The 111,293-nt window shown below is 65.6% G+C and carries 114 protein-coding genes and 2 tRNA genes (2 of these 116 running past the window's edge); 81 read left to right on the top strand and 35 right to left on the bottom strand.

Translation table 11 applies throughout. From position 1 onward, the window contains the following. The 54 genes from tuf (Mschef_RS13680) to Mschef_RS13415 all read left to right on the top strand — a co-directional run. Positions 1-138, top strand: partial view of an elongation factor Tu gene (gene tuf, locus Mschef_RS13680; protein WP_081129315.1) — the 3' end only. 1,053 nt of this gene lie to the left of the window's left edge; 138 of the gene's 1,191 nt are visible here — the last part of the coding sequence; its start codon lies beyond the left edge, outside the window; the stop codon is at positions 136-138. A 113-nt stretch (positions 139-251) separates the two neighbouring features. Further along, positions 252-327: transfer RNA gene (locus Mschef_RS13675), tRNA-Trp, on the top strand. Between the two features lie 45 nt (positions 328-372). Continuing rightward, a complete protein-coding gene (gene secE / locus Mschef_RS13670; protein ID WP_081129352.1) occupies positions 373-762 on the top strand; it encodes a preprotein translocase subunit SecE in 390 nt (129 codons plus the stop codon). Positions 763-769: 7 nt separating this feature from the next. After that, the gene (nusG, locus tag Mschef_RS13665) at positions 770-1,330 is read left to right on the top strand and encodes a transcription termination/antitermination protein NusG (RefSeq protein WP_081129350.1); all 561 of its coding nucleotides are present in this window, start codon (positions 770-772) and stop codon (positions 1,328-1,330) included. A 187-nt stretch (positions 1,331-1,517) separates the two neighbouring features. Next, the gene (gene rplK / locus Mschef_RS13660) at positions 1,518-1,949 is read left to right on the top strand and encodes a 50S ribosomal protein L11 (RefSeq protein ID WP_081129347.1); all 432 of its coding nucleotides are present in this window, start codon (positions 1,518-1,520) and stop codon (positions 1,947-1,949) included. 4 nt (positions 1,950-1,953) lie between these two features. Beyond that, positions 1,954-2,658: a 50S ribosomal protein L1 gene (gene rplA, locus Mschef_RS13655; protein ID WP_081129345.1), complete on the top strand. Its 705-nt coding sequence runs from the start codon at positions 1,954-1,956 to the stop codon at positions 2,656-2,658. Positions 2,659-2,935: 277 nt separating this feature from the next. Then, complete coding sequence (rplJ, locus tag Mschef_RS13650; protein WP_081130047.1) at positions 2,936-3,463, top strand: 50S ribosomal protein L10; 528 nt, start codon at positions 2,936-2,938, stop codon at positions 3,461-3,463. Positions 3,464-3,517: 54 nt separating this feature from the next. Then, positions 3,518-3,895, top strand: a complete 378-nt coding sequence (gene rplL, locus Mschef_RS13645) for a 50S ribosomal protein L7/L12 (protein ID WP_081129341.1) — start codon at positions 3,518-3,520, stop codon at positions 3,893-3,895. Between the two features lie 198 nt (positions 3,896-4,093). Next, on the top strand, positions 4,094-8,257 hold the full coding sequence (gene rpoB, locus Mschef_RS13640) for a DNA-directed RNA polymerase subunit beta (RefSeq protein ID WP_081129338.1): 4,164 nt from the start codon (positions 4,094-4,096) through the stop codon (positions 8,255-8,257). Between the two features lie 26 nt (positions 8,258-8,283). Next, the gene (gene rpoC / locus Mschef_RS13635; protein ID WP_081129333.1) at positions 8,284-12,489 is read left to right on the top strand and encodes a DNA-directed RNA polymerase subunit beta'; all 4,206 of its coding nucleotides are present in this window, start codon (positions 8,284-8,286) and stop codon (positions 12,487-12,489) included. Positions 12,490-12,677: 188 nt separating this feature from the next. Then, entirely contained in the window at positions 12,678-13,052 is a 375-nt protein-coding gene (gene rpsL, locus Mschef_RS13630) for a 30S ribosomal protein S12 (protein ID WP_081129328.1), read from the top strand. Between the two features lie 18 nt (positions 13,053-13,070). Beyond that, complete coding sequence (gene rpsG / locus Mschef_RS13625; RefSeq protein ID WP_081129324.1) at positions 13,071-13,538, top strand: 30S ribosomal protein S7; 468 nt, start codon at positions 13,071-13,073, stop codon at positions 13,536-13,538. An 18-nt stretch (positions 13,539-13,556) separates the two neighbouring features. Then, positions 13,557-15,653: an elongation factor G gene (fusA, locus tag Mschef_RS13620; protein ID WP_081129319.1), complete on the top strand. Its 2,097-nt coding sequence runs from the start codon at positions 13,557-13,559 to the stop codon at positions 15,651-15,653. A 49-nt stretch (positions 15,654-15,702) separates the two neighbouring features. After that, positions 15,703-16,893: an elongation factor Tu gene (gene tuf, locus Mschef_RS13615; RefSeq protein WP_081129315.1), complete on the top strand. Its 1,191-nt coding sequence runs from the start codon at positions 15,703-15,705 to the stop codon at positions 16,891-16,893. 65 nt (positions 16,894-16,958) lie between these two features. Next, the gene (gene rpsJ / locus Mschef_RS13610; protein ID WP_081129311.1) at positions 16,959-17,270 is read left to right on the top strand and encodes a 30S ribosomal protein S10; all 312 of its coding nucleotides are present in this window, start codon (positions 16,959-16,961) and stop codon (positions 17,268-17,270) included. A gap of 22 nt (positions 17,271-17,292) precedes the next feature. Further along, positions 17,293-17,934 (top strand): 50S ribosomal protein L3, encoded by a 642-nt coding sequence (gene rplC, locus Mschef_RS13605; protein WP_081129307.1) that lies wholly within the window; start codon positions 17,293-17,295, stop codon positions 17,932-17,934. Positions 17,935-17,945: 11 nt separating this feature from the next. Beyond that, the gene (gene rplD, locus Mschef_RS13600) at positions 17,946-18,548 is read left to right on the top strand and encodes a 50S ribosomal protein L4 (protein WP_081129304.1); all 603 of its coding nucleotides are present in this window, start codon (positions 17,946-17,948) and stop codon (positions 18,546-18,548) included. Beyond that, positions 18,545-18,838 (top strand): 50S ribosomal protein L23, encoded by a 294-nt coding sequence (rplW, locus tag Mschef_RS13595; RefSeq protein WP_081129297.1) that lies wholly within the window; start codon positions 18,545-18,547, stop codon positions 18,836-18,838. The genes rplD and rplW overlap by 4 nt, the downstream gene beginning before the upstream one ends. Positions 18,839-18,854: 16 nt before the next feature. Beyond that, positions 18,855-19,676 carry a 50S ribosomal protein L2 gene (gene rplB, locus Mschef_RS13590; RefSeq protein ID WP_081129294.1) on the top strand — a complete coding sequence of 274 codons (822 nt, stop codon included), beginning with the start codon at positions 18,855-18,857 and terminating at the stop codon, positions 19,674-19,676. A 12-nt stretch (positions 19,677-19,688) separates the two neighbouring features. Continuing rightward, the gene (rpsS, locus tag Mschef_RS13585; RefSeq protein ID WP_081129291.1) at positions 19,689-19,985 is read left to right on the top strand and encodes a 30S ribosomal protein S19; all 297 of its coding nucleotides are present in this window, start codon (positions 19,689-19,691) and stop codon (positions 19,983-19,985) included. A gap of 11 nt (positions 19,986-19,996) precedes the next feature. Next, positions 19,997-20,326, top strand: coding sequence for a 50S ribosomal protein L22 (gene rplV / locus Mschef_RS13580; RefSeq protein ID WP_081130046.1), 330 nt, complete (start codon positions 19,997-19,999; stop codon positions 20,324-20,326). 12 nt (positions 20,327-20,338) lie between these two features. Next, entirely contained in the window at positions 20,339-21,049 is a 711-nt protein-coding gene (gene rpsC, locus Mschef_RS13575) for a 30S ribosomal protein S3 (RefSeq protein WP_081129288.1), read from the top strand. 11 nt (positions 21,050-21,060) lie between these two features. Beyond that, positions 21,061-21,474, top strand: a complete 414-nt coding sequence (rplP, locus tag Mschef_RS13570) for a 50S ribosomal protein L16 (RefSeq protein ID WP_081129285.1) — start codon at positions 21,061-21,063, stop codon at positions 21,472-21,474. Then, entirely contained in the window at positions 21,474-21,659 is a 186-nt protein-coding gene (gene rpmC / locus Mschef_RS13565) for a 50S ribosomal protein L29 (protein ID WP_081129282.1), read from the top strand. The genes rplP and rpmC overlap by 1 nt, the downstream gene beginning before the upstream one ends. A gap of 8 nt (positions 21,660-21,667) precedes the next feature. Beyond that, the gene (rpsQ, locus tag Mschef_RS13560) at positions 21,668-21,931 is read left to right on the top strand and encodes a 30S ribosomal protein S17 (protein ID WP_081129279.1); all 264 of its coding nucleotides are present in this window, start codon (positions 21,668-21,670) and stop codon (positions 21,929-21,931) included. Between the two features lie 10 nt (positions 21,932-21,941). Beyond that, a complete protein-coding gene (gene rplN / locus Mschef_RS13555; protein ID WP_081129276.1) occupies positions 21,942-22,310 on the top strand; it encodes a 50S ribosomal protein L14 in 369 nt (122 codons plus the stop codon). A gap of 10 nt (positions 22,311-22,320) precedes the next feature. Then, entirely contained in the window at positions 22,321-22,638 is a 318-nt protein-coding gene (gene rplX, locus Mschef_RS13550) for a 50S ribosomal protein L24 (protein ID WP_176212470.1), read from the top strand. A 7-nt stretch (positions 22,639-22,645) separates the two neighbouring features. Continuing rightward, positions 22,646-23,188 carry a 50S ribosomal protein L5 gene (rplE, locus tag Mschef_RS13545; protein WP_081130045.1) on the top strand — a complete coding sequence of 181 codons (543 nt, stop codon included), beginning with the start codon at positions 22,646-22,648 and terminating at the stop codon, positions 23,186-23,188. A gap of 13 nt (positions 23,189-23,201) precedes the next feature. Further along, positions 23,202-23,507 (top strand): 30S ribosomal protein S14, encoded by a 306-nt coding sequence (gene rpsN / locus Mschef_RS13540; protein ID WP_081129270.1) that lies wholly within the window; start codon positions 23,202-23,204, stop codon positions 23,505-23,507. 43 nt (positions 23,508-23,550) lie between these two features. Continuing rightward, the gene (rpsH, locus tag Mschef_RS13535) at positions 23,551-23,946 is read left to right on the top strand and encodes a 30S ribosomal protein S8 (RefSeq protein WP_081129267.1); all 396 of its coding nucleotides are present in this window, start codon (positions 23,551-23,553) and stop codon (positions 23,944-23,946) included. A 13-nt stretch (positions 23,947-23,959) separates the two neighbouring features. After that, positions 23,960-24,487, top strand: coding sequence for a 50S ribosomal protein L6 (gene rplF / locus Mschef_RS13530; RefSeq protein ID WP_081129264.1), 528 nt, complete (start codon positions 23,960-23,962; stop codon positions 24,485-24,487). A gap of 28 nt (positions 24,488-24,515) precedes the next feature. Beyond that, positions 24,516-24,869: a 50S ribosomal protein L18 gene (gene rplR, locus Mschef_RS13525; protein WP_081129262.1), complete on the top strand. Its 354-nt coding sequence runs from the start codon at positions 24,516-24,518 to the stop codon at positions 24,867-24,869. Between the two features lie 77 nt (positions 24,870-24,946). After that, positions 24,947-25,456 (top strand): 30S ribosomal protein S5, encoded by a 510-nt coding sequence (gene rpsE, locus Mschef_RS13520; protein WP_081129259.1) that lies wholly within the window; start codon positions 24,947-24,949, stop codon positions 25,454-25,456. Beyond that, positions 25,449-25,631, top strand: a complete 183-nt coding sequence (gene rpmD, locus Mschef_RS13515; protein ID WP_081129257.1) for a 50S ribosomal protein L30 — start codon at positions 25,449-25,451, stop codon at positions 25,629-25,631. Before rpsE ends, rpmD begins: the two co-directional genes overlap by 8 nt. Positions 25,632-25,652: 21 nt before the next feature. Further along, entirely contained in the window at positions 25,653-26,087 is a 435-nt protein-coding gene (gene rplO / locus Mschef_RS13510; protein WP_081129254.1) for a 50S ribosomal protein L15, read from the top strand. Between the two features lie 4 nt (positions 26,088-26,091). Next, a complete protein-coding gene (gene secY, locus Mschef_RS13505; protein WP_081129251.1) occupies positions 26,092-27,417 on the top strand; it encodes a preprotein translocase subunit SecY in 1,326 nt (441 codons plus the stop codon). 115 nt (positions 27,418-27,532) lie between these two features. Beyond that, positions 27,533-27,889: a 30S ribosomal protein S13 gene (rpsM, locus tag Mschef_RS13500; protein WP_081129249.1), complete on the top strand. Its 357-nt coding sequence runs from the start codon at positions 27,533-27,535 to the stop codon at positions 27,887-27,889. A gap of 11 nt (positions 27,890-27,900) precedes the next feature. Continuing rightward, the gene (gene rpsK / locus Mschef_RS13495) at positions 27,901-28,296 is read left to right on the top strand and encodes a 30S ribosomal protein S11 (protein WP_081129247.1); all 396 of its coding nucleotides are present in this window, start codon (positions 27,901-27,903) and stop codon (positions 28,294-28,296) included. A 13-nt stretch (positions 28,297-28,309) separates the two neighbouring features. Continuing rightward, positions 28,310-28,939: a 30S ribosomal protein S4 gene (gene rpsD / locus Mschef_RS13490; protein WP_081129244.1), complete on the top strand. Its 630-nt coding sequence runs from the start codon at positions 28,310-28,312 to the stop codon at positions 28,937-28,939. Positions 28,940-28,959: 20 nt separating this feature from the next. Continuing rightward, positions 28,960-29,958 carry a DNA-directed RNA polymerase subunit alpha gene (locus Mschef_RS13485; RefSeq protein WP_081129241.1) on the top strand — a complete coding sequence of 333 codons (999 nt, stop codon included), beginning with the start codon at positions 28,960-28,962 and terminating at the stop codon, positions 29,956-29,958. Between the two features lie 25 nt (positions 29,959-29,983). Then, positions 29,984-30,364, top strand: coding sequence for a 50S ribosomal protein L17 (rplQ, locus tag Mschef_RS13480; RefSeq protein ID WP_081129238.1), 381 nt, complete (start codon positions 29,984-29,986; stop codon positions 30,362-30,364). Between the two features lie 366 nt (positions 30,365-30,730). Beyond that, positions 30,731-31,249 (top strand): disulfide bond formation protein B, encoded by a 519-nt coding sequence (locus Mschef_RS13475; RefSeq protein ID WP_081129235.1) that lies wholly within the window; start codon positions 30,731-30,733, stop codon positions 31,247-31,249. Further along, the gene (locus tag Mschef_RS13470) at positions 31,246-32,655 is read left to right on the top strand and encodes a class II 3-deoxy-7-phosphoheptulonate synthase (protein ID WP_081129232.1); all 1,410 of its coding nucleotides are present in this window, start codon (positions 31,246-31,248) and stop codon (positions 32,653-32,655) included. The genes Mschef_RS13475 and Mschef_RS13470 overlap by 4 nt, the downstream gene beginning before the upstream one ends. An 88-nt stretch (positions 32,656-32,743) precedes the next feature. Beyond that, complete coding sequence (locus tag Mschef_RS13465) at positions 32,744-33,487, top strand: c-type cytochrome (RefSeq protein ID WP_081129229.1); 744 nt, start codon at positions 32,744-32,746, stop codon at positions 33,485-33,487. A gap of 11 nt (positions 33,488-33,498) precedes the next feature. Further along, on the top strand, positions 33,499-34,845 hold the full coding sequence (locus tag Mschef_RS13460) for a cytochrome c (protein ID WP_081129226.1): 1,347 nt from the start codon (positions 33,499-33,501) through the stop codon (positions 34,843-34,845). Positions 34,846-35,212: 367 nt separating this feature from the next. Next, positions 35,213-35,641, top strand: coding sequence for an SUF system Fe-S cluster assembly regulator (locus Mschef_RS13455; protein WP_081129223.1), 429 nt, complete (start codon positions 35,213-35,215; stop codon positions 35,639-35,641). Further along, on the top strand, positions 35,638-37,101 hold the full coding sequence (gene sufB, locus Mschef_RS13450) for a Fe-S cluster assembly protein SufB (RefSeq protein ID WP_081129221.1): 1,464 nt from the start codon (positions 35,638-35,640) through the stop codon (positions 37,099-37,101). Before Mschef_RS13455 ends, sufB begins: the two co-directional genes overlap by 4 nt. Beyond that, entirely contained in the window at positions 37,098-37,754 is a 657-nt protein-coding gene (locus Mschef_RS13445) for a class I SAM-dependent methyltransferase (protein ID WP_081129218.1), read from the top strand. The genes sufB and Mschef_RS13445 overlap by 4 nt, the downstream gene beginning before the upstream one ends. After that, positions 37,748-38,500, top strand: a complete 753-nt coding sequence (gene sufC, locus Mschef_RS13440; protein WP_081129215.1) for a Fe-S cluster assembly ATPase SufC — start codon at positions 37,748-37,750, stop codon at positions 38,498-38,500. Before Mschef_RS13445 ends, sufC begins: the two co-directional genes overlap by 7 nt. Further along, entirely contained in the window at positions 38,497-39,783 is a 1,287-nt protein-coding gene (locus Mschef_RS13435) for a SufB/SufD family protein (RefSeq protein ID WP_081129212.1), read from the top strand. The genes sufC and Mschef_RS13435 overlap by 4 nt, the downstream gene beginning before the upstream one ends. Before the next feature lie 30 nt (positions 39,784-39,813). Then, positions 39,814-41,064: an aminotransferase class V-fold PLP-dependent enzyme gene (locus Mschef_RS13430; RefSeq protein WP_081129209.1), complete on the top strand. Its 1,251-nt coding sequence runs from the start codon at positions 39,814-39,816 to the stop codon at positions 41,062-41,064. Beyond that, the gene (locus Mschef_RS13425; RefSeq protein WP_081129206.1) at positions 41,061-41,525 is read left to right on the top strand and encodes an iron-sulfur cluster assembly scaffold protein; all 465 of its coding nucleotides are present in this window, start codon (positions 41,061-41,063) and stop codon (positions 41,523-41,525) included. The genes Mschef_RS13430 and Mschef_RS13425 overlap by 4 nt, the downstream gene beginning before the upstream one ends. Next, positions 41,525-42,073 (top strand): GNAT family N-acetyltransferase, encoded by a 549-nt coding sequence (locus Mschef_RS13420; RefSeq protein ID WP_081129203.1) that lies wholly within the window; start codon positions 41,525-41,527, stop codon positions 42,071-42,073. The genes Mschef_RS13425 and Mschef_RS13420 overlap by 1 nt, the downstream gene beginning before the upstream one ends. Further along, entirely contained in the window at positions 42,070-42,402 is a 333-nt protein-coding gene (locus tag Mschef_RS13415) for a non-heme iron oxygenase ferredoxin subunit (RefSeq protein WP_081129201.1), read from the top strand. The genes Mschef_RS13420 and Mschef_RS13415 overlap by 4 nt, the downstream gene beginning before the upstream one ends. A 92-nt stretch (positions 42,403-42,494) precedes the next feature. Here Mschef_RS13415 and Mschef_RS13410 read toward each other — a convergent pair whose 3' ends face one another. The 9 genes from Mschef_RS13410 to uvrA form a co-directional block, all read right to left on the bottom strand. Beyond that, complete coding sequence (locus Mschef_RS13410; protein ID WP_081129198.1) at positions 42,495-43,079, bottom strand: HutD/Ves family protein; 585 nt, start codon at positions 43,077-43,079, stop codon at positions 42,495-42,497. A gap of 74 nt (positions 43,080-43,153) precedes the next feature. Further along, positions 43,154-43,696 carry a GNAT family N-acetyltransferase gene (locus Mschef_RS13405; RefSeq protein WP_081130044.1) on the bottom strand — a complete coding sequence of 181 codons (543 nt, stop codon included), beginning with the start codon at positions 43,694-43,696 and terminating at the stop codon, positions 43,154-43,156. Positions 43,697-43,713: 17 nt separating this feature from the next. Next, positions 43,714-44,187 carry an SET domain-containing protein gene (locus Mschef_RS13400; RefSeq protein ID WP_081129195.1) on the bottom strand — a complete coding sequence of 158 codons (474 nt, stop codon included), beginning with the start codon at positions 44,185-44,187 and terminating at the stop codon, positions 43,714-43,716. 60 nt (positions 44,188-44,247) lie between these two features. After that, positions 44,248-44,775 (bottom strand): GspH/FimT family pseudopilin, encoded by a 528-nt coding sequence (locus Mschef_RS13395; RefSeq protein WP_081129192.1) that lies wholly within the window; start codon positions 44,773-44,775, stop codon positions 44,248-44,250. Positions 44,776-44,904: 129 nt separating this feature from the next. Next, entirely contained in the window at positions 44,905-45,666 is a 762-nt protein-coding gene (locus Mschef_RS13390; protein ID WP_081129190.1) for an enoyl-CoA hydratase/isomerase family protein, read from the bottom strand. 12 nt (positions 45,667-45,678) lie between these two features. Continuing rightward, positions 45,679-47,154, bottom strand: coding sequence for a DUF4139 domain-containing protein (locus Mschef_RS13385; protein ID WP_081129187.1), 1,476 nt, complete (start codon positions 47,152-47,154; stop codon positions 45,679-45,681). A 255-nt stretch (positions 47,155-47,409) separates the two neighbouring features. Continuing rightward, on the bottom strand, positions 47,410-48,849 hold the full coding sequence (locus Mschef_RS13380; RefSeq protein ID WP_081126278.1) for an IS1182 family transposase: 1,440 nt from the start codon (positions 48,847-48,849) through the stop codon (positions 47,410-47,412). A 60-nt stretch (positions 48,850-48,909) separates the two neighbouring features. Beyond that, positions 48,910-49,398, bottom strand: coding sequence for an acyl-CoA thioesterase (locus Mschef_RS13375; protein WP_081129184.1), 489 nt, complete (start codon positions 49,396-49,398; stop codon positions 48,910-48,912). Next, positions 49,395-52,262: an excinuclease ABC subunit UvrA gene (gene uvrA / locus Mschef_RS13370; protein ID WP_081129181.1), complete on the bottom strand. Its 2,868-nt coding sequence runs from the start codon at positions 52,260-52,262 to the stop codon at positions 49,395-49,397. Before uvrA ends, Mschef_RS13375 begins: the two co-directional genes overlap by 4 nt. A gap of 205 nt (positions 52,263-52,467) precedes the next feature. On the opposite strand from uvrA, the gene Mschef_RS13365 reads away from it, so the two are divergent. The 4 genes from Mschef_RS13365 to cgtA all read left to right on the top strand — a co-directional run bounded on the left by Mschef_RS13365 (position 52,468) and on the right by cgtA (position 54,912). After that, positions 52,468-53,019, top strand: coding sequence for a DUF2059 domain-containing protein (locus Mschef_RS13365; protein ID WP_176212460.1), 552 nt, complete (start codon positions 52,468-52,470; stop codon positions 53,017-53,019). Between the two features lie 129 nt (positions 53,020-53,148). Then, on the top strand, positions 53,149-53,463 hold the full coding sequence (gene rplU / locus Mschef_RS13360; protein ID WP_081129178.1) for a 50S ribosomal protein L21: 315 nt from the start codon (positions 53,149-53,151) through the stop codon (positions 53,461-53,463). Positions 53,464-53,480: 17 nt separating this feature from the next. Further along, positions 53,481-53,738, top strand: coding sequence for a 50S ribosomal protein L27 (gene rpmA / locus Mschef_RS13355; RefSeq protein WP_081129175.1), 258 nt, complete (start codon positions 53,481-53,483; stop codon positions 53,736-53,738). Positions 53,739-53,829: 91 nt separating this feature from the next. Then, entirely contained in the window at positions 53,830-54,912 is a 1,083-nt protein-coding gene (gene cgtA, locus Mschef_RS13350) for an Obg family GTPase CgtA (protein WP_081129173.1), read from the top strand. 91 nt (positions 54,913-55,003) lie between these two features. Here cgtA and rpsT read toward each other — a convergent pair whose 3' ends face one another. Next, positions 55,004-55,267 carry a 30S ribosomal protein S20 gene (gene rpsT / locus Mschef_RS13345; RefSeq protein WP_081129170.1) on the bottom strand — a complete coding sequence of 88 codons (264 nt, stop codon included), beginning with the start codon at positions 55,265-55,267 and terminating at the stop codon, positions 55,004-55,006. Between the two features lie 158 nt (positions 55,268-55,425). Between rpsT and murJ the strand changes: the two genes are divergently transcribed. From murJ to ispH, 5 genes are read left to right on the top strand one after another with little or no spacing between them, the layout of a single operon-like run. Then, complete coding sequence (gene murJ / locus Mschef_RS13340) at positions 55,426-57,042, top strand: murein biosynthesis integral membrane protein MurJ (RefSeq protein WP_081129167.1); 1,617 nt, start codon at positions 55,426-55,428, stop codon at positions 57,040-57,042. A gap of 31 nt (positions 57,043-57,073) precedes the next feature. After that, complete coding sequence (ribF, locus tag Mschef_RS13335) at positions 57,074-58,168, top strand: bifunctional riboflavin kinase/FAD synthetase (RefSeq protein WP_081129164.1); 1,095 nt, start codon at positions 57,074-57,076, stop codon at positions 58,166-58,168. 11 nt (positions 58,169-58,179) lie between these two features. Next, positions 58,180-61,053, top strand: a complete 2,874-nt coding sequence (gene ileS, locus Mschef_RS13330) for an isoleucine--tRNA ligase (RefSeq protein WP_081129162.1) — start codon at positions 58,180-58,182, stop codon at positions 61,051-61,053. A gap of 11 nt (positions 61,054-61,064) precedes the next feature. Then, the gene (gene lspA / locus Mschef_RS13325; RefSeq protein ID WP_136256599.1) at positions 61,065-61,565 is read left to right on the top strand and encodes a signal peptidase II; all 501 of its coding nucleotides are present in this window, start codon (positions 61,065-61,067) and stop codon (positions 61,563-61,565) included. Between the two features lie 28 nt (positions 61,566-61,593). Next, positions 61,594-62,529 carry a 4-hydroxy-3-methylbut-2-enyl diphosphate reductase gene (gene ispH / locus Mschef_RS13320; RefSeq protein WP_081129157.1) on the top strand — a complete coding sequence of 312 codons (936 nt, stop codon included), beginning with the start codon at positions 61,594-61,596 and terminating at the stop codon, positions 62,527-62,529. Between the two features lie 41 nt (positions 62,530-62,570). On the opposite strand, the gene Mschef_RS13315 is transcribed toward ispH, so the two are convergent. The 4 genes from Mschef_RS13315 to wrbA all read right to left on the bottom strand — a co-directional run bounded on the left by Mschef_RS13315 (position 62,571) and on the right by wrbA (position 65,892). After that, entirely contained in the window at positions 62,571-63,062 is a 492-nt protein-coding gene (locus tag Mschef_RS13315; protein ID WP_081129156.1) for an asparaginase domain-containing protein, read from the bottom strand. Between the two features lie 63 nt (positions 63,063-63,125). Beyond that, complete coding sequence (locus Mschef_RS13310) at positions 63,126-64,775, bottom strand: acyl-CoA dehydrogenase family protein (protein ID WP_081129155.1); 1,650 nt, start codon at positions 64,773-64,775, stop codon at positions 63,126-63,128. A gap of 159 nt (positions 64,776-64,934) precedes the next feature. Beyond that, positions 64,935-65,261 carry a DUF2069 domain-containing protein gene (locus Mschef_RS13305; RefSeq protein ID WP_081129154.1) on the bottom strand — a complete coding sequence of 109 codons (327 nt, stop codon included), beginning with the start codon at positions 65,259-65,261 and terminating at the stop codon, positions 64,935-64,937. A 34-nt stretch (positions 65,262-65,295) separates the two neighbouring features. After that, positions 65,296-65,892, bottom strand: coding sequence for an NAD(P)H:quinone oxidoreductase (gene wrbA / locus Mschef_RS13300; protein ID WP_081129153.1), 597 nt, complete (start codon positions 65,890-65,892; stop codon positions 65,296-65,298). A gap of 87 nt (positions 65,893-65,979) precedes the next feature. On the opposite strand from wrbA, the gene Mschef_RS13295 reads away from it, so the two are divergent. From Mschef_RS13295 to Mschef_RS13265, 8 genes are all read left to right on the top strand, one after another. After that, entirely contained in the window at positions 65,980-67,248 is a 1,269-nt protein-coding gene (locus Mschef_RS13295; RefSeq protein ID WP_081129152.1) for a YihY family inner membrane protein, read from the top strand. After that, entirely contained in the window at positions 67,245-67,763 is a 519-nt protein-coding gene (locus tag Mschef_RS13290) for a TlpA disulfide reductase family protein (protein WP_136256598.1), read from the top strand. The genes Mschef_RS13295 and Mschef_RS13290 overlap by 4 nt, the downstream gene beginning before the upstream one ends. Continuing rightward, positions 67,760-68,032, top strand: coding sequence for an acylphosphatase (locus Mschef_RS13285; RefSeq protein ID WP_197686786.1), 273 nt, complete (start codon positions 67,760-67,762; stop codon positions 68,030-68,032). Before Mschef_RS13290 ends, Mschef_RS13285 begins: the two co-directional genes overlap by 4 nt. Before the next feature lie 275 nt (positions 68,033-68,307). Continuing rightward, positions 68,308-69,576 (top strand): nucleoside permease, encoded by a 1,269-nt coding sequence (locus Mschef_RS13280; protein WP_081130041.1) that lies wholly within the window; start codon positions 68,308-68,310, stop codon positions 69,574-69,576. 158 nt (positions 69,577-69,734) lie between these two features. Beyond that, entirely contained in the window at positions 69,735-70,007 is a 273-nt protein-coding gene (locus tag Mschef_RS17305; protein WP_136256597.1) for a hypothetical protein, read from the top strand. Between the two features lie 143 nt (positions 70,008-70,150). Further along, positions 70,151-71,932 carry a hypothetical protein gene (locus tag Mschef_RS13275; protein ID WP_081129150.1) on the top strand — a complete coding sequence of 594 codons (1,782 nt, stop codon included), beginning with the start codon at positions 70,151-70,153 and terminating at the stop codon, positions 71,930-71,932. A gap of 233 nt (positions 71,933-72,165) precedes the next feature. After that, entirely contained in the window at positions 72,166-73,611 is a 1,446-nt protein-coding gene (locus tag Mschef_RS13270) for an HD-GYP domain-containing protein (RefSeq protein ID WP_081129149.1), read from the top strand. Between the two features lie 431 nt (positions 73,612-74,042). Next, a complete protein-coding gene (locus Mschef_RS13265) occupies positions 74,043-75,140 on the top strand; it encodes an IS110 family RNA-guided transposase (protein ID WP_081126072.1) in 1,098 nt (365 codons plus the stop codon). Between the two features lie 355 nt (positions 75,141-75,495). Here the strand turns inward: Mschef_RS13265 and Mschef_RS13260 are convergent, their stop codons facing one another. The 9 genes from Mschef_RS13260 to Mschef_RS13220 all read right to left on the bottom strand — a co-directional run bounded on the left by Mschef_RS13260 (position 75,496) and on the right by Mschef_RS13220 (position 83,825). Further along, positions 75,496-75,708 carry a type II toxin-antitoxin system HicB family antitoxin gene (locus tag Mschef_RS13260; RefSeq protein ID WP_081129148.1) on the bottom strand — a complete coding sequence of 71 codons (213 nt, stop codon included), beginning with the start codon at positions 75,706-75,708 and terminating at the stop codon, positions 75,496-75,498. A 5-nt stretch (positions 75,709-75,713) separates the two neighbouring features. After that, positions 75,714-75,860 (bottom strand): type II toxin-antitoxin system HicA family toxin, encoded by a 147-nt coding sequence (locus Mschef_RS13255; protein ID WP_136256595.1) that lies wholly within the window; start codon positions 75,858-75,860, stop codon positions 75,714-75,716. A 156-nt stretch (positions 75,861-76,016) separates the two neighbouring features. Then, complete coding sequence (locus Mschef_RS13250) at positions 76,017-76,400, bottom strand: hypothetical protein (protein ID WP_081130039.1); 384 nt, start codon at positions 76,398-76,400, stop codon at positions 76,017-76,019. 156 nt (positions 76,401-76,556) lie between these two features. Further along, positions 76,557-77,093 carry a hypothetical protein gene (locus Mschef_RS13245; RefSeq protein WP_081129147.1) on the bottom strand — a complete coding sequence of 179 codons (537 nt, stop codon included), beginning with the start codon at positions 77,091-77,093 and terminating at the stop codon, positions 76,557-76,559. Between the two features lie 87 nt (positions 77,094-77,180). Continuing rightward, entirely contained in the window at positions 77,181-77,774 is a 594-nt protein-coding gene (locus tag Mschef_RS13240) for a restriction endonuclease (protein WP_081129146.1), read from the bottom strand. 60 nt (positions 77,775-77,834) lie between these two features. After that, entirely contained in the window at positions 77,835-78,533 is a 699-nt protein-coding gene (locus Mschef_RS13235) for a homing endonuclease associated repeat-containing protein (protein WP_081129145.1), read from the bottom strand. Positions 78,534-78,548: 15 nt separating this feature from the next. Continuing rightward, positions 78,549-79,520 (bottom strand): IS481 family transposase, encoded by a 972-nt coding sequence (locus Mschef_RS13230; RefSeq protein ID WP_081129144.1) that lies wholly within the window; start codon positions 79,518-79,520, stop codon positions 78,549-78,551. A gap of 236 nt (positions 79,521-79,756) precedes the next feature. After that, a complete protein-coding gene (gene mutS, locus Mschef_RS13225) occupies positions 79,757-82,336 on the bottom strand; it encodes a DNA mismatch repair protein MutS (RefSeq protein ID WP_081129143.1) in 2,580 nt (859 codons plus the stop codon). Positions 82,337-82,496: 160 nt separating this feature from the next. Beyond that, on the bottom strand, positions 82,497-83,825 hold the full coding sequence (locus tag Mschef_RS13220) for a DEAD/DEAH box helicase (protein ID WP_136256569.1): 1,329 nt from the start codon (positions 83,823-83,825) through the stop codon (positions 82,497-82,499). Positions 83,826-84,070: 245 nt separating this feature from the next. Between Mschef_RS13220 and Mschef_RS13215 the strand changes: the two genes are divergently transcribed. The 6 genes from Mschef_RS13215 (at position 84,071) to Mschef_RS13190 (ending at position 89,575) form a co-directional block, all read left to right on the top strand. Then, positions 84,071-84,580 carry a CinA family protein gene (locus Mschef_RS13215; protein WP_081129142.1) on the top strand — a complete coding sequence of 170 codons (510 nt, stop codon included), beginning with the start codon at positions 84,071-84,073 and terminating at the stop codon, positions 84,578-84,580. Between the two features lie 114 nt (positions 84,581-84,694). Next, complete coding sequence (gene recA, locus Mschef_RS13210) at positions 84,695-85,720, top strand: recombinase RecA (protein WP_081129141.1); 1,026 nt, start codon at positions 84,695-84,697, stop codon at positions 85,718-85,720. Between the two features lie 56 nt (positions 85,721-85,776). Then, on the top strand, positions 85,777-86,259 hold the full coding sequence (locus Mschef_RS13205) for a regulatory protein RecX (protein WP_081130038.1): 483 nt from the start codon (positions 85,777-85,779) through the stop codon (positions 86,257-86,259). Positions 86,260-86,315: 56 nt separating this feature from the next. Beyond that, positions 86,316-88,961: an alanine--tRNA ligase gene (alaS, locus tag Mschef_RS13200; RefSeq protein WP_081129140.1), complete on the top strand. Its 2,646-nt coding sequence runs from the start codon at positions 86,316-86,318 to the stop codon at positions 88,959-88,961. A 227-nt stretch (positions 88,962-89,188) separates the two neighbouring features. Continuing rightward, positions 89,189-89,383 (top strand): carbon storage regulator CsrA, encoded by a 195-nt coding sequence (gene csrA, locus Mschef_RS13195; RefSeq protein WP_081129139.1) that lies wholly within the window; start codon positions 89,189-89,191, stop codon positions 89,381-89,383. A gap of 99 nt (positions 89,384-89,482) precedes the next feature. After that, positions 89,483-89,575, top strand: a tRNA-Ser gene (locus Mschef_RS13190). A 74-nt stretch (positions 89,576-89,649) separates the two neighbouring features. Here Mschef_RS13190 and Mschef_RS13185 read toward each other — a convergent pair. Both Mschef_RS13185 and Mschef_RS13180 read right to left on the bottom strand, forming a co-directional pair. Next, positions 89,650-91,236: an amidase gene (locus Mschef_RS13185; protein WP_081129138.1), complete on the bottom strand. Its 1,587-nt coding sequence runs from the start codon at positions 91,234-91,236 to the stop codon at positions 89,650-89,652. Between the two features lie 52 nt (positions 91,237-91,288). Further along, a complete protein-coding gene (locus Mschef_RS13180; protein ID WP_081130037.1) occupies positions 91,289-91,804 on the bottom strand; it encodes a mismatch-specific DNA-glycosylase in 516 nt (171 codons plus the stop codon). Between the two features lie 81 nt (positions 91,805-91,885). On the opposite strand from Mschef_RS13180, the gene Mschef_RS13175 reads away from it, so the two are divergent. Then, positions 91,886-95,116, top strand: coding sequence for a WD40/YVTN/BNR-like repeat-containing protein (locus Mschef_RS13175; protein ID WP_081129137.1), 3,231 nt, complete (start codon positions 91,886-91,888; stop codon positions 95,114-95,116). A gap of 40 nt (positions 95,117-95,156) precedes the next feature. Here the strand turns inward: Mschef_RS13175 and Mschef_RS13170 are convergent, their stop codons facing one another. Beyond that, the gene (locus Mschef_RS13170) at positions 95,157-96,953 is read right to left on the bottom strand and encodes an SLC13 family permease (protein ID WP_081130036.1); all 1,797 of its coding nucleotides are present in this window, start codon (positions 96,951-96,953) and stop codon (positions 95,157-95,159) included. Positions 96,954-97,088: 135 nt separating this feature from the next. Here Mschef_RS13170 and Mschef_RS13165 point away from each other — a divergent pair, with 135 nt between their 5' ends. Then, the gene (locus tag Mschef_RS13165; RefSeq protein ID WP_081129136.1) at positions 97,089-97,412 is read left to right on the top strand and encodes a lipid-A-disaccharide synthase N-terminal domain-containing protein; all 324 of its coding nucleotides are present in this window, start codon (positions 97,089-97,091) and stop codon (positions 97,410-97,412) included. A gap of 53 nt (positions 97,413-97,465) precedes the next feature. Here the strand turns inward: Mschef_RS13165 and Mschef_RS13160 are convergent, their stop codons facing one another. The 6 genes from Mschef_RS13160 to Mschef_RS13135 form a co-directional block, all read right to left on the bottom strand. Further along, complete coding sequence (locus Mschef_RS13160) at positions 97,466-98,059, bottom strand: Slp family lipoprotein (protein WP_081129135.1); 594 nt, start codon at positions 98,057-98,059, stop codon at positions 97,466-97,468. Between the two features lie 63 nt (positions 98,060-98,122). Then, positions 98,123-100,078, bottom strand: a complete 1,956-nt coding sequence (locus tag Mschef_RS13155) for a transglutaminase TgpA family protein (RefSeq protein ID WP_081129134.1) — start codon at positions 100,076-100,078, stop codon at positions 98,123-98,125. Then, complete coding sequence (locus tag Mschef_RS13150; protein WP_081129133.1) at positions 100,075-101,034, bottom strand: DUF58 domain-containing protein; 960 nt, start codon at positions 101,032-101,034, stop codon at positions 100,075-100,077. Before Mschef_RS13150 ends, Mschef_RS13155 begins: the two co-directional genes overlap by 4 nt. Continuing rightward, positions 101,031-101,975 carry an AAA family ATPase gene (locus Mschef_RS13145; RefSeq protein ID WP_081129131.1) on the bottom strand — a complete coding sequence of 315 codons (945 nt, stop codon included), beginning with the start codon at positions 101,973-101,975 and terminating at the stop codon, positions 101,031-101,033. The genes Mschef_RS13150 and Mschef_RS13145 overlap by 4 nt, the downstream gene beginning before the upstream one ends. A gap of 173 nt (positions 101,976-102,148) precedes the next feature. After that, positions 102,149-102,730: a Maf family nucleotide pyrophosphatase gene (locus tag Mschef_RS13140; RefSeq protein ID WP_081129129.1), complete on the bottom strand. Its 582-nt coding sequence runs from the start codon at positions 102,728-102,730 to the stop codon at positions 102,149-102,151. Further along, positions 102,727-103,164 (bottom strand): hypothetical protein, encoded by a 438-nt coding sequence (locus Mschef_RS13135; protein ID WP_081129126.1) that lies wholly within the window; start codon positions 103,162-103,164, stop codon positions 102,727-102,729. The genes Mschef_RS13140 and Mschef_RS13135 overlap by 4 nt, the downstream gene beginning before the upstream one ends. Before the next feature lie 152 nt (positions 103,165-103,316). Between Mschef_RS13135 and Mschef_RS13130 the strand changes: the two genes are divergently transcribed. Next, positions 103,317-104,342: an isocitrate dehydrogenase gene (locus tag Mschef_RS13130; RefSeq protein ID WP_081129124.1), complete on the top strand. Its 1,026-nt coding sequence runs from the start codon at positions 103,317-103,319 to the stop codon at positions 104,340-104,342. Between the two features lie 196 nt (positions 104,343-104,538). Here Mschef_RS13130 and Mschef_RS13125 read toward each other — a convergent pair whose 3' ends face one another. From Mschef_RS13125 to Mschef_RS13115, 3 genes are all read right to left on the bottom strand, one after another. Further along, positions 104,539-105,498, bottom strand: a complete 960-nt coding sequence (locus tag Mschef_RS13125; protein ID WP_081129121.1) for an acetyl-CoA carboxylase carboxyltransferase subunit alpha — start codon at positions 105,496-105,498, stop codon at positions 104,539-104,541. A gap of 57 nt (positions 105,499-105,555) precedes the next feature. Next, entirely contained in the window at positions 105,556-109,086 is a 3,531-nt protein-coding gene (dnaE, locus tag Mschef_RS13120; protein WP_081129118.1) for a DNA polymerase III subunit alpha, read from the bottom strand. A gap of 106 nt (positions 109,087-109,192) precedes the next feature. Then, positions 109,193-110,212, bottom strand: a complete 1,020-nt coding sequence (locus tag Mschef_RS13115) for a YncE family protein (RefSeq protein WP_081129116.1) — start codon at positions 110,210-110,212, stop codon at positions 109,193-109,195. Positions 110,213-110,493: 281 nt separating this feature from the next. Here Mschef_RS13115 and dapE point away from each other — a divergent pair, with 281 nt between their 5' ends. After that, a protein-coding gene (gene dapE / locus Mschef_RS13110; protein ID WP_081130035.1) for a succinyl-diaminopimelate desuccinylase crosses the window boundary here: on the top strand, positions 110,494-111,293 show its 5' portion. Its footprint extends 334 nt past the window's final position; the window shows 800 of its 1,134 coding nt (coding positions 1-800); its start codon is at positions 110,494-110,496; its stop codon lies off the right edge, out of view.

Here is a 111,293-nt window from a genome sequence, read left to right as displayed (position 1 = left end):
ATGGTGATGCCGGGCGACAACGTGAAGATGAAGGTGGCGCTGATTGCGCCGATCGCGATGGAGGAAGGGCTGCGTTTCGCGATCCGCGAAGGCGGTCGTACCGTGGGAGCCGGCGTCGTCGCCAAGATCTTCGAGTAACAGCAGCACGCGTGCGCGGCGGCAAAAGCCGCCGTGTACGGCGCACTGGCGAGGCAAGGATGCCGAGCGTGTGGAAGATCCATGGATGGCTGTTTGAACAAGCTCCAAACCACACGCCAGTAGCTCAATTGGCAGAGCAGCGGTCTCCAAAACCGCAGGTTGGGGGTTCGAGTCCCTCCTGGCGTGCCAATCAACAATCACCGTGCTGGGCTGGATCCGGCACGGACGGATACCATGAACGCCAAAGTCGATCAGCATACAGGCGGCACCAAGGCCGCCGACATCGCCAAACTCGTACTTGCGCTGCTGGTGCTTGTAGCGGGTATCGCGGCGTATTACCTGCTTGGGCACGTGGCGCATTCGCTGCGCATCCTTGGCGTGTTCGCCGCAGTCATCGTGGCGGTCGCGATCGCCGCGTTCACAGAGCTGGGTCGCGCCATGCGCGGCTTCCTGCGTGAATCCCAGTTTGAAATGCGCAAGGTCACTTGGCCGACGCGCGACGAAACCGTGCGCACCACGCTGGTGGTTGCCTTTGTGGTGGTGGTCGTCGCTATTCTGCTAGGCATCATCGATTACGTGCTCAAGTCGATCATCCTTGATTGGCTGTTGAAACTCGGCAAATGAGGCAAGCATGAGCAAGCGCTGGTACGTGGTACACGCCTATTCCGGGTTCGAGAATGCCGTCAAGAAGGCGCTCGAGGAGCGCATTCGCCGCGCCGGCATGGAGGAGAAATTCGGTCAGGTACTGGTGCCGACCGAAGAGGTGCTGGAAATGCGCGGCGGCCAGAAGCGCCGCAGCGACCGCAAGTTCTTTCCCGGTTATGTGCTGGTGCAGATCGAAACCGATGGCACCGGCAAGGCTCCGCATATCGACGACGACTGCTGGCATCTGGTCAAGGAAACGCCCAAGGTGATGGGCTTCATCGGCGGAACTTCCGATCGCCCGCTGCCGATCAAGGACGGCGAGGCCGATGCCATCCTGCAGCGTGTGCAAGACGGCGTGGAAAAGCCCAAGCCCAAGATCCTGTTCGAGCCCGGCGAGATGGTGCGCGTCACCGAGGGGCCGTTCAACGATTTCAATGGCGTGGTCGAGGAAGTCAACTACGACAAGAGCCGTCTGCGTGTTGCGGTGCTGATCTTTGGTCGATCGACACCGGTCGAGTTGGAATTCGGTCAAGTCGAGAAAGCCTGACGCCGATGCCCGCGCACGCGGGTTCGAAATGCTGCTATACTTGACAGCTTTCCCGGGCTGATCTCACGGCGTTTGCACGCCGCGGGCACGTCAGGGCAGCGGCGCGCACGGAACGCAGGCCGCCACGCATCAAGGATGTTCCCACCCGCGAGGAGCCGCAAGGCGCTAGCACTCGGAGAGAAATCCCATGGCCAAGAAGGTCGTTGGTTACATCAAATTGCAAGTCAAGGCGGGGCAAGCCAATCCCTCGCCGCCGGTCGGTCCGGCGCTGGGTCAGCGCGGCCTGAACATCATGGAATTCTGCAAGGCGTTCAACGCGGCCACCGCGAAGCTGGAGCCGGGCATTCCCATTCCAGTGGTCATCACGGCCTATTCCGACCGCAGTTTCACATTCATCACCAAAACCCCGCCAGCGACGATTCTGATCAAGAAGGCAGCCGGCATCGAATCGGGCTCCAAGCGTCCCAACACCGACAAGGTCGGCAAGGTGCTCACGCGCAAGCAGCTCGAAGAAATCGCGACCAGCAAGATGCCCGACCTGACCGCTGCCAGCATGGACGCCGCCGTGCGCACCATCGCCGGCAGTGCGCGCAGCATGGGCGTGCGGACGGAGGGTTGAGGACATGGCCAAGCTCAGCAAGCGCTTCAAGGCAATGCAGAATCTGGTCGAACCTGGCAAGCAGTACGCGGTTGAACACGCGCTGAAACTGCTCAAGGACAACGCCAGGACCAAGTTCATCGAGACAGTGGATGTTGCGGTCCGCCTTGGTATCGATGCCAAGAAGTCGGACCAGGGCGTGCGTGGTTCCAGCCTGTTGCCGCATGGCACTGGCAAGACCGTGCGTGTGGCGGTGTTCTGTCCCGCTGGCGAAAAAGCCGAGGCGGCCAAGGCCGCCGGCGCTGACGCCGTTGGCATGGAAGATCTGGCCGAGAAGATGCAGGCCGGTGATCTGAATTTTGGTCGCGTGATCGCCACGCCCGATGCTATGCGCGTGGTGGGCAAGCTCGGCCAGTTGCTCGGCCCGCGCGGCCTGATGCCCAATCCCAAGGATGGTTCGGTCGCGGCCGATGTGGTCGCCGCAGTGAAAAATGCCAAGGCTGGCCAAGTCAAGTTTCGCAACGACAAGGCTGGCATCGTTCACTGCTCGATTGGCAAGGTGAATTTCGAGGTTGACGCCCTGCGCGACAATCTCAACACCCTATTGGCCGATCTGGTCAAGGCCAAGCCATCCACGGCCAAGGGCGTGTATGTGCAGAAAATTTCGGTGTCCAGCACGATGGGTCTAGGCGTTGTCGTTGATCCTTCGAGTCTGAGCATCGCCAAGTAACAGCGTCTGCGCGAGCGATCGCGCAGACCTCATTTGAGGGCGTTTGCGTTTCCGCAAGGGACGCGAAGCCGTCAAAGACCGCGGGTGGCGCGCACAAGGCAAATGCCACGTGCATGCCTTAATCCATCAACCCGCGCAGATGGTGCTGCCCGAACAGGATTCCTGGAACGGCCACCAAGGCGGGCGCCGCAAGGTGCCCACGGCATCGCAAGGAGCGGTGCCGGAATTCCCGGGCTACAGGGTGCGGAGCGCCCCGGGTCCGGATTGGGAGCATGCAATGGCGCTCAATCTTGCGCAAAAGAAAGAGGTCGTTGCCGAACTGGCCGAAGTGGCGCAAAAGGCCCACTCGCTGGTGGCCGCTGAGTATGCAGGTCTGACAGTGCAGCAATTGACCGATCTGCGCCGCAAGGCGCGGGCTGGTGGTGTGTACCTCAAGGTGGCCAAAAACACCTTGCTGCGTCGCGCCGTCGAAGGCACCGAGTACGAGTGCGCCAAGGACCAGTTCACGGGTCCGCTGGTGTTCGCGTTCTCTACCGAGGATCCCGGTGCTGCCGGTCGTCTGATCAAGGACTTCGGCAAGACCGCCGACAAGCTCAAGCCGCGCCTGGTGGTCATCGGCGGCAAGGCTTACGGCGCCGGTCATCTCGATGTGCTGGCTTCATTGCCGACCCGCGAGCAGGCTTTGTCGATGCTGCTCAGCGTGCTGGTGCAGCCCGCCACCATGCTGGTGCGCGTGCTGTCCGAGCCGGCCTCCCAGCTGGCACGTGCCACCCATGCGGTGGCGCAGCAGAAGCAGGCCGCCTGAGTCCGGTTCGCAACACCCGTCAACCATTCAATCCGTTTCCAGGAGTCAAGTCTCATGTCGTTTACCAACGAGCAGATCATCGAAGCCATCTCCAGCAAATCGCTGGTTGAAGTGATGGAGCTGGTCAAGGCCATGGAGGAGAAGTTCGGCGTTTCCGCCGCTGCCCCGGTCGCCGCTGCCGCCGCCCCGGCTGGCGTTGCCGCGGCCCCGGCCGAGGAGAAAACCGAGTTCACCATCGTCCTCAAGGCCGCTGGTGAGAAGAAGGTCGAGGTCATCAAGGTGGTGCGCGCGATCACTGGTCTGGGTTTGAAAGAGGCCAAGGATCTCGTCGAAGGCGCACCAAAGGAAGTCAAGGATGCGGTTTCCAAGGCCGATGCCGACAAGTTCAAGAAAGAGCTCGAAGCGGCGGGCGCCAGCGTCGAAGTCAAGTAAGCGGCACTTGCGCCGCAGCTCGACTGAGCGTTGCCGAGGCTGGGGGCGCAAGCCCCCGGCCTTTGCCTGTTGTCAGCATTACGTGGCCGCAAAGCCACGATGTGAGCCGCAAGTCGCAAGACGTCGGGCCGGTCGGGCTGGCGCATTGCGATTTTCCGTTCCCGCTCCATCCGTATCCGTCGCGAGGGTGAGACCACGATGAGCACCTACTCGTTTACCGAGAAAAAGCGCATCCGCAAAGACTTTGGCAAGCGTCCGCCAGTCCTGGATGTTCCGAACCTGCTGCAGATCCAGACCGACTCTTATCGCGAGTTCCTGCAGACTGGCGTGCGTGCTTCCGCGCGTGCGGAGCACGGCCTGCATGCCGCGCTGAAATCCGTTTTTCCCATCGTGAGTTACTCGGGCAATGCCGCGCTCGAATATGTTGACTATCAGCTTGGTGCGCCGCCATTCGAGGAATATGAGTGCCGCCACCGTGGCATGACCTATGCCGCGCCGTTGCGTGTCAAGGTTCGTCTGGTGATCTACGACAAGGATAGCCCGGCATCGAAGAAGGCAGTCAAACTGGTCAAGGAACAGGATGTCTACATGGGCGAGATTCCGCTCATGACCGACACCGGGACCTTCATCATCAACGGCACCGAGCGCGTGATTGTCTCGCAGCTGCATCGTTCGCCTGGCGTTTTCTTCGATCACGACCGTGGCAAGACGCACAGTTCGGGCAAACTGCTGTATTCGGCGCGCATCATTCCCTATCGCGGCTCGTGGCTGGACTTCGAGTTCGACGCCAAGGACGTGCTGTTCGCGCGCATCGATCGTCGCCGCAAGCTGCCGGTTACCGTGCTGCTGCGCGCGCTGGGATACAACAATGTTGAAATGCTCGATATTTTCTTCGAGCACAACGTGTTCCAGTTGGGCACCAAGGATGGCGCGCGTCTGGAGCTGGTCGCCGAGCGCCTGCGTGGCGAAACGTTGAACTTCGATATCGTTCATCACGGCAAGGTGATGGTCGAGGCTGGCAAGCGCATCACCCAGCGGCACGTGCGCGAGATCGCCAAGGTCGGCATGCAGACGCTGGACGTGCCGGACGATTACGTGCTGGGCCGTATCCTGGCGGTGGACATCGTCGATACCAAGACCGGCGAATTGCTGGCGGCATGCAACGATGAGCTGACGTTGGAACACTTGGCCAAGTTCCGCCAGTCCGGCATCGAGCGCATCGTCACGTTGTACGTGAATGATCTCGATCGCGGCCCGTTCATCTCGCAGACGCTGCGCGTTGACTCCACGCGCACCCAGCTTGAAGCGCTGGTCGAGATCTATCGCATGATGCGCCCCGGTGAACCGCCGACCAAGGACGCCGCGCAGAACCTGTTCTTCAATCTGTTCTTCACCTTCGAGCGTTATGCGTTATCGGCGGTGGGGCGCATGAAGTTCAACCGCCGTGTGGGTCGCAAGGAAATCACCGGCGCCGAGATCCTGTATGACTGGAAGTATTTGCGTGAGCGTAAGGAAGAACTCTCCGATCGACTGGTCAAGCAGCTCGGGCAGACTTCCGACATCCTAGATGTCGTCCGCACGCTGATCGAAATCCGCAACGGCAAGGGCCATGTCGACGACATCGACCATTTGGGTAACCGACGTGTGCGCAGCGTGGGTGAAATGGCCGAGAACGTGTTCCGCGTCGGCGTGGTACGCGTCGAACGCGCGGTACGCGAGCGCCTGTCACTGGCTGAGGCCGACAACCTCGGTCCGCAAGATTTGATCAATGCACGTCCCGTGGCGGCAGCGATCAAGGAATTTTTCGGCTCATCGCAGTTGAGCCAGTTCATGGACCAGAACAACCCGTTGTCCGAGGTCACCCACAAGCGCCGTGTCTCGGCGCTGGGACCAGGCGGCCTGACCCGCGAGCGCGCTGGCTTCGAGGTGCGCGACGTGCATCCCACGCATTACGGTCGCGTCTGCACCATCGAAACGCCGGAAGGGCCGAACATCGGCCTGATCAATTCACTGGCCGTCTACGCTCGCACCAACTCCTACGGTTTTCTGGAGACGCCGTATCGCAAGGTGACCAACGGCAAGGTCACCAGCCACGTCGATTACCTCTCCGCGATCGAGGAAGGCGAATTCGCCATCGCGCAGGCCAACTCGGTGCTCAATGCCGACGGCAGCTTCGGCGAGGACTTCGTGTCGTGTCGTTTCCAGGGCGAGCCGATGCTGGTGCCCGCAGCCGACGTCCACTACATGGACGTCTCGCCCATGCAGTCGGTATCGGTGGCGGCGGCGCTGGTGCCGTTCCTCGAACACGATGATGCCAACCGCGCATTGATGGGCGCCAACATGCAGCGCCAGGCAGTGCCGACGCTGCGTGCCGAAAAGCCATTCGTGGGCACCGGTATCGAACGCGCGGTGGCGCGCGATTCGGGCGTGACCGTGGCGGCGCGGCGCGGGGGCGTGATCGACCAGGTCGACGCCGGCCGCATCGTGGTGCGTGTCAACGAGAAGGAAATCAGCGCCGACGATGCCGGCGTCGACATTTACACGCTGACCAAGTACACGCGATCCAACCAGAACACCAACCTCAACCAGCGTCCGCTGGTGAACGTGGGTGACGTGGTCGAGAAGGGTGACACCCTGGCCGATGGATCCTCGACCGATCTGGGTGAGCTGGCATTGGGACAGAACATGCTGGTCGCGTTCATGCCATGGAACGGCTACAACTTCGAGGACTCGATCCTGATCTCGGAGCGTGTCGTGCAGGAAGATCGCTACACCTCGATCCACATCGAGGAACTCACCTGCACCGCGCGCGACACCAAGCTGGGTTCGGAGGAAATCACCGCGGATATCCCCAACGTGGGCGATCAGGCGCTGGCGCGGCTGGATGAATCCGGCGTGGTCTACATCGGTGCCGAGGTCAAGGCCGGCGACATCCTGGTTGGCAAGGTCACCCCCAAGGGCGAGAGCCAACTGACTCCAGAGGAAAAACTGCTGCGGGCGATCTTTGGCGAAAAGGCCTCGGACGTGAAGGATTCATCCTTGCGCGTACCGCCAGGCATGGACGGCACTGTGATCGACGTGCAGGTGTTTACCCGTGATGGCATCGAACGCGACAAGCGCGCCAAGCAGATCGAAGAGATCGAAACCAAGCGCATCCGCAAGGATCTTGATGACCAGTTTCGCATCCTTGAAGGCGCCATTTTCCAGCGCATGCGGCAGCAGATTGTCGGCAAGACTGCCAACAGCGGCCCGCATGGCCTGAAGCGGGGCACGGTACTCACGAATGCCTATCTCGATACTCTGAAGAAAGACGAGTGGTTCAAGCTCAGCCTCAAAGAAGAGGATGCGGCCGAGTTTCTGGAACGCGCAGCCGAGCAGATCAAGGCGCACAAGGACGCCTTCGAGCATCGCTTCAAGGAGAAGCAGGCCAAGCTGGCGCAGGGCGATGACTTGCAGCCCGGCGTGCAGAAGATGGTCAAGGTCTATCTGGCGGTGAAACGCCGAATCCAGCCTGGCGACAAGATGGCTGGACGCCACGGCAACAAGGGTGTGGTGTCCATGATCGTGCCGGTCGAGGATATGCCGCACATGGCTGACGGCACACCGGTGGACATTGTGCTGAATCCGCTCGGCGTGCCTTCGCGCATGAACATCGGACAGATCCTCGAAGTGCATCTGGGCTGGGCGGCGCGCGGTTTGGGCCTGCGCATCGGGCGCATGCTCGATGCCAGTGAGAAAGTCGCCAAGCTGCGCGATTTCCTCGACCAGATCTACAACCGCGACGCAGCCGGTGCTGCGCATCACATCAACCTGAAGTCGTTCAATGACGCGGAGATCATGCAACTCGCCGGCAATCTGCGCGCTGGCGTGCCGATGGCGACGCCGGTGTTCGATGGCGCCGATGAGGCCGAGATCAAATCGATGTTGAGACTGGCGGAACTGCCTGAAAGCGGACAGACCACCTTGTTCGACGGGCGGACCGGCGAGGCTTTCGATCGCGAAGTCACAGTGGGCTACATGCACATGCTCAAGCTCAATCACCTGGTCGACGACAAGATGCACGCGCGCTCGACTGGTCCGTACTCGCTGGTCACCCAGCAGCCGCTCGGTGGCAAGGCGCAATTCGGCGGCCAGCGCTTCGGCGAGATGGAAGTGTGGGCACTCGAGGCCTATGGCGCGGCCTACACCCTGCAGGAAATGCTGACGGTGAAATCCGATGACGTGCAGGGTCGCAACCAGATGTACAAGAGCATCGTCGACGGCGATCACCTGATGGTGGCGGGCATGCCTGAGTCCTTCAACGTTCTGGTGAAGGAAATCCGCTCGTTGGCGATCAATATCGAGCTGGAAGAGCACAAGTAATCGGCGCCGGCTGAGGAGACACATTCATGAAAGACCTGCTCAATCTTTTCAACCAGCAGCGCCAGCCGCTGGACTTCGATGCGATCAAAATCAATCTGGCGTCGCCGGATCTGATCCGTTCATGGTCATATGGCGAGGTCAAAAAGCCCGAGACCATCAATTACCGCACCTTCAAGCCCGAGCGCGATGGCCTGTTCTGTGCCGCGATCTTCGGGCCGGTCAAGGATTACGAGTGCCTGTGCGGCAAGTACAAGCGCATGAAACACCGTGGCGTGGTGTGCGAGAAGTGCGGTACCGAGGTCACTCTGGCCAAGGTCCGGCGCGAGCGCATGGGTCACATCGAGCTGGCCAGCCCTACCGCGCACATCTGGTTCCTCAAGTCGCTGCCCTCGCGCATCGGCCTGATGCTGGACATGACCCTGCGCGACATCGAGCGCATTCTGTATTTCGAAGCCTACGTGGTCATCGAGCCGGGCCTGACGCCGATGAACCGCGGCCAGTTGCTCAACGAGGACCAGTACCTGGCCGCCGTCGAGGAGCATGGCGACGAGTTCACCGCGCGCATGGGCGCCGAGGCGGTCTACGAGTTGCTCAAGTCCATCGACCTGCCATCCGAGCTGGTGCGCCTGCGCGAGGAGCTGGCTACGACCAATTCCGAGACCAAGCTCAAGCGTTTGACCAAGCGCATCAAGCTGATCGAGGCGTTTCACGAATCCGGCAACCGTCCCGAGTGGATGGTGATGACCGTGCTGCCGGTGCTGCCGCCGGAGCTGCGCCCGCTGGTGCCGCTGGATGGCGGACGTTTTGCCACGTCCGATCTGAATGACCTGTACCGCCGCGTCATCAACCGCAACAACCGCCTCAAGCGCCTGCTCGAACTCAATGCCCCGGACATCATCGTGCGCAACGAAAAGCGCATGCTGCAGGAGTCGGTGGACGCGTTGTTCGACAACGGGCGCCGTGGTCGCGCCATCACCGGCACCAACAAGCGCACGTTGAAGTCGCTGGCTGACATGATCAAGGGCAAGCAGGGGCGCTTCCGCCAGAACCTGCTTGGCAAGCGCGTCGATTACTCCGGGCGCTCGGTGATCGTGGTCGGTCCCACGCTGCGTCTGCACCAGTGCGGTCTGCCCAAGAAAATGGCGTTGGAGCTGTTCAAGCCTTTCATCTTCGCGCGCTTGCAGCGCAACGGTTTGGCCACCACCATCAAAGCCGCCAAGCGCATGGTCGAGCGCGAAGAGCCGGTTGTCTGGGACATCCTCGAGGATGTCATCCGCGAGCACCCGGTGCTGCTCAACCGCGCCCCGACACTGCATCGCCTGGGCATCCAGGCCTTCGAGCCGGTGCTGATCGAGGGCAAAGCCATCCAGTTGCATCCTCTTGTGTGCACGGCGTTCAACGCCGACTTCGACGGCGACCAGATGGCAGTGCATGTGCCGCTGTCGCTCGAGGCGCAGGTCGAGGCGCGTGCACTGATGATGTCGACCAACAACATCCTCTCCCCGGCCAACGGGGAGCCCATCATCGTGCCGACGCAGGACGTGGTGCTGGGCTTGTATTACATGACGCGCGAACTGATCGGCGCCAAAGGCGAAGGCATGATCTTCGCTGATGTCGCTGAAGTGCGCCGCGCTTACGACAATCGCATGGTGGCATTGCACGCCAAGGCCAAGGTGCGTATCGATGAGATCGAGATCGCCAGCGATGGCACTCGGCACCCCAAGCGCAGTTTGATCGAGACCACGGTGGGTCGTGCACTGCTGGCCGAGATTCTGCCAGAGGGCATGCCTTTCGCGCTGGTCAATGCCGAGCTGACCAAGAAGGCTATCTCGCGCCTGATCAACTCCTGTTACCGCCGTCTGGGGCTGAAAGACACGGTCGTGTTCGCAGACAAACTGATGTACACCGGTTTTCGTTTCGCCACGCGCGCCGGCATCTCGATTGGCATCGACGACATGAAGATCCCGGTCGAAAAGAAAGCCATTCTCGAAGTTGCCGAGAAGGAGGTCGTCGAGATCCAGCAACAGTTCCAATCGGGCCTGGTTACCGCCGGCGAACGTTACAACAAGGTCGTTGATATCTGGTCGCGTACCAATGAGTTGATCGCCAAGGCGATGATCGAAGGCATCGGCAGCGAAAAAACCAAGACGCGCGACGGCAAGATCATCGAGCAGAAGTCGATGAACTCGATCTACATCATGGCCGACTCCGGCGCACGTGGCTCCGCGGCGCAGATTCGCCAGCTCGCTGGTATGCGTGGTCTCATGGCCAAGCCCGACGGATCGATCATCGAGACACCGATCAAGGCCAACTTCCGTGAGGGCCTGGACGTACTGCAGTACTTCATTTCCACCCATGGAGCGCGCAAGGGCCTGGCCGACACTGCGCTGAAGACCGCCAACTCGGGTTACCTGACCAGGCGCCTGGTGGATGTGGCGCAGGATGTGGTGGTTACGCGCACCGATTGCGGCACCTTCGAAGGGCTGATCATGGCACCTATCGTCGAGGGTGGTGATGTGGTCGAGCCATTGCGTGATCGCGTGCTCGGCCGCGTGGTGGCCGAGGACGTATACGCGCCGGGCAACGACAACACGCCGATCGTCACGCGCAATACCGTGCTGGACGAAATGCTGGTCGAGAAGCTTGACATCGCTGGCGTGCAGTCAATCAAAGTACGTTCGCCGATCAACTGCGAGTCGTCACATGGCGTTTGCGCAATGTGCTACGGGCGTGATCTCGCGCGCGGCCACATCGTGAATATCGGCGAAGCCATCGGTGTGATTGCGGCGCAATCCATTGGTGAGCCGGGCACGCAGCTGACCATGCGCACCTTTCACATTGGTGGCGCGGCATCGCGCGCAGCAGCGGTCGACAATGTCACCGTGCGCACCACGGGTGCAGTGAAGTTCAGCAATCTAAAAACCGTGAAACACGTGCATGGCCATCTGGTTGCCGTGTCGCGTTCGGGTGAACTGAGCGTGCTCGACGCGCAGGGCCGCGAACGTGAGCGCTACAAGGTTCCTTATGGCGCCACCATCAATGTGCGCGACGGCGCCGAAATCAAGGCTGGCCAGACCGCCGCGACGTGGGATCCGCATACCCATCCGATCGTGTCTGAAGTAGCTGGTGTAGTGCACTTCAGCGACTTCATCGAAGGCATCACCGTACAGTCACAGACCGACGAGTTGACTGGCTTGGAAAGTGCCGTGGTCACCGATCCCAAACGTCGCGGCAGTGGCGCCAAGGATTTGCGCCCTACGGTGCGCCTGGAGGACAAAAAGGGTCACGAGCTCAAGCTGCCCGGCACCGACATTCCGGCGCAGTACTTTCTGCCGGCAGGTGCAATTGTTTCGCTCCAGGACAGTGCCGAGGTTGGTGTCGGTGACGTGGTTGCGCGCATCCCGCAGGAAACTTCCAAGACCCGCGACATCACGGGCGGTTTGCCGCGCGTCGCGGATCTATTCGAAGCGCGCAAGCCGAAGGAGCCGGCGATCCTGGCCGAACGATCAGGCATCGTCAGTTTCGGCAAAGACACCAAGGGCAAGCAGCGTCTGATCATTCGCGACAGCGAGGGCAACGAGCACGAGGAGCTGATTCCGAAATGGCGCCACGTGATCGTGTTTGAAGGCGAGCATGTGGAGAAGGGTGAGACCGTAGTCGACGGCGAGCCCAACCCGCACGACATTTTGCGCCTGCTTGGCGTCGAACCGCTGGCGGCGTATCTGGTCAAGGAAATCCAGGACGTCTATCGCCTGCAGGGCGTGAAGATCAACGACAAGCACATCGAGGCGATCATTCGCCAGATGCTGCGCAAGGTCGAGATCACCGACGGGGGCGACACGCGCTACATGCGCGGTGAGCAGGTCGATCGCTTGCGCATGCTGGGAGAAAACCGACGCACCGAAGCACGTGGTGAGCGTCCCGCAGGCTACCAGCCAATGCTGCTCGGGATTACTAAGGCCTCGCTGGCCACCGAGTCGTTCATTTCGGCGGCTTCATTCCAGGAAACCACGCGCGTGTTGACAGAGGCTTCGGTGCGCGGAACGCGTGATGGCTTGCGCGGCTTGAAAGAGAATGTTATTGTTGGCCGCTTGATTCCAGCCGGTACCGGCCTCGCCTACCACGCCCAACGGCGCGGACAGGCGGCCTTCTCCGAATCCGATGCGGATGCCATCGCGGCTTCTTCTTCGGTATTTGAGGAAATTTCTGTAGGCGACGACAGCGGCGAATAACCGCATCGTCTGCTGCTAGGCCGGACTCAAACCACATACGAAATGAGGCACAGGATGTGCCTCGTATTCGGGACAAGGAGCGTGCGGGCTGAGCTTGAAGTAGCTCGGCTCCTCATGTTAAATTCCCGCTTCTAAGCAGGCCGAGTTGTGTCGGCCTGCATTTACGTTTGACAGGACCCATAAGGCCAATGGCGACGATCAACCAGCTGGTGCGCAAACCGCGCAGCCCGAAGAGCTACAAGAGCGCTTCGCCGGCGCTGCAAAGCTGTCCGCAGCGTCGAGGCGTATGCACGCGCGTCTATACCACTACCCCGAAGAAGCCCAACTCAGCGTTGCGCAAGGTTGCCAAGGTGCGCCTGACCAACGGTTATGAGGTGATTAGTTATATCGGCGGTGAAGGTCACAATCTTCAAGAGCACTCGGTGGTGTTGATCCGCGGCGGTCGCGTCAAGGACCTGCCAGGCGTCCGCTATCACACCGTGCGCGGCAGTCTCGATTGTGCGGGTATCGCCAAACGGCGCCAAGCGCGCTCCAAGTATGGCGCCAAGCGCCCCAAGGCATAAGTTCAGGAGTGTTGCAACATGTCGCGTAAAGGTTCGCATCCCGCGCGAGTCGTGCTCGCCGATCCCAAGCATGCCAGTCTCTCGATTGCGCGCTTCATCAATATGGTGATGAAGAGCGGCAAGAAGGCCGTCGCCGAGCAGATCGTTTACGGCGCCATCGATCAGATCGGTCAGAAGCACGCCGAGCCGGTCGCCGTAGTCGAGAAGGCGTTGGGCAATGTCGCGCCTGCTGTCGAGGTCAAGTCGCGTCGTGTGGGCGGCGCCACATACCAGGTGCCGGTCGAAGTGCGCCCTTCGCGGCGTCAGGCTCTGGCCATGCGCTGGGTGATCGATGCGGCGCGCAAGCGTGGCGAGAACACCATGCCGCGCAAGCTTGCGGCCGAATTGCTCGATGCTTCCGAGAACCGCGGCGGTGCGGTCAAGAAGCGCGAGGAAACGCACCGCATGGCCGAGGCCAACAAGGCCTTTTCGCACTATCGCTGGTAAGCATCAGAGGCTTGTATCGTGGCTCGTACCACCCCAATCGACCGTTATCGCAACTTCGGCATCATGGCTCACATCGATGCCGGCAAAACCACGACTACGGAACGCATCCTTTACTACACCGGGGTTAATCACAAGATCGGTGAAGTCCACGATGGCGCGGCCACGATGGACTGGATGGAGCAGGAACAGGAGCGCGGGATCACTATCACTTCCGCAGCGACGACCTGCTTCTGGAAGGGCATGGATTTTTCCCTGCCCGAACACCGCTTCAACATCATTGACACCCCCGGGCACGTCGATTTCACCATTGAAGTCGAGCGTTCCCTGCGCGTGCTTGACGGTGCGGTATTCGTGCTTTGTGCTGTCGGCGGTGTGCAACCGCAGTCGGAAACCGTCTGGCGCCAAGCGAATAAATATGGCGTGCCACGTCTCGCGTTCGTCAACAAGATGGATCGCACTGGCGCCAATTTCGACAAGGTGGTCGAACAGTTGAAGTCGCGCCTGGGCGCGCACCCGGTCCCGATGCAGGTGCCGATTGGTGCCGAGGAAAATTTCGAGGGCGTGGTTGACCTGATCAAGATGAAGGCCATCTTCTGGGATATGGCCTCACAAGGCATGAAGTTCGAGTACCGCGATATTCCGGCGGAACTCGTGGATACCTGCGCCAAGGCGCACAGCTTTATGGTCGAGGCTGCAGCCGAGACCTCCGAAGAGTTGATGAACAAGTATCTTGATGAGGGCTTGCTCTCCGAAGAGGAAATTGTTGCCGGAATTCGTGCGGGAACCCTGTCGAATTCGCTGATTCCCGTGTTCTGTGGCTCTGCATTCAAGAACAAAGGCGTGCAAGCCATGCTTGACGCCGTCATCCAGTTGTTGCCTTCCCCGGGTGATCGCCCGGCGGTCAAAGGTACCGATGAGCGCGAACATGAAACCAGCCGCAAGGCGTTGGATACCGAGCCCTTTGCGGCGCTGGCGTTCAAGATCATGACGGATCCGTTCGTGGGCTCACTGAGTTTTTTTCGCGTTTATTCGGGAGTTCTGGCGGCAGGCGATCAGGTCTACAACCCGATCAAGAGCAAGAAAGAGCGAATTGGCCGCATCCTGCAGATGCATGCCAACCAGCGCGAGGAAATCAAGGAGGTTCGCGCGGGCGATATTGCCGCTGCGGTGGGTCTGAAGGACGTCACTACCGGCGATACGCTGTGCGCACAGGACCACATGATCACGCTCGAGCGCATGGTGTTTCCGGAGCCTGTCATTGCCATGGCGGTCGAACCGAAGACCAAGAGCGATCAGGAAAAAATGGGCGTGGCGTTGTCTCGTCTGGCACAGGAAGACCCGTCATTCCGCGTGCGTACCGATGAGGAGTCGGGCCAGACCATCATCGCTGGCATGGGTGAGCTGCACCTCGAGATCCTGGTTGATCGCATGAGGCGCGAGTTCAACGTCGAGGCTAATGTCGGCAAGCCGCAAGTGGCATACCGCGAGACTATCCGCAAGACCGTGCTCAAGCAGGATGGCAAATTCGTGCGCCAGTCTGGCGGCAAGGGCCAGTACGGTCATGTGGTGCTGGAGCTGCATCCGCAAGAACGCGGCGCCGGTTACGTATTTGAGAACGCGATCGTCGGTGGTGCAGTGCCCAAGGAATACATCCCGGCGGTCGACAAGGGCATTCAGGAAGCGATGGCCAACGGCATTTTGGCTGGCTTCCCCATTGTGGACATCAAGATTCGGGTGGTCGATGGTTCGTACCACGAAGTCGACTCGTCCGAGATGGCGTTCAAGATCGCCGGTTCGATGGGCTTCAAGGAAGGCTTCCACAAAGCCAACCCAGTCCTGCTGGAGCCGATCATGAAGGTCGAGGTGGTGACGCCCGAGGACTACATGGGCGACGTGATGGGTGACCTTAGTCGCCGGCGCGGCATCCTGCAGGGCTCTGACGACAGTCCATCCGGCAAGTTGATCAACGCGCTGGTGCCACTGGGTGAGATGTTCGGCTACGCCACCTCGCTGCGCTCGATGAGCCAGGGCCGTGCGACCTTCACGATGGAGTTCGATCACTATGCCGAGGCGCCGAACAGCATTGCCGAGCAAGTGATGAAGAAGTCCGCCTGAGTTTCAAACCAACCATTCATACTGACAAACGTTTTGAGGTTAGTGAGTCATGTCCAAGGAAAAATTCGAGCGTAAGAAGCCGCATGTGAACGTGGGGACGATAGGCCACGTGGATCACGGCAAGACGACATTGACAGCGGCGCTGACGAAGGTTGGCGCGGAGCGGTTTGGCGGCGAGTTCAAGGCGTACGACCAGATTGACGCGGCGCCGGAAGAGAAGGCGCGCGGCATCACGATATCGACGGCACACGTGGAATACGAATCGCCGAAGCGTCACTACGCGCACGTAGACTGTCCGGGGCACGCGGATTATGTGAAGAACATGATCACGGGTGCGGCGCAGATGGACGGCGCGATTCTGGTGGTGAGTGCTGCGGACGGTCCGATGCCGCAGACACGCGAGCACATTCTGCTGGCGCGCCAGGTAGGCGTGCCGCACATTGTGGTGTACATGAACAAGGCGGACATGGTGGATGACGCCGAGCTGCTCGAGCTGGTGGAGATGGAAGTACGCGAGCTGCTGAGCAAGTACAAGTTTCCTGGCGACGACACGCCGATCATCAAGGGTTCGGCGCTGAAGGCGCTGGAAGGCGATCAGAGCGAGATTGGGGTGCCGTCGATCATCAAGCTGGTGGATGCGCTGGACAGCTGGATTCCGGAGCCGAAGCGCGATATCGACAAGCCGTTTCTGATGCCGGTGGAGGACGTGTTTTCGATTTCGGGTCGCGGCACGGTGGTGACTGGACGCATCGAGCGCGGTGTGGTGAAGGTGGGCGACGAGATCGAGATCGTGGGCATCCGGCCGACGGTGAAGACGATCGTCACCGGCGTGGAGATGTTCCGCAAGCTGCTGGATCAGGGCCAGGCGGGCGACAACGCGGGGCTGCTGCTGCGCGGCACCAAGCGCGACGATGTGGAGCGCGGTCAGGTGCTGTGCAAGCCGGGTTCGATCACGCCGCACACCAAGTTCGAGGCGGAGGTGTACGTATTGTCCAAGGAAGAGGGCGGTCGTCACACGCCGTTTTTCAAGGGTTACCGGCCGCAGTTCTACTTCCGCACCACGGACGTGACCGGCGCGTGCGAGTTGCCGGAAGGCGTGGAGATGGTGATGCCGGGCGACAACGTGAAGATGAAGGTGGCGCTGATTGCGCCGATCGCGATGGAGGAAGGGCTGCGTTTCGCGATCCGCGAAGGCGGTCGTACCGTGGGAGCCGGCGTCGTCGCCAAGATCTTCGAGTAACAGCAGCACGCGTGCGCGGCGGCAAAAGCCGCCGTGCGTATCAGCTCTTTTGACAGGACACGGTTATGGCGAACCAGAAAATTCGCATTCGGCTCAAGGCTTATGACCACCGACTGATCGACCGCTCTGCGAGCGAGATCGTCGAGACGGCCAAACGCACAGGTGCCACGGTGCTCGGCCCGATTCCCCTGCCGACGAAGATCGAGCGTTACACGGTGCTGACTTCCCCGCATGTCGACAAGGATGCGCGGGATCAATACGAAACGCGTACGCATAAGCGGGTGCTCGATATCATCGACCCCAATGACAAGACCGTTGACGCGCTGATGAAGCTCGATCTCGCCGCAGGCGTGGACGTGCAAATCAAGCTCGGTTAAGGCGCTGGATCAGGATATTGACATGAGTATCGGACTGGTAGGCCGCAAATGCGGCATGAGTCGAATCTTTACCGAGGATGGTCGTTCGGTGCCGGTGACGCTGATTGAGGCGACACCCAATCGTGTGACTCAGGTGAAGTCGGATGACACTGACGGTTATGCCGCGGTGCAGGTGACGGTGGGCGCAAAACGTCCCAACTTGCTGAGCAAGGCCGCGAAAGGGCACTTTGCCAAGGCCAAGGTTGAGCCGGGTCGTGGTCTGTGGGAGTTTCGCGTCGCTGCTGCTGATGTGGCCAGCTACGCCGTGGGCAGCGAAATCAAACTCGACGACGTGTTCAAGATCGGACAGAGCGTCGATGTTGCCGGTGTATCCAAGGGCAAGGGCTTCCAGGGCACGATCAAGCGCCACCACTTCAAGATGGGTGACGCGACGCACGGCAACTCACTGTCGCATCGCGCACCGGGATCCATCGGTCAGCGCCAGACTCCGGGGCGCGTGTTTCCCGGCAAGCGCATGTCGGGCCAGATGGGCAATGTGCATCGTTCTGCGCAAGGCCTCGAGGTGATGCAGATCGACAGTGAGCGCCATGTTATCGCCATCAAGGGTGCCGTTCCTGGTGCCACCGGCGGCAACGTGATCATTCGCCCGACAAGCAAGGGCTGAGGAGTCAGGTCATGGAAATCAACGTTACCGACGCCGCGCCATTGCAGGTCGCCGAAGTCGTCTTCGGTGCCGAGTTCAATGAGAACCTCGTGCACCAGGTGGTAGTGGCTTATCGGGCTGCTGGTCGTGCTGGCACCAAGGCACAACTCACGCGCAGCGAGATGTCAGGTACTACCAAGAAATTCAAGAAGCAGAAGGGCGGTGGCGCGCGTCACGGCGACTACCGGGCCCCGATTTTTGTCGGTGGCGGAAGAGCTTTTGCAGCCAAGCCGCGCAGCTTCGAGCAGAAGGTCAATCGCAAAATGTATCGCGGCGCCATGCGCAGCATTCTTGCCGAACTCAATCGGCAGGGGCGATTGCAGGTCATTCCGGGTTTCGGCATTGAGCAGCCAAAGACCCAAGGGTTGGCGGGCAAGCTGTCACAGCTTGGTGCCGCGGGCCATGTCCTGCTGGTCGATGACAGCGCGGCCGACGCGCTGTATCTGGCAGCGCGCAATCTGCCACATGTGCACGTTGTCGATGTCGCGGCAATGAATCCGGTGTCGCTGGTCGGCGCCGACCGTGTGGTGATGACGGTCGAGTCCGTGAAGAAAATCGAGGCGTGGTTGGCATGAACAACGAATTCATTCTATCCGTGCTGCGCGCGCCGCTGATCTCCGAGAAGGCGGCGCGTCTGGCCGAGCACAATCAGTACGTGTTCGAGGTCGCGCCCGAGGCCACCAAGGCCGATGTGAAGGCGGCAGTCGAGCAATTGTTCGAAGTTAAGGTGGAAGCGGTCAATCTGGTCAACGTCAAGGGCAAAACCAAGTCCTTCCGTTATCGCCAGGGCCGTCGTGCCGGCATGCGCAAGGCGTATATCCGTCTTGCCGAAGGCCAGTCCATCGACGTGATGGCTAAGGCCTGAGTCAGGAGTCACCGCAATGACATTGATGACATTCAAGCCGACCTCGCCAGGACGCCGCGCCATGGTGCGCGTGTCGACGCCAGGTCTGCACAAGGGTGCACCCCATGCTCCGCTGGTCGAGGCGCAGAGCAACACCGGGGGCCGCAATCACTACGGGCGCATCACCACGCGCCACCGTGGCGGTGGACACAAGCAGCATTATCGCTTGATTGACTTCAAGCGCGACAAGGAAGGCATTGCCTGTCGCGTCGAGCGTCTTGAGTACGATCCCAACCGGACCGCGCATATTGCGCTGGTGTTGTACGCAGATGGCGAGCGCCGCTACATCATCGCGCCGCGTGGTCTGGCGGTAGGCGATCAGCTCGTGGCCGGACGCGACGCACCAATCAAGCCTGGCAATTGTCTGCCTTTGCGCAATGTACCGATTGGTTCGACCGTGCATTGCATCGAGATGAAACCTGGCAAGGGCGCACAGTTGGCGCGCAGTGCTGGCGCCTCAGTGCAGCTGGTGGCGCGCGAGTTGGGTTTCGCTACCTTGCGCTTGCGTTCTGGCGAAATGCGCAAGGTGCCGGTCGAGTGTCGTGCAGTGATTGGCGAGGTGGGCAACACCGAGCACAACCTGCGCAAGATCGGCAAGGCTGGCGCGCAACGCTGGAAAGGCATACGCCCGACCGTGCGTGGCGTGGCCATGAATCCAGTCGATCATCCGCACGGTGGCGGCGAAGGCCGTACCTCGGGTGGTCGTCATCCCGTCAGTCCGTGGGGCTTGCCAACCAAGGGCTACAAGACGCGAAACAACAAACGCACGCAGAACATGATCGTGCGTCGTCGCAAGTAACTGGGAATCGACATGCCGCGTTCGCTCAAGAAAGGTCCCTTCATCGACCTGCACCTGATGAAGAAAGTCGAGGCTGCGGCCGCGACCAACAGCAAGCGTCCGATCAAGACATGGTCGCGTCGCTCGATGATCGTGCCGGATATGGTCGGCATGACCATCGCCGTGCATAACGGCAAGCAGCACGTTCCGGTTCTGGTGAATGAAAACATGGTCGGGCACAAACTTGGCGAATTCGCGGCGACGCGCACGTTCAAGGGGCATTCCGGCGACAAGAAGGCCGCGGCACCTGCTGCAGCCAAGAAGAAGTGATGGAGACTGAGATGGAAGCGAAGGCAATCCTGCGCGGGGCCCGGATTTCGGCGCAAAAAGCGCGTCTGGTAGCCGACCTTGTGCGCGGCATGCCCGTCGATCGGGCCAGCGGTCTGCTCGAGCACACCGAAAAGAAGGCGGCGCACATCGTGCGCAAGCTGCTGCTTTCGGCCGTTGCCAACGCCGAGAACAACCTCGGTGCCGATGTCGACGAGCTCAAGGTGACGCGCATTTTCGTGGACGAAGGTCCGATGATGAAGCGCATGCATGCGCGCGCCAAGGGTCGTGGGGCACGCATTCTCAAGCGCAGCAGCCACATCACTGTGGTCGTTGGCAACTGACGGGGCAACGAAATGGGTCATAAAGTTCATCCCACCGGGTTCCGCCTGGGCATTGCCAAGGACTGGAACTCGAAGTGGTTCGCCGGCAAGCGGGAGTTTGCCCAATATCTTGTTGCCGATATCAAGGTACGCGAGATGCTCAAGAAGCGTCTGGCGGCGGCAGGCATTTCCAAGATCCTGATCGAACGCCCTGCCAAAAATGCACGTGTCACCATCCACACGGCTCGTCCGGGTGTGGTGATTGGCAAGAAAGGCGAGGACATCGAGAAGCTGCGTCGTGACGTGACCGTGCTGATGGGCGTCCCCACGCACATCAATGTGGCCGAGGTACGCAAGCCAGAACTGGACGCTCAGCTTGTTGCCGAGAGCATCGCGCAGCAACTCGAGCGTCGCATCATGTTCCGCCGTGCAATGAAGCGCGCGGTGGGCAACTCGATGCGCCTTGGCGCGCTCGGCATCAAGGTCAACGTCGGCGGCCGCCTCAACGGTGCGGAAATCGCGCGTTCGGAGTGGTACCGCGAAGGCCGCGTGCCGCTGCATACCTTGCGCGCGGACATCGATTATGGCTTTGCGGAAGCCAAGACCACCTACGGCATCATTGGCGTCAAGGTGTGGATCTATAAGGGCGAAGTCTTCGACCTGGCTGCTAGCCAGCAGCAAGAGGCGAAGGAAGCCGAGCGCGAGCCACGTCGTGGCGGTGAACGCCAGACGGCGGCGAAGTAAGGAGCACTCTCATGCTACAACCCAAGCGCACCAAATACCGCAAGATGTTCAAGGGCCGCAACGAAGGCCTGAGTTACAGCGCCAACGTGGTCAGCTTCGGCGAGTATGGTCTGAAGGCCATCACGCATGGGCACCTGACCTCGCGTCAGATCGAAGCCGCGCGCCGCAGCATCTCCCGCCACGTCAAGCGTGGCGGAAAACTGTGGATTCGTGTATTCCCTGACAAGCCGATCACGCGCAAACCCATTGAAGTGCGCATGGGCGCGGGCAAGGGCAGCGTCGAATTCTGGGTGGCCCCGGTGCAGCCTGGTCGCATGCTGTATGAAATCGAGGGCGTCGATGAAGTGACCGCGCGCGAGGCGTTCCGCCTTGCGGCCGCGAAGCTGTCGGTGCAGACCACCTTTGTCACCCGGGCGGTGCTGTGATGGATATCAAGGATCTGCGTAATCAGTCGGCCGTTGATCTGGCCAAACACGTGCTCGATTTGCGCAAGGAGCAGTTCAATCTGCGCATGCAGCGCAGCGCGGGCGAGTTCAAGCAGACGCACCAGCTCAAGCGCGTGCGTCGCGATATCGCCCGAACCAAGACGGTGCAGGGCGAGAACAAGTGAGACAGGCCATGAGCGAAACGACTTCAGCCACCCGCAGTCTGCAAGGGCGCGTGGTGAGCAACAAGATGAACCACACCGTGACGGTTCTGATCGAGCGTCAGATCCAGCACGCTGTTTACGGCAAGATCTTGCGCCGTTCGACCAAGCTGCATGCCCACGACGAGTCGGGTGATTGCCGCGAGGGCGACTTGGTGCGCATCGTCGAATGTCGTCCACTGTCCAAGACCAAGCATCACCGAGTGGTCGAAGTCCTGCAGCGCGCCGGCGAGTGAGGGTATAGCCATGATCCAGATGCAATCCAGATTGGCCGCGGCGGACAATAGCGGTGCGCGCGAGCTCATGTGCATCAAGGTGCTGGGTGGCTCCAAGCGCCGTTATGCCGGCATCGGTGACGTCATCAAGGTGACCGTCAAGGATGCCATCCCGCGCGGCAAGGTGAAAAAGGGCGAAGTCTACGACGCCGTCGTGGTTCGTACCGCCAAGGGTGTGCGTCGTCCGGACGGGTCGCTGATCCGCTTCGACGGCAATGCCGCCGTACTCCTCAACAACAAGCTCGAGCCGATCGGTACCCGCATTTTCGGGCCGGTCACCCGCGAGCTGCGCAGCGAGCGCTTCATGAAGATCGTCTCGCTCGCGCCCGAAGTGCTCTGAGCGGAGAAGTCTGATGAACCGTATTCGCAAGGGTGATCAGGTAATCGTGATCGCCGGCAAGGACAAGGGTCAGCGTGGTGAAGTCACGCGCGTGGTCGGTGACCGCGTGTTCGTGGCCAACATCAACATGGTCAAGCGTCACACCAAGCCCAATCCGCAAATCAATCAACCCGGCGGCATCATCGAGCGTGAAGCCCCGATCCACCTTTCCAATGTCATGCTGTTCAACTCCGCCAGTGGCCAGGGCTCGCGCGTCGGTTTCAAGACGCTCGATGATGGCCGCAAGGTCCGCGTGTTCCGCGGTACCGGCGAGGTCGTGGACGCCTAAGGAGCCCATCGTGACTCGCCTCGAAAAAATCTACAAAGAGCAAGTCGTGCCGAAGTTGATTGAACGCTTTGGCTACAGCAATGTCATGCAGGTTCCGCGCATCACCAAGATCACGCTGAACATGGGCGTGGGTGAAGCGGCGGCCAACAAAAAAGTGCTGGAGAATGCACTGGCCGACATGGCCAAAATCGCAGGCCAGAAGCCGGTGGCGACCAAGGCGCGCGTATCCGTGGCCTCGTTCAAGATCCGCGATGGTTGGCCCATCGGCTGCAAGGTGACCTTGCGTCGTCACAACATGTACGAGTTCCTTGATCGTCTGATCAGCGTTGCGCTGCCGCGCGTGCGCGACTTCCGTGGTGTGCCGGGACGTTCGTTCGATGGCCGTGGCAACTACAATATGGGCATCAAGGAGCAGATCATCTTCCCCGAGATCGATTTCGATCAGGTTGATGCTCTGCGCGGCATGGATATTTCCATCGCCACCAACGCGCGCAGCGACGCCGAGGCCAAGGCCTTGTTCGAAGCGTTCAATTTTCCGTTCCGCAACTGATCCAGGATTCACCATGGCAAAGCAGTGCATGATCAACCGCGAGGTCAAGCGGGCCAAGCTGGTCAAGAAGTATGCGGCCAAGCGCGCTGAGCTGAAGAAGCTCATCGCCAGCCCGCAGGCTTCGTTCGAGGACAAACAGGCCGCGGTAACCAGGTTGCAACAGCTGCCGCGGGATTCCAGTTCCAGTCGGCAGACCACGCGCTGCGCTCTCACCGGGCGCTCGCATGGCGTCTATCGCAAGTTCGGCCTTGGCCGCAACAAGCTGCGCGAAGCAACCATGCGCGGCGACGTGCCCGGCCTGCGCAAGGCCAGTTGGTGAGTCAACAACGGATATCGGTGCAAGATCAACCAGGAATCAATACATGAGCATGACTGATCCCATTGCCGACATGTTCACCCGCATCCGCAATGCCCAGGCAGTGGGCAAGGTGGTGGTGAAGATGCCGGCGTCCAAAGCCAAGGCGGCGATTGCCGACCTGCTCAAGGCCGAGGGCTACATTCTGGATGTGCAGGTGGCCAGAGAAGGCGCCAAGGCCAATCTGGAAATCCGCCTGAAGTACTTCGAGGGCCGCCCCGCGATCGAGCGAATCGAGCGCGTGAGCCGCTCCGGCTTGCGTGTCTATCGTGGCAAGGGCGCTCTGCCGAAGGTGCTCAACGGCCTGGGCATCTCCATCGTCTCCACCTCCGCCGGTTTGATGACCGATGCCCAAGCCCGCGCCAAGGGTGTGGGTGGCGAAGTCATCGGCGTCGTGGCCTAACGAGGAGAAGAGCATGTCACGTGTAGCCAAGAAGCCTGTAATCCTGCCCAAGGGTGTCGAGTGCAAGTTCGATGCCGCGACGATCACCGTGAAGGGACCGAAAGGTTCGGTCAGCGCGCACTCCCCGGCCGGAGTCAGCTTGCGCATCGACGCAGGTCAAGTGCTTTGCGAGGCGCAGGGCGAGACCGAGATGAAATTCGTGGGCACGGCGCGTGCGTTGCTGGCCAACATGGTCAAGGGCGTTGCCGAGGGCTTCGAGCGCAAGCTGGAGCTGGTCGGCGTGGGTTACAAGGCCTCGATGCAGGGCAAGACCCTGAGTCTGACATTGGGTTTCTCGCATCCTGTCAATTTCGCCACGCCCGAGGGCATCACGCTGGAAACGCCGACTGCAACCGAGATCCTGATCAAGGGTGTCGACAAGCAGCGCGTAGGCCAGGTCGCCGCGAAGATCCGCGCATATCGTCCGCCGGAGCCCTACAAGGGCAAGGGCGTGCGTTATGCCGGCGAGCAAATCACCCTGAAGGAAGCCAAGAAGGCCTGATCGGCCTATCCGTTTCCGGAGACAAGACATGGAAAAGAACATCGCCCGACTGCGCCGCGCCAAATCGACGCGTGCGCACATTCGCAAACTGGAAGTCGTGCGCCTCAGCGTGCATCGCAGCAATCAGCATCTGTATGCGCAGGTGTTCAGTGCCAGCGGTGACCGTGTGATCGCTGCGGCCTCGACGTTGCAGGAATCGATCAACGCCGATCTCAAGGGCACCAAGAATATCGCTGCTGCGGCTGCGGTTGGCAAGGCGGTGGCCGAACGTTGTCTGGCCGCAGGCATCGACAAGGTAGCCTTCGATCGCTCCGGTTTCAGGTACCACGGCCGCGTCAAGGCTTTGGCCGATGCCGCGCGCGAGGCCGGCCTCAAATTTTAAGCGCGTTCATTACAACTCCAAGCGGCATCACGCCGTAAGCATGTGCTCGCTGCGCGGGCCACGAAACAAGGTGATTCATGTCCACGAACGATCGTGAAAATTCCGATGGCATGCTGGAAAAGCTCATTGCCGTCAATCGCGTTGCGAAGACAGTCAAGGGTGGTCGGCAGATGAGCTTCACTGCGCTGACCGTGGTCGGCGATGGTGATGGCCGCGTGGGCCTCGGCTATGGCAAGGCCCGTGAGGTACCCGCCGCCATCGCCAAGGCGATGGAGCGTGCGCGTCGCAACATGGTCAAGGTCAAGCTCAACAATGGCACGCTGCATTACGCCATCAAGGCCAATCATGGTGCCGCGCGCGTCTACATGCAGCCGGCTTCGGAAGGTACGGGTGTGATCGCCGGTGGCGCCATGCGCGCCGTGCTCGAAGTGGTCGGGGTGAAGAATGTGCTTGCCAAGGCAGTCGGTTCGCGCAACCCCATCAATCTGGTGCGTGCAACCATCAAGGGTCTGCAGGCGTTGAGCACACCCGAGTACATCGCCGCCAAGCGCGGCAAGACCGTCGCGGAGGTTCTGGGCCATGAGTGACAAGACCGTCAAGGTACGCCTGGTCAAGGGTCTGCGCGGCGTGCAACACCGGCATCGCCTGAGCGTACGCGCACTGGGTCTGAACAAGATCAATGACATGCGTGAACTGAAGGATAGCCCGCAAGTGCGTGGCCTGATCCATACGGTGAACTATCTCGTGCGTGTCGAGCTGTAATCAGCGGATTGGGAGTTACTCATGCGTTTGAATTCAATCAAATCAGCCGATGGTTCGCGCCGCGAGCGCGTGCGTGTCGGGCGCGGCATCGGCTCCGGCCTGGGCAAGACCGCCGGCCGTGGTCACAAGGGTCAGCACGCGCGCACCGGCAAAGGCAAGGTCAAGCCGGGTTTCGAGGGTGGGCAGATGCCATTGCAGCGGCGACTGCCAAAGGTCGGCTTCCGTTCCAAAATGGCGGCAGCAGCTCAGGAAGTGTTCCTGTATCAGATTGCGGCGATGAAGCTGGCTGTGATTGATGTTGCGGCGCTCCAAGAGGCTGGATTGATCAATCTCAAGGCCAGACGCGTGAAGATCGTCAAGAAGGGCGAGATCACCCGTGCGGTCAAGCTTTCCGGCGTACTTGCCACGGCCGGCGCCAAGGCGGCGATCGAAGCAGCCGGCGGCAGCGTGGAGTAATCACGTGGCTAAACAGGGCACCGGACTGGCCGGCTTCGGCAAGTTCACCGAACTCAAGCAGCGCCTGCTGTTCACGCTGGGCGCGATGGTCGTGTTTCGTCTTGGCTCCTTCATCCCGATTCCCGGGGTGAATCCGGAGGCGATGACGCGCATGATCGAGCAAGGTGGCGGCCTGTTGAACATGTTCAACATGTTCTCGGGCGGCGCGTTGGCGCGCTTCTCAGTGTTCGCGCTGGGTGTGGTGCCCTACATTTCGGCCAGCATCGTGGTGCAGATGCTGGGTTCGATCCTGCCGTCCTGGCAGCAACTGCGCAAGGAAGGCGCCAGTGGTCAGCGCATCATGACCAAGTACACGCGCTGGGGCACGGTGGGTCTGGCGGCATTCCAGGCATTCGGCATCTCCTTTGCACTGCAGAAGCAGGGTATTTCGGGTGGCGTCGACGTGGTTTATTCGCCTGGCTTCGGCTTCATCTTTGCTTCGGTGGTTGGCCTGACGGCAGGCACGATGTTCCTGATGTGGGTAGGCGAGCAGATCACCGAACGCGGCATAGGCAATGGCATTTCGCTGATCATCTTTGCCGGCATCGTCTCCGGCTTGCCCGGCGCGATCGTGCATACGTTGAGCATGGCCCAGAGTGGTGAACTTTCGGTACTCAAGGTATTGCTGGTGATCGCCATCATCGTGGCGGTGACCGCATTCGTGGTGTTCATGGAAAGTGCGCAGCGGCGCATTCCCGTCAATTACGCGCGACGACAGGGCGGGGGTGGGCGTGCCTACCAGAACCAGACCTCGCATTTGCCTCTGAAGATCAATATGTCCGGCGTGATTCCGCCGATCTTCGCGTCAAGCCTGATCATGTTCCCGGCGACGGCGGCGACATGGTTCAGCAGTGCGCAACATTTTTCATGGCTGCAGGCGCTGACGACCGCGCTGACCCCTGGCGAACCGATCTACGAGATCGTGTTCGGCGTACTCATCATTCTGTTCGCGTTCTTCTACACGGCGATCGTATTCAATGCTCCCGAGACCGCGGATAACCTGAAGCGTTCTGGTGCACTGATTCCGGGTATCCGTCCGGGCAAAGCGACGTCCGATTACATCGACGCCGTGTTGACCCGTCTCACTGGCGTCGGTGCGATTTACCTGGTCTTGGTGTGTCTGGTGCCGACCTTTCTGCAGACGGCTTGGAACGTGCCTTTCTACTTCGGTGGCACATCGCTGCTCATCGTGGTTGTGGTGGTGATGGATTTCAGCGCGCAGGTTCGCGCGCACTTGGTCTCTCACCAGTACGAGAGTCTCTTGAAGAAAGCCAACCTGCGGCGCAGCTGAGCAGGATAGGCAGTCGCTTCCGCGGTGCCTGAAGGTGCCGCGGGGCTTTGTATTCGGTCAGTTTACGGTTATAATCTCGCGTTTTCCGCGCGAATCAAGCATTCGGAGCATACACATGGCGCGCATTGCAGGTGTCAATCTGCCGGTCCAGAAACATGTCTGGGTCGGGCTGCAAGGAATTTTTGGAATTGGCCGCAGTCGCTCGCGCAAGGTGTGCGAGGACGCGGGCGTGAACCCTTCCACGCAGATTCGCTCGCTGACCGAGGCCGAGGTTGAGGCCTTGCGCCGCGAGGTGGGCAAGTACGTGGTCGAAGGCGATCTACGGCGCGAGGTCGGCATGTCGATCAAGCGTCTGATCGATATCGGCAGTTATCGCGGCCTGCGCCATCGGCGCGGTCTCCCGGTGCGCGGCCAGCGCACGCGCACCAACGCGCGTACCCGCAAGGGTCCGCGCCGCCAGATCAAGAAGTGACGAGACCCAACATGGCCAATGCTCCTGCTGCAGGCAAGACCAAGAAGAAAGTCAAGCGCGTGGTGACCGATGCGGTCGCGCACGTGCAGGCATCTTTCAACAACACCATCGTCACCATCACCGATCGCCAGGGCAATGCCTTGTCGTGGGCAACGGCGGGGGGTTCCGGTTTCCGTGGATCGCGCAAATCGACGCCGTTCGCGGCGCAGGTGGCGGCAGAAAAAGCCGGACGTGCCGCACTCGACTACGGTGTCAAGTCGGTTGAAGTGCGCATCAAGGGTCCGGGCCCTGGCCGCGAGTCGGCGGTGCGTTCACTCAATGCGCTCGGCTACAAGGTGATCAACATCATCGATGTGACGCCGATTCCCCACAACGGCTGCCGTCCGCCCAAGAAGCGTCGGGTCTGAGGAGATTACATCGATGGCTCGCTACCGCGGTCCCACCTGCAAACTGGCGCGTCGTGAAGGCGCCGATCTAAGCCTGAAGAGTCCGGCGCGTGCGCTTGACTCGAAGTGCAACCTTGAAACCAAGCCCGGCCAGCACGGCGTGGCGGTCAAGCGCGCGCGCCTGAGTGACTTCGCCGTGCAAATGCGCGAAAAACAGAAAGTCAAACGCATCTATGGCGTGCTCGAGCGCCAGTTCGGCAACTACTACACCAAGGCGTCCAACCAGAAAGGCAACACGGGCGAAAACCTGTTGCGTCTGCTGGAAACGCGCTTGGACAACATCGTCTATCGCATGGGCTTCGCGGTTACACGCGCCCAGGCGCGGCAGCTGGTTGCGCACAAGGCCATCACGGTCAACGGCAAGAAGGTCAACGTGCCATCTTATTGCGTGCGACCCGGTGACACGGTGGCTCTGACCGAGGGCGCGAGCAATCAGTTGCGAGTCAAGGAAGCCGCGACGCTGGCCGATAGCATGGATTTGCGTCCAGCCTGGGTCGATGTCGATGGCAAGAAGCTGGCTGGTGTGCTCAAGGCCCTGCCTGATCGTGCCGATCTGCCCTCGGATATCAACGAGAGTCTGATCGTCGAGCTCTATTCGAAGTAATTCAACTGGGAGCCTGATACATGGCAGCCTCTTCTACAAGTGTGCTGAAACCACGCGACCTCCAAGTCGAGCGTTTTGGTGCAAATCATGCCAAGGTTGTGGTCGAACCGCTTGAGCGCGGATTCGGTCACACTCTCGGCAATGCGCTGCGGCGCGTGTTGCTTTCCTCTATTCCTGGTTGTGCGATCGTCGAGGTCGAAATCGACGGTGTGCTGCACGAGTACACGACCATGGAAGGCCTGCAGGAAGATGTCATCGAGGTGCTGCTCAACCTCAAGGACGTCGCGATTCGCATGCACGGCCACGATGAAACCACCCTCACCCTGAACAAGAAGGGCAAGGGTGTGATCAAAGCTGCGGATATCACGCTCGACCACTCGGTCGAGATCGTCAATCCCGAGCACGTGATCTGCCATCTGACCAAGGATGTGGCGCTGAACATGCGCCTCAAAGTACGTCGTGGTTTGGGCTATCAGCCGGCCAGTGTGCGCCATGCCGCCGATGAGGAGGCGCGACCGATCGGTCGTCTGCAACTGGATGCTTCGTTCTGTCCTGTGCGGCGCGTGGCTTATGAAGTGGATGCCGCGCGCGTCGAGCAGCGTACCAATCTCGACAAGCTGGTGCTGGACATCGAGACCAACGGCACCATGGACGCCGAGGACGCAGTGCGTCGCGCCGCCGAGATCATTGCCGAGCAGCTGGCGATTTTCGGTGATTTCACGCGGCGTAGCGTCGAGGAAAATCAAGCCGACAAGAGCGGTTTTGATCCGATTCTGCTGCGTCCGATCGATGATCTGGAGTTGACGGTGCGTTCGGCCAACTGTCTGAAAGCCGAGAGCATCTACTACATTGGCGATCTGGTGATGAAGACCGAGGTCGAGCTGCTGAAGACACCGAATCTAGGCAAAAAGTCGCTGACTGAAATCAAGGACGTGCTGGGTGCGCGTGGACTCGCGCTCGGCATGAAACTGGAAAATTGGCCGCCGCCGGGTCATTCCCACGGCATGCAACTGGGCTGAGCGGCCCGTCTGAGGAATCAAATCCATGCGCCACCTTAAATCCGGCCGCAAGCTCAACCGCACCAGCAGTCATCGCGAAGCGATGTTTCGCAACATGGCCGCTTCGCTGATCAAGCACGAGCTGATCCGCACCACGCTGCCCAAGGCCAAAGAATTGCGGCGCGTCGCCGAGCCGCTGATCACCATGGCCAAGATCGATGGCGTTGCCAATCGTCGTCTCGCGTTTGCGCGGCTGCGCGACAAGCAGGCTGTGGGCAAGCTGTTTGTCGAGCTTGGCCCGCGTTACAACATGCGGCCAGGTGGCTATCTGCGTATCCTCAAGTGCGGATTCCGCGATGGCGACAATGCGCCGATGGCTTACGTCGAACTCGTCGATCGCCCGCAACTCGCTGCCGACGCTGACTGAACTCCGTCGCTATTGATCAAGCCCCGGGTGCAAGCATCCGGGGCTTTTTTATTCTCATGACAGCGCGCGGCATGTCGGCGGCATTATGCTGCGAGGGTGGTCGCTCGGTATTTTGCGATTGAGCAGGTTTGGCGCTTGGAGTATTCGATTCGGGTGCTGAAACAGGCGAATACGCGGCCTGATTTTCCGCATCCTGCGATGACACAGGAGCGATTTGCGAAACCGCTCGGCACATGGATGCGCAGCCGTGACGAGCACGCGAGGGCATGTCGCGACCCAGGCGGCGCGTCTCTGGCTCTGATGCGCCCGTTTGCTTGCAGACTGCGGCATGATGCTTGGTTTAGCTGACTGATCACAGGAGTCACCGTGCGCGCTGGACTCAATCCGCTGCAGTGGCCATTCCGGACCCGTTTCGGGCTGGGTTTCGTGGTTTGCGTGGTGCTGCTGGCCTATGCCCTCTACGTGCAGTTCAGTCTGCACATTCAGCCGTGTCCGCTGTGTATCCTGCAGCGCATCGCCTTCATGGTGATGGGTGTGGTTTTTCTGATCGGCGCGCTGCACGCTCCCCGTGTGCGCGGCCGCTGGGGTTACGTGCTGTTGATAGTCGTGGCGGCCTTGGCCGGCGCAGTGGTTGCAGCGCGCCAGCTGTGGTTGCAACTGCAGCCACCTAATCCGTTTGGCAGTTGCGGGGCGCCGCTGAACTACATGATCGACAACCTGCCTTTGACTGCGGTGATACGCAAGATTTTCGTCGGTTCGGGTGATTGCGCGGTCGTCGACTGGCGTTTTCTGGGCATGCCCATGCCGTTCTGGACCTTGCTGTGCTACGTGCTGCTGGGTGCATGGGCGCTGCCTGCCTTGCGCCTGCGGAAGCCAATGCCATGAAACCAACGCACGCCGAGCACACGCATTTGCCTGCGACCATGAAGCTCGCCCAGGACTGGACACCTGACTCATGGCGGGGCCGCAACGCCATGCAGCAGCCGCAGTACGACGATGTCGACGCATTGCATCGCGCGCTCGATGAATTGCGCCATTTGCCGCCGTTGGTCACCTCTTGGGAAATCCTCAGTCTCAAGCGTCAGCTAGCCGAGGCACAGGAAGGCAAGCGCTTCTTGCTGCAGGCCGGCGATTGCGCGGAAAGCTTTGCTGATTGCGCCAGTCCGCTGATTTCCAATCAGCTCAAGGTGCTCCTGCAGCTGAGTCTGGTGCTGGTGCATGGCCTGCAGATGCCCGTGGTGCGCGTAGGCCGCTTTGCCGGTCAATATGCCAAGCCGCGCTCGACCGACAGCGAAACCCGTGAGGGTATCGCCCTGCCCAGTTATCGAGGCGACAATGTCAATCGCGTCGAATTCAGTGCTGCCGCGCGTCGTGCCGATCCGGCGCGCCTGCTGCTAGGACACATGCATTCGGCATTGACGCTCAACTTCGTGCGTGCGCTGACCGAAGGCGGCTTCGCCGATCTGCATCATCCGGAATATTGGGATCTGGCCTGGGTCGAGCAATCGCCGCATGCCGTCGAATACCGCGCCATCGTCGCGCGCATCGCTGATGCGGTGCGCTTCATGGAAACCCTCGCTGGCGAGCCGGTGGCCAACTTGTCACGTGCCGAGTTCTACACCTCGCACGAGGCGCTGCTGCTGCATTACGAGCAGGCGCTGACGCGCCAGGTGCCGCGGCAGTGGGGCTGGTTCAACCTGTCGACGCATTTTCCGTGGATCGGCATGCGTACCGCGGCGATTGATGGCGCGCATGCCGAGTACTTCCGCGGCATTCGCAACCCGATCGCGGTCAAGATCGGACCTGAGGTCAAGCCGAACGAATTGATGCGCCTGATCGAGCTTCTCAATCCCGATGACGAACCCGGGCGCCTGACCCTGATCCACCGCATGGGTGCGGCGCGCATCGCCAGCGCACTGCCGCCGCTGCTGGATGCCGTGCGCGCGACCGGAAAGCGCGTGCTGTGGGTGTGCGATCCCATGCATGGCAATGGCGAAACGCTGGCCAGCGGGGTGAAGACGCGGCGCTTTTCCAATATCCGCTCCGAGATCGAGCAATCATTCGATCTGCACGCCGCAGCCGGAACGCGCCTTGGTGGCGTGCACCTGGAGTTGACCGGTGAGGACGTGACCGAATGTCTGGGCGGTGCGCGTGCGCTATGCGAGCAGGATCTGACCCGTGCGTATCGATCAACGGTGGATCCGCGGCTCAATTACGAGCAGGCGCTGGAACTGGGGCTTACCATCGTGCAACGCGTGCGGCAAAATAGCGCAGCAGCTGCACCAAGCTGAGCGGAAGCGGAACAATGCGCGAGGCCTGCGCTCTAATGCCGCAGTGGCCAGCGTTCCATCGATCTCGATCTGGTGAGGATTTATCGACATGCGCGGAGTGGTTTTACTTGCGTTGCTGGCCTTGGGCGTCAGCGGCGCTGTCCTTGCCCAGACCGGCAAGTCGAACGCGCGGCCCACGTCTGTGCCGGAGCAGCCGAAAGTCTCCACCAGCCTGCGTCAACGCATCGCCGCATGTACCGCTTGCCACGGCGCTTATGGTCAGGGCGGCGGCAGTGGTGGTTATGCGCCGCGCATCGGCGGCAAGCCCGTCGGTTACCTGTACCACCAATTGCAGAACTTTCGTGACGGGCGTCGTACCTATCCGCTGATGACATGGATGGTGCAGTACCTGCCCGATGCCTATATGCAAGAGATCGCAACGTATTTTTCCGACCAGTCGCCGCCACTGAGCGCGCCACAGACGCCCATGGTCAGCGTGGCCACACTGGATACAGGCCGCAAGTTGGCGACGCGGGGCGACCCTGCGCGCGGCGTACCGGCGTGCATGGCCTGCCACGGCAGCAGCCTGATGGGCGTGCAGCCGGACGTGCCCGGGCTGATTGGCCTCAGCAACGATTACATCAGTGCCCAGCTCGGTGCGTTCAAGCAGGGCATCCGCAGGACCAAGGCGCCGGATTGTATGCACGAAGTCACCGCCAAGCTCGATGGGGCTGAAATCGGTGCGGTCGCAGCGTGGCTGTCTTCGCAGCCGGTTCCCGCGGGCGCCAGGCCCGAGCCGGCCGGCAGCGTCAAGTTCCCGCTGCGCTGCGGCAGCATCGACGGTGATGGTTGAGGAGAGACCCGATGCGTCGCAAGATCTTTCGTGGAGTCGTCGTGCTGGCCGTGCTCGGGCTGGCATTCCTGGGCTGGGCCGTCTGGATGAGCGGCATCCTGCATCGCTCTGCACCGGAGTCACGACAAGTCGCCAGCAGTGTGCCATCGGCAGCGGCCGTGGCCAGCCAGAAGGCTTGGGCTGAACCGCGCTTCGCCAGCGTCATAGCGCGCGGCGAATATCTTGCGCGCGCTGGCGACTGCGTCGCGTGTCATACCATGCGCGGCGGCGCGCCCTACGCCGGCGGCCTGGCTACGCCGACGCCTTTCGGTCTGCTGTATTCGCCCAACATCACGCCGGACAAGCAATACGGCATCGGCAACTGGACCGAGGATGAGTTCTGGCGCGCGATGCACGACGGCATCGCCCCGGGCAACAAGCTGCTGTACCCGGTGTTCCCATTCACGCATTTCACCAAAATTTCGCGACCGGATGTGGACGCGATCTTCGCCTACTTGCGCTCGCTGCCGCCAGCCGCGCAGCCCAATCATCCCAACGAGATGCCGTTTCCGTTCAATCAGCGTTCCACTCTGGTGTTCTGGAGGGCCTTGTTCTTCCGTGCTGGCGAGTTCAAGCCCGATCCCAAACAATCACCCGAATGGAATCGCGGTGCCTATCTGGTCGAGGGCCTCGGCCATTGCGGCATGTGCCATAGCAGTTTCAATGCCCTCGGTGCCACCGACAAGAATGCGCAACTCGCGGGTGGCCTGATCCCCATCCAGAGATGGTATGCGCCGGCACTGAACTCGGGCGCCGAGGTCGGGCTTGGCGACTGGACCAATGATGAATTGGCGCAGTTTCTGAAGACCGGTGTATCCGTGCGTGGTGCAACCTACGGACCGATGTCTGACGTGGTGTTCCACAGCATGCAATACCTATCGGAGCCTGATTTGCAGGCCATCGCCACCTACCTGCGCGCACAACCTGCCCTGGTATCGCCCGGTGACGTGCAGAAGATCGAGGTTTCGCCGCAACTCGCTGCGGAACTGGCGCAGCAGGGCCGCCAGATTTATGTCAATCACTGCGCCGAGTGCCACCAGCTCAACGGGCGCGGCGTTGGCGAGCAGTACCCACCACTGGCCGGCAACCCGTCAATCGCGATGCAGCCCGGCACCAACGCCATTCGCATGGTTTTGCTGGGTGGTTTCCAGCCCGGCACCAAGGGCAATCCGCGACCGTATTCGATGCCGCCGTTCGCGCAGATGTTGAATGATCATGATGTCGCCGCCGTGGTCACCTACATCCGTCAGGCATGGGGCAACAACGCGCCTGCCGTATCGCCCTCCGTCGTCACGCGCTTCCGGCAGGTGCCGGAATAGAGCCCGTCGCTGACCGGGAAGATGATTTCCAGCCCGTACCGCGGATGGCGCGTGGCCATCCCGGTGCCGCTGATGCTCGCGGGATCGCGCTGCGCGCGTGGTTGCGCTGGTTCATGCGCACCTGATTCAACAACGTGGCCGGTCCGCTCGACGCCGAGGTCATCGACCGCGCAAGGGGGTTTCCGAAGCTTGCTGTGGCTTTTCCGCCTACGGCATGAGGTCGCAGCCGCATGCCATGCCAACCTGCAGTCGCGTGGCAGCGCGACAATTTGGCTGGCTCGCATGGCACTTGGCAACGCGACGCGTGACGTACCTTGCATCAGCGGTGTCTAATCAGTACCATTTTGGTCTTGATTGGAGGTTTGCCATGCTGCGCCTCAGCCGCCTCACCGATTACGCCACGGCCGCCCTAGGCTGGATGGCCGAGCGCCCCGAGCGCATTGTCTCGGTCGCCGACATCGCCCAAGCCCTGCATCTGGAAGCCGCGACCGTGGCCAAGGTGCTGCGCGCGCTGGTACAGGCTGGCGTGGTCGAATCATTTCGTGGTGCTACGGGCGGCTACCGGTTGAGCCGCCCGCCCGCGCAAATCAATCTGGTCACCATTGTCGAAGCACTGGAAGGACCGTTGGGCATGACCGATTGCGCCGCCGGGGCAGCTTGCGAGCATGCCCTGCATTGTGGCGTCAGCGCACCGTGGCAGCGCATCAGCGCGGTGGTGGCCGCCACGCTCTCGCGCATGAGTCTGGCTGATCTGGCGCGGCCCGTGGCGCAGCGTCGCCACAAGGAAATCGCATGAACGAGATCCAGTTCGAAGCGCGTCCGGCCACGCCAGATACAGTTGCCGATGCGCTCAATCGGCGCTACGCGGCTGGCTTCATCACGGATATTGAAACCGACAGCCTGCCGCCCGGACTGGACGAAGGCGTGGTGCGCGCGATTTCAGCGCTCAAGCGCGAGCCGGCCTGGATGACCGACTGGCGCTTGGCCGCGTTTCGTCACTGGCAGACGATGCCGATGCCGCACTGGGCCAAGTTGAAGATCGAACCGATCGATTTCCAGGCGATCAGCTACTACGCCGCGCCCAGGCAAGGCCCGAAATCGCTGGCCGAGGTCGATCCCAAGCTGCTGGAAACCTACGACAAGCTGGGCGTGCCGCTGCACGAGCGCGCACGTCTGGCCGGTGTCGCCGTCGATGCGGTGTTCGACTCGGTGTCGGTGGGCACGACGTTCCGCGCAGAGCTCAAGCGCGCCGGGGTGATCTTCTGCTCGATGAGCGAGGCTATCCGTGAGCACCCAGAACTGGTGCGTCGGTATCTCGGCAGCGTCGTGCCCAGCGGCGACAACTTCTTTGCCGCGCTCAACTCGGCGGTTTTTTCCGATGGCAGTTTCGTGTTCGTGCCGCGCGGCGTGCGTTGTCCGATGGAACTGAGCACCTATTTCCGCATCAATGCCATGAACACCGGCCAGTTCGAGCGCACTCTGATCGTGTGCGAGGAAGCCGCCGTGGTGTCGTATCTCGAAGGTTGCACCGCGCCGATGCGCGACGAGAACCAGTTGCACGCGGCGGTGGTCGAGCTGGTCGCGCTGGATGACGCCAGCATCAAGTACAGCACCGTGCAAAACTGGTATCCGGGTGACGAGAATGGCGTCGGCGGCATCTACAACTTCGTGACCAAGCGCGGTGAATGCCGCGGCGCGCGCAGCAAGATCAGTTGGACGCAGGTCGAGACCGGCTCTGCGATCACCTGGAAATACCCGTCCTGCGTGCTGCGTGGTGACGACTCGGTGGGCGAGTTCCATTCGGTGGCGCTGACCCACCACCACCAGCAGGCCGACACCGGCACCAAGATGATCCACATCGGTCGCAACACCAAGAGCAAGATCGTGTCCAAGGGCATCAGCGCGGGGCAGGGACAGAACAGCTACCGCGGCTTGGTGCGCGTGGAGCGCGGTGCCAGCGGCGCGCGCAACCACACCCAGTGCGACTCGCTGCTGATCGGCAAGCGCTGCGGCGCGCACACATTCCCCAGCATCGAGGTGAAAAACCCGGGCGCCATCGTCGAGCACGAAGCCACGACCTCGAAGATCTCCGACGAGCAGTTGTTCTACTGCCGCGCGCGCGGTATCGCCGAGGAAGACGCGGTGTCGATGATCGTCGATGGCTTCTGCCGCCAGGTATTCCGCGAGCTACCCATGGAGTTCGCGGTCGAAGCCAAGAAACTGCTGGATGTCTCGCTCGAGGGTGCAGTCGGATGAGTGGCACGCGCCAATCCCACTGGCAGTCGGTGTACGCGAGCAAGTCCGAGACGCAGACAAGCTGGTATCGCCCGCATCTGGATCACTCACTGCGCCTGGTCGACGGCCTTGCATTGCCGCCGGATGCGCCACTGATCGATATCGGTGGCGGCCGCGCCACGCTGGTCGATGACCTGCTGGCGCGTGGTTATCGCGATGTGAGCGTGCTTGATCTTGCCGTCGTCGCGCTGGACGCCGCGCGCCAGCGCCTGGGCGCGGATGCCGCGCAGGTGCGCTGGTTGTGCGCGAATATTCTCGATGTCGATCTCCCCGCCGCGCACTACGCGCTCTGGCACGACCGCGCCGTGTTTCATTTTCTCACCGAGCCGGCGCCACGCGCGGCCTATCTCGCGCAGATCACGCGCGCGTTGCGCCCGGGTGGTCACGCCATCATTGCAACGTTCGCGGCGGACGGCCCCGCGAGGTGCAGTGGCCTGCCCGTGCAGCGTTATGCTGCTGAGGCGCTAGCGGCCTGCTTCGCAGCACACTTCGAGTGCGTGGGCGACAGCCGCGAAGAACATCGCACCGCGGCCGGAGCCGTGCAGCCATTTACCTACGTGTTGCTGCGCAAGCGCAGTGACGCCCCAGTCATTTCCGAGTCCGTATCATGCTGAAGATCGAGAACCTGCATGTCCACGTCGCCGGCAAGGAGATCCTCAAAGGGCTCTGCCTGCAGGTGAACGCCGGCGAGGTGCACGCCATCATGGGTCCGAACGGCGCCGGCAAGTCCACGTTGGGCAATGTACTGGCCGGGCGCGAAGGCTACGAGGTCAGCGCTGGCACGGTGACCTTCGAGGGCCGCGACCTGCTGATGCTGCAGCCCGAGGAGCGCGCCGCCGCGGGGGTGTTCCTGGCGTTCCAGTACCCGGTGGAGATCCCCGGCGTCAACAACACCTACTTTCTGCGCGCGGCGCTGAATGCGCAGCGCAAGGCGCGCGGCGAGCCCGAGCTGGACTCGATGCAGTTCCTCAAGCGGGTGCGCGAAAAACTCAAGGTGCTCGACCTGCCGGATGCGTTGCTGCATCGCGGCGTCAACGAGGGTTTTTCGGGCGGCGAGAAAAAGCGCAACGAGATCTTCCAGATGGCGCTGCTCGAACCCAGGTTGGCCATTCTCGACGAGACTGATTCTGGTCTGGACATCGATGCGTTGCGCCAAGTCGCGGCGGGCGTCAATGCGCAGCGCACGCCAGAGCGTGCGTTCATCGTGATCACGCATTATCAGCGTCTGCTTGATCACATCCGCCCTGACCAGGTGCATGTGCTGGCCGATGGCCGCATCACCGCCAGCGGCGGCGTCGAGCTGGCCGTGAAACTCGAAGCCGAAGGCTATGCCGGCATGCCGCAGGAAGCGCAGGCGTGAGCACGGCGTTGCTGGCCGCAGCGTTGCAGCACGCCGGCGTACCGGATTTACCCGGTACCGGCATTGCCGAAGTCGATGCCGCGCGCGCCGCGGCGCGCGCGCTGCTGGCGCGGCGTCCGACGCTGACCGATGTGCATGCCGAGGCCTGGCGCTATACCAGCCTGCGCGCGCTGGAGGCACAGAATCTGCCCCTGGCGTTGCCGCCTGCCGCACGCATCACGCCGGATTTGCCGCCTGCCTCGGGGCTGCGGCTGGTGTTCATCGATGGGCATTACGCGCCGCATGCCTCGCTGACGCGAAATTTGCCTGCAGGCGTGACGCTCAAGCCGTTGGTCGATGTGAGCGCTGCCGAATGGCGCACCCACGCTGCGCTGCTGCGCCTGCCGTTGGCGGATGCCGATGCGCTGGCGGCGCTGAATCTGGCTTTCGCCAGTGCTGGCGTGCTGTTTGCGGTGCCTGCGGGCGTGGTGATCGAGACGCCAATCGAGATGGTCTATCTCGGCGCCACGAACATTCCCGGTGCCTGGCATGCGCGCAGCTGCATCATGCTGGGTGAAGCTGCGCGCGCCACCGTGATCGAGCGCAGCATCGGCGCGGGTGCGGGTCTGGCCACGCTGTACGCCGATGTCGCGCTGGCAGCGAACGCGCGGCTGGATCTGGTCCAGTTGCAGGAAGCCGGTGCAGCGCTGAGCCTGCTGCGCAGCAGCGTGATCGACTTGCATGCGCGCGCCACGTTGCGCCTGCATGCCATCGATCTGGGCGCGGCACTCACGCATCACGCCTTGAGCGTGCGGCTGCTCGGCGCGCATGCCCAGGTCGAACTGCGCCACGTCGTTGCGTTGGACCGCCGCCAGCACGCCGATTTGCAACTCGATCTACTGCATGCCGTCGGCGACACGCGTTGCGATGTGCGCTGCCGCGCCGTGGCCGGGGGCCGCGCGCGCGCCGTGCTGCAGGGTGCGATCCGCATTGCCGAGGGTGCCGACGGCAGCGATGCCGCGCTCGACACGCACAACTTGCTGCTGTCGGAGCAGGCCGAGATCGACGCCCGCCCGGTCATGGAGATTTACGCCGATGAAGTGCGCGCCGCGCACGGCGCCAGCGTGGGCCAGCTCGACGCGATGATGCTGTTTTACTTGCGCGCGCGCGGCATCCCCATGGCCGAGGCGCGCGCACTGCTGACCGCGGCGCACTGCCGCACCGTGCTGGGCGATATTGCCCACATCGATGTGCGCGCAGCCGCCCTGCAGGCGCTGGATGCGCGCATCCAGTCGTTGCGCTGAGACGTCGCGCGCGTCATGCCGGAGCCGAACATGAGCAGCGTCAGCGCAGCAAACCTCGAGGATTTCGACATCGATCGCGTGCGCGCGGACTATCCGCTGTTGGCGCGCACGGTGCACGGGGGCAAACCGCTGGTGTATCTGGACAACGCCAATACCGCGCAGAAGCCGGCCTGCGTCATCGAGGCAGTGGATCATTTTTATCGCGAACGCAATGCCAACGTGGCGCGCGCGGTGCACGTGCTCAGCGAAGAGGCGACCAATCTCTACGAAGGCGCGCGCAGCGCGCTGGCGCGCTTCATCAATGCCGGTTCGGCGCAGGAACTGGTGCTGACCAGCGGTACCACCATGGCCACCAACCTGGTTGCGTACAGCTACCTGCTGCCTCGGCTCAGGCCCGGCGACAGTGTTCTGGTCACGCGCATGGAGCACCATGCCAACATCGTGCCATGGCAGCTGGTCGGGCAGCGCAGCGGCGCCACGCTCAAGGCCGCGCCCATCAATGCGCGCGGCGAACTGTTGGTTGACGAGTTCATCGCCATGCTCACGCCCGAGGTGAAGCTGGCGGCGCTGACGCATGTGTCCAACGTGCTGGGCACGGTCAATCCGATCGCGCAGATCGCCGCTGCCTGCCGCAAGCGCGGCATTCCGCTGCTGGTGGATGGTTCGCAGGCGGTGCCGCACATACCGGTGGACGTGCGCGCGCTGGGCTGCGATTTCTACGCCTTCACCGGCCACAAGATGTGCGGCCCGACCGGCACCGGCGCGTTGTGGGCGCGGCGCGAAATCCTGGCCGGGATGCCGCCGTTCTTCGGCGGCGGCGAGATGATTCGCGAGGTGCGCATCGAGGGCAGCACCTTTGCCGATCCACCCGCGCGCTTCGAGGCCGGCACGCCCAATATCGCCGGCTTCGTCGGGCTGGGCGTCGCGGTGGATTACCTGCAAGGTATCGGCATGTCGCGCATCGCCGCGCGCGAGCAGGAACTGCTGGCCTACGCCACGCAGCAACTCAAGCAAGTGCCGGGCCTGCGCATCATCGGCGAGGCTGCGCACAAGGCCGCGGTGATCTCGTTCCTGATCGAGGGCGCGCATGCGCACGACCTAGCAACGCTGCTCGATCTGGAAGGCGTCGCGGTGCGCTCGGGACACCACTGCGCGCATCCGCTGATGCAGTTCTACGGCGTTCCGGCCACCTGCCGCGCTTCGTTCGCGTTCTACAACACCTTCGCCGAAGTGGATGCGCTGTGCATCGCGCTGAACAAGGCGCGCAGTCTGCTGGCATGAGCGCGCCGCGCGCCGAGGCTGGCAATCCCTACCATGCGCTGTTGCTGGCGCACGCCCGCGCGCCTTTGCATCAGCACTCGTTGACCCGTTGCGATGCCGCCGCCGATGGCCGCAATGCGCTGTGCGGCGACAATATTCACATCGAGCTGAACGTGTGCGATGGACGCATCAGCGCGTATGCGTTTCGCGCCGAGGCCTGCGTGCTCACGGTTGCCGCGGCATCGATGCTGGGCGGGCGCGTACGCGGGCTGGATCAGCGTGCGCTGCTGGCGCTGGCGGCACGCTTTGATCAACTGCTCGCAGGGAACGCTGCAACCGAAGCTTGCGCCGGGCTGGGCGAGCTGGCGGCGTTCGCTGAACTCGCTGCATTTCCGTCACGGCACAAGTGCGCGCGTCTGCCATTCGCCACCCTGCTGGCGGCGCTGCATGGAAGCGCCTGCGCCACGACCGAGGAAGCCTGATGCACGACTTGATGTTCCGCAGCGCGACCCTCGCCGACGCCGAGGCGATCGTGGCGCTGGTTGAAAGCGCCTATCGCGGCGACGCCAGCCGCGTCGGCTGGACCACCGAAGCCGACCTGCTCGATGGCCGGCGCACCGACGTCGCGTCGGTCCTGGCGTTGATGCATGCGCCTGACTCCATGATCCTGCTGGCGCAGCGCGCCGATGGGCCAGCGTTGCTGGCCTGTTGCCATCTGGCGCGCGAGGGCGCGGATAACGCCTATTTCGGCATGTTCGCGGTACGCCCCGATGCGCAAGGCGAGGGCGTGGGCAGGCGCGTGTTGGCCGAGGCCGAACGCATCGCGCGCGCAACCTGGCGTTGCTCACACATGGCCATGACCGTGATCGACGTGCGCGCCGAGCTCATTGCCTGGTATGAGCGTCGTGGCTACCACCGCACCCGCGAGTACAAGCCGTTTCCGTACGGCGATGCGCGTTTCGGCCTGCCGCGGCGACCGGATCTGCGTTTCGAACTGCTACTCAAGTCGCTGACCGAGGTGTGCGCATGAGCGTTGCATCATGCGATGGCTGGGTGCGCGTGTGTGCGCGCGCCGAGTTGCTGCCTGGCGAGTTCAAAACCGTGTGGGATGGCGACACGCCAATCGTGGTCTACAACATCGACGGCGACTTGTTCGCGATCGAGGACCGCTGTACGCACGACGACGGTGAACTGGCTGGCGGCGCCCTGCATGGCTACGAACTGGAGTGCGCGCGCCACGGCGCTCGTTTCGACTTGCGCACCGGCGCGGTGCTGTGCGCGCCGGCCTATGTGCCCACCGCGAGTTTCCCGGTGCGCGAATGCGAAGGCATCATCTACACCCGCGACGATCGCGTCTGATTCAATCGTGCACACAATCGTGCAGGGCAGCGCTTGACGCGTTGATATCTTGCAGTCTTGCAGCTGTCCTCGCGGCACTGTAGCCGCCAGCATCACGTGCGCGCGGGCGGATCCGCAGCGCTGATTTCATCAAAACGTGCCAGCACAATCTCACCATGGCCGCTGAGTCGGCAGGCGCCGCTGGCCCAGGCGCTGTCATTGATTTGCAGATCGAGTCGATCGTCGCCGGTTTGGCGCAGTTCCGCGTTGCCAGCGAACACATGCACGAACCAGCGTGGCGCATCCGGCAGCAGCAGCGCGCCGACCAGCGGGCGCGCCAGCAGCGTGGCGGTGGTACCGGCGCGCGTCATCAGGTTGAACACGCGCGTCGGCCCATCGGGCAGGACGGCGCGCGGTGCAGCGGCACCATCGAAGCGCACAACCTGCAAGCGATCGATGGCCATCGTGGCGGGCGCATGCGCGGCGCTGAAGCGCAGTTGCAGGCGGCCGTCCAGCGGCGTCAACTGGCGCAGGGTATCGGGGTAGACCGAAAACGCCGCGGCACGATCGTCGCGCGCGATACTGATGCGCCACTGCCAGGCCAGCGGGTCCGGGCCGATCGCGAGCACGGTGGTGGTACCGGCGCCGTTGGCCCATGGCTCATCGCGCAGCAGCGGGGCGGGCAGACGTTGCAGCATGGACGCGGAATCCGAGTGGCGCAGGCATGCGCGATCGGCTCAGCATGCCATCGCGCACATGGTGCGTGTGGCGCTCAACCCGTCGCAGTACGGGCCTGCGCCAGTGGTGGATGATAGGCGAACACGTGCACCGGCCCACCACAAAAATCGAGCGTGTCGACGCGCTCACCGCCGAGGTGCGCGGCTAGTTTTTCCGAAGCCGCGTCAGCAGGGCGGATCAGGCTCACCACGCGCGCGGCACGCAATTCCCGCCATGCATATTCCAGCGCCGCGCTGGCCGCTTCAGTGGCATAGCCCTGACCGCGTGCACCTGGTTCGATCATCCAGCCCAGTTCCAGATCGGGCCAGCCCTCGGGTTTGAGCAAGCCGACACGGCCGATGAGGCGCCCATCGCCGAGCAGTTCGACTGCCCACATGCCATAGCCGCGCAGCACCCAGTGGCCGAGCAGCATGGCCATGGATCGCCAGGCATTGAGCCGGTCCAGCGGCTTGCCATCACCGACGTGGCGCGTGCTGGCGTGGTCCGCGAGCATGCGCGAGTAGGCATCGAAGTGGTCCTCGCGCAGCGCGGTCAAACGCAGGCGCGGGGTGCGTAATTCAGGAATATTCAGGCTCATGCTGCTGCGTGCGTGCGTCAGCATCGCGGCGCGGCCAGCAGGGCGGCAAGCCGCGCCGTCGAGGAGGCGATGCTCTCATGCCAGGCATAGCCGACGATATTCTGGCCGCTGTCGGCGTCGGTGAATTCTTCAACCTGTCCAGGCGCCAGCAGGTGGCGGTAGTCCACGGTCAACTCGGTGCCCGCGGCGAGGGGGCCATTGGCGAAGATGAAGCCCAGGTGCCACAGCCCAGTGGGCGCGAAACTGTGATTGACAAAGCATTCATCCGGCCAGTCGGGCGAGAGCGTGTAGCGTTGCTCGAACCAGCGCACGCTGGTGTGCAGCAGGCAGGACAATGCAGGATCAGCGTTGATTTCATCGAAGGTGTAAGTGCGATCGATCGCATCCGGCGCCACCACGATGCTGCCGGCGGCCACGGGCGCATCCAGGAACAGGCCCTTTCCGGCGCCAGGAATGCGCGAAGCTGCGATGCGATAAGACGTGAGGATCATGCGGCGTTCCAGCGTGGGGACGCAATTGTAGTCCCCGTGTCCGCATACGGCAGCATCGACCTACAACGCCGCGCAGGCAGCGGCGCTGGCAGCGTTCACGACGGCGTTGCGCAGGCGCCCGGAGTTGCTCATCACCAGTTGGCGCGTGGTGTCGGCGCGGCCGGCCTGGCACAGGGTGAAGGTGACATTGCTGCCCGCCGCGCCGCCGCTGGGCTGGAACGCCAGCCGCGTGCGCCCGCGCGTGGACACGATACGCAGCCCTGCATCGCCACCGCCGCGCAGCAGCGGCGCGGCATCGGGCTGGTCGTCGCGATCGCGGTCCACGGCCATCAGCCAACCACCGTCCCAGCGCGTGTCCGGTGCACAGCGCGCACCATCGCTGCTCGGGCACACGATGACGCGCGCACCGGCCGATACCGCCGCGGTGCGTGCGTAATGCAGCGCGCCAACGAACTCGTTGCCCGCGCCCAGCACGCGCTGGCGCGCGATCGCATCCCCCAGCGCTGGTGCCGCCACGGCGCCGAGCACGGCGATCAGCGTCGTGACCAGCATCAGCTCGATCAGCGTCCAACCCGTTTGCCTGCGCATGTCCGCATGCCCCGCCGTGGCGAGGACTCAGGCTAGGTCGCCGCGCATGGGTGCGGCAGCGGCGCACGCCGCCATGCATTGTGCGGCGATGCCTACACCGCAGGTCGGATCACGCCGGCCGTGTGTGCCTCAGTCGGGCTTGCCGGCCTTGAGTCTGGCCACCAGCGCGTGCAGCGTGGCCTGGGTTTCGGCGCGTTGCCACACCGCGCCGAATTGGGCGATGGGCAGGTGTTCGCGCTGGGTCATGGCGATCAGATCGGCGCGAGCCACGGCGCGGGTTTCCAGCATGGCCTGGCGCGGCAGGGCCAGCAGCGCCTGCAACCACAACAGCGCGCGCTGCGGCACTTGGTCGACCTCGGTGAGTTCATCGACCATGCCGATGCGCAACGCGGCTTCGGCTTCGAGCATGGTGCCGGAGACCAGCAAACGCTCGGCGCGGTAGGGCCCGAGCAGACGCGCCAGCGCGTCGCGGATGACGGTGGGCACGGTCAGGCCGACCTGCACTTCGTTGAGGCCGATCCTGAACGGGCCTGCGGCCATCACGCGGTAGTCGCAGAACAGCGCGATCACGGCGCCACCGGCCGGGCTGTGGCCGGTGATCGCGGCGGCGACGGGAATGGGACTTTGCGCCAGTGCGGCGGCCATGCCGAAGAAATCCTCGAAGCAGTGCTGCAGGGCTGGCGCGTCGAGCGCCAGCAGCGCGGGCACATCCAGTCCCGCTGAAAACAGACCGGGACTGCCGGAAATGAGCAGCGCCTGCGCGCCTTGCGCGGGCGCGGCTTCGATGGCCAGACGCAATGCGCGGATCAGGCCCGCATCCAGCGCGTTGACCGGCGGCCGCGCCAGGCGCAGCTCGCGGATGCCGTAGTCGTGTTCGGTGATGTGCAGCATGGGGCGATCGACTCAGCGTGGCGCGGGCGCGTCGGCGGCATCGTAGCGCAGCGTGTAATCGATGTTGGCGCTGCCCTCGGCGGGCACGCGTACGCGCCACATGAGCGTGTCGACACTGCGTGCGACCGGCTGTGGCGCGCTGTGCAGCAACATCCATTCGCGCCAGCGCTGCGGATGCGTGTAGACGGTGATGGTGCGTGCGCTGCGGCTGGTGTTGCTGAGCGTGTAGCGCAAGCCCTCGGTCAATACCTTGCCATCGACTTGCCAATGCGTGCGGCTGCGCGTCACCTTCAGTGCATAGGCGTTGCCCGGAACCAGCACCACACGGTCACCCTTGCGCGCGTTATCGATGCCGCTGGCGCCGATGAATTGCAAGCTGCCATCGGCATCGGGCAGGTACACGCGCGCCTCGCCCGAGGGCAGGTTCTGCGGCGCCGTGAAGGTGATCTCGATGCGTGGGTTGCCGGACTCGGCATGGTGGTTATCGGGGTTGAAGTCGGGCTGCTGCGGACTCCAGCCGGGTGGCATGGCATCACCGAACACGGCAGCGTGCGCGCAAGCCAGATTGTGTGGTGCGTACAGCGGCACCTGCACCACGGCGCCCACGGCCAGACTGAGCGGCACGGCGAGACGATAGCTGCGGTAGTCGCCAAGGCCGCTTTGCGCCGGCGGCGCGGGTGCCGCAGCCTCGGCAGGCGCCGCCATCAGGCGCGGGGTGCCCATCGCGATCATCCCGGCAGGCGCATGCACGGTACCGGCCAGCAGGGTGATGTGCGCGTCATCGAAGCGCGTACCGCTGTGATTGGCCAGCGTTGCGCGTGCTTCCAGCGTGCCTCGACACGATGTGCCGCTATTCAGCATCAGGGCGTAATCAGGTCGCCAGCCCAGCCCGGCAGTGGGATACACCAGTTCGGCGCGATAGCTGCCAGCGTGCGGGGCATCCACGCTGACTTGCGCCTGCTGGCCGGGCGCGCCGAGCTTGAGACCCGCGGGCAGGGCCACATCGCCGGACACCAGGTGCAGCGCGCCGCTGGCGGCCTCGACCAACAAGCGCGCGCCGTCAACCGCGCGCAGTTTGCCGCTGACCAAGGCTGCGCCCTGCGCGTTGCTTACCGTGACCTTCGCGCCGATGGCTTGCTGCAGCAGCGCGGCAACGCCATGCACCGGCGGCAGCACGCGCAGGCCGGCAAAGCGCACGTCGCTGGCGGCTGGAAATTGCAGCAGCAGCGCACTGGCGTCGAGGCGCGCGGCGAGGCCTTGCAGGGTCAGCGTCTGCATGCCGGCGTGCAACGTGAATGTGCGCTGCTGGTGCACCAGGGCATAACCGCTTTGCGTGGCGAAATCGCCCGGCATGAACAAATCCTGCTGCTGCGCCGGGTAGATCGTCAGCGCTGTGCTGTCGGCGGCGTGCGCACGGGATATGGCAGCGACGAGAACCAGCCCGCAGGAAAGCGCGGCAGTCAGCAGGGTGCGTAGCGGGGTGCTCATGTCCAATCCTCCGTCGGGGATGCGGGCCATCTTAGTCGCGGCAGGCGCGCGGATCGCCGACCCGCTCGTCACAGCGCGTGGATACGCCGACTCAGAGGCTGTGAGTTTTTCGGTTGTCGGCGTGGGCGCGACGGCTGCTGATGCTGGACGTGGTCGCCTGCGCGTGCGGTCGAATGGCGCAGACGGTGCCCGTGATGGGTGTCGGTCTCCCGAACTTCGCGCTGGCTGAGCGCTTTGGGGCCATTTCTTGCCCTCTCATGCGGCCTGCGCCGCCATGGCGGACGGATCTGTCCCCCAACCGATGAGTTGCGGTGCCAGCGCGGCGGTGCGCAACAGGTTGTGCGCCAGCACGAACAGGCCCACCACCGAGCGGACCTTGGCCAAGCCACGCACGGGCATGCGCAGCAGGCCTCGGTTACGCGCCTGGGCGTTGACGCATTCGGCGGTTGCCGCGCGCTGCTTGTAGATGTCCCTGGCCTCGCTGCCGGCCATGCGCACGCGCCACTGGGCCACCGCCTCGGAGTCATCGGGCTTGGGTTGGTGCTTGTCCTGCGCGACCTCCTTGCCCTGCGCGTCCTGCTTCGTCCTGGGTTCTGGCACCGGCGCGTAGACCTTGGTCCTGCCGGCCACCGCATCGATCTGCTCGTGCGCGGGGAAGCCGCCATCGACCAGCCACTGCTCCGGGCTGCGCCCCAGGCGCTGCGCGACCTGCTCGACCATCGGCGCCAGTTGCGCCATGTCGCTGCCGGCGGTGACCACGTCCATGCCGACGATGACCTGTTCTTCGCAGGTGGTGGCAAACTGCACGTTGAACGCCGGACGGAAACCGCCGTCGCCCATCTTCATGACCCGCGCGTCGGCGTCGGTGGTGCTCGCTCTGGCGTCTTCGGCCCTGGAGCCGTTGCGCTTCTTGGCAGCGGCCACTTCAGGCAGTTGCTCCAGCGCCGCCTGGATGCGCGCTTCGCGCTCCCGGGCCGCGCGCAGCTTGGCCGCCTGCGCTTGCCGCCGGGCTTGACCCGGATCGGCCTGGGCCTGCGTCTTGATCGTCTGCACCAGCTCGCGGGCCTGGCTCAGGTGGTCGTCCAGGCTGGCTTGGCGGCGGAACGAGGCGGCACCCGCAGCGGCGCGAACGCGCATGCCGTCCTGCGCCACGCGCTGCAAGGTGATCGCACCCACCGCGGCCAGGGCGGCTACGTTATCCGTGAGCAGCTCGTCCATCAGCGCTTCGTTGCCCGCACGAAAATCATTGAGCGCGTGATAGTTCACCGACACGCCGCCGCAAATCCACCGGTACGCATCGTGCTCCAGGCTCAGCCGCGCCACTTCGCGGCCGCTGCCCACACCGTCCAGCGTGGCGTACAGCCACAGTGCGAACAGAATGCGCGGGTCGATCGCCGCACGACCGGCGTTGCTGCCGCGCGCCTTGACCGCCTCGATCAACCGACTCAGGTCCTGACGCTCGACGTAACCCCACACCAGTCGCGCCCGGTGGTCCTCGGGCAACAACGATTCCAGGTCCGAGGCGCGCAGCTCCACCTGCAAACGGTTGGGTTCGAGCAATCGCGGCGCGCCTTGCTCTCGCTGCATCGCCGCCTTGGCCTGCGCCTCCCGTACCTGGGCTTCGCTGGGCTCGGGCAGGTCCAGAAACAGGCCTGTCTGCGTCGCCGCCGGGTCATGCTCAGTGGATGTCGTCATGCTCGCTATCATGCCTGCCGCACAACCGTTTGGGTGGCTCAGAGAAAAACTCTCACCCTCTCAGGCCGCGCAGGCGCTGCGGATCGCCGCGGGCAGGGCCACGCTGCGCCCGCTGGCCGGGTCCATCCACACCAGGGTGACATCGCCATCGCAAAACAGGCATTGCGCATCGCGCGCATCGACGATGCGGTGCGCCAGCGTCAGCGAGCTGCTGCCCACCCGTGTGCAGCACAGTTCGATGTGCAGGCTGGCGGGCCATTCGATCGGGCGCCGGTAGTTGAGCGTACTGGCGGCAAGCACCGGCATGGCGTGCGCGTCGAACCACGGCCCCGGTACGTCCTTCAACCACTGCAGACGCGCTTCCTCGAGATAGGTGAGGAACACCGAATTATTGACGTGATTGAACGCATCCAGATCGCGCCAGCGCACCATGAGAATCGCGGTGAACAGCGGTTGCGCCGGTACAGGCGACGACGTGGCAGGGGTGGACGTTGGTTGCGCGGCGACCTTGCCGCGGCGCTTGCGTGGACTGGCTTGGGTCGGGCTCATGCGTGGCGTTTCCGTTTGGGGCTTGCGGCGGGTGCGTGCCGTGCCGGCAGCAGCGGTGCGAGAAAGGTGCCGGTGTGCGAACCCGGCGTGGTGGCGATCTGCTCCGGCGTACCGCTGGCGATGATCTGGCCACCGCCGGCGCCGCCCTCGGGGCCGAGATCGACCACCCAGTCGGCGGTCTTGATCACGTCCAGATTGTGTTCGATCACGATGACGGTGTTGCCCTGATCGACCAGCTGGTGCAGTACGTCGAGCAATTGCTCGATGTCGTGAAAGTGCAGGCCAGTGGTGGGTTCGTCGAGCACGTAGAGGGTGTTGCCGGTGTCGCGTCGCGACAGTTCCTTGGCCAGTTTGACGCGCTGTGCCTCGCCGCCGGACAGTGTGGTCGCGGCCTGGCCCAGCTTCAAATAACCCAGGCCCACCGCGATCAGCGTCTCCAGTTTGCGCGCCAGCGCCGGGATCGGCTGGAACAGGCTCTGCGCGGCCTCGATGGTCATCTCCAGCACATCGCTGATGCTGTGGCCCTTGTAGTGGATCTCCAGCGTCTCGCGGTTGTAGCGCTTGCCGTGGCACACATCGCAGGGCACGTACATGTCGGGCAGGAAGTGCATTTCCACTTTGATCATGCCATCGCCCTCGCAGGCTTCGCAGCGCCCGCCGCGCACGTTGAAGCTGAAGCGTCCGGCTTCGTAGCCGCGCGCGCGTGCCTCGGGCACCTGCGCGAACAATTCGCGCAACGGCGTGAACAGGCCGGTATACGTGGCCGGGTTGCTGCGTGGCGTGCGTCCGATCGGCGACTGGTCGATGGCCACGATCTTGTCGAAATGCTCCATGCCGCTGATCGCGGCGAACGGCGCGGCTTGCGTGCCGGCACCGTTGAGCACGCTGGCGGCATGCGCCAGCAGGGTGTCGTTGATTAGCGTGGACTTGCCCGAGCCGGAGACGCCGGTGACGCAGGTGAACAGGCCCACCGGCACGCGCAGCGTGACCTCGCGCAGATTGTTGCCGCGCGCACCATCAAGCTGCATCCAGCGTTCGCGCGCCGCGCTTCGGCGCTGCTCGGGCACCTCGATGCGGCGCGCGCCGGACAGGTACTGCCCGGTGAGCGAGCGCGGCGTGGCGAGCACATCGGCCAGCGTGCCCGCGGCCACCACTTCGCCGCCATGCACGCCGGCGCCGGGGCCCATGTCGACGATGAAATCGGCGCTGCGGATGGCATCCTCGTCGTGCTCGACCACGATCACCGTGTTGCCCAAGTCGCGCAGGCGCTTGAGCGTGGCCAGCAGGCGCGCGTTGTCGCGCTGGTGCAGGCCGATCGAAGGCTCGTCCAGCACGTACATCACGCCGACCAGACCGGCGCCGATTTGGCTGGCCAGGCGGATGCGCTGCGCCTCGCCACCGGAGAGCGTGTCGGCGGTGCGTTCCAGGGTGAGGTAATCCAGACCCACGTCGAGCAGAAAGCGCAGGCGTTCGCGGATCTCCTTGATGATCCGGGCGGCGATCTCGCCGCGCCAGCCGGGCAGACTCAGCGTATCGGCAAACTCCAGCGCCGCGCGTACCGACAGCGCGGAAATCTCCGGCAGGGTGCGCTCGCCCACCGACACGCTGCGCGCGGAGCGATTCAGGCGCGCGCCGCCGCAGTCGGGACAGGCGCGCACGCTGATGTATTTGCGCAGCTCCTCGCGCACGGCGATCGAATCGGTCTCGCGGTAGCGGCGCTCGAGGTTGGGCACGACGCCCTCGAAGCGGCGCTTGCGCGCCGCGCCGCGCCCGCCCTGGCCGAGGTCGCGGAAGACGATTTCCTCCTCGCCTGAGCCGTGCAGCACGGCCTCATGCACGGCGCGCGGCAGGTCCTGCCATGGCGTTTCCACATCGAAGCCGTAGTGCTTGCCCAGCGACTGGATCATCTGGAAATAGTGCGGGTTGCGCCGGTCCCAGCCGCGCACGGCGCCACCGGCCAGCGACAGCTCCGGATGCAGCACCACGCGCGCCGGATCGAAGAATTCGGTGGTGCCGAGGCCGTCGCAGCGCGGGCAGGCGCCGATCGGCGAGTTGAACGAGAACAGGCGCGGCTCCAGCTCGGGCAGCGAGTAGTCGCACAGCGGACACGAGTAGCGCGAAGAGAAAATCTGCGTGGGTGCTTGCGGATCATCCAGATCAGCCACGACAGCCAGGCCTTCGCCCAGGCGCAGCGCGGTCTCGAACGATTCGGCCAGGCGTTGCGCCAACTCGGGTTTGGGCCGGAAGCGATCGACCACGGCCTCGATGCTGTGCTTCTGGCGCAGGGTCAGCGCCGGCACCGCATCCAGATCCACCACGGCGCCATCGACGCGCGCACGCACGAAGCCCTGCGCGCGCAGGGCTTCGAACACCTGGACATGCTCGCCCTTGCGCTCGCGCACCACTGGCGCCAGCAGCATCCAGCGCCGCTGTGGGTCCAGTGCCAGCGCCGCATCGACCATCTGGCTGACCGTTTGCGCGGCCAGCGGGATGCCGTGCTCGGGGCAGCGCGGCGTGCCGGCGCGCGCGTAGAGCAGGCGCAGGTAATCGTGGATCTCGGTGATCGTGCCTACGGTCGAACGCGGGTTGTGCGAGGTGGATTTCTGCTCGATCGAGATCGCCGGCGACAGACCCTCGATGGCGTCCACGTCGGGCTTTTCCATCATCGACAGGAACTGCCTGGCGTACGACGACAGCGACTCCACGTAGCGACGCTGGCCCTCGGCGTACAGCGTGTCGAAGGCCAGTGAACTCTTGCCCGAGCCGGACAGCCCGGTGATCACGATCAGGCGCTCGCGCGGCAGGGTGAGGTCGAAATTCTTGAGGTTGTGCGTGCGCGCGCCGCGGATGCGGATCGAGTCCATGGCGAGTTCCGGTAGGCAAGAGCGGAACTATAAACTGGCGGGCGGGTCGGGCGCATGCGCGTGCGACCGCTGGCTCGGCAATGCGTCCTCGGGCGCCTGGGCATTTCGGCGAAAGCCGCGAAAGTCACTGCGCGTGGGTGTCGAGCAGCATGCAGCAGGCGTCTGCACGCTAAGATCGGCAGCGCTGCCAGCAGGCAGCATTCCCATGTTCCCGATCAAGGAGAAAACCATGCGTCCATGGATCGCCGCAGGCGCCGTCCTGCTTGCTCTTGGCCTTGGCACGGCCACGGCGGCGGATGCGCCGCCGGCGCAACCGCAGGCCAGCAGCGCCAGCGTGCACGAGTTGCTGGTTGCCACCCATGCCACCACGATGATGCAGCAGGTGATGCAGCAGATGGCCCAGCAGCTCGATGCAATGGTCAAGCAGCGCCTGCCTTGCCTTGCGCCCGGCGAAGTGTCATCGGTGCTGACCACCCCGCAGGCCACACGGCAGATGACCGACCTGGTCGTGCCGATCTACCAGCGCAACTTCACCGAGCAGGATGTGCGCGAGTTGCTGACGTTCTACCGCTCGCCACTGGGGCAGAAGATGCTGGAAGTGCAGCCGGCGATCATGCGCGAGTCGATGCTGGCCGGCGAGCAGTTCGGTCGCCAGCAGTTCACGCAGCGCATCAGTCAGCTGGAGACCACAGGCAAGCTCAACGCCGAAGGGCAGTGCCCGGTGTCGCCTGCGGCCAAGCCGGCGGCAGGCGGGTGATCCTGCCCGGGTCCGCGCGCATGCGTCGCGGGCCCGGTGTCCGGGGCGCGGCGTAATTGACGGTAACCCCGCGCCGCCGCTAGAATTCCGCTGCTTTACCTCCCAGAAGAACTACATTCGAGGCCAATCATGTACGCAGTCATCGTGACTGGCGGCAAGCAGTATCGCGTGATGCAGGGCGAGATCCTGCGCGTGGAACTGCTGCAAGCCGCCGTGGACAGCACCGTCCAGTTCGACCAGGTGCTGATGGTGGGCGAGGGCGAGACCGTCAAGGTCGGCGCGCCAACCGTCAGCGGAGCCAGCGTCAGCGCCAAGGTGCGCACGCACGGCCGCGCCGACAAGATCCGCATCGTCAAATTCCGCCGCCGCAAGCACCATCGCAAGCAGATGGGTCACCGGCAGCATTACACCGAAGTCGAAATCACCGGCATCCAGGCCGGCTGAGCGAAGGAGCATCCGTCATGGCACATAAAAAGGGCGTCGGTTCCAGCCGCAACGGCCGCGATTCCAACCCGAAATACCTCGGCGTCAAGATTTATGGCGGCGAGTCCGTCGAGCCGGGCAACATCATCTTGCGCCAGCGCGGCACCCAGTTCCATCCCGGTGCCGGTGTCGGCTGCGGTCGCGATTACACTCTGTTCGCGCTGACCGAGGGCAAGGTGCAGTTTTCGGTGAAAGGCCCCAAGAAGCGTCGCATGATCAGCGTCGTCTCGGCCTGATTCGTACCCGCGTCGCGCACCCAGCCCCGCCGCGTGCGGGGCTTTGTGTTTATGGGACTTTGCCGCACTGCCACTGGGCTATTCTTGCGCCATGAAATTCGTCGATGAAGCCCTGATTCATGTCCACGCCGGCAATGGCGGTAACGGCTGCGTGAGTTTCCGGCGCGAGAAGTTCATCCCCTTCGGTGGCCCCGACGGCGGCGATGGCGGCGCAGGCGGCTCGGTGTGGCTGGTGGCCGATGAGAACCTCAACACGCTGGTCGATTTCCGCCACCAGCGCGTGTTTCGCGCGCAGCGTGGGCAGAACGGCATGGGTCGCCAGATGAGCGGCCGCGGCGGCGAGGATTGCGTCATCCGCGTGCCGGTAGGCACCGAGGTGGTCGGCACCGAAACCGCGGAGTCGCTGGGCGATCTCACCGCGCACGGTCAGCGCCTGCGCGTGGCGGCGGGTGGCGAGGGCGGGCGCGGCAACGTGCACTTCAAAAGCTCGGTCAATCGTGCGCCGCGGCGCGCCACGCCGGGCCGCGAGGGCGACGCGCGCGAGTTGCGTCTGGAGCTCAAGCTGCTGGCCGATGTCGGCCTGCTGGGCTTTCCCAATGCCGGCAAGAGCACCTTCATCCGCGCGGTTTCCGCGGCCACACCGCGTGTCGCCGACTACCCCTTCACCACGCTGCATCCGCACCTGGGCGTCGTGCGCATCGAAACCGACAAGAGTTTCGTCGTGGCCGACATCCCGGGCCTGATCGAGGGCGCGGCGGAGGGCGCCGGGCTCGGCATCCAGTTCCTCAAGCACCTTTCGCGCACGCACCTGTTGTTGCACGTGGTCGACATGGCGCCGCAGGATGACAGCGATCCGGTGCAACAAGTGCGCGCGATCGAGGCCGAACTGGAGCAGTTCGATGCGCGCCTGCTGCAGCGTCCGCGCTGGCTGCTGCTGAACAAGATCGACCTCGTGCCGCAGGAACAACGCGCGCGGATGGCTGCGCGCATCGTGGCAGACCTGGGCTGGACGGCGCCGTGGTTCCCGATCTCGGCGGCGGTGCGCGAGGGCACCTGGGATGTTTGTCTGGCCGCGCAGCGTTTTTTTGACGCCGAGCGCAAGGCGCGCGAAGAGGCCGCGGCCGAAGCCGTGGACCTGCGTTTTGCGGCGCCTGGGGATGAGGCCGGCGCGTGATGTCGGCACAGCAAAAAGGCCGGCATCAGCCGGCCTTCGTGTCAGGCGAGCACGCGCGGAAATGATCCGCCCAGGCTCGACATGGATCGATTCAACCCAGCGCCTTGATGTGCGCGGTGAGCCGGCTCTTGTGGCGATTGGCCTTGTTCTTGTGGATCAGACCACGCGAGGCGTGACGATCCATGACCGGCTCGGCGGCGGCGTAGGCGGCCACGGCCGCGGCCTTGTCCTTGGCCTCGATGGCGAGGACGACTTTCTTGATCGCCGTGCGCACCATGGAGCGGGCGCTCACGTTGCGCATGCGCCGCTGCTCGGACTGGCGCGCGCGCTTTTTCGCGGACTTGATGTTGGCCAAGGGATGACTCCAGACACGGGTGTTATGGAAAAGAGCGAAATTATGCTGGAGCCTGGCGCTGCGGTCAATCGCCACCGGCACATCAGCGCCTGTGTGCGCCGCATGCGCTGCGGGTTCCGGATTCCGGGTTTCCGGTTCGGTTTCGTGGTGGCCGCGGCATGAGTGCCGCGCGCCCCAGCCTGCTGCGTGGCGTGGCCGCGTTCAGCAGCATGACATTCCTGTCGCGCCTGCTGGGCCTGCTGCGCGAAACGGTGATCGCCGCCGTGTTTGGCGCCAATGCGGCGACGGACGCATTCTGGGTGGCGTTCCGCATTCCCAACTTCATGCGCCGGCTGTTTGCCGAGGGCGCGTTCTCGCTGGCGTTCGTGCCGGTGTTCGCCGAGGTCCGCGCACGTGGCGACGAGGCCGCGCTGAAGACCTTCGTGGCGCGTACCGCAGGCACCCTGGGTGGCGTGTTGCTGGTGGTGACGGCGCTGGGCATCTGGGGCGCGCGCGGGCTGGTGCACGTGTTCGCGCCAGGCCTGGCCGAAGATCCGGCGCGCCTGGCGCTGACCGCCGACCTGCTGCGCATCACCTTTCCGTTTCTGCTGCTGGTGTCGCTGACCGCGCTGGCGGCGGGCGTGCTCAACGCCTACTCCAAATTCGCGCTGGCGGCGTTCACTCCGGTCATCCTGAACTTGTGCATGATCGCCGCGGCGCTGTGGCTGGCGCCGCACCTGCGCATTCCGATCAGCGCGCTGGCCTGGGCCATCCTGCTGGCGGGCGTGCTGCAACTGGCCATCCAGTTGCCGGCGCTGCGCAAGCTGGGGGTGTTGTCGTGGCCACGCTGGGGCGCGACGCACCCGGACGTGCGCAAGATCATGCGCCTGATGCTGCCGACGCTGTTCGGCTCGTCGGTCGCGCAGATCAATCTGCTGCTGGATACGGTGATCGCCTCGTTCCTGTTCGTCGGCTCGCAGACCTGGCTGGCCTTGTCCGATCGCCTGATGGAGTTTCCGCTGGGCGTGTTCGGCGTGGCGCTGGGTACGGTGATCCTGCCGACGCTGGCGCGGCATCATCTGAGTACCGATCGCGCGGGCTTTCAACGCGCGCTGGACTGGGGCCTGCGCACCGCGCTGCTGATCGCGCTGCCGGCCGCGGTGGCGCTGGTGTTGCTGGCCAAGCCGATGATCGCGACCCTGTTCCAGCATGGTCGCTACAACGCCTTCGACACGAACATGGCCACGCTGTCGCTGACCACGTTGAGTTGCGGCTTGCCGGCGTTCGCCCTGGTCAAGGTGCTGGCGCCCGCGTTCTATGCGCGCCAGGACACCCGCACGCCGGTACGCGCGGCGGTCGTGGCGATGGTGGTGAACATGCTGCTGAATGTGATCCTGGTGGGCGCGCTGGCCTGGTCCTGGGCCGCGCCCGAGCTGCGCCGCAGCGGCGTGCTGGACACGCTGGCGCACACGCCGGGGCTGCACATGGCGCTGGGCATGGCCAGCGCATTGGCCGGCTATCTCAACCTCACGCAACTGTGGCTGGCGCTGCGGCGGCAGGGCGTGTATCAGGCGCAGCCGGGCTGGTTGCGGCATCTGGGGCGCACGTTGCTGGCCTGCGCGGTGATGGCGGTGGTCCTGCTGCTGGGGCGTCTGCTGTTGTGGCCGGACTGGACCACGCCGCCGGCACTGGTGCGACTGTGGCGTTTGCTGGCGCTGTTGGCCGCGGGCGGGTTGACCTATCTGGCGGTGCTGTTCGCACTCGGCTTCCGCCTGCGCGAACTGCGCGAGGCTTGAGCGCCCTGTGGCGCTGCACCATACTGCTGCGATGATGCATCTTGCCCGAGACGTGGCGGGGCCTTGCCTCGCGCCACACGGCAGCGTGCTGGCCGTGGGTGCGCTGGATGGTTTGCATCGCGGCCATCAGGCGCTGCTGGCGCGCGTGCGCGAGCGCGCGGCGGCGCTGCATTTGCTGCCGATGGCGATCAGCTTCGAGCCCTTGCCGCGCGCGTATTTTTCGAAGGTACCGCTGCCGCGGCTGGGCTCGGTGCGCGACAAGATCGAGGGTCTGGCGCAGGCCGGCATGCAGCGGCTGTTGTTGCTGCGTTTCGATGCCGCGTTGGCGGCGATGCCCGCCGAGGATTTCGTGCATCGCGTGCTGCTTGCGCGCGCCGGTGCGCGCGAGGTCTGGGTGGGCGCGGATTTCCGCTTCGGCCACCAGCGCCGCGGCGATCTGGCATTGCTGCAGCGCATGGGCGCCGAGCTGGGTTTTGCCGCGCATGCATTGGAAACGCATCTGCACGATGGCGCGCGCATTTCCAGCAGCGCGATCCGCGCCGCGCTGACGGCGGATGATTTTGCCGCGGCCGCCGCATTGCTGGGTCAGCCGTTTTGCATCGGCGGACGCGTGGTGCGCGGCCAGCAATTGGGCCGTACGCTCGGCTATCCCACCGCCAATATCCGGCTCGGGCGGCGCGTGAGTCCGATCCAGGGCATCTTCGCGGTGCGCGTGCATGGCGTGGCGGCATCCTTGCCCGGCGGTCGCTCCGGCACATCCTGTGCCCGCGACACTGGGGCATCCCTGCCCGGCGGTCGCTCTGGCGCGTCCTACGCCCGCGACACTGGGGCATCCCTGCCCGGCGGTCGCTCCGGCACATCCTGTGCCCGCGACACTGGGGCATCCCTGCCCGGCGTTGCCAGTCTGGGCATGCGCCCCACCGTCGACGGGCGCGAGATGCTGCTGGAAGCGCACTTGTTCGATTTCAACGGCGATTTGTACGGCCGCCATCTGACGGTCGAGTTCGTGCGCAAATTGCGCGACGAGGAAAAATTCGCCAGCCTCGATGATCTGACCCGGCAGATGCACCGCGACGCCGCCGCCGCGCGCGCGCTGGTGGGCCTGCCCCTTTCCGCCACCGCCTGAGTTTTCGCCGCATGGATTACAAGCACACCCTGCAATTGCCGCAGACCGATTTCCCCATGCGCGGCGACCTGCCCAAACGCGAACCGGCGTGGCTGGCCGAGTGGGAGCGCGTCGGACGCTACGCGCAGATCCAGCAGGCCAGCGCCGACCGCGCGCGGACCTTCGTGCTGCACGATGGCCCGCCCTACGCCAACGGCGCCATCCATCTGGGCCACGCGGTCAACAAGATCCTCAAGGACATCGTGGTCAAGTCGCGATTGCTGGCGGGTTTCCGCGCGCCTTACGTGCCGGGCTGGGACTGCCACGGCCTGCCCATCGAAATCGCGGTGGAGAAGAAGTTCGGCAAGGCTGGTGAAAAGCTCGATGCCGCCGCGTTCCGCCAGAAATGCCGCGAATACGCCGCGCAGCAGATCGACGTGCAACGCGCGGATTTCAAGCGCCTCGGCGTGCTGGGCGACTGGGAGCATCCCTACCGCACCATGGATTTCAGCTACGAGGCCGACATGCTGCGCGCGCTGGCCCGCATCATCGCGCGCGGGCATCTGACGCGCGGCTTCAAGCCGGTGCACTGGTGCTTCGATTGCGGTTCGGCGCTGGCCGAGGCCGAGATCGAATACCAGGACAAGGACTCGCCGGCCATCGATGTCGCCTTCGATGCCGTCGATGGCCAGGCGCTGGCGGCGCGCTTTGGCGTGGATGCCGGAGATGCCATCGTCAGCGTGCCGATCTGGACCACCACGCCGTGGACGCTGCCGGCGAACCAGGCGGTGGCGCTGAATGCCGAGATCGACTACGCCCTGGTCGAAGGTCCGGCGCGCGCCGGGCGGCGCGTGCTGCTGGTGGTGGCTGCCGCCCTGGTGGAGCCGGCGTTGCAGCGCTACGGCATCGAGCCGGCAGTCGTGCTGGGGCATGCGCCGGGTGTGCAACTCACCGGCCAGCCCGGCGCGACGCTGACGCAGCTCCGGCATCCGTTCTACGACCGCCAGGTGCCGCTGATCCTGGGTGGACATGTCTCCGCCGAGGACGGCACCGGCGCCGTGCACACCGCGCCCGGCCACGGCCAGGAGGACTTCGCCGTGGGCCAGTTGTACGGCCTGGCCGTGGTCAATCCGGTCGATGGCAAGGGCGTGTTCCTGCCGGATACCGAGTTCTTCGCCGGGCAGCACGTGTGGAAGGCCAACAGCACGATCATCGAGACCCTGCGCGCGCGCGGCGTGCTGCTCGCGCACGCCTCCGTGCACCACAGCTATCCGCATTGCTGGCGGCACCGCACGCCGGTGATTTTCCGCGCCACGCCGCAGTGGTTCATCGGCATGGACACGGCGGGACTGCGGCGCGACGCGCTGGCTGCGATCGCCAACGAAGTGGAGTGGTTTCCGGGCTGGGGCGAGGAGCGCATCGCCGGCATGGTGGCCGGGCGTCCGGACTGGTGTATCTCGCGCCAGCGCACCTGGGGCGTGCCGATCGCGCTGTTCGTGGACAGGGCCGGCGGCACGCCGCACCCGCGCTCGGTCGAACTGCTGGAGCAGGTGGCGCAGCGCGTGGCGCAGGGTGGCGTCGATGCCTGGTACGCACTGGATGCGCGCGAGTTGCTGGGTGACGAGGCCGCGCGCTACGACAAGGTCACCGACGTGCTGGATGTGTGGTTCGATTCCGGCGTCACCCACGCCTGCGTGGTCGACGCGCGCCCGGAGCTGGCGCAGGACGGCCACGACGACTGGCGCGTGATGTATCTGGAAGGCTCCGACCAGCACCGCGGCTGGTTCCAGTCGTCCCTGCTGACGCGCGTGGCCATGACCGGGCACGCGCCCTACCGGCAGGTGCTCACCCACGGCTTCACCGTGGACGAGCAGGGCCGCAAAATGTCCAAGTCGCTGGGCAACGGCATCGAGCCGCAGGACGTGATGAAGCGCCTCGGCGCGGACATCCTGCGCCTGTGGATCGCCTCGGCCGATTACAGCAACGAGATGGCGCTGTCCGAGCAGATCCTGCAGCGCGTCAGTGACACTTACCGGCGCCTGCGCAACACCAGCCGCTTCCTGCTGGCCAATCTCGATGGTTTCGATCCGCCGCGGCATCTGCTGCCGGTGGCCGACTGCCTGCTGCTGGACCAGTGGATCATCGCGCAGGCCGAAGCCCTGCAGCAGCAGATCGTCACGGCTTACGACCGCTACGCGTTCGCCGAAGTGGTGCAGCGCGTGCAGAACTTCTGCACCAACGAGCTGGGCGCGCTGTATCTGGATATCACCAAGGATCGCCTGTACACCATGCCGCGCGACAGTCGCGGCCGGCGCAGTGCGCAGAGCGCGATGTTCCGCATCCTCGAAGCCATGGTGCGCTGGCTGGCGCCGGTGCTGGCCTTCACCAGCGAGGAAATCTGGCAGCACCTGCCGGGCGAACGTGGCGAGTCGGTGCTGTTCGAGACTTGGTACGCGGGCCTGGCTGGAAGCAATGCCGAGGCACGCGATGCAGTTGCCTGGGCCGAGCTGCTGGCCCTGCGCGAGGAGGTCGCGCGCGTGCTCGAACCGATGCGCAAGAGCGGTGGAATCGGCGCGGCGCTGGATGTCGAGGTGGATGTTTACGTCGATGCTGCGCGCGCTGCGCGCTGGCAGGCCTACGGCGAGGAACTGCGTTTTGTGCTGATCACCTCGGCGTGTCGCGTGCACGCGCTGGATGCTGCGCCAGCGGATGTGCTCGCGGGAAGCCTCGTGCTTGGCGCCGAGCGCGTGCCGATCAAGCTGCGCGTGCAGGCCAGCGCCGCGCCCAAATGCGTGCGCTGCTGGCATCACCGCGCCGACGTGGGCACGCACGCGCAGCACCCCGAGCTGTGCGGGCGCTGCATCGACAACATCGAAGGGCCGGGCGAAGACCGGCGCTTTTTCTGAGCGTGCGCCCCATGTCCTTGCCGCGTCCCAACGCCCTGGCGTGGTTGCTGCTGTCGCTGGCGGTGATCGCGCTGGATCAACTGACCAAGGCGCTGATCGTGGCGCATTTCGCGGTCGGTCAGACGCGTGTGCTGATTCCGCATCTGCTCGATCTGACCCTTGCCTACAACCGCGGCGCGGCCTTCAGTTTCCTGGCCAGCGCCGACGGCTGGCAGCGCTGGCTGTTCACCGCGCTGGCCGTTGGCATCAGCGCGGCGCTGATGGTGGCGCTGGCGCGCACGCCGCGCGGTGCCTGGCGCAACGCCCTGCCATATGCGCTGATCATCGGCGGCGCGCTGGGCAATCTGGTCGACCGCCTGCGTCTGGGTCACGTGGTGGATTTCATCCTCGTGCACTGGAAGCACGACTGGTACTACCCGGCATTCAATGTGGCCGATTCGTCGATCACCATCGGCGCGGTGCTGCTGGTGTGGTTCGCGCTGTTCGGCACGTCGCGCGCTGCGGGGCGATAATGCGCGCGGTTCATCCGGTATCCGCATCGTGGAAGTAATCCTCGCCAACCCGCGCGGCTTTTGTGCCGGCGTCGACCGCGCCATCGCCATCGTCGAGCGCGCGCTGGAGTCTTGGGGCGCGCCCATCTACGTGCGCCACGAGGTGGTGCACAACCGTTTCGTGGTCGAAGGTCTGCGCGCGCGCGGCGCGATCTTCGTCGAGGGTCTTGACGATGTGCCGGACGGCGCCACGCTGATCTTCAGCGCGCACGGTGTGCCGCAGCAGGTGCGCGCGCAGGCCGAGGCGCGTGGCCTGCGCGTGTTCGATGCCACCTGCCCGCTGGTAACCAAGGTGCACATGGAGGTCGCGCGCCTGGGCCGGCTGGGCAAGGACGTGGTGCTGGTCGGTCACGCCGGTCACCCCGAGGTCGAGGGCACCATGGGCCAGTGGCATGCGCGCTTCGGCGGGCACATCCGCCTGGTCGAATCGGTGGCCGACGTCGCGCGCTTGCATACGGCACAGCCCGAGAACATCGCCTATGTCACCCAGACCACGCTGTCGGTGGAGGACACGCGCGCCATCGTCGATGCGCTGCGCGCGCGCTTCCCTGTCATCGATGGGCCGCGCAAGGACGACATCTGCTACGCCACGCAGAATCGTCAGGACGCGGTGCGTCTGCTGGCGGGGCAGGTCGACCTGGTGCTGGTGGTCGGATCGGCCAGCAGCTCCAACTCCAATCGCCTGCGCGAACTGGCCGAAAAACAGGGCGTGCCGGCGTATCTGATCGACGGCCCCGAATCGGTCGATCCGGCGTGGCTGGCCGGCGTGCGCCGCATCGGCCTGACCGCCGGCGCCTCGGCGCCGGAGCAACTGGTGCGTGCCGTGATCCAGCATTTGCACGACGCTGGCGCCAGCGCCATCCACGAGCTGGATGGCACGGCGGAAACCATCACCTTCGCCCTGCCGCGCGAGCTGCGTACCTGACAGTGCGGACTGCGCGCGGGCCGTGGCGCGCCACCCGGGCCTCAGGCACCGCTGGCCTCGAAGCGGTTGGCGTCGCGGTTCTTGCGCACCTTGGCCGGATCCCAGATACGGCCGTTCATGGCGATCCACACGCCATCGGGCAGCGCCTGCACCGCGCCCACCGCGCAGCCGATATTGAACACCGCGTCCGAGCCGGTGAAGCGCGCCGGATTCAATGCGCCGGTCAGCACGATCACCTTGCCGACGATGCCATGCAGCGCCTGCGCGGTTTCCACCATGGTGTCGGTGCCGTGGGTCACCAGTACGTGGCGTTCGCTCTGGCGCTCGATCACCTCGCGCAGCAGCGCGCGGTCGGCGGCGTCCATGTGCAGCGAATCCTTGCGCATCAGCGGGATCACGTTGCAGCGGAAGGCCACGCCGAGGCCGGTCAGGATCTGCCCGATCTGCGGCTCGCCGATCTGGTAATCGGACTTGTCATCGAAGTAGATCTTGTCGATGGTGCCACCGGTGGTGACGATGCAAAGCTGGTCCATGGACGCGCTCGTTGAAGACGGATCAGCCGCATAGCGTACCCGCAGCCGTGGCCTGTGGCGCGCTCAATCCTGCGCCAGGATCGCCGCGCAGTCCGCGGCGCTGGATGCATTCAGGCGCAGCAGGCCGTGGCCGAGAAAGCGGCGCAGGGACGCCGCCGCACGCAGGTCACCGAGCACGGCGGCGGTCTGCGCCTGTCGCGCCAGCAGCGTGGCCGCCGCGCAGCGCGCCAGGGTCAGCGCCATGCCGCGCGCGCCCGCTTCCAGCAGCGCGCGCTCGCGGCTGGCCGGCAGCAGCCACTGCGCTGCCGCGGCCAGCGCGGCCTGCATCGTCGTGGCGCCGGGGATCTCCTGCGGCCATTGCCGCTGCAGCCATGTCGCGAACGGCGACAGATCATCGCCGCCCAGCGCGCGCAAGGTATCCAGCGCCAGCACGTTGGTGGTGCCTTCCCAGATCGGATACACCTGCGCATCACGCAGCAGTTGCGGCAGACCGGTATCCTCGATGTAGCCGGCGCCGCCGCAGGCTTCCAGGCATTCCGAGGTGATGCGCACCGCGAGCTTGCCGGTCCACAGCTTGGCCAGCGGCGTGAGGATGCGCCAGACAGCCTGGGTCTCGGCATCGGCCAGTCCGGCCTCGACCTCGCCGAGCAGCCGCGCCACGCCGAAGCCCAGCGCGAACGCGGCCTCGAACTCGGCGTTGAGGCCGGCCAGCGTGTCGCGGTGCAGCGGCTTGTCGATCAGCAGCGCGCCAAAGGCCTCGCGGCGCGTGGCGTAGTCCAGCGCCAGTGCCAGCGCGCGGCGCATGCTGGCCAGCGCGCAGATCGCGTTCCAGGTACGGGTGATGTTGAGCATCGGCGCGATCCGGCGCACGCCGTGGCGCGGTTCACCCACGGGCGTGGCGGCGAGGCCGTCGAGCTCGATCTCGGCGGTGGGCAATTCGCGCGTGCCCAGCTTGTCCTTCAGGCGCTGGATGCGCAGCCCCAGCTGCCAGGCGCCATCGGTGGCGTGCGTTTCCACGTAGAACATGCCCAGCGCATCGTTGCCGGCGCCGGCGCCGCTGGGTCTTGCCAGCGTCAGCGCGGCCTCGCCGATGATGGCCGAGGTGAACCACTTGCGCCCGTGCAGGCGCCACTGGCCGGAGGCATCCTGATGTGCCTCGACCTCGCTGCGCGACACATCCGAGCCGCCGCTGGTCTCGGTCATCCACTGTCCCGACAGCCACAGCGTGGCGGCATCGCGGCTCAGGAAACGCGGCAGCGCGCGCTGCAGCAGCGTGGCATCGCCGCTGGCCTTGAGCGCGGTGGCGGCGCCGTCGGTCATCGCCAGCGGACAGGTGTAGAACTCGCTGGCGACGTGGTACAGGTACACGCGCGCGAATTGTGCGGCGCGCTGCATGCCGCGCGCATCGGCGGCATGTCCGGCCCACAGCAGGCCGTGCGCCGCGGTGAGTGCCGCGCCTTCCTCCCAGGCCGGCGTCAACGCGATGCGATCCACGCGCCGGCCCCAGGCATCCCACTGCGTCAGTTGCGGCTCGCGGCGTGGCGTGCCTTGGCGTCGCGCATAGGCTTGCAGCGCGTAGTCGGCCAGCGCCTGCAGGTCCGGCAGCAGCGCGGCGTGCGCGGCCGCGTCCAGGTTGTGCTGCAACCAGCCGCGCAGCACGCGGTCGTGGTGCAGTGGATGCGCGAGCTGCGGACCCTGCTGGATGAAGCCCATGGCGCGCTCCAATATCGCGGATGCGCACATGCTAGGCCGCATCGCCCGCGACGGCGAGGCGCGGCGCACAAGCGGCGTTGCGCCCATGGCCGCCGTGTTGCCAGTGCGTGGCCGATCGATCCGCGCACCTGCCTGGATCGCATGATGGTTGCGCCGCGCTCAGCGCGCGCGTCGCCCCGCCGCTCCGGTGGCACCGATCAGCAGCACGGCCAGCAGCAGTTCGCTGCAACCCAGGGCGCGTGGCAGGCCATGCATGGCCCAGGCGACCATCACGCCGTGGCTGAAATACAGCAACGCCGCCACCGCCGCCCACCACAGCCGGCGCGCGGCGCTGCGCGCCAGCAGCGGCAGCGCCAGCGGCAACAAGGCCAGCGCCAAGACCACGGGGATCAGCTCGGGCGGCGCCGCGCGCAGCCAGCCATGCCACAGCACTTGCAGCAGCGCCAGCGACAGCCAGGCCAGTTGGCCGACGCGCAAAGCGCTCATGGCGCCGCCGCCGGGCGCGCATGCCCCGGCGCGCTCATCGCGGCGCGAGGCGCATGGCGACCTGCGCCAGACGCCGCCCCAGCGCGCGCGCCAGCTCCTGCTCGTGCGCGCTGAGCGCGCGTTCACCCTTGAGGCCGGCGACATGACTTGCACCGTAGGGCGTGCCGCCACTTTGCGTCGCGTTCAAGGCCGGCTCGGTGAACGGCAGGCCGAGGATCAGCATGCCGTGATGCAGCAGCGGCAGCAGCATGCTGAGCAGGGTAGATTCCTGCCCGCCATGCAGGGTGCTGGTGCTGGTGAACACGGCCGCGGGTTTGCCCACCAGCGTGCCCGAGGCCCACTCGGCGCCGGTGCCGTCGAGGAAATGCTTGAGCGGCGCGGCCATGTTGCCGAAGCGCGTGGGGCTGCCCAGCGCGAGACCGTCACAGGCGCGCAGGTCGTCCAGCGTGGCGTAGGGTGCGCCGTCCGCGGGCACCGGCGGCGCGGCCAGCTCGGTGATCGGCGCCACGGGTGGCACCTGGCGCAGGCGCGCGCTGCAGCCGGCGACTTCCTCGACGCCGCGCGCGACACGCCGCGCCAGATCCGCGGTGTGGCCGCTGCGACTGTAGTAAAGCACCAGGATTTCGCTCATGCGGCCGTGCTCCGGGTTGGGTGGTTGGGTGCGCGTGAATCACGCGGGCAAGGTGTTTTCGGGCTTGCATGTCGATACCCTGCACGCATGAAACCGATCGATCGCGAACGCGTGCGTGCCTTCATCGCCTTCGCCTGGCAGCGGTTGCGCGAGGACCGGCTGCTGGAGACCGCGGGCGCGCTGTCCTACACCACGGTGTTCGCTCTGGTGCCGCTGTTGGCGACGACGCTGGGCATCGTATCGATGTTTCCGGCCTGGGCGCACTGGAGCGATACGATTTCAGCATTCGTGTTTCGCAATCTGGTACCGGCCACCGGCGCGGCGGTGGAAAAGGAACTGTTGCGTTTTGCCGGCAATGCCAGCCGCATGACCGCGGCCAGCGCCGCCATCCTGTTGTTCACTGCCTTGCTGATGATGGCGGCGATCGAGGAGCGCTTCAATCGCATCTGGCGCGTCACCCGACGGCGGCGCGGCGTGCTGCGCTTCCTCACGTTCTGGGCGGCGCTGACGCTGGGGCCGTTGCTGGTGGTCGGCGGTCTGGTGGTCAGTTCGTACCTGCTGGCGCTGCCATGGCTGGCGCAGGCCAACCAGCATCTCGGACTGGGCGGATATCTGCTGGACCTGGCGCCATTCCTGATCACCTGGATCGGGTTGCTGGCGATGTATCTGCTGATTCCGAATCGACGCGTGGCGCTGCGCCATGCACTGGGTGGCGCGCTGCTCGCGGCGCTGGCGTTCTCGGCGGCGCGTCACGGGTTCGCCTTGTACGTGCTGCACATGAGCTCCTATCGCGCCATCTACGGCGCGCTGGCGGCATTGCCGATTTTCCTGATCTGGGTCTACGTGTCGTGGGTGATCGTACTGGCTGGCGCCTCGCTCACTGCCGCCTTCGCCGCATTCCAGTATGTGCCGCAGGCCATGCGTCTGCCGCGCGGAACCGAGTTCGTCGGCCTGCTGCGCGTGCTCGCGGTGCTGGCCGCCGCACAGCAGCGCGGGGCGCCGCTGGACAACGCCGCATTGCGTCACGCGCTGCCGTTTCTCACCGAGGACACGCTGACGCGTTACCTCGACGAGCTCGAGCAGGCGCGCCTGCTGCAACGCTCGGAGCTGGGTGACTGGTTGCTCACGCGCAGCCTGCATGGCGTGCACCTGGCCGATTTGTACGCCGCCGGACATTACCGTCTGCCAGCCTCGGCGGCGCTGCTGGCCAGCGCCGCGCAGGACCTGCCGCCGGCGCTGGCCGCGCAGCTCGCCGCGCTGGGGCAGGCGCTGGAGGCGGGGCTGGGCGCCGATCTCGCCAGCCTGCAGCCGCCGACGGATACTTCACGCAACGCGGCGCAGAGTTCCACGACATGAATATCCCTGCACAGAAAATCCTGCGCGCGCTCGCGCTGCTGGCCTTGCTGGCTGTCGCGCCGACGTGGGCGCTGCCCGCCGCGGCGCCGCTGCAACTGAACCTGCGCACCCTCGACGGCAGCACCTTCAACCTCGCCGCCGAGCGCGGCAAGTGGGTGGTCCTCAATCAATGGGCGACGTGGTGCGGCCCGTGCCTGCGCGAGATGCCGCAGATCTCTGCGTGGGTGCAGCGGCATGCCGCGCATGTCGCCGCGCTGGGCATGGCCTACGACGGCATCACCGCGCGCGAATTCGCGCAGTTCATGCGCAAGCACCCGGTCAGTTATCCGGTGGTGCTGATCGATCTGGAGTCGCCGCCCACGGCCATGCCCGAGCCGCAGGAATTCCCATCGACGTATCTGCTGGCGCCCGATGGCACGCTGGTGAAGCATTTCATTGGCCCCATCGACGGCGCCAAACTGGATGCCGCCATCGCCGCCGCGCGCACGCTGCACCCGCAATGGCCCGCGCCGTGAGCGCACGCCGCTGGCTGATCGAAGGTCGCGTGCAGGGCGTGGCATTTCGCGCCAGCACGCAGGCGCGAGCGCTGGCGCTGGGCCTGGATGGCTACGCGTGCAACCTGCCCGACGGATGCGTGGAGGTCATCGCGCAAGGCGATGACGCGGCGCTGGATCGGCTCGCGCAATGGCTGCGACAGGGTCCGCCCGCCGCGCGCGTGGCAGGCGTGCAGGAAGCCGCTGCGACAGCGGACGCGGCGATCGGTAGCGGCTTCGGCGTGCGCTGAGAGGCTGTGAATTTTCCGGCCTCTCAGCCCGGCCATGGATGGCCGGACGCGAAGCGGTCACGCGAGTGGCTGCTTCGCGGAGGCGCGTACGGACCTGTGCCGGACGCGCCGATGAAAAATTCCGCACGACGCGGAATTTTTCACAGACTCTGAGCGGTGCCGCCTGCCGGCCATGCGCGGCTGTGCAACACTGCGCCGAAACGACGAAGCCGCGTGCGGCGCCGCTGGCCAGTGCGCGGCCGGCGGCCGGGGTTCAACGCAAACAGGGTTCGCGCATGAAAAACACCAAGCTGCGCCTCATCGCCATGAACTTCCTCGAGTACTTCGTCTGGGGTTCATGGCTGACCACCTTTGGCGCGTACTGGTTCCTCACCCGACATTGGTCGGCCAGCGAGTTCGGCGCGGTGTTCTCGACCATGGGCATCGCCTCGCTGTTCATGCCCTCGCTGATGGGCATCGTCGCCGACAAGTGGATCAATGCCGAGCGCCTGTACGGCATCCTGCACCTGCTCGGTGCCTGCATGCTGTTCATGGTGCCGCTGATCGACAGTCCCGCGGCGCTGTTCTGGGTGATGCTGCTCAACGTGTGCTTCTACATGCCGACGATCTCGCTGTCGAACACGGTGTCCTACAACGCGCTCAAGGACGAGGGCGCGGACGTGGTCAGGGATTTCCCGCCGATCCGCGTCTGGGGCACGATCGGTTTCATCGTCGCCATGTGGACCATCAGCCTGCTGCATATCGAGAAGAGTGCCAGCCAGTTCTACGTGGCCGGCGCATCCGCCGTGGTCCTCGGCCTGTACGCGTTCACCCTGCCACGCTGCCCGCCGCGCTACGTGCGCCATGACTCGCTGATCGATGCCTTGGGCCTGCGCGCGTTCGCGTTGCTGAAAAACTACAACATGGCCGTGTTCTTCCTGTTCGCCATGGCGCTGGGGGCTTCGCTGCAACTGACCAACGCTTACGGCGACACCTTCCTGCACAGCTTCGCCAACGTGCCCGCCTATCGCGACCTGCTCACCGTGCGCTACCCGAACATCGTGCTGTCGATCTCGCAGATGTCGGAGACCGCGTTCATCCTGGCCATCCCCTTCGTGCTGCGGCGCTTCGGCATCAAGACCGTGATGCTGATCAGCATGTGCGCCTGGGTGCTGCGTTTCGGCCTGTTCGGCTATGGCAATCCCGACGGGCTGCTGTGGATGATCATCCTGTCCAATCTGGTGTACGGCATGGCCTTCGATTTCTTCAACATCTCCGGCTCGCTGTTCGTCGAAGGGCAGGCGCACCCCGGCATCCGCGCCAGCGCGCAGGGCCTGTTCATGATGATGACCAACGGCTTCGGCGCGGTGCTCGGCAGCTCGATCAGCGGCGTGCTCATCAACGATTACTACACGCGAGCCGATGGCAGCATCGCGTGGCACGGCGTCTGGCTGATGTTCGCCGCCTATTCGCTGGTCGTGACGGTGCTGTTCGCGATCCTGTTCCGCTACAAGCATGTGCGCAGTGATTCGGTGCGTCGCGTGGCGACACAGACAACGTCGTGACGCCGATCTGGTCGAGCGCGGTGGTGCTGCCCGACGCGGATCATCGATGTGATGCATCCGCAGTATCGCGTTGACGCCACCCGCGCTGCGGCCGCGCTGCGGCGCTGGGTGCGCGCGGTGATGTGGCGAGTAGCACAAGGGTCCGGAGGAACGACCGCATGACCGCGAAGTCGATTTCATCGGCTCCACGCAACAGACATGCGCGCGCACAGGTCCTGTCGTTGCCGTTCGCCCTGTTGCCATCTGTCCATGCGGCAACGCTGGCATACCCAGGCGCATCGCTCCGTGCCGGGCTTGCAGCGACCTCGACCCCCGCCGCGCGGCTGCAGCCGAGCACCCAGAACCTGGCAAGGAACCGCGTGCGGCCGCCGCATTACCCTGCCGATGCGATCGGCACCCTCGCATATCCCGGCACACGGATCTGCGCATGACCCATGGCAGGCGGTGCGACACGGTTCAAGCGCGACCTCATTGCCTGTAGAGTAAATGCGGCGCCGTGCACGACAAGGCTGCTCTAGAGACGCCTGGGCGATTCACGGCGCAGCCGTGCACATGGCGCAACGGGGAGGAGTTGATGCAGCGCTTTGCATTTGCCCACTGGTCCGCGCTGCGCCTGATGATAGGCGCGCTGGCCGTGGTGGCTATCGCATTGACCTGGTCGGCGCCGCGCCGCGAGCTGCCGTTTCACCTGAAACCTGATGCCGCGGGCAGCGTGATCGAAGCACGCGGCTGGACGCCCCTGCCGGCAGGCCTGCAGGCAGGCGACCGCGTGGTGCTGGCCGAACAGACGGCGCGGATGCGCGCCGTCCTCGCCGACGAAAACGTGCCCGGAAGTCGCACTTATCGTCTGTGGGTGCAACGCGCTGGCAGCGTGCTGCCGGTTGCGGTGCGCAGCGTGGTGCAGAAGCAAACCGCTGAATCTGGCCGCATCCACTGGGTATCCTGGGCAGAGCAGGTCATGCTGCTGGCGCTTGGCCTGTTGACCCTGTGGCGCGGCCGTGACTGGGCGGCATGGGGATTGGCGATGTTCGCCATCAGCATCCTGTTTGCAAAAATCCTCGTCGGGCTGCCCGCGCCGCCGTTCCCGGGTCTCGCGCTGCACATGGTGGCGCAATGGCTCGGCGGACCGATGGCGTTTCTGGGGCTGTATCTCACCGCCACCGCTCTGGTGGGTTTGCGGCCGCGCTTGTTGCATGGCCTCGGGATTGTCTATCTGCTGCTGTTGCTGCTGCTGTTCGCGCTCGAGGCCGGCGGCAGCGTGGCGTTTGTCGCTTTTGCGGTATCCGGAGAGTCTGCCGCGTTCAACGACATCATCATCGCATGCGGGATTGCGGGACTAGCCGTGCCGCTATGGGTCTTGCTGCGTGGTTACGTGGATGCCGTGGCCGCGGCGCGCCTGCGCATTCGCTGGATCCTCAGCAGCACCGGCCTGCTGTTGCCGGCGATGCTGATCGAGATCGCATTGCAGAACGCGGCCGTCCAGCAGTCGCCGGCACTGATGTGGCTGCGCTGGATCGGTACCGCGCTGACCATCGCCGTGCTCGCCCTGTACACCTATGCCGTGCTGCGTCAGCGCCTGGTCGAGGTGCGCGTGGTGGTCAACCGTGCATTGGTGTTTGCCTTGCTGATGGGCGTGGTGGTGGGCCTGTTCGCACTGATGGAGAGTCTGATCGAGCGCAGCGCGATCGGCGAGAGCGCCGGCCTGGCACTCGAGATTGGCGTGCCGTTGGCGCTGGGCATCCTGTTTCACCAGCTGCATCGGCGCGTGGAGGCGCTGGTCGACCGCGTGTTCTTCCACCGCGAACATCGTGCGCGTGCGGCACTGAGTGATTTCGTGCGCGACGCGGGATTCGTCGAATCACCGCAGACGCTGATCGCGCGCACGGTCGAGGCGTTCAGCCGCGATGCGGGCGTTACGGGCGCCGCGCTGTATGAAGCGCGCGAGGGAGGGTTCGACTGCAGCGGCCGCGATGGCGCAGGCTTCGCATGCCCGGATCGTCTCGACCAGGACGACCGCGCGCTGGTGCGCCTGCGCGCGACGCTGGCACCGCTGGACCTGCATGGGGTGGGCAGCGCACTGGGTGCCGAGGGCCTGGCGCTGCCGCTGGCTCTGCGCGGACACCTGTTCGGCGTGCTGGTGTGCGGCCCACGTCCGGCCGGACGCCATGCCCAGGCCGACATCGAGCGCTTGGGGCATGCCGCGCACGAGATCGGCGCCTCGTTGTTCGCGCTGCGTGCGCGTGCCAACGAAAGTCTGGTCGAGGCGCTGGCGCGCGGCGTGTTGCCGCCGGCGCAGGCGATATTGCAGGCCCGCGCGCTGGCTGCAGCTCCCCTCGCCACCCAGGCGGGACAGTAGTCACTTGCGAGCACCCTGGTCAGCGTCGGGCACGCGGGCCTGGGCACTCTCGACGCATCCCAACACACGCTGACACGATTGCCGAACACCCGCGCGATCTCGATGACGGCGTGGTCTTGGCAGCCGGCGCGACGGAACCTTCACGGACATTCGGATATCTCTGCAGCATGGCCACGTCATGCTGCTTGCTTCGCGATGCGGCCTGCCCACGGGTGTTGCCAAGGGGCAGCCAAATGACTTTGCTTGATCAACCAGAGCTTTCGACGAAGTCCGCGGCTGTCAACGAGCCCGGATTGGATCTCGTGCCGATCGCCAATGGCCAGCTCCGGCTTGCCGAAGTGATTGGCGCGCTCAGCCATGCCCTCGACATCACCGAGGGCCAACCCCCCGGGCATTGTCAGCGCTGCTGCTGGATAGGATTCCACATCGGATGCGAACTCCGGCTCACTGAGACCGAACTGCGGGAGCTCTACTACACCTTGCTGCTCAAGGATGCCGGATGCAGCAGCAACGCCGAGCGTCTGTGCGAGCTATACGCGCACGATGACCTGCGCACGAAGCATGATTTCGCGCAGGTTGATACCAACAGCCTGAAACAGCTTGCGAGCTTCGTGTTGACCCACGCCGCACCCGGCGCGGGGCTTGGCAGCCGGTTATCGCATGTCCTCAACCTGATGCGCCATGGCGAGCAATTGGCTGACGAATTGGTCATGGCTCGCTGCGAGCGGGGTGCGCAGGTGGCTCGCCAGCTCGGCTTTCCAGACACCGTCGCTGCCGGCATTCAGAGCCTGGATGAGCACTGGGATGGCCGCGGCAGGCCTCAGCGTCATCGCAGCGACGACATTCCACTGGGTTCGCGCATCGCGCTGGTAGCTCAGGTGGCCGATGTGTTTTACCAGGTCGGCGGCGCATCAGCTGCGCGGAACGAGGTGCTTCGACGCAGTGGATCCTGGTTCGACCCTCGCGTCGTGGATGCATTTCTTCGCGCCGCGGAAGAACCGGGTTTTTGGACGGTCATGGCTGCCGAAGATTTTGAGAGTCGACTGTGGGCGCTGGAGCCCAGCAGGCAAATCCTTGACCCCACCGAGACGCGCCTTGATGCAATCGCACTGGCCTTCGCGCAGATCGTCGATGCGAAGAGTCATTTCACCTTCGGCCACAGCGAGCGGGTAGGCAACTACGCTGCGATCCTGGCGACCTCGATGGGATTCAGCGCCAGGCGCACCGCATGGGTCCGCCGGGCGGGCTTGTTGCATGACCTGGGCAAACTCGGCGTCAGCAACACGATCCTGGACAAGCCCGGTCGACTGAGCGCCGATGAATGGGCGAGTGTCAAGCGTCACCCGACTCTCACAGAGGAAATACTTGCACGGATCGGTCCGTTCAGAGAGCTCGCACGCGTGGCCGGCGCCCATCACGAGCGATTGGATGGATGCGGCTATCCCCGCGGTCTCAACGACATCGATATCAGCCTGGAAACGCGCATGATAACGACGGCAGATATCTTCGATGCTCTGACTGCCGCCCGCCCCTACCGAGCCGCACTGTCGATCGATGAAGCCCTGATCATCATGGAGCGAGAGCGTGGGCGCGGCATCGACTCGCTGTGCCTCGATGCGCTCGTGAGCGCCATCGCGAAGTTCGACATTCAAGCCGCGGATTCGGTGTCAGGGGCGTGAGCGGGTTGCACGTGACGCGCATGGCAGCTGCATCGCATCACAAGCCGCGCCCAGACGCAGACCCGCTGTGAGATGGAATCGGCTGATCCCCGAACACCGACGACACCGATGAACGAACGAGGTCTCCGGGCGCGGTTGATACCTTGGTCCGAGCCGGCGGCGATGGCTCAACAAGACCGTTTACGACCGCAGGAAGTCCCTGTGGGACGGAAATGCAGTCCGGCAACGTTGAACACCGCATCGCACTGACACAGCAGCACCCCGCAACCTGGACAGCGCGACCACCAGCAAAAGCCTGAAAGCTCAAGGCAAGAGCATCAATCGGGCAGTATTGAAGGGAAGTCTCTTACGAGTAAAAAGAGACTTCCCGCTTCCAACGGCCTCGAGGGCCATGATGGTTTTTACAACCGTCAGCAGAAGGGGAAGTCTCGATGAGCACTATAACCATGGGCGTGGATTTGGCGAAGAACCTGTTTTCCGTATGTGCGGTGGATGGCGCCGGACACGTGCAGCGGCGGCAGGATCTCGGGCGTGAAGCGTTTGCGCTGTGGCTGGCGCAGGTGCCGGCCGGCACCGTGGTGGCGATGGAGGCATGCAGTGGCGCGCACCATTGGGCGCGGCGCTGTTTGGAGGTCGGTCTGCAGCCGCGCTTGATGGCGGCGCAGTTCGTGACGCCGTTCCGCAAGAGCCGCACACTGAAGAACGACCGCAACGACGCCGAGGCGATTGCCACGGCGGCACGCCAGGGCAACATGCGCTTTGTGCCGGTCAAGTCGGTCGAGCAGCAGGCGCGGCTGGCATGGCATCGCGTGCGCGAGGGCTACAAGACCGAAGGGCTGGAGATCAGCAACCGCCTGCGCGGTCTGCTGGCCGAGTTTGGCATCGTGATGGCGCAGGGTGACCGGGCGTTGCGCATCGCCTTGGCGGATCTCGACGCAGCGGCATCGTTGCCTGCGGAGCTGAAGGAACTGCTGCGCGATCTCAGCGCGCACTGGGCGCAGGTGCGCGACCGCATCGCCGCGTGCGATGCGCGCATCGAAGCGCACGCCAAGGCGGATGAGCGCTGCGTGCGGCTGCGCGCGCTGATCGGCATTGGCCCGCTCACCGCCGATGCGATGGTGGCGAGCGTCGGCTCGGCCAAGGAGTTCAAGAACGGCCGGCAACTGGCCGCATGGCTCGGCCTGGTGCCGACCCAGCACTCCAGCGGCGGGCACACCCGCCTGGGCACGATCAGTTGCCGCGGCGATGCCTACCTGCGCACGCTGCTGATCCAGGGCGCGCGCAGCAGCCTGCAGCGCGCCAAGGTGACTGCACAGGATCGGGCCACGCCCGAGCAGATCTGGATCCGCCAACTGGCGTGTCGGATGCCGTTCGGCAAGCTGCTGGTGGCGATTGCGAACAAACACGCGCGGCAACTGTGGGCGATGCTGGCGCGCGAGGAAGCCTACGACGCCGAGGCGTGGCTGAAGCACCCGATGGTGCAGCGCCCGGCCGGCAAGCGCGCGGTGAGGATCGCCGGCATGGCATGACACGAACGCACATCCTTTCACGTCAGCGCGAAGTGGTCGACAACGGTCAGACCGACCCGGAGAGAACCTGACTAACCTGCCGGACGTCACCCCGTGTTTCGGCTGATCCCCGAACACCGACGATACCGAAAGACGAACGAGGTCTCCGGGTGCGGTTTATACCCTGGTCCGCGCCAGCATCAGCGGCGCAACAAGACCGTTTATGGAAATGCAGTCTGACATTCGTTGCATCACCACGCAGCACTGACACGCACGACGCAGCAAAGAGGACAACACGATGACCAGCCATGGCCCGAAAGCTCAAGGCAAGAACCTCAAGCGCGCGGCGTTGACGGGAAGTCTCTTATGGGAGGGGTTAGGCGGCAATGTCGACGTACTCGACCCGGCTGACAGGCGGCGGGATGGCAATGCCGTCCTCGCGAAGCCCCTCCAGGTGGAATGCGATGGCCTCCCGCAGTTGCTGCTCAGCTTCCTGCGGGGTGCTGCCGGTTGTTACACAGCCCGGAAGATCGGGGACGTACGCGGAAAAGTTGTCGACCGCCTGTTCAATGACGATTGCGTAGCGCATGACGGTTACCTCTTGAGGTCGGCCTGCTTGTAGATACTGTTGAGTGTACCCGGGGCCAAGTCATCCCCGGGCTTGCCCGGAACCGTAACCCGCCCGGGCTTGGAGGGGTGTTTGTATTGACGATGGCTGCCGCGGGTGGCGACGAGGGACAGTCCCCCCTGTGTGTATCCGGCTAACCGTTTGAGTTCAGCGGCTGCCGAAGGCAGTCCGCTGGAACGAAGGGTTGGGCGTCAGTAGCACGGCCCGTGTGCCAGTGTTCGCGAGCAAATGCCGCTACGTTCGATGCCGCTCACACTAGTCCAACGTACCTATAGCCAACGCTGTACTGCCGCAGTTGTATCGCTCGGCATCGTGTTGAAGCACAGTTTGGCTTGTGGTGCGTGTTCATGCACCACGTTGATTAGCTTCTCGAACAGGATGAAATTGCTTGGATTCGCTCGCACACCTGCCCCGATAAGGATGCAGTCGAACTGCTTCTGCTTGAGTCGACTTTGAAGAACAGCCTCCGCGGTTTCGCCAAAGTCGGTTAAGCACATTTGCACGCTGTACCCGAGACGCGTCAATTCCTCTTCCGAGGACTTGAGACCGGCAAGTACCTTCGTTGCATCCATGCCTGGTGCGTACCCGGGCTGTGAGAAATCGATCAGAGCTGGATCCAGACCAATCACGAGCACACCTTTATCGTTTGCCATCGCTGCCTCCATGTAGTCAGGGCTTGACGGAAGTCAGCCATAGCTTCAATTCTACTCCCAAGCGCGCGAGGGAGGGCGGATTCAACTACGAAGTGCACCACGGTTGAAGGAACGTCGAAAACTTGCTGTGGCGTACGGAAGTCTCCCAAGGAATTGTTAGGCCTTGACCACGAAGTGGCAGTCCTTGGTCGCATCTTGCGATGCGTAAACAATGCGGATTGATTTCCCTTTCTTGATCTTCTTGGCCTCAGCTTGATAGCCAAGCTTAAGAGTGGCGCAATCGTATTTTCCCGTAAGGTCAAGTAAGAGTAAGAATCTGGTCTTGCCCTTTGGTTCGAGCATGAGCTTCCGCAGCTCAGGGCGATTCTGACTGGGATACAGTGAATTCTTGGCGCTGTGACCAGGGAATTTCAGAGATGGGCAGTTCGCATCAACAATGGTCCTCGGCTGCACCGCCAGCTCTAGCCAGGTTGGATTGTTACCCTTGAGCTGAAAGTCGATAACACCTTCAGATGATGCGACCTCTGCATTGACCGAAGGAATGCGGCCAGTCAGATACGTAATTACAAGAGGGAAGAAGTCTCGCTCGGTCAGGTAACGAGTTGGATATATGTTGGCTACGGTGACCAACGTTCGCCCAAGATCTTGGACGTCGGCTATCGTCAGCTTTTTATGTGCAACAGGTTTCGACATGGTTTTCCAAGGCCTAACGTCTGAATTCACCGGCCTGCGCGGGCCTTTCGCACAGATCCGGTGGAATGGTGGGTTGGGGGCAAACTACTACGCACTGAGCATTTCTTTCAGCAGTGGACGCCAACTACCGAATATGTGGCCTTGCCCCTCTGCATAGAAGTCGCGGTTTTTTCCTACAAACCCCGGAACAGTTAACGCCCTGTAGAACTCGGATGAATTGAGACGAAGTGACTCTTTCATCGTGGCCGAAGTCATCATGTAAATGATGTGCTCAACCTGGTCGTTGGGAAGCAACCGAACTATACCAATGCCATTTGCGCGCGCGTACTTCAATGCCCCCTGCTGCAATGCCCCAGTAACGGCCATGACGCCTTTCTTGTTTGCACCTGCGATTTGGTCAAGCTTTGCCTTGAATTCTTCGACGTCGTCAACAGGAATGGCTCCGCTGTAGTCTTTGCATTCGCAAACCCAAAGTAACGACCATTGGTCGGCATTGGGAAGCCAAATCTCAATGGAAATATCGACGATGATGTCGGAGTCTCTATCGCGCGAGTAGTAGCCCTTCTTTTGAAACGGCGAAGCCGCCTTTGGCGATAGGCCGAGGCGCTCACCGTTGAGTTCATCGGTGACTGCGGCAAACACTCGGTTTTCAAATGCGTTACCTCTCGCGGCAGTACTCATTGAAGCCCCCAACGTTTGAAATAACCGGCGCGCGTAAGCGCGTCCGTGTTGATTGATTTGTTAGGCATTAAATGCGTTTCCCTTGCCAAGGTTGCATTGTTTGCACTTGGTTTCAAGGTTGTCGTCGGCTGTCTCTCCGCCTTTTGACCAAGGCAGAATATGATCAACGTGCAATTCGACACCTGGCTTCATTAATGGACTAGCACCACAAGATTTGCACCGAAAGCCATCCCTTACGAGAATTCTGAATCTTTGACGATCTGATATTTCACGGCGTGTGCTGCGCTTGGCCGAGGCAATTTGCACAGTTGACCCTGCTGCACTTTGCTCTTCTTCTACGTTTTGTTGAGGCTGATCTGGGGAGTCTGAGTTGACCCACGCAACAAACCTGCCAAGTGCCTTTGACCATGAACCGAATCGTTTTTCATATGTTCCAGCAGAGAACTTGGAACTGGGCGCTTTTACCTCGTCGTATCTTGGTTGGCGTCCAAGACTTATCCATAGTGTCTTAATGTTTTCGAAGAGCTCATCATCGGTAATTCCTATTTTTGACCTGCTTGGTTGCAGGCCCGCCAGCTTTAATGCCTTAGTCCACGATCCAAATCTTCGCTGAATAGTACTTGGATGGGCTTTTCCTCTTTCCTCGTATTCGGCAATTGTGATTGTCTCTCTGCCAAGTGCTTTAGCGCTGCGACGCATGTCTTCCAACAGTTCCTCGTCGAGTATGCCTCTGTTACTTTCTTCTAATTCAAACTTCATGTTGCCTCGGCTTGCCTAACTGTCAAGACCCGTCTGGTTCTTTAATTGCCTGACGAAGATTTCGGGATGATTCTTGCGCCACAGGTCCATGGCTTGTCGAGGCGTGCGGTGACCCAGCGCGCGTTGCGGGAGGTGGTCGTTGTAGAGCTTGGCGTAGCGTTCGAGCGTGGTCTGCAAATCCTCGCGCGAGCGGAAGTGCGTGGTCGCCAGGATGTCGCTGATGCGCCCATTGAAGCGCTCGACCATGCCGTTGGTTTGCGGGTGACGCGGCTTGGTGAGCCGGTGCTCGATGCCGAGCAGGGCGCACTCACGATCGAAGGCGTGCTCGCCCGTGGGTTTCTTGCTCTTGGCGGTGAAGCGGTCGGTGAACTGGCTGCCGTTGTCGGTCAGCAGCTTGACGATCTTCATCGGTGCGGTCGCGTACAGGCGGCGCAGGAAGTCGCTGCTGCTGGCCTCGCTCTGGTCGGCGTAGATGCGCAGGAAAACCCAGCGGGTGGCGCGGTCGATGGCGACGAACAGGTAGCGCCTGGCGCTCTCGTCGGCCATCTGTGGCAGGTACTTGATGTCCATGTGCACGAAGCCCGGCGCGTAATCCTTGAAGGTCTTGCGCACGATCGGCGCGTCCTTGTCCTCCACCGGGCGCCGGTTCAAGCCGTGGCGCGTCAGGCAGCGCATCAGGCCGGAGCGCGACACCGCCGGGTTGAGGAATTCACGCACCACCACCAGCAAGTCGTCCAGCGGCAACCACAGGGTGCGACGGATCTCCATCGCCACCGCCTCCTGGGCCGAGGTCAGCGTGCAGTGCAGGGTCTGCGGGCGGTGCGAGCGGTCCGCCGTCGCATCACGCTGGCGCCACTTGCGCACCGTGGGCGGCGTCAGGCCGTAGCGGCGCGCCAGTTCGGCATCGCTCAGGGCCTGATCGGCAGCACGCAGCTCGGCGCGTATGCGCGGCGTGGTGCGGGCCAATGGATGTAGCGTCAGCGGCATGCGATGGCTCCAAGCACGTGGTAAAGATGACTCATCGCATCACGCGCAGCGCTCAGACGCCAGACACGCTGCAAGATAGAATCACACGGAGCCTGACAGGGATCGGGCGCCGGCAAGTTGTTGCGTTGCCGAGCCGATCGATTGCCGCATGCGCGGGAATGCCGAGCCCATGCGGGTCATTCGGAGTGTCCGCGAGTCGGCCGCCGCCGTGACGGGAAGGCGTGGTTTCCGCCGGCTCAATCCGGCGCCGGCAGCAGCGCGTGCAGGCGGTACAGCGCCTCCAGCGCGGCGCGTGGGCTGAGGGTGTCGGGATCGGCCTCGCGCAGGGCGGCGAGCAGTTCGTCGATTGGCGGCGCGGGCGGCGCGGTGTCGGGCGTGGCAAACAGATCGGGTTGCGCGGGAGCCGCGCCGCCGCGCCGCGTGCCGCGCTCCAGCTCCAGCAGGGTGCGCCGCGCCTCGGCCAGCACCGGTTTGGGAATGCCGGCCAGCGCGGCCACGGCCAGGCCATAACTGCGGTCGGCGGGGCCGTCCTTGACCGCGTGCAGAAACACCAGTTGCTCGCCGTATTCGACGGCGTCCAGATGCACGTTGGCGATGCCGTCCTCGGCGCTGGCCAGTTCGGTCAGCTCGAAGTAGTGCGTGGCGAACAGCGTGTAGCTGCGGTTGACGCGCGCCAGATGCAGCGCGCTGGCGCGTGCCAGCGCGAGGCCGTCATACGTGGAGGTGCCGCGGCCGATCTCGTCCATCAACACCAGGCTGTGCGGCGTGGCGTGGTGCAGGATGTTGGCCGTCTCGCTCATCTCGACCATGAAGGTCGATTGCCCGCGCGCCAGGTCGTCGCCGGCGCCGATGCGGGTGAAGATGCGGTCGATCGGGCCGAGGCGCGCATGGCTGGCGGGCACGTAGCTGCCGATGTGCGCCAGCAGCACGATCAGCGCGGCCTGGCGCATGTAGGTGCTCTTGCCGCCCATGTTCGGGCCGGTGATCACCAGCATGCGGCGGGCCGTGTCCAGGTGCAGATCATTCGGCTCGAACGGCTCGCTGCGCGCGGCCTCGACCACCGGATGGCGTCCGCGCGCGATGTGCAGACCGGGCTCATCGACGAGTTCCGGACAGCACCAGTCCAGTGCCTCGGCGCGTTCGGCCAGAGCCGCCAGCACGTCCAGTTCGGCCAGCGCGGCGGCGGCGGATTGCAACGCTGCGAGCCGCGCGTTGAGCGTGTCCAGCAGCAGTTCGTACAGCGCGCGCTCGCGCATCAGCGCACGCTCGCGCGCCGACAGCACCTTGTCCTCGAAGGACTTCAGCTCGGGCGTGATGTAGCGCTCGGCGCCCTTCACCGTCTGCCGGCGCGTGTAGTGCACCGGCGCCTTGTCGGCCTGGGCCTTGCTGATCTCGATGTAATAGCCGTGCACGCGGTTGTAGGCCACGCGCAGGGTGGCGATGCCGGTGATTTCGCGCTCGCGCGCTTCCAGTTCGGACAGGAACGCATCGGCATCGGTGCTGAGCAGGCGCAGTTCGTCCAGCTCGGCATCGAAGCCGGGCGCGATCACGCCGCCCTCGCGCAACAGCGCGGGCGGCTGCGCGTGCAGCGCGGCCTGCAGCCGCGCGGCGCAGTCCGCGTGCTCACCGAGGGCATCGAGCAGGCCGGCGAGCCGCGGACTGTCCAGCGCGGCCAGCAGCGCGCGCAGCGCCGGCGCGGCCAGCAGCCCATCGCGCAGCGTGGCCAGATCGCGCGGTCGTGCCGAGCGCAGCGCCACGCGCGCGAGGATGCGCTCGAGATCGCCGATGGCGCGCAGCGCCTCGCGCAGCGGCGCGTGCTGGCCGCTGTCGAGCAGCGCGCCGATGGCCTGCTGACGCAGCCGCAGCGGGTCGCGCGCGCGCAGCGGGCGCTGCAGCCAGCGTCGCAGCAGGCGTCCGCCCATCGGCGTGATCGTGGTATCGAGCACGCCGAGCAGGCTGGCGCCGCCGCGCGCCTGATCCAGTTCCAGATGCCGGCGCGTGGCGGCATCCAGCAGCACCGTGTCGGCGGGTGATTCCTGCGCCAGCGCGGCAAAGTGCGGCAAGTGCGTGCGTTGCGTGTCCTCCAGGTAGGCCAGCAGCGCGCCGGCCGCGCCCAGCGCCAGCGTCAGCGCAGCGCAACCGAAACCGGACAGATCGCGCACGCCGAAGAAACGCAGCAGCGCATCGCGCCCGCTGGCATTGTCGAAATGCCAGGGTGGTCGCGCGCGCAGGCCGGCGGCCGCGCCGCCGAGCGCGGCGGGCAGGGTGAAATTCTCGGGCAACAGGATCTCGGCCGGCTGCAGACGCGCCAGCTCGGCGGCCAGCGCCTCGGCATCGGCGACTTCGTTGACGCGCAAACGCCCGGCGGCGACATCGGCCCAGGCCAGGCCAAACCCCGACTTGCCCGCGGCGATGGCCAGCAGCAGCGTGTCGCGACGCGCGTCCAGCAGCGCCTCGTCGCTGACCGTGCCGGGGGTGACCACGCGCACCACCTTGCGCTCGACCAGGCCCTTGGCCAGCGCCGGGTCGCCGATCTGCTCGCAGATCGCCACCGATTCGCCCTGGCGCAGCAGCCTGGCCAGATAATTTTCCAGCGCATGCACCGGCACGCCGGCCATCGGGATCGGCGCGCCGGCCGACTGGCCGCGCTGGGTGAGCGTGATGTCGAGCAGGCGCGCGGCCTTGCGCGCGTCGTCGTAGAACAGCTCGTAGAAATCGCCCATGCGGAACAGCAGCAGCACGTCCGGGTACGCGGCCTTGGCGGCCAGGTACTGGCGCATCAGCGGGGTGTGGCGCTGGAGTTCATCCGCGGTCATTGCAGCGCGCAGGGCAGGGAGTGGTCGCGCAGTTTCGCATGCCGGCGCGTTGCGCTGACCTGCGCGTTCGTTGGGCCTACGCCGTAACCAGCACGGGAGTGCGGGTGATGCGGCAAGCCATCCATGGCTTGGGAAGGTCTGAGCTTGCTCAGACCTTGGCTCAACGCACGGCGCGACCGCTGCCGCCACCGCCGCCACGTCCACCGCGCTTGCGGCGATGCGGCGCCGCGGGCGCCGCGGGGTGCGCCGCCTGCTTGCCGGGGCTGGCGTGATGGGCCTGGTTGCCGCGCGCGTGGCCGGGCTTGGCGTGGCGCCGCGCTGGCGCGGGCGCGACGGGTTCGGCGCGCGCCGGGGTTTCGAAGCCGGGGATCAGCACGCGTTCGATGCCACGCCCGATCAGGCGCTCGATGTCGCGCAGGTAAGCGTTTTCCTCGCTGCACACCAGCGAGACCGCGCGACCGCTCAGACCCGCGCGGCCGGTGCGGCCGATGCGGTGCACGTAATCCTCGGGCACGTTCGGCAGTTCGTAATTGACCACCACGGGCAATTCGCTGATGTCGATGCCGCGCGCGGCGATGTCGGTGGCGACCAGCACCTGCAGTTTGCCGGATTTGAAATCGGCCAGGGCCTTGGTGCGCGCGTTCTGGCTCTTGTTGCCGTGGATCGCCAGCGTCTGGATGCCGGCGGCATCGAGCTGCGTGACTAGGCGATTGGCGCCGTGCTTGGTGCGCGTGAACACCAGCGCCTGCGTCCAGCGCTGGTCATCGATCAGATGCACCAGCAGGTCGCGTTTGCGCGATTGCGGCACCGGGTGCATGGTGTGGCTCACCGTCGCGGCGGTGGCGTTGCGTGGCGCGACATCGATGCGCTGCGGATTTTTCAGCAGTTTCTCGGTGAGCGCGCGGATGGCATCGGAGAACGTCGCCGAGAACAGCAGCGTCTGCCGTGCCTTGGGCAGCAGCGCGAAGATCTTTTTCATGTCATTGATGAAGCCCATGTCGAGCATGCGGTCGGCTTCGTCAAGCACCAGGATCTCGATCGCGGACAGATCGAGACTGCGCCGTGCCAGGTGATCGAGCAAGCGCCCCGGCGTGGCCACCACGATGTCCACGCCGCGCGCCAGCGCATCGAGCTGCGGCTGCATGCCGACACCACCGAACATGGCCATGGCGCGGACCGCGGTGTGCGTGCCGTAGCGGCGCACGCTGTCGGCAACCTGCGCGGCCAGCTCGCGCGTGGGCGCGAGCACCAGCACGCGCGGCAGCACGCGACCGTTGCGGCGCGGCGCTTCCGTGCCCTGCAGGCGTTGCAGGATCGGCAAGGTGAATGCAGCGGTCTTGCCGGTGCCGGTTTGCGCGGCGGCCAGCAGATCGCCACCGGCCAGCACCACCGGGATGGCCTGCGCCTGGATCGGCGTGGGCACGGTGTAGCCGGACTCGCGCACGGCGCGCGCCAGGGCTTCGGTGAGCCCGAATTGTTCAAACGTCATGGATAAATGCCTTCGTCGCCCGCACCAGCGGGCATGGGTCCGCGGCCGTCGCACGAGGCGACTCCAGTCCGCAGCGGAGGCGAGTCGGCGTGGCCGACACGGGGAGATCAGAATGAGCGCGAATCGAAGACTGGAACACCGATCCGGCCCGCGCAGCATAGCAGGGCCGAGCCCCGATCGGCAGCGCGCGCTGTTCAGCGGCGCGCCCGCGGAGTAGAAAGCTCGCTTTTTGACGGGAGTTGCGCATGGGTACCGTGCTGGCTGTTCCGGACGATGCGCAATTGCAGCGTTCCGCTGCGGCCGTGGCCGAACTGCTGCAGGCACGCGGCCAGATGCTGATCACCGCGGAATCCTGCACCGGCGGCTGGATCGCCAAGACGCTGACCGATCTGGCCGGCAGCTCGGCATGGTTCGAGGCCGGCGTGGTGGCCTACAGTTACGAAGCCAAGGAGGCGCTGCTGGGGGTCAACCCGCGCACCCTGGAGCGCACCGGCGCGGTCAGCCAGGAGACGGTGATGGAGATGGTCTCCGGCGCGTTGGCGCGCTTTGGCGCCGGTGTCGCGGTGGCGGTGACTGGGATCGCCGGCCCTGGCGGTGGCACCGCGGACAAACCCGTGGGTACGGTGTGGATAGGCTGGAAGCGGCGCGGCGGTTACGCCCATGCGCAGTTGTTCCAGTTTGCCGGCGACCGCGAGGCGGTGCGCCGCCAGACCGTGGCCGAGGCCCTCGCCGGGATTCGGAAAATCCTGACATGAGCGCGCGTGCGGGGCCGGCAGCACGGCGCGGCCGGCGTGGGATAATGAATCGTCGCAGTCGCTGAGACGGTGACCCGGCAAGCTCGCTCCACTCCCACAGCAGAGGCCATCCCGATGGACGACAACAAGCGCCGCGCGCTCACATCCGCGCTCAGCCAGATCGAAAAGCAATTTGGCAAGGGCGCGGTCATGCGCATGGGCGACCGCACCGACGACGTCATCGAGGCCGTCTCCACCGGCTCGCTGGGGCTGGATGTCGCGCTGGGCATCGGCGGTTTGCCGCGCGGGCGCGTGGTCGAGATCTACGGCCCCGAATCCTCGGGCAAGACCACGCTGACCCTGCAGGTGATCGCCAACGTGCAGCGCGCCGGCGGCACCGCGGCATTCGTCGATGCCGAGCACGCACTCGATCCCGGTTATGCCGAAAAACTCGGCGTCAACGTCGACGACCTGCTGGTCAGCCAGCCCGATACCGGTGAGCAGGCGCTGGAAATCGCCGACATGCTGGTGCGCTCCAACGCGGTCGATATCGTGGTGGTCGATTCGGTGGCCGCGCTCACGCCCAAGGCCGAGATCGAGGGCGAGATGGGCGATTCGCACGTCGGTCTGCATGCGCGCCTGATGTCGCAGGCGCTGCGCAAGCTCACCGCCAACATCAAGCGTTCCAATTGCCTGGTGATCTTCATCAACCAGATCCGCATGAAGATCGGGGTGATGTTCGGCAGCCCGGAAACCACCACCGGCGGCAATGCACTGAAGTTTTATGCCTCGGTGCGCCTGGACATCCGCCGTATCGGCGCGGTCAAGCGCGGCGAGGAAGTGATCGGCTCGGAGACGCGCGTCAAGGTGGTCAAGAACAAGGTCGCGCCGCCGTTCCGCCAGGCCGAGTTCGAGATCCTCTACGGCGAGGGCATTTCGCGCGCCGGTGAAATCATCGAGATGGGCGTGACCGCCAATCTCATCGAGAAATCCGGCGCCTGGTACAGCTACAAGGGCGAGCGCATCGGTCAGGGCAAGGACAACGCGCGCCTGTATCTCAAGGAGCACCCGGAAATCGCCGCCGAGCTCGAAGCCGAGTTGCGCGTGCGCCTGCTGCCGCAGCCCGCCGCCAGGGGCAACACCGAGACCGCCGAGGCCTGAGCCGATCGCCCGCGCCCGGTTTCGCTGCCGGGCGCGGCATGGGCGGCGCCCTGTCGATGCGCAAGAAAGACCCCGCCACGCCGCGCAGCGCCTACCAGCGTGGCATCGATCTGCTGGCGCGGCGCGAGTATTCGCAGCGCGAGTTATGCCAGCGCCTGGCCGCGCGCGGCCACGACGCCAGCGAAGCCGAGGCGGCGCTTGGCGAACTGACCGCGCACAACTATCAATCCGACGCGCGCTACGCCGAGATGCTGACTCGCGGCCGCGCCGCGCAAGGCTACGGCCCGCGCCGCATCCGCATGGAGCTGGCCGCGCAAGGCATCACGCGCGCGCGCGCGCAGGCGGTGATGGATGCCTTGGATCACGACTGGGCGCAGGCCGCCGCCGATCTGCTGCGGCGTCGTTACGGCGCCAGCCTGCGCACGGCGGACGGCCGCGCGCGCGCCGCGCAGTTCCTGCTGCGGCGCGGATTCGACGCGGCCACGGTAAGATCGGCGACCCGCACCGAACTCGATGAGGCGGCCGACGGCGACGATTGAATCCCCGGCGCCGGGCCGCATCCTCGCAGCGTGCCCCAGCAGCCCACAGCCCGCGCATGAAAACCGCCGAAATCCGCAGCCGTTTCCTCGAATTCTTCCGTCAGCGCGGGCACAGCATCGTGCCCTCGGCCACGCTGGTGCCGGCCAACGACCCGACGCTGCTGTTCACCAACTCGGGCATGGTGCAGTTCAAGAACGTGTTCCTCGGCAGCGAGAAGCCCGGCTACGCGCGCGCCGCCGATGTGCAGCGCTGCCTGCGCGCCGGCGGCAAGCACAACGATCTCGACCAGGTCGGCTACACCGCACGCCACCACACCTTCTTCGAGATGCTGGGCAACTGGTCCTTTGGCGACTACTTCAAGAAGGAGGCCATCGCCTGGGCCTGGGAGCTGCTCACGCAGGAGTTCGGTCTGCCGCCGGAACGCTTGTGGGTGACCGTCTATCACGATGACGACGAGGCTTACGCGATCTGGCACGAGCAGATCGGCGTGCCGGCCGCGCGCATCGTGCGCATCGGTGACAACAAGGGCGCGGCGTACGCATCGGACAATTTCTGGCAGATGGCCGATACCGGCCCCTGCGGCCCCTGCACGGAGATTTTCTACGACCACGGCCCCGGCGTGGCCGGTGGTCCACCCGGCTCGGCCGACGAGGATGGCGACCGCTATATCGAAATCTGGAACCTGGTGTTCATGCAGTTCGACCGCCAGCCCGATGGCACGCTGGCGCCGCTGCCCGCGCCTTGCGTGGATACCGGCATGGGTCTGGAGCGCCTGGCCGCGGTGCTGCAGCACAAGCATTCCAACTACGAGATCGACCTGTTCCAGCACCTGATCCGCGTCGCGTCCGAGCTGACCGCCACGCCGGATATCGAAAACAAATCCCTGCGCGTGATCGCCGACCACATCCGCGCCTGCGCCTTCCTGATCGTCGATGGCGTGTTGCCATCCAACGAGGGCCGCGGCTACGTGCTGCGCCGGATCATCCGCCGCGCCCTGCGCCACGGCTGGATGCTCGGCACCCAGGGCGAGTTTTTCTGCAAGATGGTGGCGCCGCTGGTGGCCGAGATGGGCGCGGCCTACCCCGAGCTGGCAGCGAAGCAGGCGTTCATCGAAGACGCGCTGCGCGCCGAGGAACAGCGCTTCGGCGAAACCCTGGAACACGGCATGAAGGTGTTCGCAGAGGTCGCCGCGCGCGCGCAGGGTGGCCGCATCGCCGGCGCGGATGCCTTCCGCCTGTACGACACCTACGGCTTTCCGGTGGATCTCACCGCCGACATCGCACGCGAGCGCGGTTTGACGGTCGATATGGCTGGCTTCGAGCAGGCCATGGACGCGCAGCGCGCGCGCGCGCGCGCCGCCAGCGCCTTCGAGTCCAAGGGGCAGCTTCCCGCCGAGTTGGTCAGCACCTTGCAGCCGACCGTGTTTCTCGGCTACGAGGCGATGGACGCGGATGCCTGCCGCGTGGTCGGCATCCTGCGCGATGGCGTCGCCCTGCAGCAATTGGCGCCGGGCGAGGCGGGCGTGGTGATCCTCGAGCGCACGCCGTTCTATGCCGAGTCCGGCGGTCAGGTGGGCGATACCGGCGCACTGACCCATGCCGAAGGCCGTTTCGAGGTCAGCGACACACGCAAGCTGGGCGGCGTGTACCACGGTCATGTCGGTCAATGGCAGGGCCGCGCACCGTTGAAGCTGGGCGCCAGCGTGCGCGCGGGCATCGATGCGGCACGGCGCCAGGCCATCGTGCTCAATCATTCCGCCACGCACCTGCTGCACGCCGCGTTGCGCGCGGTGCTGGGCACGCACGTGCAGCAGAAAGGCTCGCTGGTGGCACCGGACCGGCTGCGCTTCGATTTCGCGCACGGCGCGCCCATGAACGCGGCGGAAAAGACCGCGGTCGAAACGCGCGTCAACGCTGCCATCCGCGCCAACCATGTGGCCGAAGTGCGCCAGATGGCATACCAGGACGCGCTGGATTTCGGCGCCATCGCCCTGTTCGGCGAGAAATACGGCGACGAGGTGCGCGTGCTGCGCATGGGTGAGGTGTCCACCGAACTGTGCGGTGGCACGCACGTGGCGCGCACCGGCGACATTGGTGTGTTCAAGATCGTCAGCGAGACCGGCGTGGCCGCCGGTGTGCGCCGCATCGAGGCGTTGACCGGCGCCGCGGCGCTGGCCTGGATCGAACAGGAACAGCAGCGCCTGGATACCGTGGCGCACCTGCTGGGCAGCGCGCAGGGCGAGGTCACCGCGCGCCTCGAGGCCTTGCTCGAGCGCCAGCGCAAGCTGGAGCGCGAGATCGATTCGCTCAAGGCCAGGGCCGCCGGTGCCGCGATCGAGGATTTGCCGGCGCAGGCGCAAACCATCGCAGGCATCCGCGTGCTCGCCGCGCGTATCGACGGACTGGATGCCAAGGGTCTGCGCGAGGCGTTGGACCGGCTCAAACAGTCATTGGGCGACTGCGCGGTGCTGCTTGCCTCCACGGCCGATGGCAAGGCCAGCCTGGTGGCCGGCGTGCAAGGCGCCGCACAGGCGCGACTCAAGGCCGGCGATCTGGTCGCCCATGTCGCGCGGCAGATCGGCGGCAAGGGCGGCGGGCGCGCGGACATGGCGCAGGGCGGTGGCAATGCCGGTCCCGAGCTGGATCAGGCGCTGCAGGGCGTGGCCGCGTGGGTCGCCGCACAGCTTGCCGCCGGCACCTGAACCGGGGCCGCGGACCCGCATGAACGCTTTTCGCGCCGTTTCCGCGCGCGTTGCCCCGACGCGGAATCGTCGGCTAGTATGCGTGGACGCGCGTGGAGGATGTTGCATGGTGGGGACGCGCGGCACAACCAGTAACGGCACGCAACCAGTGACCGCACAAGATGTTCGTGGACGAAACCTGGGTGAGGGTGGAGTCCCCGGCATCGACGATAATTTGGAGCTTGGACATGTTGATACTGACCCGCCGGGTCGGCGAAACCCTGATGATCGGTGATGAAGTGACCGTCACCGTGCTCGGGGTCAAAGGCAATCAGGTGCGCCTGGGGATCAATGCCCCCAAGACCATCGCGGTGCACCGCGAGGAAATCTACCAGCGCATCAAGGCCGAACAGGCCGAAGGCCTGGAGCCCAAGAGCGAGTAAGGCACGCGCGCATCAAGGGTTTCGCGTGCAGCGGCAAACCGTTATCCTTGCGCGCTTGGCCTCGACATGCCCGTCCGCTCGACAGGCCAACGCGACCGTGGAGAGATGCCCGAGAGGCCGAAGGGGCTCCCCTGCTAAGGGAGTATAGGGTCAAAAGCTCTATCGAGGGTTCGAATCCCTCTCTCTCCGCCACATCAAAAAGCCCTGTGAATTCAGGGCTTTTTTGTTTGCAATCCAGGCCGTTTCGAACTGTGTTCCGCGCCTGATCAGATTGGCGCGTGCTTGAGGAACTCGGGATCGCGGCGTGCGTGGGTGGCCTGCTCGAAGCCGTAGGCGATCTCGATCAGCGTCGGCTCGCTCCACTTGGTGCCGAAGAAACTCACGCCCAGCGGCAGGCCGTGCACGAAGCCGGCGGGCACGGTGATGTCCGGATAGCCCGCTACCGCGGCGGGGCTGGAGCTGGACACGCCGCCGCGATCGCCGTTGACCAGATCAACCACCCAGGCGGGACCGTTGCTGGGCGCCATCAGCGCATCCAGGTGATCCTTCTGCAGCACGGCATCGATGCCCTCGGGGCCGGACAGGCGCTTGGCCGCGGCCAGCGCCTTGAGGTAGCGCGGGTCGGTGAGCGGGCCGCGCGCCTCGGACTCGATCATGATGCTCTGCCCGAACCAGGGCATCTCCTGCGCGGCGTGGGCCTTGTTGAAGGCGATCACGTCGGCCAGGGTTTTCACCGGAATGCCGTGGCGCGTGGCGAGGTAGGCGTTGAGATCGGCCTTGAACTCGTAGGACAGGGTCAGGTTTTCGTCCTTGCCGTAGGCATCGACGTGCGGAATGACCACCGGGTCGATCACGATCGCGCCGGCCTTGCGCAGCGCGGCGACGGCGGCATCGAGCACACGCAATACGGCGGGGTTGCCGTCGGCGAAGGCGCGCACCACGCCGATGCGCTTGCCCTTGAGGCCGTCGGCCTTGAGGAACTTCGTGTAATCGACCTTGTGCAGGTTGGCATTCTTGGTGGCCGGGTCGGCGGGGTCGCTGCCGGCCATCACGGTCAACAGCAGCGCGGCATCGGCGACATCGCGCGCCATCGGCCCGGCGGTGTCCTGGCTGTGCGCGATGGGCACGATGCCGGTGCGCGAGATCAGGCCCAGCGTGGGCTTGATCGCGACGATGCCGTTCATCGAGCCGGGGCAGACCAGCGAGCCATCGGTTTCGGTGCCCACCGCCAGCGTGGTCAGCCCCGCCGAGACCGCCACCGCCGAGCCCGAGCTGGAGCCGCAGGCGGTGCGATCCAGCACGTAGGGATTGCGCGTGAGCCCGCCGCGTCCGCTCCAGCCCGAGCTGGAATGGTTGGAACGGTAGTTGGCCCACTCGCTGAGGTTGGTCTTGCCCAGGATCACCGCGCCGGCCGCGCGCAGACGCGCCACCAGCGGCGCATCGGTGGCCGCGGGCGCACCGACCAGCGCCAGCGAGCCGGCCGTGGTCATCATCTTGTCGCCGGTGTCGATGTTGTCCTTGAGCAGCACCGGGATGCCGGCCAGCGGACCCAGCGGCTTGCCGGCCTTGCGCGCCGCGTCGATGCGGCGCGCCTCGCGCAACGCGTCGGGATTCAACTCGATGATGCTGTTGAGCCGCGGGCCGGCACGATCGATGGCGGCGATGCGCTTGAGGAACATCTGCGTGAGCTGCACGGCGCTGAGCGTGCCGGCGCGCATGCGTGCTTCGAGCTGGGCGACGCTGGCGTCGTACAGCGGTGTCGAATGCGGCGTGGATTTCTCGGCGCCTTGCGCGGCCGCGAAGGGCAGCAGGGCGATGAGGGTCAGCGGCAGCGTGGCAAGTCGACGGCGCATACGGGTTCTCCCGGGTGGATCGCAATCATGCCAGCACCCTGCGTGCCTTGCGTCAACGCTGCGCGTGCATGGCCTGCGCCAGCGCGCGCCACGGCCCGACATTCCAGAAGCGCCGCGCCTGGCCGGACGGCGAGGGCAGCACCCACAGGTGCGTGCGGCCCCAAGCTTCGGGCTGCGCGCCGTAATCCACGCCATGACCGAGCGCGGCTTGCGCGGCGTTTTTGCTGGTGAAGGCCAGCAGGCGTGGCGCGTGACGCGCGATCTTGCGCTTGAGCGCGGACACATCGAAGGCGTCGGCGGGCAGTTCGTCGTCGTTGCCACTGTGCCGTTTGGCCAGATCGGTCAGGCCGATGCCGAACTCGGGCAGGCGGCGGAATTCGGCGGCGCGCAGCGGCTGCGCAATCAGCCCCGTGGCCGCCAGCGTGCGCCAGAAATAATTGCCCGGATTGGCGTAATACGCGCGCGCCGCGGCCGAGGCGCGGCTGGGCGCGGTGCCGCAAAACACCAGCGCGAGGCCGGGGCGCAGCACATCGGGCAGGATCGGGCGGCGCGGGTTGGCGGCGGCCATGCGCGGATCGTCGCACGCGAACTTGTTGCGCTGCTTCGCGGTCATATCACGGTCACCTCTCATTGCCCTGGGGAATCCGTCATGCCTGCCATCGCCTCGGGCGCGCCGCGCCGCGCCGCACTGCTGCTGATTCTGCTCGCATCCGTGTTGCCGCTGGCGGCCGCGGCTGCTGTCAGCGCGCTGCCGGCCACGCTGATGCCGCAACTGCACTGGCGCCTGCTGGGACCGTTCCGCGGCGGCTGGGCGACGATGGGCGTGGGCATTCCGACGCAGCCCGACGTGTACTACATCGGCACCGCGGGCGGCGGCGTCTGGCGCACGCAGGATGCCGGGCGTACCTGGCAGCCGTTGAGCAACCACATCGGCGCGGCCTCGATCGGCGCCATCGCCATCGCGCCATCGAATCCGCGGGTGATTTATGCGGGCAGCGGCCAGGTAGCGCCGCGCTACGACATCGCCGCGGGTGACGGCATATACCGCTCAAGCGATGGCGGCGCGCAGTGGACGCACATCGGCCTGGCCGCCACGCGCCATATCGGCGCGATCTGGATCGCGCCGAAGAATCCCGACGAGGTCGTGGTCGCCGCACTGGGCAAGGTGTTCGGCCCCAGCCACGCGCGCGGCATTTACCGCAGCAGCAACGGCGGCAAGACCTGGCAACACGTGCTGTTCGTCAACGACAGCACCGGCGGCGTGGATCTGGCCGCCGACCCGGCGCATCCCGACACGTTGTACGCGGCGCTGTGGAGCATCCGCAACTACCCGTGGCTGAGCTATTTCAAGCCCATCGTCGGCACGGGCAGCGCGATTTATGTCTCGCACGACGCCGGCCTGCACTGGCACAAGCTGGGCGGGCAGGGCTGGCCCGCGGCGCCGCTGGGGCGCATCGGCCTGGCGGTGACCGACACCGCGGCCGGCACGCGCATCTATGCCACGATCGACGGCGGCAACGACGCTGCGGCCACCGGCCTGTGGCGCTCGGACGATGGTGGCGCGCACTGGCAGCGTGTGAACGCGCACACGCAGGCGGCCAACTGGTATTTCAGCCGGCTCACGGTGATGCCGGGCCAGCCCGATACCGTGTTCACCACCGGCCAATCGGTGCGCGAATCGACCGATGGCGGCAAGGTGTTCCATGTCGTCAAGGGCTCGCCCGGTGGCGACGATTACCATTTCGTGTGGATCAATCCGCTGCATCCCGAGGACCGCATCGTGGCCAGCGACCAGGGCGCGGTGGTCACGCTGGATGGCGGCAAGACCTGGTCGAGCTGGTACAACCAGCCGACCGGACAGTTCTATCACCTGGCCGCCGACAATCGCTTTCCGTACTGGATTTATTCCGGGCAGCAGGACAGCGGCACCGTGGCCATCGCCAGCGCCAGCGACTATGGCGCACTGAGCTTTCGCGATTGGCATCCGGTGGGTGGCGACGAGCGCGATTACGACGTGCCGTATCCGGCCGATCCGCACATCGTGTTCGGCACCGGACTCGGCGGGCGCGTGTCGCGCTGGGACGCGCGCACCGGGCAGGTGCAGAACGTCTCGCCATGGCCGGTGATGAGCTATGGCGCGCGCCCGGGCACGGTGAAGTATCGCTACACGTGGATCACGCCGCTGGCCATCGGCCAGCAGGCGCCGTATCCGATTTACGTGGGCGCGCAGGTGTTGTTCCGCAGCACGGATGAGGGCGCGCACTGGCAGGTGATCAGCCCCGATCTCACCGGCGCCGTGGCCGGCACCGGGGGCTGCGACCACACCGGCGATCTGGCGCATGCGCGCGCCTGCGGTTATGGCGTGATCTACAGCATCGCGCTGGCGCCTTCCGATCCGAGCACGATCTGGACCGGTAGCGACTCGGGCGTGGTCGAGGTCACCCATGACGGCGGCGCGCACTGGCGCGACGTGACGCCCAAGGGCGTGCCGCTGTGGGCGCGCATCGACAGCATCGATGTCGCGGCCAGCAACCCCGACGTGGCCTATCTGGCGGTGGACGATCACCGCGACGGCAACGACACACCGTATGCCTTCCGCACCGAGGATGGTGGCACGACCTGGCAGGCGATCACGCACGGACTGCCGGCGGGTCATTACCTCACCGTGCTGCGCGCCGATCCGGTCAGGCCCGGGCTGCTGTATGCCGGCACCGATGCCGGGGTGTACGTGAGTTTCGACAATGGCGATGCCTGGCAGTCGCTGCAGTACAACCTGCCCACCGCATGGGTGCGCGACCTGCTGGTGCACGGCAACGACCTGATCGCGGGGACTCAGGGCCGCGCGATCTGGGTACTGGACGACATCACGCCCCTGCGCGAGGTGAACGCAGCCATCGCCACCCAGCCCGCGCATCTGTTCGCGCCTGCGGTCGCCGTGCGCCTGTACGCCGACAACAACAAGGACACGCCGCTGCCGCCGGAAACGCCGATCGGCCACAACCCACCGAATGGCGCGGTCATCGACTACTGGCTGGGCGCGCGCACGCACGGCCCGGTGACGCTGAGCGTGCTGGATGCGCAAGGCCATGTGCTGCGGCGTTTCGTCAGCGACGCCCAGGCGCCGGTACGGCTTGCCGATCGCTACTTCGCGGCCGGCTGGATCAAACCCGCGCCGCAACTGCAAGCCACGCCCGGCATGCATCGCTTCGTCTGGGATCTGCGCCTGCCGCGCCCGCAGGCGATCCGCTACAGCTACAGCATCGCCGCGGTATGGGGGCGCGACACCCCGCTCGAGCCGCGCGGCGCGCGCGTGCTGCCGGGCCGCTACACCGTGGAGCTGCAGACTGATGGCCACACGCTGCGCCGTGATCTGCTGGTGACCGAGGATCCGCGCGTGCGTGCCACGCCGGCCGCGCTGCGCGAGTTGTTCGACTTCCAGCAGCAACTGGGTGGCGCCATGGCGCGCTCCTATGCGGGTGCCGGACAGGTGCAGGCGTTGCAGCGTGAACTCGACACGCTGCAGCCCGGGCTCGCTGGCCATGCCGGCGCGCAAGCCGCGGCGCGCCGCCTGCGTGATGCACTCGCGCCGCCGCACGGCACTGCGTTGCAAGCACGCTACGTGCGCGCCAATGCCGAGTTGGCCGCGCTGGCCACCGACGCCGGCAGCGCCGACCGCGCGCCCACCGCCGCGCAGCACGCCGTGTACGCGCAGGCCAGCGCCGCGATCGCGGCCACGGATGCCGCATGGACGCAGGCGCAGAACGGTCCGTTGCAGGCACTCAACGCGGCGCTGCATTCCGCGCAGCTGCCGCCATTGAGCGTGCCGCCGGCGGCATCGGTGCGCGTGACCCCGGGACCGGAGGGCGCCGATTTGCCGTGAGCGGCGTTGCAGCAGCCCGGCGCCTCGCGCGGGGCTGCGCTCAGGCCAGCGGAAACAACTGCGGCGTGATCCATGCCGTGACCACGCCGATCAGCGCGGTCAGCGGCAGGCCGAGCAGCAGGAAATCATGGAAGCGATAGTTGCCGGCGCGCAGTACCAGCAGGCTGCCGTGATGGCCGATGGGCGTGAGAAACGCGGCCACCGCGCCGGTGGTCACCGTCACCGCGGCGGCGCTCGGGCTGACCGCGACCGCGCCGGAAAACGCAATCGCCACCGGCACCAGCAGGGCCGCGGTGGCGGTATCCGACAGCAGCTGGGTGAGCAGGGCGGCGGCGGCAAACAGCAGCAGCAGCACTGCGAACGGCGGGTAGCCTTGCGCGAAATGGCCGAGCCCATGCGCCAGCCAGGCCGCGGTGCCGCTGCGCTCCATCGCCACGCCCAGCGGAATCGCCGCGGCGATCATCAGGAACGGACGCAGGTCGATGGCGCGGTAGCCCTGGTCGGCGGGCACGCAGCCGCTAAGCACCATCGCCAGCGCACCGCTCATGAAAGCCAGCGCGGGCGGCAGCAGCCCGCTGGCGGCCGCGGCCACCGACAGCGCGAGAATGATCAGCGCGGTGCGTGCCTTGTGGCGCTGGCGTGCATCGGCCTTGAACGGGCTGAGGGTGAGAAAGCCGCGGTATTCGGCCACGCTGCGGAAGTGCTCAGGTGGCCCCCACAGCACCAGCAGATCGCCGGCCTCGAGCGGGCTCTGCGCCAGTTCACCCCTGAACCAGCCATCGCGCCGCCACAGCCCCACCGCGATCACGCCGAAGCGGGCGGGGAAATCCACGCCGGTCAGGGTCTGGCCGATCAGCGCCGACTGCGGCGCCAGCATCGCCTGGAACAATCGCGCCTTGCCTTGCGCGCCCTCGTTGAGGCCATGCGGCAGGGTTTCGCCGGCCTGCGCGACGGCGTGCAATTGCAGGTCGGGCTGCGCGACGAAACTGGCGATTTCCTCGGGGCTGGCCTGCACCAGCAGCACATCGCCGGCCAGCAGCGCCAGCGGCAGGTGGGGACGCGGCAGCGATACGCCGTTGCGCAGCCAGTCGGCCACCTGCAGGTGCGAGCCGTATTGCGCCAGGAATTCTTCCATGGTGCGCCCCGCCCAGCGTGAACCATCGGGCAGGGTGATCTCGGTGAAATAGCGCGCCAGACCATCGATCGGCATATCGGCCTCGGCGTCGGCGCGGCGCGGCAACAACCAGCGCAGCAGCAGCATATAGAGCGTGCCCAGCGCGGTCAGCGCCAGGCCCAGCGGCAGGATCGAGAACACGCCCAGCGGCGTCTGCCCGTTCTGGTGCAGCAGGCTGGAGGTGAGCAAGAAGGCGGGTGCGCCCAGCACGGTGAGCGTGGTGCCCAGCGAGGCGGCGAAAGCCATCGGCATCAGCAAGCGCGACGGCGACAGTCCGCGCGCGCGCGCCAAGTGCAGCAGCACCGGCAGCATCATCGCCACCACCATCAGTTGATGCGTGAACGCGGCGACCAGGGCGACCATGGGCATCACCACCAGCAGCGTGCGCCATTCGCTGGTGCCCGCCAGCGCGCCGATCCAGCCGCCGACGCGATCGGCCAGGCCGGTGGCTGCCAATCCCGCCGAAATCACGAACACGCTGGCGGTGATGATCGCCGCCTCGCTGGAGAACCCGGCCAGCGCCTCGCGCAGCGGCAGCAGTCCGCTGAGCGCCAGCGCCACGATCACCAGCAGCGCGGCCAAGTCGATGCGCACGCGCCCGCTGAGGAACAGCGCCAGCGCGCCAGCGGTGATGATCAGGAACAGGGCGATCGATGCGGTCATGCTGCGCTCATGGCCGTGCGGCGTTCGACTATGCGAACTGCGCGCGCGCAAGGCAAGCCTGCCGCATGGCATGCGACGCCGGCGGACGCTGGCGCTCGTTAGAATCGCGTTTTATCCGGCAGGTGGGACGCGGCGATGGATCAAGTCATTTTTCAGGCCTGGGGGCTGGTGGTCACGCCGTGGAAGCTGATCGGCTACCTCGGCACGTTCCTGTTCGCCGGGCGCTGGTTCGTGCAGATGGCCGCCACGCGCAAGCACCGGCGCGTGCACATGCCGCTGGCGTTCTGGTGGATGTCGATCATCGGCAGCCTGATGGCGCTGAGCTATTTCGTGTTCGGCAAGAACGACTCGGTCGGCATCCTGCAAAATGCATTTCCCGCGCTCGTCGCCACCTACAACCTGCTGGTTGAGTACCGGACCCGGCGCCAGCACGCCGACGCACCACCGCGCAGCGACTGAATGCAAAAAACCGCAGCCCAGGAGCTGCGGTTTTTCGTGTGAGGGGCGCCCGTTCAGCCCTTCGGCGGTGGCGGCGGTGGCGGCGCGGGTCGCACGATCACCACCGGCCCCGGTGCATACCAGAACGGATCATAGCCCCAGGGTCCGCCCCAGCCGCCGCCCCAACCCGGGCCCCAGAACGGGTCGTTCCAGCTGTTGTAGTAGCCGCGGTTGTACATCACGGGCAGTGACCACAGATGCACCGCATTGGCCTCCACGCGCGGGTAGGGGTACTCGTAATCGCCGATCTTGCGCGTGACCACGCCTTGCAGCATGCCGGTCACGGTGATTTCGCGGCCCTTGGCGTACACCTCGGGATCGTAGAAGCCGCGCTTGCAGGCGACGAAGCGGCCGATCGAATCGCTGCTCGAGCGCGGCCGCGCATCGTTGCTGGCCAGCGGCTTGCCGAGCACATAGAAGCAGGTGTCATTGCGGCCCGGTTCGGTCTGGATGATGTCGCCACCCCAGCGCACCGCGGTACCGGAAACGCCGCCGTTGCTGGCCTGCTGCGGTGTGATGTCGGCATACGTGCCGGCGAGCTCCTTGGGTACCGTGGCACACGACGCCAGCAACACGGTACCGAGGGCAAGGGCGAGCGGTTTCAACATTCGCGTAGTCATGACAGCCTCGAAAGAGAAATGTTTCTCCGGCAACGCCCATTCGACCACAACTCAGGGCTTTAATTCCTGCGCACGGCGTATCCAGTCACGCACCGCTAAGCGAGGCGCAGGCTGTGTGGATGCGTAACGCAATCGTACGAATTGCGTTGACAATGCGCGCAGCGCCGCGGCTTGCTCCGCAGGCAAATCGGCGGCGACACGGGTCAGGTAATGCGCCGGTGCCTCGCCCGACAGGCGCGGATGATCGCGCCGCGTCAGGCGCCGTTGCAGACGATCGAAGGCGCGGCCCAGCGCATCACGCTCGCCAGCAGGCTCGCGCAGCGCCAACGCCAGTCCGAACGCCAGCGCCACGGCCAACGCGCCGCCCAGCGCCAGCGCCACCGATTGCCAGCGCTGCGGGTCGACGCCGAAGCGCGTCAGCAGGCCGCGCTGGCGCAGCGCGTTGAAGCCGACCACGGATTGGTCCCACAGCCGGTTGAGCACGTCGATGCGATCGCGCAGGCCGACCAGCCAGGCGGCCTGGTACCAGCGCGCGCCGGCGCCCTGCGCGGCGGCGATGGCACCCAGGCTGATGCGGTCTGGACGTACCGCGGCGGTGGGGTCCACGCGCACCCAGCCGCGCCCGCGCAACCACACTTCGGCCCAGGCATGGGCGTCGGCCTGGCGCACCAGCAGGTAATTGGCGGCGCGATTGGCATAGCCGCCCTGGTAGCCGGCCACCACGCGTGCGGGAATGCCGGCGGCGCGCATCAGGAACACGAACGCCGAGGCGTAGTGCTCGCAGAAGCCGGCGCGCGTGTCGAACAGGAAATCATCGACCTGCTGGCGTCCCAGCGGTGGCGGCGTCAGGGTGTAGCGGTAGCCATCGTCGTGAAAGCGGCGCAACGCGGCGTCGATGATCGCGACCGGATTGTCGCCGTAGCGCGTGCGCCAGCGCAGGGCCAGCGCGCGCGCGCGCGGATCGTCATCCCCGGGCAATTGCAGCCCCAGCGCGCGTTCGTGCGCGCCGAGGCGCGGCTGCAGGCGATAGGCCGTGGCCGAACTCACCGTGTAGCGCAGGCCATGGTCGACGGGCCTGTCCGCCAGCAGGGTGCGCGCGGCGGTGAAGCGCGTAGCAGTCGGCGCCTGCAGCGGCATGTCCAGCGCCGGCAGCAGGGTTTGCCGCGTCGTCTCCATGCTGATCGTGTAGCGCTGCGTCGAGCCGAGCGCCTGCAGCGGCTCCAGCGGCAGGTGCCGCGCGGCGCTGCCGGAGGTCCAGGTACGGCCATCGAAGTGCCACAACACCACGGCGCGGAAATAGCGCTGCGCGCGCGGCGGGATCGGTCCGTCGAAACCGACACGGAACGCCGGGCTGTCGTCCACCAGCAACTGGCCGATGGCGCCCGGCGACATGCTCGCGCTGATCCCGGTGCGCGCCTGCTGCATGCCCGGCGCGCCCCACAGCGGCGTGGCCAGGCGCGGGATCAGCACGAACGCGAGCAGCGTCACCGGCAGCGCCGCGGCCAGGCGCAGCGCGGCGGTTTTCAGGATCGCGCGCGTGGCGCCGGCGCTGGGCTGCAGCGCCAGCAGCGTGGCCAGCGCCGGCCCCAGCGCCGCGCACACCAGCAGCGTCTGCAGCAGCGATTGGCCGAACAGCAGCGCGCTCATCAAGGTGAAGGCGGCGAAGGCCACGGCGATGTGCACATCGCGGCGGGTCTCGGTTTCGGTGAGCTTGAGCACCAGCAATCCCACCGCCAGCGCGGCACCGGGCAGGCGCCCGAACAGCGTGCCATACGTGGCGATCACGCCCAGCGGCAGCATCAGCACCAGCGCGTAGCGCAGCAGCGCCGGAAAACGCCGGCCACGGCGGAAGCCGAGCCAGCGCAGCGCCAGCAGCAGGGCCAGCGGCGGGCTCAGCCACAGCGGCAGGTGCGTGGCGTGCAGCGCCAGCGTGGTGGCCACGGTCAGGCTGAGCAGGCCGAAGCTGCGCGCGTCCGGGCGTGGCGCGGGAACTCTGGCCGCGCTCATGGCAGCAACGCCAGCGCGCTCATGCAGGCGTGGTAATGCGCGCTGCCGGCATCCGGGCCGAGGCTTTGCGCGGGCAGGTCCAGTTGCCAGCGCTGGCCGCCGCGTTGCGCTTCGTCCACCCAGCGCGCCAGGCGCATGATGCGGGTTTCGGAGTCGAGCCCGCGCAGCGCGTTCCAGCGCAGATGCCATAGCGCCTGCGCATCCGGCGGTTCGTGCAGGCGCAGCAGCAGGGTGGCGTTGCGCGCGCTGGCCTTCCAGGCGATGCGGCGCGGCGAATCGCCGGGCTGGTAGGCGCGCAGCCCGGCGTAATCCTCGCCCAGTTCATGGCTGCGCGGCGCCGGCATGGACTCCGCGCCACTGCCCAGCGGCGGCGGTCCCGCGGCTTCGCGCGCCGGATACACCAGCACGCGCCCATCCGGGCGCAACCAGCTCCACGCGCGAAACAGGCCGAATGGCCAGGTGCTCTCGAGTTTGAGCGCGGGCAGGTCCAGCCAGCCGCGGCGCCCGGTGTGCAGGTTGATCGGCAGGCTCAGCGCGGTGTCGGCCGCGATGCTGAAATCGTGGCGCGTGGCGTCGACATGCAGGCACAGACCGGCGTGCGCGCGCCGTGGCGCGGTGAAACGCAGTTCCACGCGCAGCATCTGTCCGGCTTCGGCATACCCGGCACGGATCGCCTCCAGGCGCAGGCCGTGCAGTGCGCGAAACGCGCCGTACATGCTTTGCGCACAAGCCGCGCCGAGCAGACAGGTGAGCAGCAGCGCGGCGTTGTTGTTGTAGTTCAGCGCGCCCAGCAGCATGACGATGAGCATGGCGCCGAAGCCGATGCCGAAGGTCGTGGGCACCACGTAGATGCGGCGCTGGCCGAGTTCGATCGGCAGCGCCTCGCGCGGACGCTGGCGCAGCAGGCTGGGGTGACGCCGCGCGAGGCGCGCGCGCAGCGACGCCAGCAGGCTCATGCGCGCACGCTGACCTCGGCCAGCAGCGCGCTGGCCAGCGCCACGCGCTCGGCATTGCGCTGCGGTTGCAGGCGATGCGCGGCCACCGCGATGAACACCGCCTGCACGTCCTCGGGCATCACGTAGCTGCGTCCGCCGAGCAGCGCCCAGGCGCGCGCCGCGGCCAGCAGCGCCAGTCCGGCGCGCGGCGACAGGCCGACGCGAATCTCGGGATGATCGCGACTGGCGCCGAGCAGCGCCTGCAGGTATTCGAGCACGGCGGGGCTGGCGCCGACCGCGCGCACGCGCTCGCGCAGCGCCAGCAAGTCGGCGGCGGTGAGCACGGACCTGGTTTCGCGCAGCAGCACACGGCGCTCGCCGCCGGTCAGCAGCGCACGCTCGGCCGCGGCATCCGGATAGCCCAGGCTGAGACGCATCAGGAAACGGTCCAGTTGCGAGTCCGGCAGCGGAAACGTGCCAGCCAGGTCCAGCGGATTCTGCGTGGCGATCACCGTGAATACCCCCGGCAGCGCACGCGTTTCACCCTCCACGCTCACCTGACCCTCGGCCATGGCTTCGAGCAGCGCGCTTTGCACCTTGGGCGTGCCGCGATTGATCTCGTCGGCCAGCAGCAGCTCGGTGAACAGCGGCCCCGGGTGGAACTTGAAGCGGCGCTGCTCCTGCTCGTAGATGCCGACACCGATGATGTCGGCCGGGGTCAGGTCGCTGGTGAACTGCACGCGCTGGAAGCCCAGCCCGCAGGTCGCCGCCAGCGCGTGCGCCAGCGTGGTCTTGCCGACGCCGGGGATGTCCTCCAGCAGCAGATGCCCGCCGGCCAGCAGACAGGCGAAGCCCAGGCGCACGACATGCGCCTTGCCCAGTACCAGCGCGTTGACCTGCGCCAGCGCAGGTGGCAGTCGCGCGAGCGGTGCCAGGTCGGCTTGTGGGCTGGAATCGGGCATGCGGGCGATCCGGGAGTGCTGGGAAGATCGAGTCTAGCGGTGACCGCGCGGTGTCGGGTGTGCTGCGCGTGAGGATGCGGGCGTGCGGGCTCAGTGGCTGGGAAAAATTCGACCGCCGTCGGCATGGGCGTTTGGCGACGGTCGCAGCGGGTGGGCGATTTGTTCCCAGCCGCTCAGGGCACCGGCAGGCCCGCCGCGCGCAGCGCCGCCGCCAGCGCGATCAGCGGCAGGCCGATCAGCGCCGTCGGATCGCTGCTGTCGATGCGCTCGAACAAGGCGATGCCCAGACCTTCGCTCTTGAAGCTGCCGGCGCAGTCGTAGGGGCGTTCGCGCTGCAGATAGCGCTCGATCTCGGGCGCTGCCAGCGCGCGGAAGTTTACGCGGGTCACATCGCAGCCCTGCCAGCGCTGGCCGGAGGCCGCGTCGAGCAGGCACCACGCGGTATGAAACCGCAGCGTGCGGCCGCTGGCGGCGGCGAGCTGCGTGTGCGCGGCAGCATGCGTGCCGGGCTTGCCTACGGCTTGGCCATCCAGTTCGGCAAGCTGGTCCGAGCCCAGCACCAGCGCATCGGCATGGCGTGCGGCCACGCTCGCGGCCTTGGCCGCGGCCAGACGCTGCGCCTGCGCGGCCACCGCCTCGCCGGGCAGGGCATGCTCGTCGCAATCCGGCGCGATCTGCTGGAAGTCGTCGAGCAGCCGGCGCAGCAGCATGGCGCGATAGGACGAGGTCGAGGCGAGGATCAGGCTGCGATTCATGGGCTTGGAGAGATGCCTTGGTGACTGGCGCGGGTCAGTTCGTGCTGCGCGGCGCGCAGCGCGGCGGCATCCTCGCTGAGCGCGCGCGCGCTGCCACGCCAATCGCGCAGCGCCTGGCGCAACTCGGGCAGCGGTGCGCGCGCGGCGTGGTCGCGCAGCCAAAGGCGATGCGCCAGTTGCTCGCGCAGCGCGGCGGTGAACGCGGCCGCGTCGGCGTACGGCGCAGGTTGATCGGTGAGCGTGATGATCTCGGCGTGTGCCGAGGCCAGTTGCGTGCGCAGCGCGCGCAACGCGGTTTCCTGCGCATCGGCCAGCGCGTGCAGATCCTGCAGCAGCGCACCGCGGCGGCGCAGCCGCAGCAGTTGCAACATGGCGCCAAGCGCGAGCAGCAGGAGTGCGCCGGCGCTGGCAAGCAGAATGCTGGACGACGACACGCGGGCCTCCTCGATGAGCCGCGAGTCTGCCGCAGCCGCCGCTGCGGGTAAACCCGCGCTGTGCGCTGCTGCCGGCGTGCCTTGAGCGCGACCGCCGCCCTCGCCGATAATGGCGGGCTGTGCGGGCGCATATGTGCCCCGAGGTGCATTCCATGAGCAAGACCATTGCGGTGATTCGCGGCGACGGCATCGGCCCGGAGATCGTGCAGGCCACACTGCGTGTGCTCGACAGCCTGCGCTGCGGTCTGGACTACCGTTTCGCCGAAGCCGGCATGGCCGCGCTGGAAGCACAGGGCGAGCTGCTGCCGCAAGCCACGCTGGATGCGATCAGTGCCTGCGGCGTGGCCTTGAAGGGTCCGCTGACCACGCCCATCGGCGATGGCTTCTCGTCGCTCAATGTCGAACTGCGCCGGCGCTTCGACCTGTATGCCAACGTGCGCCCGGCGATCAGCTTCCCCAACACCAAGGCGCGCTACAGCGGCATCGACATCCTCACCGTGCGCGAGAACACCGAGGGTGCCTACCTCAGCGAGGGCCAGACGGTGTCGGCCGACGGCGAAACCGCGCAGTCGATCATCCGCATCACGCGGCGCGGCTCCGAGCGCATCGTGCGCTATGCCTTCGAGCTGGCGCGGCGCAAGGGCCGCAAGAAGGTCACCGTGGTGCACAAGGCCAACATCATGAAGACCACCTCGGGCCTGTTCCTCAACGTGGCGCGCGAGATCGCCAGGGATTACCCCGAGATCGCCTGCAACGAGATGATCGTGGACAACACCTGCATGCAACTGGTGATGCGCCCCGAGCAGTTCGACGTGATCGTCACCACCAACCTGTTTGGCGACATTTTGTCCGATCTCTGCGCCGGCTTGGTCGGTGGCCTGGGTCTGGCGCCGGGCTCCAACATCGGCAGCGGCGCGGCGATTTTCGAGGCCGTGCACGGCTCGGCGCCGGACATCGCCGGCAAGGGCATCGCCAATCCCTGCGCGCTGCTGCTGGCCGCGGCCGACATGCTCGATCATCTCGATCTAGTGGCGCAGGGCACGCGCGTGCGCGCGGCGATCCGCGCCACGCTGGCGGCGGCCGACCCGCGCATGACCCCGGATCTGGGCGGCAGCGGCAGCAGCGAGCGCTTCGCCGATGCGCTGATCGAACGCCTGCAGACGCGCGCGGCGGCCTGAGTTTCGGCGCGCGTTGCCGATGATGGGTGCATGGCGCGGCTTGGGGGTATGCACTTGCCTGAGCGCGTGTTGCGCGTGAGCGCCTGTTCTTGCGTGGCGCCTGGCAAGGTTGCCCTGTTCCGTGTCGCTGCCGCGGCGCGGGTTCCCATTCACGCAGGACGTGCGATCAAGCAGGGTGAACCACTGGCGCGCGAACTCAGCCTTCGCTGTAGGCGCCGTAGCCGCGCAGGCGCTGGTAGCGGCGCTCGAGCAACTCCGTGGTGGGGATTCGCATGACTTCGCGCAGCGTATCCAGCAGCACTTTTTTCAGTGTCGCGGCCATCGCCTCGGGGTCGCGGTGCGCGCCGCCCAGCGGCTCGGGGATGACGGAGTCGACCAGGCCCAGTTCGAGCAGGCGCGGCGCGGTCAGGCCCAGTTGTTCGGCGGCGTCCCTGGCCTTGTCGGCGCTTTTCCACAGGATCGAGGCGCAGCCTTCGGGACTGATCACCGAGTAGGTGCTGTATTCGAGCATCAGCGTGCGGTCGCCGACGCCGATGGCCAGCGCGCCGCCGGAGCCGCCCTCGCCGATCACCGTGCAAATGATCGGCACCTTCAGTGCGGCCATTTCCAGCAGGTTGCGCGCGATCGCCTCGGACTGGCCGCGCTCCTCGGCGCCGACGCCGGGGTAGGCGCCGGGTGTGTCGATGAAGGTCAGGATCGGCACGCCGAAGCGCTCGGCGGTCTGCATCAGGCGCAGCGCCTTGCGGTAGCCCTCGGGGCGCGGCATGCCGAAGTTGCGGCGGATCTTGGTGCGCGTGTCGCGACCTTTCTGGTGGCCGATCACCATGACCGGAGTGTCTTCCAGCCGTGCCAGACCGCCGACGATGGCGGCGTCGTCGGCGTAGAAGCGGTCGCCGGCCAGTTCGTGGAACTCGCGCATGATCGCGCCGAGATAATCCAGCGTGTACGGCCGCGCCGGGTGGCGCGAGAGCTGGGTGATCTGCCACGGCGTCAGCTCGCGAAAGATCTCCGCGGTGCGCTTGCGCAATTTGTCCTCGAGCTTGACCAGGTCTTCATCCAGATCCAGCGCCTGCCCCGCGCCGGTCTGGCGCAAGGCCTCGATGCGCGACTGCAACTCGGCCAGCGGCTGCTCGAAATCGAGGAAGTTCGGGTTCATTCGAGGCCGTTCGACAAGAAAGGCCGGTAGTATAACGGCAGGTCCCGCATCGAAGAATCAACCTTCGGTGCCGCGCGCGAGCAGCAACTCGCATTGCATCACGCCCGGCATCTGCGCCAGCGCACGCAGCAGATCCGGGTGCGCGGTCACCGCCCAGGTATCGTCGAGCAGCACGTCGGCCTGGCCTTGCGCATTGCGATAGCCGGTGAGCAATACGCGCGCGCTGCCGCCGCGCCACGCCGCCAGTGCGCTGGACAGCGCCGCTGCGAAACCGCGCTGCACGTCCTGCACCTGCACGCGCAGCAGGCGGCCACGGCGCCGGCAGATGTCGTCCAGCGTGTGCACGCGCCGCGCGCGCAGGCCGAGACCGAAATCGCTCATGCGCAGCCCACCCTCGACCACCAGCAGCGCACCCGGCACCAGCAGCGCCTGGGCTTCCTGCAGAACTTCCTGCGCGACGATGACCTCGAGGCTGCCACTGGCGTCCTCCAGTTGCACGATGGCCAGGTCGTCGCGGCGGCGGCGCACGTCGACGACTTGCCCGGCGGCGGTCCAGGCGACATCCAGCGGACGCCCGTTGCGCGCCTCGGGTGGCGGCTTCCACTCCCTGGCGATGTCACCCAGCGCGCAGGGCACCAGTTGCGCGAACAGGCTGCGCCAGGCATCGGTGGGGTGACCGCTGAGATAAAAGCCCAGAATCGCGCGCTCGCCGTTGAGGCGCTGCTCCAGCGTCCACGCCGGCACGCGCGGGCGCGGCAGCGGCTCGGGCGCATCGTCATCGCCGCCGAACAGGCCGTGCTGCCCGGCGCTGGCGGCGCGCGCATGCTGCTCGGCGGCTTTCAAGGCGTCGGGGATCTGCGCCCACAGCGTGGCGCGATCGGCGTCCAGCGCGTCGCAGGCGCCGGACTGGATCAGCGCTTCCAGCACACGCTTGTTGACGCGCGTGCTGCCCACGCGCCGGCACAGATCACCGAGATCGCGAAATGGCTGGCGCGCGGCCTCCGCCGCGATGGCTTCGCTGACCGCGCGGCCGACGCCCTTGAGCGCGCCCAGGCCATGGCGAATGTTGCGCGCATCCACCGCCACGAACATCCACGCCGAAGCGTTGACATCCGCCGGCAGCATGCTCAAGCCCAGCGCGCGCGATTCGTCGAGGAAGGTGACGATCTTGTCGGTTTTCTCCATGTCCGAGGACAACGTCGCGGCCATGAACTCGGCCGGGTAATGCGCCTTCAGCCACGCGGTTTGGTAGCTGACCAGCGCATAGGCCGCGGCGTGCGACTTGTTGAAGCCGTAGCCGGCGAACTTCTCCATCAGGTCGAAGATCGCATCGGCCTTGTTTTCCTCGACCCCGTGCGCGGCCGCGCCGGCGATGAACTTGGCGCGTTCCCTGGCCATCTGCTCGATGTTCTTCTTGCCCATCGCGCGGCGCAGCAGATCGGCGTTGCCCAGCGAATAGCCGCCGACGATCTGCGCCATCTGCATCACCTGCTCCTGGTAGACCATGATGCCGTAGGTCTCGCGCAGGATCGGCTCGACGCGCGCGTCGGGATAAGTCACCGGCTCGCGGCCGTGCTTGCGCGCGACGAAGCTGGGGATCAGGTCCATCGGGCCGGGGCGGAACAGCGCGCCCAGCGCGATGATGTCCTCGAAGCGGTCCGGCTTGGCTTCCTTGAGCATGCGCTGCATGCCCGGCGATTCGAACTGGAACACCGCGACGGTGCGCGCGTGCTTGAGCAGCTCGTAGGGCGCGGGGTCATCCAGCGGCAGTCGCGTGATGTCCAGCGGCGCTTCGCCGGACCCGGTGCGACGTCCATTGATGGCCTTCACCGTCCAGTCGATGATGGTCAGCGTGCGCAGGCCGAGGAAGTCGAACTTGACCAGGCCCACGGCCTCGACGTCGTCCTTGTCGAACTGCGTGACCAGGCCGCCGCCGCCCGGTTCGGCGTACAGCGGCGAGTAATCGGTGAGCGGGCCCGGCGCGATCACCACGCCGCCGGCGTGTTTGCCGGCATTGCGCACCAGGTCCTCGAGCGTGCGCGCCAGCCGCAGCAGCTCGCGCACCTCGTCCTCGTCGCGGTTGCGCTGCACCAGCTCGGCGGAAACCAGATCCGGCCTTTTCGCGGCTTCATCGGATTCGCCCAGCGCATCGGCCAGACAGATGCCCAGTGCGTTGGGGATGAGCTTGGCGATCGAATCGACGAAGGTGTAACCGTGACCAAGCACGCGCCCGGCATCGCGCACCACGGCCTTGGCCGCCATGCTGCCGTAGGTGATGATCTGGCTGACCTGGTCGCGGCCATAGCTGCGCGCCACGTAATCGATCACCTCGTCGCGGCGGTCCATGCAGAAGTCCACGTCGAAATCCGGCATGGATACGCGTTCGGGATTGAGGAAACGCTCGAACAGCAGCCCGAACTGCAGCGGGTCCAGGTCGGTGATGCCCAGCGCCCAGGCCACCACCGAGCCGGCGCCGGAGCCGCGCCCCGGACCCACCGGGATGTCGTTGCGCCTGGCCCAGTTGATGAAGTCGGCCACGATCAGGAAATAACCGGCGAAACCCATGCGCACGATCACGTCCAGCTCGGTACGCAGGCGCGCGTGGTAATCGGCCTCGGTGTGCGTGCCGGCCGCGCCGTGGCGCGCCAGGCGCTGCGCCAGGCCCGTGCTGCTGCTGGCGCTGATGTGTTGCTCCAGCGTGACCCCCGGCGGGGTCGGGAACGCGGGCAGGTGATAGGTGCCGAAGTGCAGTTCGAGGTTGCAGCGCTTGGCCAATTCGACGCTGTTGTCCAGCGCCTCGGGCAAATCGGCGAACAGCGCGCGCATGTCGCGCGTGGATTTCAGGTACTGCTCGGGGCTGTACTCGCGCGGGCGTTTGGGATCGGCCAGCACGCGGCCCTGCTGGATGCACACGCGCGCCTCGTGCGCCTCGAAATCCTCGCGTTCGAGAAAACGCGCGTCGTTGCTGGCCAGCAGCGGCAGGTCGTGGCGCGCGCTCAGCGCCAGCGCGGCGCCGATCCAGTCTTCTTCGTGCGCGCGTCCGCAGCGCGTCAGCTCCAGATACAGGCGCTCGGGAAAACGTTGGCGCAGGCGCTGCAGCAGCACGCTGTCGGCTTGATCGGTCAGTGCGCTTTGCGCCAGCGCGCTGGCATGGCCGGCGAGGGCGATCAGGCCGTCACTGGCGCCATCCAGCCAGTGCTCGGCGACGATCGCGCGGCCGCCCTGCTGGCCCTCGCGCCAGGCGCGCGAGATCAGTCGCGACAGATTCAGATAACCGGCGTGGTCCTGGCACAGCAGGGTCAGGCGCCGCGCCTCGCCGTGGCCGTCGTGGCGCAGCCAGATGTCGCAACCGGCGATCGGCTTGATGCCATTGGCCTGCGCCGCCTTGTAGAACTTGATCAGCGCGAACAGGTTGCTGTCGTCGGTCAGCGCCAGCGCCGGCAGGCCCAGCCGGCGCGCGTGGCTGATCAGGTTGGGCCGTGGCGCGGTGGCCGGATCGCCGTACTCGGGCTTGTCGGGAATGCGGATGATCGAGTCCGTCAGCGCGTATTCGCTGTGGACGTGCAGATGGATGAAGCCCGGGCTCATGGCGATCCGCGTGATGCAATCACGAGAGCCTAGCCAGCGCCCACGGGAGCGGCAAGCTTGACAGTGTCGCGCGCGCTGCGATGCGCCGCGGCGTTGGCTCGGGTCGTCAGCGCGGGTCGCGGTACAGCAGCAGCGCGCCGGCGCCGGGATCGCACACATATGCCTGGTGGCGCGCATCCGTGGTCACGCAGTGGGCGTGCGCGGCGGTGGGCACGCTGGCGCGGGCGGTGAACCCGTGGCCGTCGTAGCCCAGCACGGTCATGGTTGCGCTGATCGCGCCTGGCGCATACAGATGCCGGAGCAGCGGATTCCAGGCGATGATGTCCACGCCCGCGCCCACCGGCGCGCTGGCGATGATCCTGCCGTTGGCGTCGAGATCGAGCGCCACCACCTTGCCTTCCTGGCAACCGACGAACAGCGTGTGTTGCGCGGCATCCAGCGCCAGGCCGCGGCTGCCGGTGCAGGTATTGGGCCAGCGTGCGGCCACGTGCGGATCGCGCAGCGGGATTGCCAGGGTGTGGTCGCGCCACTGGTTGGTGTAGGCCATGCCCGTGCCGGCGTCGATCAGCAGCGACTCGGGGCCGCCCGGCACCGCGATCACGCCCAGCCGGCGCAGCGCCGGATGTGCGCCCGTGCTGACCGCGAAGCGCTCGATCTGGCGTGCGTGCGGCTCGCTCACCCACACCTGCCGGAGCGGCGCCACGTAGCGTACGTAGTCGGGCTGCGCGGCCAGCGCGGCGCGCGCAACGACCGTGCCGCTGACCGGATTCACCGCCAGCAGCGCCTGTGCGTCGTGGTCGCTGGCGAACAGCAGGCCCGCGCCATAGCTGGCCGAGGTGGTGCCGGCGTCGTGCCCCTTGCCGGCGCCACCGGCCGGGGTGATGCCGGGCAGCACACGCAGTGCGTCATCGCGCGGATCGATCAGCACCAGCGCGCCGCTTTGCGCGGCCGGCACCACGATGCGATCCAGCGCGGCGACGTAACCGATGTCGTCGAAACCCAGGCCCTGCGCGCCGCCGGGAATGCGCAGCAGCGTGGTGGCCGGCGGCGTCGCCGCGGCCGCCATCGGCAAGGCGAGCAGGCTGAGCAAAGCGAGGTGTGGGAGGCGCGAAACCAGGGCATGCATGGCGGGATTCCTCGGTAGAGCCGGACGTGGTGCGCAAGTCTGGCCTGCGCACGATGACAAGATCGATCGCCCGCGCACGCCGTAATGAACCGGTAAGGTTGCGCGGTGGCGGCGTCGCGGCGCCGGCCGCGGCGGTGCGCACCCGCCATGGCGTCGTCGCATGCGGCGGATACGGGATCGGGAGCGCTGGCCTCATGCCATGGTGCTTGCGTTCGTCATGCTGCCTGCGGATGCTTGCGCAGTGGCCAGGCCATGGCCCGCGCATGCGCGTCGGAGGAGTCGTGTCGGACGTCGTCGAACTTGCCCAGGAGCTCATCCGCCGTCGTTCGGTGACGCCGGACGATGCCGGTTGCCAGGCGCTGCTCGCGGCGCGGCTGGCGCGTGCGGGGTTTCGCTGCACGGCGCTGCCTTTCGGCGAGGTCGAAAACCTGTGGGCCACGCATGGTGGCGATGGTCCGGTGCTGGTGTTCCTCGGGCATACCGATGTGGTGCCCAGCGGACCGGAATCGGCCTGGGCGAGCCCGCCGTTCGAGCCCGTTGTGCGCGACGGCAGGTTGTATGGGCGCGGCGCCGCCGACATGAAAGGCAGCGTGGCGGCGATGTGCGTGGCGCTGGAGGATTTTGTCGCGCGGCATGCGCACCACGCCGGTAGCGTGGCGCTGCTGCTGACCAGCGACGAGGAGGGCATCGCCGAGCACGGTGTGCGCCGCGTGGCGCAGCATTTTCGCGAGAGCGGGCAGCGCATCGACTGGTGCGTGGTCGGCGAACCGTCCTCGCGTGAGCGCCTGGGCGATCTGATCCGCATCGGCCGGCGCGGTTCGCTCACCGGCACGCTGCGGGTACGCGGCGTGCAGGGCCACGTGGCGTATCCGGAGAAGGCGCGCAACCCCATCCACCAGGCCGCGCCAGCGCTGGCCGAGTTGGCCGCGATGCGTTGGGACGCCGGCAACTTGGCGTTTCCGCCGACCAGCTTCCAGATCTCCAACCTCAACGCCGGCACCGGCGCCGACAACGTGATTCCCGGCACGCTGCAGGCCGTATTCAATTTCCGCCACGGCACCGCCAGCACGCCAGAGGAATT

Source organism: Metallibacterium scheffleri (genome assembly GCF_002077135.1).
In the GTDB taxonomy this organism is placed as follows: domain Bacteria; phylum Pseudomonadota; class Gammaproteobacteria; order Xanthomonadales; family Rhodanobacteraceae; genus Metallibacterium; species Metallibacterium scheffleri.
This window is presented reverse-complemented; position numbering and strand designations above follow the sequence as displayed.

What these genes read in the sequence shown, in the direction of transcription:
- secE (WP_081129352.1), top strand. Translation starts at nt 373, where the DNA reads ATGAACGCCAAAGTCGATCAGCATACAGGCGGCACCAAGGCCGCCGAC.
- nusG (WP_081129350.1), top strand. Translation starts at nt 770, where the DNA reads ATGAGCAAGCGCTGGTACGTGGTACACGCCTATTCCGGGTTCGAGAAT.
- rplK (WP_081129347.1), top strand. Translation starts at nt 1,518, where the DNA reads ATGGCCAAGAAGGTCGTTGGTTACATCAAATTGCAAGTCAAGGCGGGG.
- rplA (WP_081129345.1), top strand. Translation starts at nt 1,954, where the DNA reads ATGGCCAAGCTCAGCAAGCGCTTCAAGGCAATGCAGAATCTGGTCGAA.
- rplJ (WP_081130047.1), top strand. Translation starts at nt 2,936, where the DNA reads ATGGCGCTCAATCTTGCGCAAAAGAAAGAGGTCGTTGCCGAACTGGCC.
- rplL (WP_081129341.1), top strand. Translation starts at nt 3,518, where the DNA reads ATGTCGTTTACCAACGAGCAGATCATCGAAGCCATCTCCAGCAAATCG.
- rpoB (WP_081129338.1), top strand. Translation starts at nt 4,094, where the DNA reads ATGAGCACCTACTCGTTTACCGAGAAAAAGCGCATCCGCAAAGACTTT.
- rpoC (WP_081129333.1), top strand. Translation starts at nt 8,284, where the DNA reads ATGAAAGACCTGCTCAATCTTTTCAACCAGCAGCGCCAGCCGCTGGAC.
- rpsL (WP_081129328.1), top strand. Translation starts at nt 12,678, where the DNA reads ATGGCGACGATCAACCAGCTGGTGCGCAAACCGCGCAGCCCGAAGAGC.
- rpsG (WP_081129324.1), top strand. Translation starts at nt 13,071, where the DNA reads ATGTCGCGTAAAGGTTCGCATCCCGCGCGAGTCGTGCTCGCCGATCCC.
- tuf (WP_081129315.1), top strand. Translation starts at nt 15,703, where the DNA reads ATGTCCAAGGAAAAATTCGAGCGTAAGAAGCCGCATGTGAACGTGGGG.
- rpsJ (WP_081129311.1), top strand. Translation starts at nt 16,959, where the DNA reads ATGGCGAACCAGAAAATTCGCATTCGGCTCAAGGCTTATGACCACCGA.
- rplC (WP_081129307.1), top strand. Translation starts at nt 17,293, where the DNA reads ATGAGTATCGGACTGGTAGGCCGCAAATGCGGCATGAGTCGAATCTTT.
- rplD (WP_081129304.1), top strand. Translation starts at nt 17,946, where the DNA reads ATGGAAATCAACGTTACCGACGCCGCGCCATTGCAGGTCGCCGAAGTC.
- rplW (WP_081129297.1), top strand. Translation starts at nt 18,545, where the DNA reads ATGAACAACGAATTCATTCTATCCGTGCTGCGCGCGCCGCTGATCTCC.
- rplB (WP_081129294.1), top strand. Translation starts at nt 18,855, where the DNA reads ATGACATTGATGACATTCAAGCCGACCTCGCCAGGACGCCGCGCCATG.
- rpsS (WP_081129291.1), top strand. Translation starts at nt 19,689, where the DNA reads ATGCCGCGTTCGCTCAAGAAAGGTCCCTTCATCGACCTGCACCTGATG.
- rplV (WP_081130046.1), top strand. Translation starts at nt 19,997, where the DNA reads ATGGAAGCGAAGGCAATCCTGCGCGGGGCCCGGATTTCGGCGCAAAAA.
- rpsC (WP_081129288.1), top strand. Translation starts at nt 20,339, where the DNA reads ATGGGTCATAAAGTTCATCCCACCGGGTTCCGCCTGGGCATTGCCAAG.
- rplP (WP_081129285.1), top strand. Translation starts at nt 21,061, where the DNA reads ATGCTACAACCCAAGCGCACCAAATACCGCAAGATGTTCAAGGGCCGC.
- rpmC (WP_081129282.1), top strand. Translation starts at nt 21,474, where the DNA reads ATGGATATCAAGGATCTGCGTAATCAGTCGGCCGTTGATCTGGCCAAA.
- rpsQ (WP_081129279.1), top strand. Translation starts at nt 21,668, where the DNA reads ATGAGCGAAACGACTTCAGCCACCCGCAGTCTGCAAGGGCGCGTGGTG.
- rplN (WP_081129276.1), top strand. Translation starts at nt 21,942, where the DNA reads ATGATCCAGATGCAATCCAGATTGGCCGCGGCGGACAATAGCGGTGCG.
- rpsN (WP_081129270.1), top strand. Translation starts at nt 23,202, where the DNA reads ATGGCAAAGCAGTGCATGATCAACCGCGAGGTCAAGCGGGCCAAGCTG.
- rpsH (WP_081129267.1), top strand. Translation starts at nt 23,551, where the DNA reads ATGAGCATGACTGATCCCATTGCCGACATGTTCACCCGCATCCGCAAT.
- rplF (WP_081129264.1), top strand. Translation starts at nt 23,960, where the DNA reads ATGTCACGTGTAGCCAAGAAGCCTGTAATCCTGCCCAAGGGTGTCGAG.
- rplR (WP_081129262.1), top strand. Translation starts at nt 24,516, where the DNA reads ATGGAAAAGAACATCGCCCGACTGCGCCGCGCCAAATCGACGCGTGCG.
- rpsE (WP_081129259.1), top strand. Translation starts at nt 24,947, where the DNA reads ATGTCCACGAACGATCGTGAAAATTCCGATGGCATGCTGGAAAAGCTC.
- rpmD (WP_081129257.1), top strand. Translation starts at nt 25,449, where the DNA reads ATGAGTGACAAGACCGTCAAGGTACGCCTGGTCAAGGGTCTGCGCGGC.
- rplO (WP_081129254.1), top strand. Translation starts at nt 25,653, where the DNA reads ATGCGTTTGAATTCAATCAAATCAGCCGATGGTTCGCGCCGCGAGCGC.
- rpsM (WP_081129249.1), top strand. Translation starts at nt 27,533, where the DNA reads ATGGCGCGCATTGCAGGTGTCAATCTGCCGGTCCAGAAACATGTCTGG.
- rpsK (WP_081129247.1), top strand. Translation starts at nt 27,901, where the DNA reads ATGGCCAATGCTCCTGCTGCAGGCAAGACCAAGAAGAAAGTCAAGCGC.
- rpsD (WP_081129244.1), top strand. Translation starts at nt 28,310, where the DNA reads ATGGCTCGCTACCGCGGTCCCACCTGCAAACTGGCGCGTCGTGAAGGC.
- Mschef_RS13485 (WP_081129241.1), top strand. Translation starts at nt 28,960, where the DNA reads ATGGCAGCCTCTTCTACAAGTGTGCTGAAACCACGCGACCTCCAAGTC.
- rplQ (WP_081129238.1), top strand. Translation starts at nt 29,984, where the DNA reads ATGCGCCACCTTAAATCCGGCCGCAAGCTCAACCGCACCAGCAGTCAT.
- Mschef_RS13470 (WP_081129232.1), top strand. Translation starts at nt 31,246, where the DNA reads ATGAAACCAACGCACGCCGAGCACACGCATTTGCCTGCGACCATGAAG.
- Mschef_RS13465 (WP_081129229.1), top strand. Translation starts at nt 32,744, where the DNA reads ATGCGCGGAGTGGTTTTACTTGCGTTGCTGGCCTTGGGCGTCAGCGGC.
- Mschef_RS13460 (WP_081129226.1), top strand. Translation starts at nt 33,499, where the DNA reads ATGCGTCGCAAGATCTTTCGTGGAGTCGTCGTGCTGGCCGTGCTCGGG.
- Mschef_RS13455 (WP_081129223.1), top strand. Translation starts at nt 35,213, where the DNA reads ATGCTGCGCCTCAGCCGCCTCACCGATTACGCCACGGCCGCCCTAGGC.
- sufB (WP_081129221.1), top strand. Translation starts at nt 35,638, where the DNA reads ATGAACGAGATCCAGTTCGAAGCGCGTCCGGCCACGCCAGATACAGTT.
- Mschef_RS13445 (WP_081129218.1), top strand. Translation starts at nt 37,098, where the DNA reads ATGAGTGGCACGCGCCAATCCCACTGGCAGTCGGTGTACGCGAGCAAG.
- sufC (WP_081129215.1), top strand. Translation starts at nt 37,748, where the DNA reads ATGCTGAAGATCGAGAACCTGCATGTCCACGTCGCCGGCAAGGAGATC.
- Mschef_RS13430 (WP_081129209.1), top strand. Translation starts at nt 39,814, where the DNA reads ATGAGCAGCGTCAGCGCAGCAAACCTCGAGGATTTCGACATCGATCGC.
- Mschef_RS13425 (WP_081129206.1), top strand. Translation starts at nt 41,061, where the DNA reads ATGAGCGCGCCGCGCGCCGAGGCTGGCAATCCCTACCATGCGCTGTTG.
- Mschef_RS13420 (WP_081129203.1), top strand. Translation starts at nt 41,525, where the DNA reads ATGCACGACTTGATGTTCCGCAGCGCGACCCTCGCCGACGCCGAGGCG.
- Mschef_RS13415 (WP_081129201.1), top strand. Translation starts at nt 42,070, where the DNA reads ATGAGCGTTGCATCATGCGATGGCTGGGTGCGCGTGTGTGCGCGCGCC.
- Mschef_RS13410 (WP_081129198.1), bottom strand. Translation starts at nt 43,079, where the DNA reads ATGCTGCAACGTCTGCCCGCCCCGCTGCTGCGCGATGAGCCATGGGCC.
- Mschef_RS13405 (WP_081130044.1), bottom strand. Translation starts at nt 43,696, where the DNA reads ATGAGCCTGAATATTCCTGAATTACGCACCCCGCGCCTGCGTTTGACC.
- Mschef_RS13400 (WP_081129195.1), bottom strand. Translation starts at nt 44,187, where the DNA reads ATGATCCTCACGTCTTATCGCATCGCAGCTTCGCGCATTCCTGGCGCC.
- Mschef_RS13395 (WP_081129192.1), bottom strand. Translation starts at nt 44,775, where the DNA reads ATGCGCAGGCAAACGGGTTGGACGCTGATCGAGCTGATGCTGGTCACG.
- Mschef_RS13390 (WP_081129190.1), bottom strand. Translation starts at nt 45,666, where the DNA reads ATGCTGCACATCACCGAACACGACTACGGCATCCGCGAGCTGCGCCTG.
- Mschef_RS13385 (WP_081129187.1), bottom strand. Translation starts at nt 47,154, where the DNA reads ATGAGCACCCCGCTACGCACCCTGCTGACTGCCGCGCTTTCCTGCGGG.
- Mschef_RS13380 (WP_081126278.1), bottom strand. Translation starts at nt 48,849, where the DNA reads ATGACGACATCCACTGAGCATGACCCGGCGGCGACGCAGACAGGCCTG.
- Mschef_RS13375 (WP_081129184.1), bottom strand. Translation starts at nt 49,398, where the DNA reads ATGAGCCCGACCCAAGCCAGTCCACGCAAGCGCCGCGGCAAGGTCGCC.
- uvrA (WP_081129181.1), bottom strand. Translation starts at nt 52,262, where the DNA reads ATGGACTCGATCCGCATCCGCGGCGCGCGCACGCACAACCTCAAGAAT.
- Mschef_RS13365 (WP_176212460.1), top strand. Translation starts at nt 52,468, where the DNA reads ATGTTCCCGATCAAGGAGAAAACCATGCGTCCATGGATCGCCGCAGGC.
- rplU (WP_081129178.1), top strand. Translation starts at nt 53,149, where the DNA reads ATGTACGCAGTCATCGTGACTGGCGGCAAGCAGTATCGCGTGATGCAG.
- rpmA (WP_081129175.1), top strand. Translation starts at nt 53,481, where the DNA reads ATGGCACATAAAAAGGGCGTCGGTTCCAGCCGCAACGGCCGCGATTCC.
- cgtA (WP_081129173.1), top strand. Translation starts at nt 53,830, where the DNA reads ATGAAATTCGTCGATGAAGCCCTGATTCATGTCCACGCCGGCAATGGC.
- murJ (WP_081129167.1), top strand. Translation starts at nt 55,426, where the DNA reads ATGAGTGCCGCGCGCCCCAGCCTGCTGCGTGGCGTGGCCGCGTTCAGC.
- ribF (WP_081129164.1), top strand. Translation starts at nt 57,074, where the DNA reads ATGATGCATCTTGCCCGAGACGTGGCGGGGCCTTGCCTCGCGCCACAC.
- ileS (WP_081129162.1), top strand. Translation starts at nt 58,180, where the DNA reads ATGGATTACAAGCACACCCTGCAATTGCCGCAGACCGATTTCCCCATG.
- lspA (WP_136256599.1), top strand. Translation starts at nt 61,065, where the DNA reads ATGTCCTTGCCGCGTCCCAACGCCCTGGCGTGGTTGCTGCTGTCGCTG.
- Mschef_RS13315 (WP_081129156.1), bottom strand. Translation starts at nt 63,062, where the DNA reads ATGGACCAGCTTTGCATCGTCACCACCGGTGGCACCATCGACAAGATC.
- Mschef_RS13310 (WP_081129155.1), bottom strand. Translation starts at nt 64,775, where the DNA reads ATGGGCTTCATCCAGCAGGGTCCGCAGCTCGCGCATCCACTGCACCAC.
- Mschef_RS13305 (WP_081129154.1), bottom strand. Translation starts at nt 65,261, where the DNA reads ATGAGCGCTTTGCGCGTCGGCCAACTGGCCTGGCTGTCGCTGGCGCTG.
- wrbA (WP_081129153.1), bottom strand. Translation starts at nt 65,892, where the DNA reads ATGAGCGAAATCCTGGTGCTTTACTACAGTCGCAGCGGCCACACCGCG.
- Mschef_RS13295 (WP_081129152.1), top strand. Translation starts at nt 65,980, where the DNA reads ATGAAACCGATCGATCGCGAACGCGTGCGTGCCTTCATCGCCTTCGCC.
- Mschef_RS13290 (WP_136256598.1), top strand. Translation starts at nt 67,245, where the DNA reads ATGAATATCCCTGCACAGAAAATCCTGCGCGCGCTCGCGCTGCTGGCC.
- Mschef_RS13280 (WP_081130041.1), top strand. Translation starts at nt 68,308, where the DNA reads ATGAAAAACACCAAGCTGCGCCTCATCGCCATGAACTTCCTCGAGTAC.
- Mschef_RS17305 (WP_136256597.1), top strand. Translation starts at nt 69,735, where the DNA reads ATGACCGCGAAGTCGATTTCATCGGCTCCACGCAACAGACATGCGCGC.
- Mschef_RS13275 (WP_081129150.1), top strand. Translation starts at nt 70,151, where the DNA reads ATGCAGCGCTTTGCATTTGCCCACTGGTCCGCGCTGCGCCTGATGATA.
- Mschef_RS13270 (WP_081129149.1), top strand. Translation starts at nt 72,166, where the DNA reads ATGACTTTGCTTGATCAACCAGAGCTTTCGACGAAGTCCGCGGCTGTC.
- Mschef_RS13265 (WP_081126072.1), top strand. Translation starts at nt 74,043, where the DNA reads ATGAGCACTATAACCATGGGCGTGGATTTGGCGAAGAACCTGTTTTCC.
- Mschef_RS13260 (WP_081129148.1), bottom strand. Translation starts at nt 75,708, where the DNA reads ATGCGCTACGCAATCGTCATTGAACAGGCGGTCGACAACTTTTCCGCG.
- Mschef_RS13250 (WP_081130039.1), bottom strand. Translation starts at nt 76,400, where the DNA reads ATGGCAAACGATAAAGGTGTGCTCGTGATTGGTCTGGATCCAGCTCTG.
- Mschef_RS13245 (WP_081129147.1), bottom strand. Translation starts at nt 77,093, where the DNA reads ATGTCGAAACCTGTTGCACATAAAAAGCTGACGATAGCCGACGTCCAA.
- Mschef_RS13240 (WP_081129146.1), bottom strand. Translation starts at nt 77,774, where the DNA reads ATGAGTACTGCCGCGAGAGGTAACGCATTTGAAAACCGAGTGTTTGCC.
- Mschef_RS13235 (WP_081129145.1), bottom strand. Translation starts at nt 78,533, where the DNA reads ATGAAGTTTGAATTAGAAGAAAGTAACAGAGGCATACTCGACGAGGAA.
- Mschef_RS13230 (WP_081129144.1), bottom strand. Translation starts at nt 79,520, where the DNA reads ATGCCGCTGACGCTACATCCATTGGCCCGCACCACGCCGCGCATACGC.
- mutS (WP_081129143.1), bottom strand. Translation starts at nt 82,336, where the DNA reads ATGACCGCGGATGAACTCCAGCGCCACACCCCGCTGATGCGCCAGTAC.
- Mschef_RS13220 (WP_136256569.1), bottom strand. Translation starts at nt 83,825, where the DNA reads ATGACGTTTGAACAATTCGGGCTCACCGAAGCCCTGGCGCGCGCCGTG.
- Mschef_RS13215 (WP_081129142.1), top strand. Translation starts at nt 84,071, where the DNA reads ATGGGTACCGTGCTGGCTGTTCCGGACGATGCGCAATTGCAGCGTTCC.
- recA (WP_081129141.1), top strand. Translation starts at nt 84,695, where the DNA reads ATGGACGACAACAAGCGCCGCGCGCTCACATCCGCGCTCAGCCAGATC.
- Mschef_RS13205 (WP_081130038.1), top strand. Translation starts at nt 85,777, where the DNA reads ATGCGCAAGAAAGACCCCGCCACGCCGCGCAGCGCCTACCAGCGTGGC.
- alaS (WP_081129140.1), top strand. Translation starts at nt 86,316, where the DNA reads ATGAAAACCGCCGAAATCCGCAGCCGTTTCCTCGAATTCTTCCGTCAG.
- csrA (WP_081129139.1), top strand. Translation starts at nt 89,189, where the DNA reads ATGTTGATACTGACCCGCCGGGTCGGCGAAACCCTGATGATCGGTGAT.
- Mschef_RS13185 (WP_081129138.1), bottom strand. Translation starts at nt 91,236, where the DNA reads ATGCGCCGTCGACTTGCCACGCTGCCGCTGACCCTCATCGCCCTGCTG.
- Mschef_RS13180 (WP_081130037.1), bottom strand. Translation starts at nt 91,804, where the DNA reads ATGGCCGCCGCCAACCCGCGCCGCCCGATCCTGCCCGATGTGCTGCGC.
- Mschef_RS13175 (WP_081129137.1), top strand. Translation starts at nt 91,886, where the DNA reads ATGCCTGCCATCGCCTCGGGCGCGCCGCGCCGCGCCGCACTGCTGCTG.
- Mschef_RS13170 (WP_081130036.1), bottom strand. Translation starts at nt 96,953, where the DNA reads ATGACCGCATCGATCGCCCTGTTCCTGATCATCACCGCTGGCGCGCTG.
- Mschef_RS13165 (WP_081129136.1), top strand. Translation starts at nt 97,089, where the DNA reads ATGGATCAAGTCATTTTTCAGGCCTGGGGGCTGGTGGTCACGCCGTGG.
- Mschef_RS13160 (WP_081129135.1), bottom strand. Translation starts at nt 98,059, where the DNA reads ATGTTGAAACCGCTCGCCCTTGCCCTCGGTACCGTGTTGCTGGCGTCG.
- Mschef_RS13155 (WP_081129134.1), bottom strand. Translation starts at nt 100,078, where the DNA reads ATGAGCGCGGCCAGAGTTCCCGCGCCACGCCCGGACGCGCGCAGCTTC.
- Mschef_RS13150 (WP_081129133.1), bottom strand. Translation starts at nt 101,034, where the DNA reads ATGAGCCTGCTGGCGTCGCTGCGCGCGCGCCTCGCGCGGCGTCACCCC.
- Mschef_RS13145 (WP_081129131.1), bottom strand. Translation starts at nt 101,975, where the DNA reads ATGCCCGATTCCAGCCCACAAGCCGACCTGGCACCGCTCGCGCGACTG.
- Mschef_RS13140 (WP_081129129.1), bottom strand. Translation starts at nt 102,730, where the DNA reads ATGAATCGCAGCCTGATCCTCGCCTCGACCTCGTCCTATCGCGCCATG.
- Mschef_RS13130 (WP_081129124.1), top strand. Translation starts at nt 103,317, where the DNA reads ATGAGCAAGACCATTGCGGTGATTCGCGGCGACGGCATCGGCCCGGAG.
- Mschef_RS13125 (WP_081129121.1), bottom strand. Translation starts at nt 105,498, where the DNA reads ATGAACCCGAACTTCCTCGATTTCGAGCAGCCGCTGGCCGAGTTGCAG.
- dnaE (WP_081129118.1), bottom strand. Translation starts at nt 109,086, where the DNA reads ATGAGCCCGGGCTTCATCCATCTGCACGTCCACAGCGAATACGCGCTG.
- Mschef_RS13115 (WP_081129116.1), bottom strand. Translation starts at nt 110,212, where the DNA reads ATGCATGCCCTGGTTTCGCGCCTCCCACACCTCGCTTTGCTCAGCCTG.